At 40.3% G+C, this 115,343-nt stretch carries 83 protein-coding genes (1 of these 83 running past the window's edge); 59 read left to right on the forward strand and 24 right to left on the reverse strand.

Features of this window, described 5'->3' with window-relative positions:
* The 7 genes from KXJ59_RS04715 to KXJ59_RS04745 all read right to left on the reverse strand — a co-directional run.
* On the reverse strand, positions 1 to 649 hold the 5' portion of the coding sequence (locus KXJ59_RS04715; RefSeq protein ID WP_295201698.1) for a TIGR02757 family protein. It extends 125 nt beyond the left edge of the window; only the first 649 of its 774 coding nucleotides appear in the window; its start codon is at positions 647 to 649; the stop codon falls past the left edge of the window.
* A 185-nt stretch (positions 650 to 834) separates the two neighbouring features.
* Complete coding sequence (locus KXJ59_RS04720) at positions 835 to 1,629, reverse strand: TIGR00266 family protein (protein WP_295201700.1); 795 nt, start codon at positions 1,627 to 1,629, stop codon at positions 835 to 837.
* 88 nt (positions 1,630 to 1,717) lie between these two features.
* Positions 1,718 to 2,107, reverse strand: coding sequence for a GxxExxY protein (locus tag KXJ59_RS04725; RefSeq protein WP_295201702.1), 390 nt, complete (start codon positions 2,105 to 2,107; stop codon positions 1,718 to 1,720).
* Positions 2,108 to 2,234: 127 nt separating this feature from the next.
* On the reverse strand, positions 2,235 to 5,834 hold the full coding sequence (locus KXJ59_RS04730; protein WP_295201704.1) for an efflux RND transporter permease subunit: 3,600 nt from the start codon (positions 5,832 to 5,834) through the stop codon (positions 2,235 to 2,237).
* Between the two features lie 63 nt (positions 5,835 to 5,897).
* A complete protein-coding gene (locus KXJ59_RS04735) occupies positions 5,898 to 7,091 on the reverse strand; it encodes an efflux RND transporter periplasmic adaptor subunit (protein ID WP_295201705.1) in 1,194 nt (397 codons plus the stop codon).
* Positions 7,092 to 7,110: 19 nt separating this feature from the next.
* On the reverse strand, positions 7,111 to 8,457 hold the full coding sequence (locus KXJ59_RS04740) for a TolC family protein (RefSeq protein WP_295201707.1): 1,347 nt from the start codon (positions 8,455 to 8,457) through the stop codon (positions 7,111 to 7,113).
* 3 nt (positions 8,458 to 8,460) lie between these two features.
* Complete coding sequence (locus KXJ59_RS04745; RefSeq protein WP_295201710.1) at positions 8,461 to 9,075, reverse strand: TetR/AcrR family transcriptional regulator; 615 nt, start codon at positions 9,073 to 9,075, stop codon at positions 8,461 to 8,463.
* Positions 9,076 to 9,275: 200 nt separating this feature from the next.
* Between KXJ59_RS04745 and KXJ59_RS04750 the strand changes: the two genes are divergently transcribed.
* The 15 genes from KXJ59_RS04750 (at position 9,276) to KXJ59_RS04820 (ending at position 27,752) form a co-directional block, all read left to right on the forward strand.
* Positions 9,276 to 9,920: a DUF502 domain-containing protein gene (locus KXJ59_RS04750; RefSeq protein WP_295201713.1), complete on the forward strand. Its 645-nt coding sequence runs from the start codon at positions 9,276 to 9,278 to the stop codon at positions 9,918 to 9,920.
* 163 nt (positions 9,921 to 10,083) lie between these two features.
* Positions 10,084 to 11,154: a 3-phosphoserine/phosphohydroxythreonine transaminase gene (serC, locus tag KXJ59_RS04755; RefSeq protein ID WP_295201716.1), complete on the forward strand. Its 1,071-nt coding sequence runs from the start codon at positions 10,084 to 10,086 to the stop codon at positions 11,152 to 11,154.
* Positions 11,155 to 11,225: 71 nt separating this feature from the next.
* Complete coding sequence (locus tag KXJ59_RS04760) at positions 11,226 to 11,822, forward strand: TetR/AcrR family transcriptional regulator (RefSeq protein WP_295201719.1); 597 nt, start codon at positions 11,226 to 11,228, stop codon at positions 11,820 to 11,822.
* 72 nt (positions 11,823 to 11,894) lie between these two features.
* The gene (locus KXJ59_RS04765; protein ID WP_295201720.1) at positions 11,895 to 13,220 is read left to right on the forward strand and encodes an inositol-3-phosphate synthase; all 1,326 of its coding nucleotides are present in this window, start codon (positions 11,895 to 11,897) and stop codon (positions 13,218 to 13,220) included.
* The gene (locus KXJ59_RS04770; protein WP_295201723.1) at positions 13,217 to 13,669 is read left to right on the forward strand and encodes a phosphatidylglycerophosphatase A; all 453 of its coding nucleotides are present in this window, start codon (positions 13,217 to 13,219) and stop codon (positions 13,667 to 13,669) included. Before KXJ59_RS04765 ends, KXJ59_RS04770 begins: the two co-directional genes overlap by 4 nt.
* 3 nt (positions 13,670 to 13,672) lie before the next feature.
* Positions 13,673 to 14,044: a GtrA family protein gene (locus KXJ59_RS04775; RefSeq protein WP_295201725.1), complete on the forward strand. Its 372-nt coding sequence runs from the start codon at positions 13,673 to 13,675 to the stop codon at positions 14,042 to 14,044.
* A gap of 9 nt (positions 14,045 to 14,053) precedes the next feature.
* A complete protein-coding gene (locus KXJ59_RS04780; protein WP_295201728.1) occupies positions 14,054 to 16,615 on the forward strand; it encodes a DUF5686 and carboxypeptidase-like regulatory domain-containing protein in 2,562 nt (853 codons plus the stop codon).
* A gap of 33 nt (positions 16,616 to 16,648) precedes the next feature.
* Entirely contained in the window at positions 16,649 to 17,965 is a 1,317-nt protein-coding gene (locus KXJ59_RS04785; RefSeq protein WP_295201730.1) for a DUF4833 domain-containing protein, read from the forward strand.
* A gap of 1 nt (position 17,966) precedes the next feature.
* Entirely contained in the window at positions 17,967 to 18,908 is a 942-nt protein-coding gene (locus KXJ59_RS04790; RefSeq protein ID WP_295201732.1) for a phosphatase PAP2 family protein, read from the forward strand.
* A gap of 57 nt (positions 18,909 to 18,965) precedes the next feature.
* On the forward strand, positions 18,966 to 20,201 hold the full coding sequence (locus tag KXJ59_RS04795; RefSeq protein WP_295201733.1) for a DUF1015 family protein: 1,236 nt from the start codon (positions 18,966 to 18,968) through the stop codon (positions 20,199 to 20,201).
* A gap of 25 nt (positions 20,202 to 20,226) precedes the next feature.
* Complete coding sequence (locus tag KXJ59_RS04800; RefSeq protein ID WP_295201736.1) at positions 20,227 to 21,234, forward strand: tetratricopeptide repeat protein; 1,008 nt, start codon at positions 20,227 to 20,229, stop codon at positions 21,232 to 21,234.
* 94 nt (positions 21,235 to 21,328) lie between these two features.
* A complete protein-coding gene (locus KXJ59_RS04805) occupies positions 21,329 to 21,601 on the forward strand; it encodes a 2TM domain-containing protein (RefSeq protein ID WP_295201738.1) in 273 nt (90 codons plus the stop codon).
* A 45-nt stretch (positions 21,602 to 21,646) separates the two neighbouring features.
* Complete coding sequence (locus tag KXJ59_RS04810) at positions 21,647 to 23,431, forward strand: long-chain fatty acid--CoA ligase (protein WP_295201740.1); 1,785 nt, start codon at positions 21,647 to 21,649, stop codon at positions 23,429 to 23,431.
* Between the two features lie 137 nt (positions 23,432 to 23,568).
* Entirely contained in the window at positions 23,569 to 25,434 is a 1,866-nt protein-coding gene (locus KXJ59_RS04815) for a PAS domain-containing sensor histidine kinase (protein ID WP_295201744.1), read from the forward strand.
* 95 nt (positions 25,435 to 25,529) lie between these two features.
* A complete protein-coding gene (locus KXJ59_RS04820; protein ID WP_295201747.1) occupies positions 25,530 to 27,752 on the forward strand; it encodes a PAS domain S-box protein in 2,223 nt (740 codons plus the stop codon).
* Positions 27,753 to 27,859: 107 nt separating this feature from the next.
* Here KXJ59_RS04820 and KXJ59_RS04825 read toward each other — a convergent pair whose 3' ends face one another.
* A complete protein-coding gene (locus tag KXJ59_RS04825; protein ID WP_295201750.1) occupies positions 27,860 to 29,443 on the reverse strand; it encodes an amidohydrolase family protein in 1,584 nt (527 codons plus the stop codon).
* Positions 29,444 to 29,519: 76 nt separating this feature from the next.
* Positions 29,520 to 31,067 carry a hypothetical protein gene (locus KXJ59_RS04830; protein WP_295201752.1) on the reverse strand — a complete coding sequence of 516 codons (1,548 nt, stop codon included), beginning with the start codon at positions 31,065 to 31,067 and terminating at the stop codon, positions 29,520 to 29,522.
* A 178-nt stretch (positions 31,068 to 31,245) separates the two neighbouring features.
* On the opposite strand from KXJ59_RS04830, the gene KXJ59_RS04835 reads away from it, so the two are divergent.
* From KXJ59_RS04835 to thrC, 13 genes are all read left to right on the forward strand, one after another.
* The gene (locus tag KXJ59_RS04835; RefSeq protein WP_295201754.1) at positions 31,246 to 32,448 is read left to right on the forward strand and encodes a 2-isopropylmalate synthase; all 1,203 of its coding nucleotides are present in this window, start codon (positions 31,246 to 31,248) and stop codon (positions 32,446 to 32,448) included.
* 73 nt (positions 32,449 to 32,521) lie between these two features.
* Positions 32,522 to 33,922 carry a 3-isopropylmalate dehydratase large subunit gene (gene leuC, locus KXJ59_RS04840; protein WP_295201759.1) on the forward strand — a complete coding sequence of 467 codons (1,401 nt, stop codon included), beginning with the start codon at positions 32,522 to 32,524 and terminating at the stop codon, positions 33,920 to 33,922.
* A gap of 71 nt (positions 33,923 to 33,993) precedes the next feature.
* Entirely contained in the window at positions 33,994 to 34,578 is a 585-nt protein-coding gene (leuD, locus tag KXJ59_RS04845; protein ID WP_295201761.1) for a 3-isopropylmalate dehydratase small subunit, read from the forward strand.
* 9 nt (positions 34,579 to 34,587) lie between these two features.
* Positions 34,588 to 35,700, forward strand: coding sequence for a 3-isopropylmalate dehydrogenase (gene leuB, locus KXJ59_RS04850; protein ID WP_295201764.1), 1,113 nt, complete (start codon positions 34,588 to 34,590; stop codon positions 35,698 to 35,700).
* Between the two features lie 374 nt (positions 35,701 to 36,074).
* Positions 36,075 to 36,968: a branched-chain amino acid transaminase gene (locus KXJ59_RS04855; RefSeq protein WP_295201767.1), complete on the forward strand. Its 894-nt coding sequence runs from the start codon at positions 36,075 to 36,077 to the stop codon at positions 36,966 to 36,968.
* A gap of 42 nt (positions 36,969 to 37,010) precedes the next feature.
* Positions 37,011 to 38,693, forward strand: coding sequence for a dihydroxy-acid dehydratase (gene ilvD / locus KXJ59_RS04860; protein WP_295201769.1), 1,683 nt, complete (start codon positions 37,011 to 37,013; stop codon positions 38,691 to 38,693).
* Between the two features lie 25 nt (positions 38,694 to 38,718).
* Complete coding sequence (gene ilvB / locus KXJ59_RS04865; RefSeq protein WP_295201771.1) at positions 38,719 to 40,455, forward strand: biosynthetic-type acetolactate synthase large subunit; 1,737 nt, start codon at positions 38,719 to 38,721, stop codon at positions 40,453 to 40,455.
* Between the two features lie 4 nt (positions 40,456 to 40,459).
* A complete protein-coding gene (gene ilvN / locus KXJ59_RS04870) occupies positions 40,460 to 41,050 on the forward strand; it encodes an acetolactate synthase small subunit (RefSeq protein ID WP_295201774.1) in 591 nt (196 codons plus the stop codon).
* 30 nt (positions 41,051 to 41,080) lie between these two features.
* Complete coding sequence (ilvC, locus tag KXJ59_RS04875; protein WP_295201777.1) at positions 41,081 to 42,151, forward strand: ketol-acid reductoisomerase; 1,071 nt, start codon at positions 41,081 to 41,083, stop codon at positions 42,149 to 42,151.
* A gap of 54 nt (positions 42,152 to 42,205) precedes the next feature.
* Positions 42,206 to 43,456: a threonine ammonia-lyase gene (gene ilvA / locus KXJ59_RS04880; protein WP_295201779.1), complete on the forward strand. Its 1,251-nt coding sequence runs from the start codon at positions 42,206 to 42,208 to the stop codon at positions 43,454 to 43,456.
* A 212-nt stretch (positions 43,457 to 43,668) separates the two neighbouring features.
* Positions 43,669 to 46,113: a bifunctional aspartate kinase/homoserine dehydrogenase I gene (gene thrA / locus KXJ59_RS04885; RefSeq protein ID WP_295201780.1), complete on the forward strand. Its 2,445-nt coding sequence runs from the start codon at positions 43,669 to 43,671 to the stop codon at positions 46,111 to 46,113.
* A gap of 5 nt (positions 46,114 to 46,118) precedes the next feature.
* Positions 46,119 to 47,051 carry a homoserine kinase gene (locus tag KXJ59_RS04890; RefSeq protein ID WP_295201783.1) on the forward strand — a complete coding sequence of 311 codons (933 nt, stop codon included), beginning with the start codon at positions 46,119 to 46,121 and terminating at the stop codon, positions 47,049 to 47,051.
* Positions 47,052 to 47,061: 10 nt separating this feature from the next.
* Positions 47,062 to 48,354 carry a threonine synthase gene (gene thrC, locus KXJ59_RS04895; RefSeq protein ID WP_295201786.1) on the forward strand — a complete coding sequence of 431 codons (1,293 nt, stop codon included), beginning with the start codon at positions 47,062 to 47,064 and terminating at the stop codon, positions 48,352 to 48,354.
* 3 nt (positions 48,355 to 48,357) lie between these two features.
* On the opposite strand, the gene KXJ59_RS04900 is transcribed toward thrC, so the two are convergent.
* On the reverse strand, positions 48,358 to 50,400 hold the full coding sequence (locus tag KXJ59_RS04900) for an ATP-binding protein (protein WP_295201788.1): 2,043 nt from the start codon (positions 50,398 to 50,400) through the stop codon (positions 48,358 to 48,360).
* 228 nt (positions 50,401 to 50,628) lie between these two features.
* Between KXJ59_RS04900 and KXJ59_RS04905 the strand changes: the two genes are divergently transcribed.
* The 6 genes from KXJ59_RS04905 to KXJ59_RS04930 all read left to right on the forward strand — a co-directional run bounded on the left by KXJ59_RS04905 (position 50,629) and on the right by KXJ59_RS04930 (position 54,805).
* Positions 50,629 to 51,096, forward strand: a complete 468-nt coding sequence (locus tag KXJ59_RS04905; RefSeq protein WP_295201789.1) for a YHS domain-containing (seleno)protein — start codon at positions 50,629 to 50,631, stop codon at positions 51,094 to 51,096.
* Positions 51,097 to 51,111: 15 nt separating this feature from the next.
* Complete coding sequence (locus KXJ59_RS04910) at positions 51,112 to 51,522, forward strand: DoxX family protein (RefSeq protein ID WP_295201791.1); 411 nt, start codon at positions 51,112 to 51,114, stop codon at positions 51,520 to 51,522.
* 261 nt (positions 51,523 to 51,783) lie between these two features.
* Positions 51,784 to 52,284 (forward strand): hypothetical protein, encoded by a 501-nt coding sequence (locus KXJ59_RS04915; protein ID WP_295201792.1) that lies wholly within the window; start codon positions 51,784 to 51,786, stop codon positions 52,282 to 52,284.
* Entirely contained in the window at positions 52,272 to 53,000 is a 729-nt protein-coding gene (locus tag KXJ59_RS04920) for an NRDE family protein (RefSeq protein ID WP_295201794.1), read from the forward strand. Before KXJ59_RS04915 ends, KXJ59_RS04920 begins: the two co-directional genes overlap by 13 nt.
* Before the next feature lie 9 nt (positions 53,001 to 53,009).
* Positions 53,010 to 54,062, forward strand: coding sequence for a hypothetical protein (locus tag KXJ59_RS04925; protein WP_295201796.1), 1,053 nt, complete (start codon positions 53,010 to 53,012; stop codon positions 54,060 to 54,062).
* 83 nt (positions 54,063 to 54,145) lie between these two features.
* Positions 54,146 to 54,805, forward strand: coding sequence for an HAD family phosphatase (locus tag KXJ59_RS04930; RefSeq protein ID WP_295201799.1), 660 nt, complete (start codon positions 54,146 to 54,148; stop codon positions 54,803 to 54,805).
* A 180-nt stretch (positions 54,806 to 54,985) separates the two neighbouring features.
* On the opposite strand, the gene KXJ59_RS04935 is transcribed toward KXJ59_RS04930, so the two are convergent.
* The 5 genes from KXJ59_RS04935 to KXJ59_RS04955 form a co-directional block, all read right to left on the reverse strand.
* Complete coding sequence (locus KXJ59_RS04935; RefSeq protein WP_295201800.1) at positions 54,986 to 56,671, reverse strand: sodium/solute symporter; 1,686 nt, start codon at positions 56,669 to 56,671, stop codon at positions 54,986 to 54,988.
* A 35-nt stretch (positions 56,672 to 56,706) separates the two neighbouring features.
* The gene (gene araA / locus KXJ59_RS04940; RefSeq protein ID WP_295201802.1) at positions 56,707 to 58,197 is read right to left on the reverse strand and encodes an L-arabinose isomerase; all 1,491 of its coding nucleotides are present in this window, start codon (positions 58,195 to 58,197) and stop codon (positions 56,707 to 56,709) included.
* A gap of 27 nt (positions 58,198 to 58,224) precedes the next feature.
* Positions 58,225 to 58,923 (reverse strand): L-ribulose-5-phosphate 4-epimerase, encoded by a 699-nt coding sequence (locus KXJ59_RS04945; protein WP_295201805.1) that lies wholly within the window; start codon positions 58,921 to 58,923, stop codon positions 58,225 to 58,227.
* 24 nt (positions 58,924 to 58,947) lie between these two features.
* Positions 58,948 to 60,627: a ribulokinase gene (locus tag KXJ59_RS04950; RefSeq protein ID WP_295201808.1), complete on the reverse strand. Its 1,680-nt coding sequence runs from the start codon at positions 60,625 to 60,627 to the stop codon at positions 58,948 to 58,950.
* 84 nt (positions 60,628 to 60,711) lie between these two features.
* Positions 60,712 to 61,416 carry an NUDIX hydrolase gene (locus tag KXJ59_RS04955; protein ID WP_295201811.1) on the reverse strand — a complete coding sequence of 235 codons (705 nt, stop codon included), beginning with the start codon at positions 61,414 to 61,416 and terminating at the stop codon, positions 60,712 to 60,714.
* A gap of 186 nt (positions 61,417 to 61,602) precedes the next feature.
* On the opposite strand from KXJ59_RS04955, the gene KXJ59_RS04960 reads away from it, so the two are divergent.
* The 4 genes from KXJ59_RS04960 to KXJ59_RS04975 all read left to right on the forward strand — a co-directional run bounded on the left by KXJ59_RS04960 (position 61,603) and on the right by KXJ59_RS04975 (position 70,214).
* Positions 61,603 to 62,760 carry an aldose epimerase family protein gene (locus KXJ59_RS04960; protein WP_295201813.1) on the forward strand — a complete coding sequence of 386 codons (1,158 nt, stop codon included), beginning with the start codon at positions 61,603 to 61,605 and terminating at the stop codon, positions 62,758 to 62,760.
* 157 nt (positions 62,761 to 62,917) lie between these two features.
* A complete protein-coding gene (locus tag KXJ59_RS04965) occupies positions 62,918 to 65,323 on the forward strand; it encodes a beta-L-arabinofuranosidase domain-containing protein (RefSeq protein ID WP_295201815.1) in 2,406 nt (801 codons plus the stop codon).
* Between the two features lie 17 nt (positions 65,324 to 65,340).
* Positions 65,341 to 67,917, forward strand: coding sequence for an alpha-L-arabinofuranosidase C-terminal domain-containing protein (locus tag KXJ59_RS04970; protein WP_295201817.1), 2,577 nt, complete (start codon positions 65,341 to 65,343; stop codon positions 67,915 to 67,917).
* Between the two features lie 8 nt (positions 67,918 to 67,925).
* A complete protein-coding gene (locus tag KXJ59_RS04975; protein ID WP_295201818.1) occupies positions 67,926 to 70,214 on the forward strand; it encodes a S9 family peptidase in 2,289 nt (762 codons plus the stop codon).
* A gap of 172 nt (positions 70,215 to 70,386) precedes the next feature.
* Here KXJ59_RS04975 and KXJ59_RS04980 read toward each other — a convergent pair whose 3' ends face one another.
* Complete coding sequence (locus KXJ59_RS04980) at positions 70,387 to 71,289, reverse strand: AraC family transcriptional regulator (RefSeq protein ID WP_295201820.1); 903 nt, start codon at positions 71,287 to 71,289, stop codon at positions 70,387 to 70,389.
* A gap of 742 nt (positions 71,290 to 72,031) precedes the next feature.
* Here KXJ59_RS04980 and KXJ59_RS04985 point away from each other — a divergent pair.
* From KXJ59_RS04985 to KXJ59_RS05065, 17 genes are all read left to right on the forward strand, one after another.
* Entirely contained in the window at positions 72,032 to 72,976 is a 945-nt protein-coding gene (locus KXJ59_RS04985; RefSeq protein WP_295201821.1) for a dihydrodipicolinate synthase family protein, read from the forward strand.
* On the forward strand, positions 72,960 to 74,549 hold the full coding sequence (locus KXJ59_RS04990) for an aldehyde dehydrogenase (NADP(+)) (RefSeq protein WP_295201823.1): 1,590 nt from the start codon (positions 72,960 to 72,962) through the stop codon (positions 74,547 to 74,549). The genes KXJ59_RS04985 and KXJ59_RS04990 overlap by 17 nt, the downstream gene beginning before the upstream one ends.
* 21 nt (positions 74,550 to 74,570) lie before the next feature.
* Complete coding sequence (locus KXJ59_RS04995; RefSeq protein ID WP_295201825.1) at positions 74,571 to 75,572, forward strand: 4-hydroxyproline epimerase; 1,002 nt, start codon at positions 74,571 to 74,573, stop codon at positions 75,570 to 75,572.
* 18 nt (positions 75,573 to 75,590) lie between these two features.
* Positions 75,591 to 76,835 (forward strand): FAD-dependent oxidoreductase, encoded by a 1,245-nt coding sequence (locus KXJ59_RS05000; RefSeq protein ID WP_295201827.1) that lies wholly within the window; start codon positions 75,591 to 75,593, stop codon positions 76,833 to 76,835.
* Between the two features lie 23 nt (positions 76,836 to 76,858).
* On the forward strand, positions 76,859 to 78,646 hold the full coding sequence (locus KXJ59_RS05005) for a DUF885 family protein (RefSeq protein ID WP_295201828.1): 1,788 nt from the start codon (positions 76,859 to 76,861) through the stop codon (positions 78,644 to 78,646).
* A 36-nt stretch (positions 78,647 to 78,682) separates the two neighbouring features.
* Positions 78,683 to 81,010 carry a TIM-barrel domain-containing protein gene (locus tag KXJ59_RS05010; protein ID WP_295201830.1) on the forward strand — a complete coding sequence of 776 codons (2,328 nt, stop codon included), beginning with the start codon at positions 78,683 to 78,685 and terminating at the stop codon, positions 81,008 to 81,010.
* Between the two features lie 103 nt (positions 81,011 to 81,113).
* The gene (locus KXJ59_RS05015; RefSeq protein ID WP_295201832.1) at positions 81,114 to 82,271 is read left to right on the forward strand and encodes a multiheme c-type cytochrome; all 1,158 of its coding nucleotides are present in this window, start codon (positions 81,114 to 81,116) and stop codon (positions 82,269 to 82,271) included.
* 313 nt (positions 82,272 to 82,584) lie between these two features.
* Positions 82,585 to 85,539: a TonB-dependent receptor gene (locus tag KXJ59_RS05020; RefSeq protein WP_295201834.1), complete on the forward strand. Its 2,955-nt coding sequence runs from the start codon at positions 82,585 to 82,587 to the stop codon at positions 85,537 to 85,539.
* A gap of 109 nt (positions 85,540 to 85,648) precedes the next feature.
* Positions 85,649 to 87,235: a RagB/SusD family nutrient uptake outer membrane protein gene (locus tag KXJ59_RS05025; RefSeq protein ID WP_295201836.1), complete on the forward strand. Its 1,587-nt coding sequence runs from the start codon at positions 85,649 to 85,651 to the stop codon at positions 87,233 to 87,235.
* Between the two features lie 123 nt (positions 87,236 to 87,358).
* Positions 87,359 to 89,029: a M1 family metallopeptidase gene (locus KXJ59_RS05030; RefSeq protein WP_295201838.1), complete on the forward strand. Its 1,671-nt coding sequence runs from the start codon at positions 87,359 to 87,361 to the stop codon at positions 89,027 to 89,029.
* A 23-nt stretch (positions 89,030 to 89,052) separates the two neighbouring features.
* Positions 89,053 to 91,821 carry a beta-L-arabinofuranosidase domain-containing protein gene (locus KXJ59_RS05035; RefSeq protein WP_295201840.1) on the forward strand — a complete coding sequence of 923 codons (2,769 nt, stop codon included), beginning with the start codon at positions 89,053 to 89,055 and terminating at the stop codon, positions 91,819 to 91,821.
* A gap of 436 nt (positions 91,822 to 92,257) precedes the next feature.
* The gene (locus tag KXJ59_RS05040; protein WP_295201842.1) at positions 92,258 to 92,599 is read left to right on the forward strand and encodes a nucleotide pyrophosphohydrolase; all 342 of its coding nucleotides are present in this window, start codon (positions 92,258 to 92,260) and stop codon (positions 92,597 to 92,599) included.
* On the forward strand, positions 92,600 to 94,786 hold the full coding sequence (locus KXJ59_RS05045; RefSeq protein ID WP_295201844.1) for a DNA/RNA helicase domain-containing protein: 2,187 nt from the start codon (positions 92,600 to 92,602) through the stop codon (positions 94,784 to 94,786). It abuts the gene before it with no gap.
* 624 nt (positions 94,787 to 95,410) lie between these two features.
* On the forward strand, positions 95,411 to 96,250 hold the full coding sequence (dinD, locus tag KXJ59_RS05050; RefSeq protein WP_295201846.1) for a DNA damage-inducible protein D: 840 nt from the start codon (positions 95,411 to 95,413) through the stop codon (positions 96,248 to 96,250).
* A 519-nt stretch (positions 96,251 to 96,769) separates the two neighbouring features.
* Positions 96,770 to 98,779 (forward strand): (E)-4-hydroxy-3-methylbut-2-enyl-diphosphate synthase, encoded by a 2,010-nt coding sequence (ispG, locus tag KXJ59_RS05055; protein ID WP_295201848.1) that lies wholly within the window; start codon positions 96,770 to 96,772, stop codon positions 98,777 to 98,779.
* 124 nt (positions 98,780 to 98,903) lie between these two features.
* Positions 98,904 to 100,499 carry an L-aspartate oxidase gene (nadB, locus tag KXJ59_RS05060; RefSeq protein WP_295201849.1) on the forward strand — a complete coding sequence of 532 codons (1,596 nt, stop codon included), beginning with the start codon at positions 98,904 to 98,906 and terminating at the stop codon, positions 100,497 to 100,499.
* 69 nt (positions 100,500 to 100,568) lie between these two features.
* Positions 100,569 to 101,450 (forward strand): lipid A biosynthesis acyltransferase, encoded by an 882-nt coding sequence (locus KXJ59_RS05065; protein WP_295201851.1) that lies wholly within the window; start codon positions 100,569 to 100,571, stop codon positions 101,448 to 101,450.
* 84 nt (positions 101,451 to 101,534) lie between these two features.
* Here KXJ59_RS05065 and KXJ59_RS05070 read toward each other — a convergent pair whose 3' ends face one another.
* The 4 genes from KXJ59_RS05070 to KXJ59_RS05085 form a co-directional block, all read right to left on the reverse strand.
* Positions 101,535 to 102,950, reverse strand: coding sequence for an MBL fold metallo-hydrolase (locus KXJ59_RS05070; RefSeq protein ID WP_295201853.1), 1,416 nt, complete (start codon positions 102,948 to 102,950; stop codon positions 101,535 to 101,537).
* Positions 102,951 to 103,038: 88 nt separating this feature from the next.
* Complete coding sequence (locus KXJ59_RS05075; protein ID WP_295201855.1) at positions 103,039 to 103,374, reverse strand: metalloregulator ArsR/SmtB family transcription factor; 336 nt, start codon at positions 103,372 to 103,374, stop codon at positions 103,039 to 103,041.
* 115 nt (positions 103,375 to 103,489) lie between these two features.
* A complete protein-coding gene (tsaB, locus tag KXJ59_RS05080; RefSeq protein WP_295201857.1) occupies positions 103,490 to 104,164 on the reverse strand; it encodes a tRNA (adenosine(37)-N6)-threonylcarbamoyltransferase complex dimerization subunit type 1 TsaB in 675 nt (224 codons plus the stop codon).
* Positions 104,161 to 104,784, reverse strand: coding sequence for a 3-hydroxyacyl-CoA dehydrogenase family protein (locus KXJ59_RS05085; RefSeq protein WP_295201858.1), 624 nt, complete (start codon positions 104,782 to 104,784; stop codon positions 104,161 to 104,163). The genes tsaB and KXJ59_RS05085 overlap by 4 nt, the downstream gene beginning before the upstream one ends.
* Positions 104,785 to 104,852: 68 nt before the next feature.
* Here KXJ59_RS05085 and KXJ59_RS05090 point away from each other — a divergent pair, with 68 nt between their 5' ends.
* Positions 104,853 to 105,239: a RidA family protein gene (locus KXJ59_RS05090; protein WP_295201860.1), complete on the forward strand. Its 387-nt coding sequence runs from the start codon at positions 104,853 to 104,855 to the stop codon at positions 105,237 to 105,239.
* A 146-nt stretch (positions 105,240 to 105,385) separates the two neighbouring features.
* Here KXJ59_RS05090 and KXJ59_RS05095 read toward each other — a convergent pair whose 3' ends face one another.
* Positions 105,386 to 106,327 carry an aldose 1-epimerase gene (locus KXJ59_RS05095; protein WP_295201862.1) on the reverse strand — a complete coding sequence of 314 codons (942 nt, stop codon included), beginning with the start codon at positions 106,325 to 106,327 and terminating at the stop codon, positions 105,386 to 105,388.
* Between the two features lie 95 nt (positions 106,328 to 106,422).
* Here KXJ59_RS05095 and KXJ59_RS05100 point away from each other — a divergent pair, with 95 nt between their 5' ends.
* Together KXJ59_RS05100 and KXJ59_RS05105 are read left to right on the forward strand one after the other, a co-directional pair.
* A complete protein-coding gene (locus KXJ59_RS05100) occupies positions 106,423 to 109,809 on the forward strand; it encodes a methylmalonyl-CoA mutase family protein (protein WP_295201864.1) in 3,387 nt (1,128 codons plus the stop codon).
* A 27-nt stretch (positions 109,810 to 109,836) separates the two neighbouring features.
* Positions 109,837 to 110,451, forward strand: coding sequence for a hypothetical protein (locus tag KXJ59_RS05105; RefSeq protein ID WP_295201866.1), 615 nt, complete (start codon positions 109,837 to 109,839; stop codon positions 110,449 to 110,451).
* A 5-nt stretch (positions 110,452 to 110,456) separates the two neighbouring features.
* On the opposite strand, the gene KXJ59_RS05110 is transcribed toward KXJ59_RS05105, so the two are convergent.
* Complete coding sequence (locus KXJ59_RS05110; protein ID WP_295201868.1) at positions 110,457 to 112,781, reverse strand: two-component regulator propeller domain-containing protein; 2,325 nt, start codon at positions 112,779 to 112,781, stop codon at positions 110,457 to 110,459.
* Positions 112,782 to 112,970: 189 nt separating this feature from the next.
* Between KXJ59_RS05110 and KXJ59_RS05115 the strand changes: the two genes are divergently transcribed.
* Positions 112,971 to 113,210 carry a hypothetical protein gene (locus KXJ59_RS05115; RefSeq protein WP_295201869.1) on the forward strand — a complete coding sequence of 80 codons (240 nt, stop codon included), beginning with the start codon at positions 112,971 to 112,973 and terminating at the stop codon, positions 113,208 to 113,210.
* A 90-nt stretch (positions 113,211 to 113,300) separates the two neighbouring features.
* Here the strand turns inward: KXJ59_RS05115 and KXJ59_RS05120 are convergent, their stop codons facing one another.
* Both KXJ59_RS05120 and KXJ59_RS05125 read right to left on the reverse strand, forming a co-directional pair.
* The gene (locus KXJ59_RS05120) at positions 113,301 to 113,951 is read right to left on the reverse strand and encodes a response regulator transcription factor (protein WP_295201871.1); all 651 of its coding nucleotides are present in this window, start codon (positions 113,949 to 113,951) and stop codon (positions 113,301 to 113,303) included.
* A gap of 15 nt (positions 113,952 to 113,966) precedes the next feature.
* Complete coding sequence (locus tag KXJ59_RS05125; protein WP_295201873.1) at positions 113,967 to 114,743, reverse strand: sensor histidine kinase; 777 nt, start codon at positions 114,741 to 114,743, stop codon at positions 113,967 to 113,969.
* Positions 114,744 to 115,343 lie beyond the last annotated feature (600 nt).

Below are 115,343 nucleotides of genomic sequence, written 5' to 3' on the forward strand. Positions count from 1 at the left end.
CTAGGAGTTGAAAACGTTTAGCCACCCTGGCCACATGTAAATCAATCGGACAGATAAGTTCCGATGGTTTGATCTTTTTCCAGATACCAAAGTCAACGCCGCATTTATCCTTTCTTACCATCCATCTTAAAAACATATTTAGTCTTTTACAAGATGAGCCTTTGAATGGTGTGGCAATATGCTTCTTTGTTCGCGGTGGTGCATCAGGTAATGAGAAAAAATAATTATGGAAATGAGTCAGTCTCATTTCCATATCATCTGTTGCTGAACGCATAAAAGCCAGCTCTAAAGAATCATGCTCACTAAAATGAAATTTCAGAAATGCAATAAAGTATAAAAGATCTGTTGTGTTGAATGTTCTGTGTTTGAAATGCAGTAATAGTTTCAGGTCTTTGTCGGAATGATGTAAACAGAATTGATGGGGCTCGTTGTCCATCAATTGCATTAGCTCAAATGATTTCTGAATGATGGTGGTGCGGTTGCCCCATGCAAAGATGGAGGCAAAGAAGCCGGCAATTTCAATATCCTGTTTTTTTGAGAAGTGATGTGGTACGCAGATCGGATCATCCTTTATAAAGGAGGGCTGGTTGTATTGCTCTACCTTTCGGTCGAAAAAATCCTTTAACGAATCAGCACTCTTAATCTTCATATTCCACTAAGATATATTTACTAAACGACTCTGCGTAAACGCTGTTAACTTTCGATCTCTGCGGTGGGGTTCCTGTCAGCCTGACGAAGGAAGGGCACCGCAGAGAAATGAGAAAGCAGCGTTTTCGCAGAGTCATTTAGTATAGTATATGACCTTGCTCCGGATTTCAATCCGGGGCAAAAAAATTATCTCCAGCCATCACCATCCAATATATTACCAATACCTCCCAAAATACTTCCTTCTTCTTTCCTGCTATAAGTACCATAAGCAAGGATACGCCCGGCCAGACGGCTGATGGGTAAGGTTTGAATCCATACAATGCCAGGGCCTCTTAATGTGGCAAAGAATAAACCCTCACCACCGAAAATGGTATTCTTAATACCACCTACAAACTGAATATCATAATCGATGCCAGAAGTGAAACCCACAATACAACCGGTATCTACTTTCAGCATTTCACCTGGCTGTAATTGTTTCTGTATCACATGTCCGCAGGCATGGAGAAAACACATGCCATCACCTTCCAGTTTTTCCATGATAAAACCTTCACCACCAAATAACCCAGTGCCTAGTTTACGCTGGAACTCCAGTCCAACACTTACGCCTTTGGCTGCGCAGAGAAATGCATCTTTCTGGCAGATCACTTTATTTTGGAAACGGGAAAGATCGATGGGAATGATTTTGCCCGGGTAAGGAGAGGCGAAGCTTACGGTTTTAATACCACCTGTAACATTGGTAAAAGCGGTCATGAATAAGTTTTCACCTACGAGTACACGCTTACCTGCATTGAGGAGTTTTCCTAATAGTCCACCTTGTTGTTTGCTACCATCACCAAACAGGGTTTCCATCTGTATGCCGTCTTCCATCATCATAAAAGCACCCGGCTCGGCAATAGCCGTTTCATTGGGGTCAAGTTCCACCTCCACATACTGCATCTCTTCCCCATAAATTTTATAATCTATTTCATGGTTTTGTTTCATTGAGAATAATTTTAAAAATTAGTAGTTTATTTCACCCTAATATTACATTCATTCTGTGTATTTCTGTGCCTTCAGTGGCAATTCATTCTTATAAAACCACTCTCTTAATCCCCAATCTATCTTCCCCAAAATTAACAATCAACCCAACCTTACATCCCGAAACCCTCAAATAATTAATTATCTGTTTGTATTGTTCCTCTGCAATCCCATTTTGGGCTTTCACTTCTAATATAATCTGATCGAAAACAACAAAATCTGCAAAATACTTATGTGGGAGAATAACTTTTTTATATTCTACCGCATATTGCTTTTCTCGTGAATATGGGATGTTTCTATTTCTGAGTTCGTACTCAATAGCATCTTTGTAGACGATTTCAAGAAACCCTTTACCAAGAATTCGATGAACTTCTATGCATATAGATAGAATTTTACTGGTCTCTTGTTGGAGAGGGTAATTGTTGGAGTTGTATTGGTTCATATTGATTGCCACTGAAGGCACAGAGATACACAGAAAAGAGAACGTATTTCCCGCAAAAAAAGAGCCGCCCCTGGGAACAGGGGCGGCGTTGTGGATTATTACCAAAAACCAACTGTAAACTATGTTTCTAGAACCAGCTTCCTGTAAAAGCCTGGTTCACGGTTGCTACATTTTTCAAACGTTTTTCACGTTTCTTTCTTGCAATCCTGTTTTTAATGAGTGCCACCACCATCAGTAATAAGAATATTATGGTAAGAGGAGGAATACCCATAAAACTTATCCATTTGCCTCCAAACATTCTACGCATAGGTCTGCGTAAACGTTCAGAGATCAGGTACATGGCCGGTACAATAATCAGTGTCATAAAGAAAGCAAAGGCAAGACCAAAAATGATGGTCCAGCTCAATGGCTTCCAGAATACCACATTATCACCACCAAAAAATATCTTTGGATTCAGCTCTGAAAACAGGGTAATAAAGTTGATATTGAAACCAACCGCAATCGGTATGAATGCAAGGATGGCTGCCAGTGCTGTTAACAATACCGGGATGATACGTGTTTTACCCGCTTCTATCACCGCTTCTTTTGTCTTCATGCCTCTTGACCTTAACTCATCTGCGAATTCAATTACCAGGATACCATTTTTTACAACGATACCGGCCAGACCCACAATGCCCAATCCTGTCATCAGTACCGAAACTTCCATACCTGTAATGCTGAATCCTAAGAATACACCGATTACACTGAATATAATTTCAGTTAAGATGATGACCGGCTTGCTTACACTGTTAAACTGTAATACAAGGATCAACAATATCAAACCTAATGCAATCAAGAGGGCCTGGAAAAGGAATGCTCCTGTTTCTGCCTGTTGCTCACCTTCACCGGTTTGTTTAATGGTGGCACCATCTGGTAAACCTTTGAAGTCTGCAATATGTTTGGCTAACACCTGGTTTACGGCCGTTGCATTATAACCTTCTGTGGTTAATACATTGGAGCGCAGTGTAATCAGTCGCTTCTGGTTCTTTCTCTTCACACTACCCAGTGTGCTGGTAGGTTCAACTTTTACCAATGCACTGATGGGAATATTTTTCACTGCTCCACCAGCTGCCATATCGCGGAACGAAATACGCATGTTTAACAGATCGGTTAAACTTTTACGCTGCATTTCATTGTTGCGCAACTGAATTTTATATTCTTCTTTTCCTTCTTTTACTTTCGATACTTCTCTTCCGAATAAGGCTGTACGGATTTCCATACCAATCTGGGCAGTAGATACACCTTCAATCAGTGCACGCTGTCTGTCAACCACCAGTGTGATTTCCGGATTTTTCAGGTCAATATCCATCTTCAGTTCTTCCACACCCGGAACCTGAATGGAGTCGAGATAATTTTTGAGTGCAGAAGCACCTTTTATCATCGCATCAAAATCTTCACTGGCAATTTCAATATTGATGGGAGGATCTGTGGGTGGCCCGCCGCTTTCCTGGTCAACACTAATCTCTGCACCCGGAATACCTTTCATCGCAGCACGAATCTGATCAAGGAAAGGTCGGGTAGAAACACCATGTCTTTTTTCAAATTCCACAAACGATACCTGTATTCTTCCCAATTCACTTCTCGTACTTCTGTCGCCCGCTGTAGGATCACCGGCACCAACGGCTACGTTACTGATGATACTTTCAACAATCGGGTTTTGTTTACCATTCTCTGTATCCAGAATTTTGTTTACACGTCCTTCCAATACTTTCGTTACAGAATCGGTAAACTCTACATTGGTACCAACAGGTAATTTGAGGTAAACGAATATCTGGTTAGGATCACCCTTAGGAAAGAATGTAACCGGAATACGTCCACTTCCTACAGACCCCACAAATATGAAGAGTGAAATAAAGAATAATGCAATTGTACCTAATAATAAATGTACGGGCCTCCAGCCATTCAGCGCCCAGCGTAAGAGGCTTTCATAATGACTCATGATCCATGGTAATGCCTTGTTCTGGAAATTATGAATGGCATCGTCGAGTACATAACGATTAAAGACTACCAGTATCATAAAGAACAACAATAAGTTGCCCCAGAAAGTAGCGCCCATAATATCGAGTAGGATGCCGAGTACTATGGCGATCCAGAAACCTTTCTTTTTAAAGATGCTACTCTTCGCTTCCTTCTCTTCACCTTCCGGATGGTTCATAAAGTCAACCGCAAAAATGGGGTTCATGATAAATGCTACCACCAGCGATGCTGCTAATGTAAAGATGAGCATGGTAGGCAGGTACACCATGAATTTACCGATGATACCCGGCCAGAATAAAAGTGGGAAGAAGGGTGCCAGCGTGGTGAGCGTACCTGCCAATACAGGAATAAATACTTCACCGGCAGCAACTCTGGCAGAGAAGGCAGTACTCAGTTTACCTTTTCCTTCAACAAATATCCTGTGTGTATTTTCAATTACCACAATCGCATCATCCACAATAATACCCAGGCCGAATAAAAGTGCAAACAGTACAATGAAGTTCAGTGTAACATGTGTTCCAACAATCAGATCGGCCCCCGGTAAGAATACAAATGCTACAAACATACTGAGTGGAACAGATAGTGCCACGAAGAAGGCATTCACCACACCCATAAAGAACATCAGTACAATCAATACCAATACGAAACCAATAACGATTGAGTTAACCAGTTCATTAAAAGAAGTTCTGGTTTGTATGCTCTGATCGCCGGTGATTACCGCTTTCATATCGGTAGGGTAAATCACACTTTTTCCCTCTTCCACAATTTTCTTTACACCATCACTTGTTTCAATCAGGTTCTCCCCACTTCTCTTGATGATATTCAGGGTTACTACATTTTTACCATCTAAACGCGCATAACTTTCTTTCTCTTTAATGGTATCAATAATATGGGCGATATCTTTCAGATAGATTGGTGCACCATTTGTATTTCTCACAATAATCTGCTGAATGTCGAAAGCAGTTTTCAACTGACCCTTCAACTGCAGGTTACGTTTCATATTGCCTACTTCGAGCAAACCCCCGGAAATATCTATGTTCTCACGCTGAACAGCAGCAGTAATATCATCAAACGTTACACCAGCACTTTGCATGCGGTAATTATCGACATTGATCTGAAATTCTCTTTCAGGGGCACCTACGAGGTCAACACGGTTGATCTGTGGAAGGTCTTCCAGTTTATCTTTCAGGTCATCTGCATATTTTTTCAGCCTGGGCAAGTCATAATCACCACTCAGGTTTACATACATGATGGGCTGTTCACTGAAACTTACTTCCAGAACTGTTGGTTCCTGGGTAAGGTCTGTGGGCAGGTCCTGCTTGGCTTTATCAACCGCATCTTTCACTTTCTGTAGTGCGATATCGGTTTTTACATCCGTATCAAACTCAACCATGATGGCGGAGAAATCCTGCTGAGAGGTGCTCGTAAATTTTTTGATCTTGGCACCTGTAATGCCCTTGATCTGTTTTTCGATCGGTCGGGTTACGAGGTTTTCAATATCCTTCGGAGAGTTACCTACGTGTACGGTTTGTACATAAATGGTAGGGATAACAATATCCGGAAACTGTTCTTTTGGTAAAGTAACGAACTGGAATATACCTGCGAGACTCACAAACAACATCATCAGGTAGATAGATGTTTTGTTTTTGATACTCCAGGTAGTAGGGCCAAATTCCTTGAACTTCCCTTTTATATTTTCTAAAGCACTCATACAATTAGTTTAAATGATCTTGAATCTTGCATTTTGTTTCTTGTACTCTGCAGATTCTTGCTATTATTTACTGCTGGTAGTAATTACCTGTCCATCGTATAAACTCTGGTAACCTTCCGTGATAATAAGGTCGCCAGACTGTAAACCAGATTTGATTTCCAGTTTATCGCCATAAAATTCACCGGCAATCACCACTTTCTTTCTGGCAACTGTTTTGCCATTTTCCTTGGAAGCAACCATTACATATTTACCTTTCTCATCATTCTGTAAAGTATTCACCGGTACAACAATGGCATTACTCAGGGTATAATCCTGAATTTGAACCATTGCAATCTGGTTGGGTCTGAAATCTTTATCGTTCGGTAATTTGGCTTCAATAAAGAAACTGCGGCTGATTGGGTTAATGATTTTGCCCGATACTGATACTACACAGTCAACTGCTTTTTTAATATCAGGTAAAACAATCTTCAACTTGGAACCTTTACCAACCCTGTCGAGATAATTCTCTGGTACTTCAGCGGTTACTTTCAGGTTATTGGTATTTACAATCTTAACCTGACCTGCGCCTGCAAACAGTTCACCCACACGAATATTCACATCTTCTGCCACTCCATCTACATCGCTGTATACTGAAGAAAACTGTAATTGTTCCCTTGAAATTTTTACCTGCTCTTCAGCACCTTTTAACTGACTTTCCAGTGTTTCTACATTATTCTTGGCAGTAATGAGTTGCACTTCGGTACCAATATTCTGGTCCCATAGATTTTTCTGTTTTTGATACAGTGTTTTGGCAAATGATAGCTGCGTTTTTAAAGTCTCTAAACCTTTTTCAGCAGCAATCAGACTCTGACGCTGAATGGCATCGTCTAATTTTAATACCAGTTGTCCTTTCTTCACTACATCGCCGCGTTTAATATAAACAGCTTTAACCTGACCACCACCTCCGCGCGGGGTAACATAGGAAATGTTTTCTGATTCAATCTTACCCTGCAAATCAATGTAATGGGTAAATGTTTCAGGAGTAATGGCAGTAAAAGCTACCAGCTTGGCATTTTCAGGTTTGGCCGAAGCTGGATCGAGTTTAGCAATAGTTGCTTCCAGTTTGCTGATCTCAGCTTCAATACCTTCTTTTTGTTTTTTTAATTCAGCCAGTTTGGCTTTTTCAGCAGTTGCCCCTGTTCCTTCAGAAGAACTTGCACCACAAGCGGCAAGAAAAACTGCAGAAGCCAGTACTACGATTGAGAATATCTTTTGCATATACTTAGGTTTATTGGTATTATAATTTTCCGATTGCTTTTAAATAATCCACCCTGGCAATAATGGCACTATACAGGGCGCTGATATAATTGGTTTGTGCAGTTACCAGGTCTGTTTGTGCAGCCGTGATTTCTGTGTTAGAACCTGTACCTACTTCATATTTCTTTTTGGTCTGGTTGTATACATTTTCTGCCAGTTGCATATTTTTCTTCTGGAAATTCATGGTGGCAATGGCTGTTCTGAAATTTACCCTCGACTGCGCTACTTCATTATCAATATTCAGTTTGAGGTCATCGATCTGGTTTTCTGTTTGTTTTAATTCGAAACGTGCTTTTTTAATGCGGGCATCTTTTCCAAATCCATCAAAAATGGGAACAGCAACATTCAACCCCACGAACGAAGTGGTGAACCAGTCGCCTTTACCAAAGAAATCAAACTGGTTACGCTGCGCATTTTTGGTATAGGAACCCGATAATGAAACAGTAGGTAAATAACTTAACTGATAACGTTTGATGTTAAACTCATTCAGTTTTTTACCAAGCGACAGGTATTGGAAATCTTTTCTGTCTGTATAGTTGTAAGCCGTATCAAGCGTAAAGTCTTTACTGATCTGCTCCTCACCCAGTTTATCTAATAATATCAGCGAGTCGGTAACAGGCATACCCAGTAAGGTTTTCAATCCCATATAACCCAGGTCGATGCTGTTTAGTGCTTTCAGTTTTTCTGTCTGTAAATTGGCTACCTGAACTGCAATCTTGTCGAGATCAAGTTTCTCTGCAAAACCGTTTTTATACAGCTCTTTGGTATCATGTTCCAGCTTGGCTAATCGACTGATATTCGCGTCGAGGAGGTCAATCTGTGTTTTACTTACCACGAGCTGATAATAAATCTTGTGGATATTGGTCTTGATCATTTCTTCGGTCACTTCCTTGTTCTTGGTTTGGAATTCAATAGAAGTTCTTCTGGCTTGCAAACCAATAAATACCTGACCATCGAATAATAATTGCTGTAACTGCAAAGTGGCAGAGGCATTGTACTTAACACCAAAACGTACAGGGATAAAAGTACCTGCTGCACCTCCAAAAAATTCACCGGGTAATAATGATACCGGGAGTTGTAAATAATTGTTACCCGATAAAGTACCCGTAACGCTTGGTAAAGCCGCCGATGTAATGTCGCGGTTGGTTTGCTGTTGTACCTGTATATTCAACAATGCGTTTTTAACCTGTACATTGTTTTTATAGGCATACTCCACAGCTTGCTGAATGGTAAATTCATGCCTTGCGGAATTCTGAGCATAGGTAATTGTACTAATTGCCAGCCCCAACAGTAAAACCATGCTTTGAATCTGTCTTCTTTTACTCATAGTTTACTTTTTTAGTCTTTGTTGCTTGTATTTTTGAATCAGTTTTTGTCCCTTAGAAGTAGCCAGTCCATACAAAAAGTTGTCTGTGATTTCGGCAATTACCTGTCCGGGAGTGAACCTGGTTATCGGAAAGTTGATCGTATCAAACATTAAAAACATCGTTACCAGTCTGAAGCGGGTGAGTATTTCTATGTTTATCCCTTCCCTGTATAAATCTTCTTTGATACCCCATTCCATATTGGTTCTGATGATTTCAAGAAAAAATTTGTTCTTGTGTTCCAGAAACTGTTTATATGCTTTTGGGTGATATTTTTCGAGGTCAAACATGAGTGAAGGGTTCATGTGTTTCAGCATTTCCTGCACCATATCAATCGCCAGAAAAATTTCGTGTATCGCATTTTCACTCTGGTTGCGTGTTCCAACACAATCGTTTTTGCTTCGCTGAATTTCAATATCTATTGCACCTTCAACCAGCGCATCTTTGTCGGCATAAAACTGGTAAATGGTCTTTTTGCTCATGCCCAGGTGATTGGCAATCTCATCCATACTCACACTGCGCAGGCCATAACGCATGAATAATTCATGTGCTTTGAGTAATATTCTTTCCTGTGTTTCCATACGCTTAATTCGGGCGCAAAACTATGGAAACTTTATTCGTTACCAAAGTTTCCAATGGTTTTTTTGGATTAATTCTGTGTTAAACGGCCGAAAAAAGGGATGAATGAAATGCTTATGGGCGTTAGTTTTTATTGGTTCATGTCCTTATGGAACGACCCAATTGTTTTTTTCTTAGTTACTTTACATTGAAATACAACCTGATGAGCCAAACAGAGATAAAAGCCACCATAAGCATCTACCTGAAAAAAATGCTTCAGTATTTTTTTCAGGGTCTGATTGTGCTGGCGCCTATTGGTATTACCCTCTGGGTAGTCATCGGCTTATTCAGGTGGATCGATGGATTTTTACCTAACCTCATCCATACACTCTTCCCCAGTTTACTTGAAAAAGATGCCGACGGTAGCCTGAAAAGCTTGCCCGGACTGGGTTTTATCGTGGTAATTGTATTGGTATTACTGGTCGGATGGGTATCTTCTCTTTTTGTGGTGGGCCGACTGGTAACATTACTTGATACGGTGCTGGAAAAAACGCCTGGTATTAAATTCATCTATTCATCAGTAAAAGATTTTCTCGAAGCATTTGCAGGTAACAAAAAGAAGTTTGATAAGCCCATACTTGTAAACGTAGATGCCAATGATGTATGGCGTATTGGTTTTATTACCCAGCAATCATCTGCCGATTTTGGTTTGGAAGACCATGTAACCGTTTATGTACCGCATTCATACGCTATTTCAGGTATCACTTATATTGTTCCCAGAGACCGCATTAAACCACTTAAAGATGTAAGCGCCGCCGACGCCATGAAATATGCAGTATCGGGAGGTGTTACGGATGTTCATGAGTGAAGGAGAAGTCCATAGTTGATAGTCCATGGTCAATAGATTTTTACTGTTGTCTGATTTGTAAGTGTATAGTAGTAATCAATACTATGGTCCATGGACTATTAACCATGGACTACCTGTCATAAACTATCAGCTATTTCCTAACTTGCGTTCTCAAGCAAGCAACATGAAAGTGCATAATTTTAATTCAGGACCATCTGTTCTGCCTAAAACCGTTATGGAGCAAGCCTCTCAGGCCATTCACGATTTTAATGGAACGGGTTTATCTATCCTTGAAATTGGTCACCGTACTGCACATTTTCAGTCGGTAATGGATGAAGCCATTAGCGCTGTAAAACAACTGATGCAGATCGGCGAAAATCATGATGTGCTTTTTCTGCATGGCGGAGCCACCACACAGTTTATGGAGGTGCCCATGAATTTATTGGATGAACAGGCAACAGCGGCTTACCATGTAAATGGTATCTGGGGTAAAAAAGCGGCAACAGAGGCAGCATTGTTTGGGAAAGTGAATGTTGTGGCAGACAGCTCGGACAGAAATAATACCTATATACAAAAAGACTTTTCCATCTCTGAAGATGCCAGTTACCTGCATATTACCAGCAACAATACAGTAGAGGGAACGCAATGGCACCATTTTCCGCAGACAAATGTTCCATTGGTAGCCGATATGAGCAGCGATATATTTTGCAGACCCGCTGATTACAATCGTTTTGCATTGATATATGCAGGTGCACAAAAAAATATGGGAGCAGCAGGTGTAAATATGGTTGTGGTACGAAAAGATGTACTGGGAAAAGTAAAACGCCGGTTGCCAACTATTATGGATTACCAGAAACATATTGCAGCGGGCTCATTAATCAATACCCCACCCGTTTTTGCCGTATATGTAAGCATGCTCACTCTTCGCTGGATTATACAGGAAGGTGGTTTGACCGAAATGGGAAAGAGAAATGAGGCAAAAGCCGGTTTGTTATATCATACCATCGACAGTCTCCCTATATTCAAATCAACCGTTGAAAAAGAAGACAGAAGCCTGATGAATGCTGTTTTCTTTCTGACCGATCCATCACTTGAAACCGCATTCCTTGATGAGTGCAAAAAAGAAGGGATGGTTGGGGTGAAAGGTTATCGTACTGTTGGGGGCCTGAGGGTGAGTATGTACAATGCTTTACCGCTAAGCAGCGTAGAAGCTATCTGCTCGCTGATGCAGGACTTTGCACGCCGGAAAGGCTGATTTTTTATGAGCGGTTATATCCGGATTTGAATTTTACCTACTTTTGGACCGAAAAACGATTTTGGTCGAAAATGATATTGTCCGCAAAAGAAGAGATTGTAAAAGACGACATCCTACGGGAGGCGCAGAAATTATTTCAGCAGTTCGGGCTGAAGAAAACCACCATGGAAGATATTGCCCGTTCTATGGGCAAGGGTAAAAGTACCCTGTATTATTACTATTGCAGTAAGGAACAGATATTTGATGCCGTCATCAGTAAAGAGATGACAGAAGTATTTCATGATGCAAAAGAAGCTACTGAAAAATCAGCATCTGCAGAAGATAAACTCAGGGCATTTACCATTACAAAGATCAAAGCACTCCAGAAAAAATCAAACCTTTACAAAGTAGTTCGTGGCGAAATGCAGGAAAATATGCGTTGTATGAAACACCTGCATACAGCTTATGACCAGCAGGAAGTAAAACTGGTAACAGATATCCTGAGTTTTGGGATTAAGAATGGAGAATTCAGTGCGGCCATTAAAAAAGAGCTGGATATTCTGCCAATGATCATTGTAAGTTCTCTGCGTGGACTGGAGCAGGATTTGTTTGCCGGGAACAAATATCCCAAACTTGAAGCAAGGATTGATTCAGTGATTAGTATTATGGTTAAGGGATTAAAAAAATAAAAAACGGTTTCAAACGTCTCGTCCAGTCTCAGACTGGACGAGAATTATTCAATAATAGAGAAAAACAACTACATGAAAGAACAAATACAACCTGCTAATGGGAAACTGGGTATACTGCTGCCTGGACTGGGAGCAGTGGCTACCACTGTTATTGCGGGAGTTGCGGCGGTGAATAAAGGAATTGCACAACCAATTGGGGCATTAACACAAATGGGTAATATCCGTCTCGGCAAAAGAACGGAGAACAGGTTTCCGCTGATTAAAGATTTCGTTCCACTGGCACCCTTGAGTAATGTAGTATTCGGCGGATGGGATGTGTACAGCGATAATGTATACGAAGCGGCCATAAATGCCAAAGTGCTGGAACCGGCATTATTAAATACCATCAAAGCAGAACTGGAAGCCATTAAACCCATGAAAGCGGTGTTTGATAAATCGTATGTGAAAAACCTGGATGGTACACATATTAAATCAGCTGCCAGTAAATGGGATCTTGCCAACGAAGTAATCAATGATATTGAAAACTTTAAAAAGGAGAATGGCTGCGATCGCGTAGTAATTGTTTGGTGTGGATCAACAGAAAAATATATCGAGCCATCTGCTGTGCATGAAACCATTGCTTCGTTTGAGGAAGGCTTAAAAAAGAATGATCCTGCTATTTCGCCCAGTATGATCTATGCATATGCGGCCATCAAGATTGGCGTACCATATGCTAACGGGGCACCCAATCTTACCTGCGATATTCCTGCATTGATTGAGTTGGCAAAAGAAACAGGCACGCCTATTGGCGGTAAGGATTTCAAAACAGGTCAGACCTTGATGAAAACCATACTGGCGCCGGGTTTACACGCCCGTGCCCTGGGTATACGTGGCTGGTTCTCCACCAATATTCTGGGTAACAGAGACGGACTGGTACTGGATGATCCGGATAATTTTAAAACAAAAGAAGTTTCCAAGTTAAGTGTACTGGAAGATATTCTCCAGCCTGAAATCAACCCGGAATTATATGGCGATCTGTATCATAAAGTACGTATCAACTATTATCCTCCGCATGGTGATAATAAAGAGAGCTGGGACAATATCGACATCTTTGGCTGGTTAGGATATCCGATGCAGATAAAAATTAATTTCCTGTGTCGCGATTCTATTCTGGCTGCTCCGATTGTACTCGACCTCGCCATCTTTATGGATCTGGCGAAACGTGCAAACATGAGTGGTATTCAGGAATGGTTGTCGTTCTATTTTAAATCGCCACAAACAGCACCCGGTCTGAGACCAGAGCATGATATTTTCAAACAACTCATCAAGTTGCAGAATACACTGCGCCATATGATGGGTGAAGACCTGATTACACACCTGGGTCTTGATTATTACCAGGACCTGGTGGAAGCATTATGATGACCGTTCAGAAAATAATTGCCAGTTGCTTTGGCATTGGCAAAATAAAAGGCGGTGGAACAATAGCTGCAGCCATTTGTTGCGTGCCCTGGTATATGGCCCGCACCACAGGTTCGTTTGAATGGATGACCCTTGTAATAACTGTTGCCATTACGGTATTGGGTATTTGGGCTGCCAAAGGAGTTGAGAAAGAGTGGGGCAAAGACAGCAGCAGGGTTGTAATTGATGAAGCGGCAGGAATGATGATCAGCCTGCTCTTTATACCAGTTACAATACCTTATATGGTAACTGGATTTATATTGTTTCGATTACTGGATATTACCAAGCCTCTGCTGATCAGAAAAACAGAATCGCTTCCCGGTGGATTGGGAGTGATGATGGATGATATATTGGCGGGGGTATATACCAACTTGCTATTACACACAATTATGTGGTTAAATGTTTTTTGACAGATGGTTACTTTTGTAAAAGCACAGGCTGCATCATTAGCGGCTACCATTGTTGACTTTGCCGTCTTTATTCTATTGACGACAGTATTCAACTGTTGGTACCTGGCAGCCAGTATTACAGGAACCATCTCAGGAGGTATTACCAATTTTTTACTCGGAAGGGTATGGGTATTCGATGCAACCAAAGGGAAAATACCCTTGCAGGCATTCAAATACTTACTGGTATGGATGGGTAACCTGTTACTGGTAACAGGTGGTGTATTTGTGGTAAAAGAATATGTTGGACTTCCCTCCCTTGCGTCAAAAATCATCGTATCTCTAATTGTAGGGTTTACCTATAATTACCTGTTGCAAAAAAAATTCGTGTTCAAATAATAACAAAAAATGAAAAGTAAAAGAGCTGTTGTAAGGTGGGGATTGCTGGGAATATTCATCATGCTTGGTTTTATACAGGGCATGGCACAAACTGTAATCAAAGGAACGGTGGTTGATGCGGTAAGCAAAACACCTTTACAATATGTGAGCATTGTATTTAAGGGCGGACGTGGTACAGTAACAGATAGTCTTGGACAATTTACATTACGTTCAAATGGAAGCATTAGTATTATTGTAGCTTCTTATGTGGGTTACCTGAATGTACAGAAAACAATTGTTCCCGGTAAAGAGCAGACGATAGATTTTGAACTGGAAACAGATCCGAAAGCTATTAATAATGTTACGGTATCAACTAATAAACGTGCGAAATACCGTAACAAAAATAATCCGGCAGTTGACCTTATCAGAAGAGTAATTGATAATAAACCGCTGAACCGTCCGGAGAAATATGATTATGTAGAGTACGACCAGTATGAAAAACTGGAAGTGTCGTTGAGTAGTGTACCCGAAAAACTGGCCAATAACAGGATGTTGCGTAAGTACCAGTTCTTATTTGAAAACAGGGATACCACCAAACTCAAAGGCAAAACATTATTGCCTGTTTACCTTGAAGAAAAACTCACTCAAAAATACTATCGGAAAAGACCGGAGAAAACAAAGTCAATCGTTCGTGGAGAAAAGAGGGTAAATTATGGAGAGTATATTGATAACGATGGTGTAAGCCAATACCTCAACAGACTCATCATGGACGTAGATATCTATGATGATAATATTCCTTTGTTTACGTATCAGTTCCTGAGTCCGATTGCTGACCTGTCCCCTACGTTTTATATGTTCTATATCCGGGATACCATAACGGATGAAACAGGCAAAAAACTGATCAAAATGTATTTCACACCCAGAAATACAAATGATCTTTTGTTTCGCGGTAATATGTATATCACACTCGATGGTAACTATGCGGTTCAGAAACTGGATATGTTCCTGAGCAAAAACGTAAACCTCAATTTTGTTCGTGAACTGCATATTGATTTAGACTTTGAACAAAACCCGGATGGTCGTTACCATTTAAGCAAGAGTAATGTAATGGCAGAAGCTGCTGCTACCAAAGGTGCCAGCGGAGGGTTCTTTGGTGAACGGACCGTATCATTCAAAAATTATCGGATCAATGAAGCGAGACCTGATACTACTTATGATGGCCCTGCTTTAGTAAAACAGAATGAAAAAGTAGATAAACTGCCTGATAGTTTCTGGCAGCAGAACAGGCACGATACATTAACCGGAACGGAATCGAAAATTTATTCCAATATCGACAGCCTCGAAAAAATGCCTTCCTTCAGAAGAACAATGGCAATAGCGATGTTCCTGTTTTCTGGCTATACTTCAGTAGGTGGCGGATGGTTGGAAGTAGGACCGGCAGCGGCTTTTTATGGTTTTAATCCGATAGAAGGGTTTAAACTTCGTTTGGGTGGACGAACAACGCCTAAACTTAGTAAACGCATTTATTTTGAAGGGTATGGTGCATATGGTTTTAAAGACGAGAAGTTTAAATATTTTATAGGCACCACCTACTCACTTAATAATAAATCGATTTACACTTTCCCGCTGAAATATGTGAGAGCGAGTTACCAGCACGATACAAAAATTCCGGGTCAGGAATTACAGTTTGTGCAGGAAGACAATTTCTTCCTTTCATTCAAAAGAGGAAATAACGATAAATGGATTTATAACGACATCTTCAAATTTGAATATGTTCACGAATTACAAAACAGGTTATCCTACACATTAGGTTACCGAAACTGGCGGCATACACCTGCAGGTTCGATTGTGTATAATAAAGTGGTGAATGGCAGTGTGGTTAATGTTCCTTCAATTAACACTTCTGAATTCTCTGCTCAGGTACGATGGGCACCCAAAGAGCAATTCTATCAGGGTAAAGTATTCAGGATCCCTATTATTAATAAGTATCCCATATTTACTCTCCGTTTTACTGCAGGGGTGAAAGGCTTATTTAAAAGTGAATATAATTACCAGAATATCAACCTGAGGATAGAAAAGAGAGTGTTTATGTCGCAATTTGGTTATAGCGATATGGTTGTGGAAGGTGGTTATACATTTGGCACAGCACCTTATCAGTTGCTAACGGTTCACCGCGCCAACCAAACCTATGCTTACCAGTTAAATTCCTATAACCTGATGAATTTCCAGGAATTCGTGAGCGATCATTATGCAACCTTACTGGTGGATCATCATTTCAATGGACTCATCTTTAACCGTATTCCATTGTTGCGGAAACTTAAATTGCGTGAATTACTTAGTATGAAAATCATTTATGGTGGCATACGCGATCAGAATAATCCCGATAAGAATCCTGATCTGATCAAGTTTCCTACTACATTGGGTGTGCCTACTACATTTTCGCTAAGTAAAAAGCCATATATAGAAGGAAGTGTGGGTATTGGAAATATTTTTAAACTGTTCAGGGTAGATCTTGTGCGAAGGTTTAATTACAAAGAAAACCCGAATATCAGCACATGGGGTGTAAGAGCTCGCTTTAAATTTGATTTCTGATTTAGTAGTTAATTTGTATCATAGAATAAATGCATGGAAAAAGTTGCTTTAAGAATAAAATTGCAGAAAGCCATATATGTAATAATTGATCCGTTTGTAAAAGGGTTGATTAAAATGGGCCTTACCCCTAACATGGTTACCATGATTGGGTTTGTTCTCAACATAGGGGTGGCCATTATTTTCATTGAAGGTGGTGAACGTGGCAACCGTGGCGATCTTTCATATGTTGGCTGGGCAGGCGCACTCGTACTTTTTGCGGGTTTGTTTGATATGCTCGATGGTCAGGTAGCACGCCTGGGGAAAATGAGTTCATCATTTGGTGCCATGTTCGACTCGGTACTCGACAGGTATAGTGAACTGATTATGTTTCTGGGCATTTGTTATTACCTGATTGCACACCATTATTTTTTTAGCTCCCTTTTTGCATTTGTAGCCATGATTGGTTCCATGATGGTAAGTTATACGAGAGCGAGAGCCGAAGGACTGGGTATTGAATGTAAAGACGGTTTAATGCAAAGGCCAGAGCGTATTGTACTCATAGGCGTATCGGCTATAGCCTGCGGTATTGCCGGAGAATATATAGGAGGCGACTGGAAATGGTATATCAGCGGTGTAAAATTTCATGTACTCGAAACCATGTCTATTTTTACCCTGCCACTTACTTTAATGGCAGTGCTTACTAATATTACAGCCATTAACAGGTTACGTAGTTCTAAAAAAGCACTTGACGCAAAAGACGCTTTGGTAAAAGCATCCAAAACATCAGCATTGCCAATATTGTTCGCAGGACTATTGTTCGCAGGAATGGTTTCTTATAATAATGCTTACGCACAACAGGATAATCCATCTGCTAATAGTCGCAAAACAGTAATAGAACCACAGGATACATTTCCAATACCCAGGGGGAATAATAAACAACTTTTTTACCTGCAAAGAACAGCGAATACCAATACCATTGTCTGTGAATTGAAGTATAATAAAAACGGCGAACTCGATGAAGATGATCCTGTTCATGTATTCTGGATCCGTTATCCGGAAGGTGGGCAGAAGAAAGAACTGTCATATATACAGCGTGTTTTTGCTTATGGTATAAAATCGCAGGCGCTCGCAAAAGATTCTTACAAACTACATTTTGTTTCCTACAAAAAAAGACCGCTCTATCTGATGCGCTCATCTAAAGACAACCAGTATAAAGTATACGCTACCATCAATAACCAGCAAGTAGTATTAAATCGCATATTTATTAAAGTAGATGGAGGAACATTCTGGTCACCGAATGTGGTATATATGGAGATGAAAGGCGTAGATGAAAATACCGGCAGAGAAGTAATGCAAAGATTTAAACCCTGATATGACAGGACATTCCACATCAACAGGCTCTTTTTTTTCAGCAAGACATTTACTGATTACAACTGCCGTTTCTGTGGTTTATTTATTGGTAAGCTATTGGCTGATAGGGTATAAACAGGATCAACTTAATCTTGTAATACTGTTTAATGCTTGTTATTATATATCACGCGTCACCAGAAAATTTATTCTGGGCTTTTCCATATTCATTGTTTTCTGGATCATTTTCGATTTTATGAAGGCTTTCCCCAATTATCTCTATCAGGAAGTGCATATTGAAGATTTGTATGCAGCAGAAAAAAGATGGTTTGGTATAAAGAATGGCTACAGCTTGGTTACACCAAACGAATACTGGTCCTCAAATCATACTACATGGCTGGATATTTTGACAGGTTTTTTTTATTTAAGCTGGGTACCGGTACCACTCGGTTTTGCCGCCTTTCTTTTTTTTAAAAACAGAAAATGGTTTCTGCAATTCTCGCTCACTTTTCTGTTTGTGAACCTGCTCGGTTTTATTATTTATTATGTTTATCCTGCTGCACCACCCTGGTATATACAGCAATATGGCTTTTTGTTTGAAGCCGCAACACCCGGTAATACAGCAGGTCTGGCCAGATTCGATACCTATTTTGATGTCAGCATATTCAAATCATTATACGAAAAAAGTTCTAATGTATTTGCTGCTATGCCATCTTTACACTCCGCATATCCATTGATTGTTTTGTATTATGGATGGAAGTTCAGGTTGAAGTGGATTAATCTATTCTTTGCAGTTGTTATGATAGGTATCTGGTTTTCGGCGGTATATACAAGTCATCACTATGTGCTCGATGTACTGGCAGGAATTATATGTGCTATTACCGGTATCGTCTTATTCAACTGGCTATCGGTCAAACAAAAAAGCGTTAAAAATGCCATAGATGGGTATGCGCGTATCATTGAATAATATCAACTGCGTCTTTTCATAACGTTTCTTTTATAATTATTTACAGATATTTGCGCAATGGCAATTATTAAACCCTTCAGGGCATTGCGCCCACAACCACAACTGGCAAAACAAGTAGCCAGCAGACCCTACGATGTTTTAAACAGTGCAGAAGCAAAAATTGAAGCACAGGGAAATCCGAGTACTTTTCTTCATATCACTAAAAGTGAAATAGATTTACCCGATACTACAGATATTCATGCACAGCAAGTATACGAACAGGCAAAATCTAATCTGGATGCATTCATGAAACGTGAAATTTTGTTTCGTGAATCAAAAGAATGTTATTATATCTATCAACTGATTATGAATGGCCGTAAGCAAACAGGTCTGGTTTGTGTAAGCAGTATTGATGATTATGAAAATGACGTGATACGTAAACATGAATTTACACGTCCGGAAAAAGAACAGGATCGCATCAATCATATTCGTATTTCAGGTGCGCAAACAGGTAACGTATTTCTGGCATACAGAAGTAATGATTCAATGGATGAATTGATTGAAAAATGGAAAGAAAACAAATCGCCTGTATATGATTTTACTGCCGATGATGATATTCAGCATTCCATCTGGATTGTAAATGACACGGCTGTTTGTGACCAGATAACAGGCATTTTTCAAAGAGAAATTCCCTACACATATATTGCCGATGGTCACCATCGGGCAGCTTCTGCAGCTAAAGTACGTAAGGCTTTGGGAGCCGAAGCCGGACCGGGAGCTGATTATTTTCTCACTACATTATTTCCATCCAGCCAGTTACAGATCATGGATTATAACCGGGTGGTAAAAGATTTAAACGGACTCTCAACTGCAGCATTTATACAAGCGCTAGAAAATAAATTTGATGTACAGTTAAAAGGTGCAGAACCGGTGAAGCCCACAGCATTACATGAGTTTGGCATGTATTTGGAAGGTAACTGGTATATACTAAGAGCAAAACAGGATGCTTATACAGACGATCCTATTGGTGTATTGGATGTAACGGTGTTACAGAATCATGTTTTGGATGCTATATTAAATATCAGAGACCCGAGAACCGATACACGTGTTGAATTTGTAGGGGGCATCAGGGGATTAGGCGAACTGGAGAAAAAAGTAAACAGTGGCGCATTTGCTGCAGCATTTAGCTTATATCCCGTAACCATTGATCAGCTATTTGACATTTCAGACAGCGGAAATGTAATGCCACCAAAAAGTACCTGGTTTGAACCTAAATTAAGAGATGGGCTCTTAACACACCTGATTGGAGAGTAGCAGACAAAAGTTTAAAATAATGAGTATGCGAATTGTTATATTAACGCTTCTGTTACTGACACAGGTTACAGTAATAGCGCAGGACCCCGGAAAAAAATTACAGGAAACCGCCAAATCCATGCTGATGCAGGGCGATTTCGACAATGCTATTGCTATACTCGAAACAGCTGTTAAACAGGCACCGGCCGATATATCAATTCAGAAAGACCTGGCTTATGCCTGTTACCTGAAAAGAGATTTTGCTAAATCGATACAGATAGGAAGGGTATTGGCGGAAAGATCGGATGCGGATGAACAGATTTTTCAAATCCTGGGTTTGTGTTATAAAGCAACTGCATCATACAAAGAAGGAGCAAAACTGTATAAAACAGCGTTGAAGAAATTTCCAAACAGTACTATCATTTATAATGAACTGGGTGAATTATTGATCATGGATAATGCGCCGGCAGAAGCCATTGAGCAATGGGAGAAAGGAATAAAGGCCGACCCCAATTACAGCAGCAATTATTATAATGCCTGTATTTATTATACTAAAACAGGTAACTGGGTCAGGGTAGCTTTATATGGAGAACTTTTTGTAAACCTTGAAAGCTTTACTGAAAGAACAACCGATGTAAAAAAAGCCCTTCTTAATGCCTGGCAAAAACTCTTCCTGCCTACTGTTATTTCGCAGCAATTAAAAAATAATCCATCTGCTTTTGAAAAAAATGTTTTGCAAACGATGGAAAAAATTGTTCAAACAGTAACTGCAGGTTTTCAACCTGAAACAAGTACATCTATCCGCTCTAAATGGGTACTGGATTGGTTTAAAAATAATACCGGATATCCATTTGGATTATTTGACCAGCAACAGTATTTCATACGAGAAGGCTTGTTTGAAGCATATAATCAATGGTTGTTTGCAGAACCTGTGAACCAGGATGCATATAAAGTATGGAAAGACACACATCCGAAAGAAGCTGCCGCTTTTGACGCTTTCCAGAAAACAAGGTTGTTTAAATTACCACCCGGTCAGAATTATTTTTCGAAATAAATGCCTGAAATATAAGCTAAGAGCCTGTATCCACAGATACGGGCTTTTTTATTTGTAGGCTTTTGCCTAAATTGACTCTCCTAAACTGCTTATTATGGAAAGCCAAAAAGATGAAAGACTCTGGCGCATGGCCAAGAAAAGAGCTTCTTTTAAAAGAAACCTGTATGGGTATATCATAATTGTGGCCTTCCTATGGGCCATTTGGTGGATCGGAACCGGTAGGGAAACAGGGTTTAAAGGAACCCCCTGGCCTATCTGGGTGATGTTGGGTTGGGGTATAGCATTGGGATTCCAGTATTTTAATGCATATAACGGTAATACACGCGACCTGGCAGAAGAAGAATATGAAAAGCTGAAGAAACAATAGCGGAACAGTGATTTGTGAATACGTATTTATTTGAACGATTGCCATATGATTGTAAAAAGACTTTTTGATTGTTTGCAACACCAGTTACAACATTTTCCTAAAAAAGATATGTTGGCTGCAAAGGAGAAGGGGCAGTGGGTAACCTATAGTACCGAACAGGTTGTGGATACGGTGAACAGGTTTAGTGCAGGATTACTAAAATTAGGTGTAAGTGCAAAAGATGTTACACCGGAGTCGAGCGATAAAATTGCCATCATCAGCAATAACCGCCCGGAATGGATTTTTACAGACCTCGCAGTACAGCAAATAGGAGCTATACTGGTTCCGGTTTATCCAACAACAAACCCGGCAGAACTGGAGTTTATTCTGAATGATGCAGCTGTTCAATACCTTTTTGTAAGTAGTGCGGAGTTGCTGGAGAAGGCAAAAACAGTAGCTGCAAAAGTACCTTCTATAAAAGCCATTTTTACATTTGATACGATTGAGGGAGCAAGGCACTGGTCAGAAGTAACGGCACTGGCCGATGAGATATCTGTACAAGAGGTAAAAACCATCAGTGCAACCATTCCTGTATCGCATCTGGCAACGATTATTTATACATCGGGTACAACCGGTACGCCAAAAGGTGTAATGTTAAGCCACAGGAATATTTATTCCAATGTGCAGTTTTCAAAAGAAAGTTTTCCGTTTAATGATGCACCGGAAACAAAAGTGCTCAGCTTTCTTCCTTTGAATCATATTTTCGAAAAAACAGTAACCTATATTTATCTCTACAGTGGTATCAGCATTTATTATGCCGAAAGTCTTGAAACCATTGGTGATAATCTTCGTGAAATAAAACCAGATGGCTTTACAACCGTTCCCCGTTTACTTGAAAAAGTATTCGAGCGTATAATGGCCAAAGGAAATGAATTGACGGGCATCAAGAGAAAATTATTTTTCTGGGCCGTTTCATTGGCAGAACGCTATGACAACCTGAAAAGTGGGGGCTTCTGGTATAATATTCAACTGGCACTTGCCAATAAACTGATTTTTAGCAAATGGCGCGAAGCATTAGGAGGTAATGTTTCATTTATTGTAACGGGTGGAGCCGCCTGTCAGGTAAAACTCTTACGTATATTTAATGCAGCCCGAATTCCGGTATTTGAAGGCTATGGGCCAACTGAAAACAGTCCGGTTATTAGTGTAAACCGTCAGGCTAAAGGACTTACAAAATTCGGTACTGTGGGACCCTTAATCAACGGAGTAGAGCTCCGGCTGGCGGAAGATGGCGAGATTTGTGTAGCAGGCCCAAGTGTGATGGAAGGGTATTACAAACGTCCTGATCTTACTGCTGAAGCGGTAATAAACGGCTGGTTGCATACAGGAGATATTGGTGTATTAGAAGATGGTAAATTCCTTAAAATTACAGACCGCAAAAAAGAGTTGTTTAAAACCAGCGGAGGTAAATATGTAGCCCCGCAACCTATCGAAAATAAACTAAAAGAAAGTCCTTTCATCGAACAGGTAATGGTGGTGGGCTCGGAAAGAAAATTTGTAGGAGCATTAATTGTTCCATCTTTTCTTACTTTAAAAGAATGGATGAAAGAAAAGGGTGTTAATTATACAACGAATGAAGATGCGATACATAATCCTCATGTTCTGGAGCTGTATCGTGAACTGGTAGAAAGCTATAACAGCTATTTTAACCATGTGGAGCAGATTAAAAAATTTGAATTACTGCCACAGGAATGGACCATCGATACCGGCGAAATGACGCCTAAAATGAGCCTGAAACGAAAAGTAGTGATGGAGAAATTCAAAACGGCAATCGACCATATTTATGCCTGATACACTTCTTTATTTTCCCCCAAAAAGAAGAGGTAGAAAGGGTCAGTATTTTTTCGGCAGCATAATAAATCAGCCGGAATTATTGTCATTTTAGTAAAAGTGACTTAAAATATTTTATATAAGTATACCAACCCAATATGATTGAACCAGGCATTTATCGTGCAATGATTGAAAATGCAATGGATGCATTTTTTCTAACCAAAACAGATGGTACCATACTGGATGCCAATCCTGCTGCATGTAAAATGTTTGGCTACACACAAGAAGAATTACAGGGTGCCGATCGGAGACAGATTATTGATGTTGAATCACCTGGTCTGGAAAAACACCTTAAAGAAAGACAGGAAAAAGGAAAAGTTATTTGTGAGTTAATTGGTATCAGGAGAAGTGGAGAAAAATTTCCAATCTGGGTTTCTTCGGTCATTTTCAGTGGAAAAGACGGAGAGCAAAATACGTTTACGATTATACAGGATATCTCGGAACTGAAACTGAAAGAGAAAGAGTTGAAAGAAGCCGAGATGAATATGAGGATGGTATTGAATCATACGGAAGAACTATTTATAATATTGGATAAGGATCTCAGGATTGTGAACTTTAATAAAGCGACAGAGGAAAAATCAAAAAAATTACTAGGCGTTCCATTCGAAAAAGGAAGATCAATATTCGATAGTGCTGCTCCTGAAAGACTCGCATACCTGAAAGAGTTATACGCGGATGTTTTGAATGGATCGACACGCCGCAACATTGTAGAAATACCAGCCACAGCCGAGCATGCTAAGTTTATTATAGACATTCGTTACTCACCTCTTTATGATAAAGGTCAGGTAACTGGAGTAATTATTAATGTGCATGACATTACAGAAACAAAGGAAAAAGAAGCAACACTCCTGAAAACCAATGAAAGGTTTTATTACGCTACTAAAGCAACCAACGATGCAATATGGGATTGGGATATACAAAATGATATGGTATTGCGTGTTGGTGATGGACTGAAGAATATGTTCGGCTATGAAATAGAAGATGCAGAAAAGGATAAGAACTTTTGGATAGACCGGGTGCATATGGATGATGTAAAGAAGATGGTTGAAAAACGGAGTCGTATTCTATTTCATACCAATGAACTGTATTGGGAAGATGAGTATAGGTTCAGAAGAGCAGATGGAACATATGCGTATGTTTTCGACAAAGGGTATATTATTCGGAGTGCGGACGGAAAACCAGAAAGAATGATTGGCGCAACACAGGATGTATCAGAGCGAAAAGAATCGGAGGCCTTATTGCTCGAATTAAATAACCGGCTTAAGAAAAGAGCCGAGGAACTGGTAAATTCAAATATTGAACTGGAGCGTTTTGCCTATGTGGCCTCACACGATTTACAGGAACCATTGAGAATGGTAACGAGTTTTTTGCAGTTATTCAGGAAAAGATATGAAGGAAAAATCGACGAAACTGCCGATCAGTATATTCATTTTGCCGTAGATGGCGCAGAACGTATGAAAACACTGATAATGGACTTGCTTGAATATTCAAGGGTAGGTTCCAGTGCAGAAGTATTTCAGGAAACTGACCTGAATTTTCTTCTTAAAGAGTTACAGGCAGTTTTTTATAAATCATGTGAAGAAACTGGTGCAACAATTCATATTGACCCAATGCCAACAGTTAAAGCCAATAAAACGCAGTTATTTCAGTTGTTTCAAAACCTTGTAAGCAATGCTTTAAAGTATCACAGTGATCGCGTTCCTGAAATTACAATTAGCTATGAGGAAAAAGAAGAAGAATATGTATTTGTGGTAAAAGATAATGGAATTGGAATTGATTCATCATTTCACGAAAAAATATTTGTCATATTTCATCGGTTACACAGCCGTTCGGAATATAGCGGAACCGGAATTGGCCTTGCTATCTGTAAGAAAATCGTTGAAAGGCATGGAGGAAAAATATGGATAGAATCAGAACCAGGCTCGGGTAGTAGCTTTTTCTTTTCTATTTCAAAAAGAATATAAAGACTGAGTATTGTTTTCGTTTCTTTAAATGTTTAGTATATTGTTATAGTAACACATGAAAACCCTGAAATATTCTATCACCCAAACGGCCGGCCATGTCCGAGAGTAGTCACCAAGCATTGACGATACTGATTGTGGAGGACAACCCCGGAGATCTCTTTCTTCTGGAAGAATTGCTGAAAAGTACATCATTACCTATACGCCGGTTAATTAAAGTAATAAGTGCTACAGAGGCCAAGCTGGCCTTGCAGCAGGAAGAAGTAAACCTTGTTTTACTTGATTTGAGTTTGCCCGATAGCAATGGCCTGGAGTCTTACGAATCGGTGAACGAATATGCAGCCTCCATACCAATTATTGTTCTTACAGGTTTAATAGATATGGAAATAGCACTCGAAACCATGGCAAGCGGCGCACAGGACTATCTTATTAAAGGAGAATTTGACGAAAAACTGCTTGATAAATCGGTACAATATAGTATTGAACGTAAGAAAAGCCAGGAAAATTTAAGGGAAAGCAATGATCGATACAGGTTTGTTACAAGAGCCACAAATGATGTGGTATGGGATATGAACCTTGAATCGAAAATAATACTCTGGGCAGGCGAAAATCTTCAAAGACTCTTTGGCTATGCGTTACCTGATGATGAAAGTGATTTTAATTTCTGGGCAGAAAAAATACACGAAGATGAAAGAACCGCAGTAGTAAACAGGTTACTGGACACCTGCAATGGCAATAGGGGTGAGTTATGGAGTGATGAATACCGGTTTAAACGGGCCGATGGAACAGATGCTTATGTGCTTGATAAAGGATACCTGTTGTATAAAAATGGAAGAGCCGTTCGAATGATTGGCTCTATGCAGGATATTACAGAAAGAAAACTGGCAGAATTGCAGGTAATGAATAGTGAAAGAAGATTTCGTTCATTGGTGCAAAACGGCTCAGACATGATTAAAATACTCGATAAAAACGGAGTATTTATATTTTCTAGTCCGAGTGTTGAACAGGTGCTCGGCTATGCTTCAGATCAAATTGTAGGGAAGACTTTTTTTGAGTTTATGCATCCTGATGAAGTTATAGATATGAGGAAACATTTTGAAATCATCAAAGACTCCGATTATCATGAGATACAGTATTTCCAGTTTAGAAATGCAGCAGGAGAATGGCGGTGGCTGGAAACAAAGCTTACTAACTTATTAAATGATCCGGCTGTAAAAGGCATAGTTTCCAATTCAAGAGATGTAACTGAAAAGAAAAAAGCAGAAGAAGCGATTCGCGCTTCTGAAGAAAGGTATAGGAACCTGTTTTTTTATAATCCAATGTCGATTTATATCTGGGATATTGAAACATTTGAAATATTGGAAGTTAATGATACAGCTCCAAGAGAATATGGTTATACAAGAGAAGAATTCCTCGGATTGACCATGCTGAAATTAAGAAAGGAGGAAGATGTTCCAAAATATCTTGAATTTACAAAGCAACTGATTGGTGCAGGCCCTGATAAAGTTACTCAGGGTGTATGGAAGCACATCCATAAAAATGGAGAACCTATTTTTATGGAGATCTATTCACAAAAAATAACTTTTAAAGACCGGAATGCAGTGATAGCGCTGGCAAATAATGTAACAGAAAAAATTCGGCTGGAGAAAAAACTGGAAGAAGAGAGAAATGCCAAGCAAAAAGAAATTACAGAAGCAGTAATACGTGTGCAGGAAAAGGAACGATATGAAATAAGCCGTGAATTGCATGATAATGTAAATCAGCAATTAACGGTGGCCATGATGTATATCGCTACGGCAGAGAAAGGAACAGGCAATGCTGAAGCCTTATTAAAACAATCGTCAGGGTTTATTTATAATGCAATTGAGGAGATTAGAAAGTTATCAAAAGCACTGGTAACACCATTAATCAAAGATTTTGGTCTCTGTAAAGCCATAGATGGTTTAATAGAAGATATACAGATGGCTAATACGATACAGCTCGATTTCTTTTATGGTAATTTTCACGAAGAAGATATCAGCTATGAATTTAAGCTGAATATATTCCGTATTGTACAGGAACAGATGAACAATATCATTAAACACGCTCAGGCAAAACAAGTGGTGATCGAATTATACCGCGATGAGAAAATAGTACTTTCAGTTAGTGATGACGGAAAAGGTTTCGATACAAAAATTAAAAGAAATGGAATCGGGCTTAATAATATTCAAACGAGAACTGAATTGTACACCGGTAGTATTGCAATACAATCTGAGCCGGGTAAAGGCTGTAAAATTAAAATTGAATTTCCAGTTACAAATGACATACTTGTAGCCGGATAATTTCTTGACCAGGATGCAAAAAAAGAAGCCGCAGATTCACAGATTAATTTTACTAATCTTTGAACCTGTGGCTTAAATAGAGAAGAAGTGTAATGTTTATTCCAAGATTACTCAATACCCGGCTGTTTCAATTTCCAACCGGTTTTAGCTTTCTCTGCATCAACTATTTTCTTTACATCAGCCAGTAATTTCTTTGCGTCATATACAACGCCATCTTTTATGGTAAACTGAACACCACCTGTTCGTACAATCTTATTTTCTTTGGTCAGTTCAATGGCACCAGTACCATAGAGTACCTGTAAATTTTTTAACGGGTTGGCATTTATAATTACTATATCGGCCAGTTTACCTACTTCAATACTGCCAATTTCCTTTTCCATACCCAATGCCTGTGCACCATATAAAGTAGCAGAACGAATTACTTCCAGTGGATGAAAACCAGCTTCACGTAAGAGTTCAAGTTCGCGTATATAACCAAAACCATAAGTCTGGTAAATAAATCCATTATCGGAACCGGCAGTTACACGCCCACCACGATTTTTATATTCATTAATAAAACTCATCCATAACCTATAGTTGTTTTTCCACTCTACTTCCTGCTCCGTTCCCCAATTATGCCAGTACGATCCGTGGCTCTGGTAACTGGGTTCATAAAATTTCCAGAGAGAAGGCAATGTATAATCCTCATGCCACTCAGCTCTTCTTGCGCGGTGAAGGTCGCGGTTGGCTTCGTAGATATTAAAAGTAGGATCCAGTGTAAAATCAAGCGCAATCAATTCATTCATTACTTTGTTCCAGTGATCGGAATAAGGAGGGGCTGCCTGTTTCCATAATTTACCGGCTTCTTCAAAACGGTGTTGCTCATTATTATAATTATAATCTGAAGGGTAGTTTTGAATGGTTTTATCAGTGAATAAAGCCTCGGGTAATCCATACCAGTGTTCCATACTTGTCATACCTGCCCTTGCCGAGTTTAATACATTCCACCTGGCAACATCGGTTTGTGCATGGTGAGCAGTAGAACGTAACCCCAGTGCTTTGTTTTCACGAACAGCAGCATCCATTACTTCAGGCGATGCTCCAAAAAATTTAATACCATCGGCACCTTTTTTTGCATTCTCACGAACCCAGTTACGGGCCTGTTCGGCATTGGTAATCGGACCACGGTTACCCTGACCAAAAGAAGTATAAGCAAAAATGCGGGGAGCAGTAATGGAATTGGCTGCGCTTTTACGTTTGTGTTCAAGCACCCAGTCTAAACCATTACCGGCCGAAGGGTCGCGTATAGTGGTAATACCATGTGCCATCCACAATTTAAAAACATATTCGGCAGGAGTGCCCTGCGCCGTACCTCCAATATGACCATGCATATCAATTAATCCGGGCAGTGCATACATGCCTTCGCAGTTCAGTTCTTTACCGCCTGCTTTGAGTACAGGTCTTCTGTTTTGGTTAATCGGTAATCCCGGACTACCCACCCCCTGTATCTGAACAATACGGTTGTTTTCAATTACAATATCCATCGGCCCCAGCGGAGGTGCACCGGTACCATTGATGAGGGTAACACCGCGAATGATGAGCTGTGTGTATGGACCGTCACCATCTTTTACCTCAGGAGCTTTTGCTATCTGGGCGTAGAGGGTGAAAAGGGAAAGGTGAAAAGTGAAAAGAAGAGATAGTGCTTTTTTCATGGCAATTGATTGGGCAATGAAAATAGCAAATATGTAATTAATTCGGGTTTGTAATTGTTGAATGCTATATAACTACTCAGGTTAGAGTAGTAAGGTATTTCCCCCTGATTACGTCCTGAACTGGCTTCCCTTCAATCTTACTCTCCAGCCATGAAATAACATCGAGGTACATAAATGCACGGTTTTCAAGACTGTTTTTTTCAAGTGGTCGGAGCTTATTTAATAACAGTTCAAACTGAGGCTTCAGTTTTCGTGGGGTAAGTTTGAAAGATTGTTTGAGGAAAGAAAATATTTCTAATTCAACCGTACTCAGGTTTTGCATCTTGGCCATAAACCGGTAGACCGACTTCAACAGGTACTCTAATAAATCAAAGTTACCCAGTTCATAATGTGCAATGAGGTGTAACAAACGGGCATAACATTGAAGGTCGGTTCGCAGGTCAACTTTGAGGTTGATGATTTTATTCAGGTAGTCAATACTTTTTTCATGATCACCTGAGCCAAAATATAAAGACGCAAATTTATAATAGAACACAAGAATCCGATGCCTGTCTAAATAAATCTCATACTCTTTCAGCTTCTCTTCAATCTCTGGCACCAGTAATAAACCTTTTGTAAAACTGCCTTCCATAAAATGTTTATTCAGCTTGGCAGTATACAGGTACAAAAAAGTTTGTATCAGGTTATTGTGGTTATGCTGAACTACAGGGTCATGTGTAAAACGTTCAAACTGCTGAATGGTTTCTTCAAATTTTTTGTGGTTGCGTAAATCAAAATGTGCACTTAACAGGTTATGCATACCCTTGATATAGTGTGCCGTTTCCACTTCAATCATTTTTGGGGAACTATTAAAAAGGTCAACCCATTTCTGACAATACCGGTAATACAGCAAAAAATCCTGTATAATAAAACCATACCAGCAATAAGACTGATAACGATAAAGTTTCTCATAAAACCCGTCGCAGTTTTTAACCTGTTCGAGCAGCTCCTGTTTAAATATCTGGTCTACTTCTGCCCTGTCTTTTTCATTTCTGGCATGACCATTCTGAATATACCAACTGTACAATAGCAGGGAAAGATCAGATAACTGACCGATCAGGCGTAAGCGGCCATTGATTTCTTCCGATTCTGCACTCAGCTTCTCGGCCCTGTCCTGCATGCTTCTGGTAATATGAAGTGCCTCAATTTTTTTCTCCAGAAAAACAACCTGTAAAATATATGTAACCTGGTGGTGGTTACGGGCCAAATCCTTGATTTTATCCAGCACTTTCAAACTCTGCAGGTATAAACCTTTATTGTATAAAAGTCGTGCAAAATCGAGCTGTTCATGTAACTGAAGATCAATATTCTCTTCTTTTTTCAGTGAGCGCAGGCTTGTAAGTACTTCCTGGTACAAGCGGGCTTTGAGATTCGATAGCTGTTGTTTTTGTATACCGGGATGTTTTTTTAACAGGGTTTCTTCATCATAATGCTTCATTTTATCAAGTGCATCGAATAACTGAACCACTTTCAGATCGCCTGAACCACCGGAAGAACTTTTCATATACAGTTTAAAATGACGCTTTTCGGCCGTTTCGAGTGACTGTATCAACTGAAAAAGGGTATCTGTACTTCGGTTAGGCATGGTAAATCTTACTGGTTAAAATCCTTTACTGACAAGGGTTTTATTGGAATTGGGGTTGCTTATACAGTGTAAAATAACATCAATTTTGATCTGAAACCCCTCAATATCTCATCTAAATTCGAAGATAAGCAGGCTGTTGATTTGTTAATACAGGCAATCATTAACAAAATTCTTCAGCTTGCTTTTTTATCCCAATTATAAAAACGAAGACGAAATGGGTCAGCAGGTTTATATTTTCGATACCACATTACGCGATGGTGAGCAGGTGCCCGGTTGTAAACTCAATACCAAGGAGAAGCTCGAACTGGCACTAAAACTGGAGGCCCTGGGTGTGGATATCATAGAAGCCGGATTCCCCATTTCTTCACCCGGCGATTTTGAATCGGTGGAACAAATAGCCAAAGCTGTAAAGAATGCAACCGTATGCGGTTTAAGCCGGGCCGTGCAAAAAGATATTGAAGTAGCGGCACAGGCATTAAAATATGCCAAACGTCCACGTATCCATACCGGTATTGGCACATCCGATTTCCATATTAAAGCCAAATTCAATGCTACGCAGGATGAAATACTCAGCCGTGCTGTACAGGCTGTAAAATGGGCCCGCAATTTTACCGATGATGTTGAATTTTATGCAGAAGATGCCGGCAGAACAGAAAATACTTACCTGGCCAGGGTTATTGAAGCAGTTATTGCTGCCGGGGCTACGGTCGTAAATATTCCAGATACAACAGGTTATTGTTTACCACATCAGTATGGTGAAAAAATCGCTTTCCTGAAAAATAATGTACCCAATATTGATAAAGCTGTAATCTCCTGTCATTGTCATAACGATCTTGGTCTGGCAACAGCCAATGCAATTGCAGGTGTAATAAACGGTGCAAGACAAATAGAGTGTACTGTAAATGGACTGGGAGAAAGAGCAGGCAATACTTCACTGGAGGAAGTGGTTATGGTATTGCAACAGCATAAAGACCTGGGTTTTTACACGCAGGTGCAAACTCAGCAGTTAAATCCCATCAGCAGAGAGGTTTCAGATATAATGCGGATGCCCGTTCAACCCAATAAAGCTATAGTGGGTGCCAATGCATTCTCACATTCATCAGGTATTCACCAGGATGGTTTCCTGAAAGATGCACAAACCTATGAGATCATTAACCCGGAAGAAGTAGGTGCAGAAGGAAGTAAGATTGTATTAACAGCAAGGAGTGGAAGAAGTGCACTGGCACATCGTTTTCAGAAATTAGGTTACCAATATAACAGGAATGATATCGACGTTTTATATCAGTCATTCTTACAGGTAGCAGACAGAAAAAAAGAAGTGGAGGAGAGCGATCTGCATGCAATGGCACAGGCCTATAAACCTGAGCCGGCAATGGCATAGGATTTTCTCATCAGCATAGTTTTAGTTTTTCTCAGCCTGGCATTTTTTAAATGCCAGGCAATTTTAAAGAAGTATGGCAAAGACATTATTTGAAAAAATTTGGGACAAGCATGTTGTCAAACAGATCGACGGAGGTCCGTCGGTATTGTATATTGATAAACATTTCATTCATGAAGTAACAAGTCCCCAGGCATTCAAGGGTATTGAAAAGCGGGGGCTTTCTGTTTTCAGACCTGACCAGGTTGTAGCCACGGCTGATCATAATGTACCTACACTGAACCAGCATCTGCCTATTAAAGATGAATTATCGCGTTTACAGGTACAGCAACTGATTGAAAATTGCAAGAAACACAATATTGAGTTGTATGGTTTAGGTCATCCTTTTCAGGGTATTGTACATGTAATCGGACCTGAATTGGGTATTACACAACCGGGTATGACGATTGTTTGTGGCGACAGTCATACATCAACACATGGTGCTTTCGGAGCCATTGCTTTTGGTATCGGCACCAGTGAAGTGGAAATGGTGTTTGCATCACAATGTTTGATGCAGAGCAACCCCAAACTGATGCGCATTAATATTGAAGGAGAACTGAATAAAGGAGTGGTATCGAAAGATATTATTCTTTATATCATCTCCAAAATATCTGCAAGTGGCGCAACGGGATATTTTGTAGAGTATGCAGGCTCGGCCATCCGATCACTTTCGATGGAAGCAAGAATGACCATTTGTAATATGAGTATTGAAATGGGTGCCCGTGGTGGTATGATAGCTCCCGATGAAATTACTTTCAGTTATATAAAAGGAAGGCAGTTTGCGCCATCAGGAGAACAATGGGAAAAGAAAATTGCAGACTGGAAAGAATTATACAGTGATGCTGAGGCAAAATTTAATGAAGAAATTCATATTAATGCATCGGCTATTGAACCCATGATAACTTATGGAACCAACCCGGGTTTGGGTATTGCTATCAACGGACTCGTTCCTGTTGCAGAAAGTATTCCTGATGAAGGCGAGCGCAACAATATCATGAAAGCATTACAATACATGGGATTGGAAAGCGGCAAATCATTACTGGGTATGCCTGTACAACATGTTTTTATTGGAAGCTGTACCAATTCGAGGATCGAAGACCTGCGAATGGTGGCGTCACTGATTAAAGGAAGAAAAAAACATGATCAGGTACAGGTGATGATTGTTCCCGGCTCACAACAGGTATCGAAACAGGTGCAGGCAGAAGGACTGGATAAGGTTTTCCGGGAAGCAGGTTTCGAAATACGACAGGCAGGTTGCAGTGCATGCCTGGGTATGAATGAAGACAAAATACCTGCAGGTGAATATTGTATCAGTACCAGTAACCGAAATTTTGAAGGCAGACAGGGAGCCGGTGCGAGAACATTGCTTGCCAGCCCGCTAACAGCAGCAGCAGCAGCAATAACAGGAGTAGTAACAGATGTAAGAGAACTAATATAAGCTGTGAGCTATGGGCTATGAGCCACGAGCATATTTTGCTCATAGCTCGTAGTTCACAGCCCCAAAGAAACATGAATAAAGTAACAACAATACAAAGCAGGTTTGTTCCGGTTACAATGGAGAACATTGATACCGATCAGATTATTCCTGCGCGCTTTTTGAAAGCGACGACCAGAGATGGGTTTGGTAAAAATTTGTTTCGCGACTGGCGTTATGCTAATGATGATGAACAGCAGCCTAAAGCAGACTTTATATTAAATAAGCCTGAATTCAGTGGAGAAATATTGGTAGCCGGAAAAAATTTCGGATGCGGCTCTTCACGTGAACATGCTGCATGGGCCATTAAGGATTATGGATTTGCTGCTGTAGTGTCGAGTTTTTTTGCAGACATCTTTAAAAACAATGCATTGAACAATGGATTGTTACCGGTGACAGTAAGTGAATCTTTTCTGCAACAGATTTTCGCACAGCCTAACACTACAACAATAACAATCGATCTGGCTGCACAAACCATCACTATTGATGCTACCGGGCAACAGGAATCATTTGAAATAAACAGTTATAAAAAAACCTGTTTACTGAATGGGTATGATGATATTGATTACCTGATCAGCATGAAACAGGAAATAGAAATATTTGAAAAAGAACTCGCATAAACCTGAGCTATGAATAAGAAGATTGCCGTTATACCCGGAGATGGAATTGGACCGGAAGTCACCAATCAATCCGTAAAAGTATTAGATGCAGTGGCTAAACGTTTTGGCCATCAGTTTGATTATCGCTATGCAGTTATGGGTGCTATTGCCATTGATCAAACCGGTAATCCTTTACCAGATGCAACTATTGATACCTGTTTACAAAGTGATGCTATTTTATTCGGAGCCATCGGTGATCCTAAGTATGATAACAATCCCGCTGCAACTGTTCGGCCTGAACAGGGTTTGCTTAAGCTGAGAAAAGTATTACAGCTCTATGCCAATATCAGACCCATTGATACCTATAAGGCATTGCAACATATGTCGCCCCTGAAAGCCAAACAACTGGAGAATGTTGATTTTGTAATTTTTCGTGAACTCACTGGCGGTATTTATTTCGGAAAAAAAGAATTACGGGCAGATGGAACAATAGCTATAGATGAATGCACTTATTCGACAGAAGAAATTGAACGTATCTCACATCTTGCATTTCAATATGCACAGAAAAGAAAAAAGAAACTTACACTGGTTGATAAGGCCAATGTACTGGAAACTTCAAGACTCTGGCGTAAAGTGGTTCAGCAATTGAGTAGTAATTACCCGGATGTTAGTGTTGATTATATGTTTGTTGATAATGCAGCTATGCAGATTATCCTCAACCCCGCCCAGTTTGATGTAGTATTAACTGAAAATATGTTTGGCGATATTATCAGTGATGAGGCCAGTGTGTTGAGTGGTTCGTTAGGATTATTACCATCAGCATCTGTTGGTAATACGGTTGCTTTATTTGAACCCATACATGGGTCATATCCACAGGCAGCAGGAAAAGATATAGCCAACCCATTGGGATCAATACTTTCTGCAGCTATGTTACTCGATCATTTTGGGTTACAGCAGGAAGCGGTGGCTGTTCGTAAAGCAGTTGAATGGACCCTCCTTAACGGATTTGTATCAAAAGATATAGACCCAATCAACAACTATTCCACAACAGCTATTGGTGACCTGATTGCAGATCATATAGAAAGAAATACCGACACAGAAATTGGTACAAATACAAGTCTGAATAAATCAACGATCATATAGATCGTCAAAATAAGGATGGGTTTAAAAATTGCAAGTGCGGCAAAATACTCTGGAGTATGCGCCGCACTTGGCTTTTAGAGTACAGCAATAACAAACGCTTGTTCGTAATAAAAACAGGTATTTGAAAATAAATACAAAAAGTTCTTTGTTTTTTTCGAGAGGTGGGATTATCTTCGTTATCAACGAGCACCACTCTATGTTCAAAAACAGTAACAATATTGTCAACAGCATCAACACAATTATTATTGTGGTTGTCATTATTATTCCTGCACTGAACGGAGGAGGAGCCCTTATGTAATTGTAACGAAAAAACTAAGCATACAGCCCCGCCTCCAAAAAGGCGGGGCTTTTTTATTTACAGCAAAAAAAAGAATATGTATTACGGTGAGTCAACAGTAGTGTATTTCAATGGTGCATTCATGAAAGCAGCGGATGCAAAGATTGACCTGTATGGACAGTCGCTGCATTATGGGTATGCAGTGTTTGAAGGCATCCGGTCATATGATACAGCAAACGGAACCCGCATTTTTAAAGCAAAGGAACACTATGATCGTTTGCGTTATTCGGCAGAAGTAATGGGCATTCCTTTTAATACTTCTACTGAAGAACTGACTGACTTGACTTATGAAGTATTGCAGCGCAATGGATTCAGTGATGCATATATAAGACCGGTGATACTCTGTTCGCCCAATATGTCATTATCAAAAGGAAAAGAAAGTTATCTCGCTATTACTGCATGGGAATGGACCAATGGATACCTCAGTAACCAGATGCGTATTATGACCTCATCTTATCGTCGCCCTAATCCAACCGGGTTTAAGATCAATGCAAAAGTATCGGGCCATTATGTGAATTCCATTCTCGCTTGTCAGGAAGCAAAAGATAATGGATATGATGAAGCATTGTTACTAGACATCGAAGGTAATGTAGCAGAAGGCCCCGGCGCCAATATATTCTACGAAAAAGAAGGCGTGTTGTACACACCGGCAACCGGAAATATTCTCCCTGGAATAACAAGAGCCACAGTATTGGGGTTGTGTGAATCACTGGAAATTCCTGTTGTAGAGAAAAAATTTAAACCAGAAGAAATGCGTGGTGCCGATAGTGCTTTCTTTTGTGGTACTGCTGCCGAAGTTGTTGCATTGGAATCAATGGACAATATTCCATTTACACAATCATGGGAAAATAGCCTAGGGAGTATATTACAAAAGGCATATAAAGCAAGCGTATTGGAAAAAGCATACAAACGCGAAACTATCGAAGCCTAAAAATCCTTGCCCCGGATTTTAATCCGGGAATAAAAAAGAATCATGAAAGAACTAAATAAATATTCAAAAACCATTACACAGGATGTTACACAACCTGCTGCACAAGCCATGTTTTACGGTATTGGCCTCACAGAAGAGGATCTTAAAAAGGCACAGGTAGGTGTGGTGAGCATGGGTTACGATGGAAACACTTGCAATATGCACCTAAATGATCTTGCAAAACTGGTTAAACAGGGTGTGTGGGATAATGAGCTGGTAGGTCTTATTTTCAACACCATTGGTGTAAGTGATGGCATGAGTAATGGTACCGATGGTATGCGCTATTCATTGGTAAGCAGAGATATCATTGCAGATTCCATAGAAGCTGTTTGCGGCGCACAATATTACGATGGTATTATCGCCCTGCCGGGTTGCGATAAAAATATGCCGGGCTCTCTTATTGCCATGGGACGCCTTAACCGTCCGGCCATTATGGTGTACGGCGGCACCATTGCACCAGGTCATTATAAAGGACAGGATTTGAATATTGTTTCTGCTTTTGAAGCATTGGGCCAGAAAATAGCTGGTAATTTATCGGAAGCAGATTTTAAAGGTATTGTACAACATTCATGTCCGGGTGCAGGAGCCTGTGGCGGTATGTATACGGCCAATACAATGGCTTCCGCTATAGAGGCATTAGGGATGAGCTTACCCTATTCCTCTTCTAACCCCGCATTGAGCGAAGAAAAAAAGCAGGAATGTCTGGATGCAGGTAAAGCCATCCGTCATTTACTGGAACTGGATATCAAGCCAAAAGATATCATGACAAGAAAAGCATTTGAAAATGCAATTACAGTGATCATGGTATTAGGTGGAAGCACCAATGCTGTATTGCATTTGATTGCCATGGCTAAAGCAGTAGATGTACTACTGACACAAGACGATTTTCAACATATCAGCGACAGGGTACCTGTACTTGCCGATTTTAAACCAAGCGGCAAATACCTGATGCAGGACTTACATCAATATGGAGGTCTGCCCGCAGTGATGAAATACATGTTACAAAAAGGATTACTGCATGGTGACTGTTTAACAGTTACCGGAAAAACACTGGCAGAGAATCTTTCATCGGTGCCGGATCTTGATTTTAATCAGCAACAGATTATCCTCCCGCTAGAAAATCCTGTGAAAGCAACTGGTCATTTACAAATACTCTACGGCAACCTCGCCGAAAATGGAAGCGTAGCAAAAATCAGCGGGAAAGAAGGTGAATTGTTTGAAGGACCTGCGCGGGTATTTGATGGTGAACATGCATTGATTGATGGCATCAATACTGGTAAAATAAAAAAAGGAGATGTAGTCGTGATCCGTTATGTAGGCCCCAAAGGTGGGCCAGGTATGCCTGAAATGCTGAAACCTACATCTGCCATTATTGGTGCGGGGCTCGGCAAATCGGTTGCCCTGATTACTGACGGAAGATTTAGCGGAGGTACACATGGATTTGTGGTTGGACATATTACACCCGAAGCATATGATGGAGGATTGATTGCGCTGGTACAGGATGAGGATATAATTGAACTGAATGTGGCAACAAAAAAAATGACACTTAAAGTAGCAGGCGAAGAAATTGACAGGAGAAGGGCGAAGTGGAAAAGGCCTGCATTGAATGCTACTAAAGGGGTGTTGTTTAAATACGCACAGGTGGTAAAAGATGCATCGCAAGGCTGTGTAACAGATGAATTATAATCAAATCATTTATAACTGAAATAAGATGGAAGCAGTGATAGTTGCAAAAGAAGAGGTAAAGCCAAAGCAAGGCACTGAATTAAGTGGCTCACAGGCAGTACTGGAAGCATTGATTGCAGAAAAAGTGGATACCGTTTTCGGATATCCCGGCGGAGCCATCATGCCTATTTATGATGCTTTGTACGATTATCATGAGCAGTTAAAACATATTCTTGTTCGTCATGAACAAGGGGGCATACATGCTGCACAGGGCTATGCACGTTCATCGGGTAAAGTAGGTGTGGTATTTGCTACCAGCGGTCCCGGTGCTACCAATCTTGTAACAGGGTTGGCTGATGCACAGATCGATAGCACACCGTTGGTATGTATAACAGGTCAGGTATTTGCTCACTTGCTGGGTACTGATGCGTTTCAGGAAACAGATGTTATCAATATTACTGCACCCGTTACCAAATGGAATTACCAGGTAACAGATGCAATAGAAATTCCTGAAGTACTGGCCAAAGCTTTTTATATCGCAAGAAGTGGAAGACCCGGACCGGTATTAATTGATATTACCAAAAATGCACAGCTACAGAAATTTGACTACCAGGGTTATTGTAAATGCGATCATATCAGAAGTTATAGACCCAAACCCATAATACGTAATGAATTTATTGAAGAAGCCGCAAAACTGATCAACGCTGCCGAAAAACCATTTGTGGTTTTTGGTCAGGGTGTAATACTGGGTAAGGCAGAAAAAGAATTTAAATGTTTTATTGAAAAATCAGGTATCCCGGCAGCATGGACCATACTGGGGTTAAGCGCATTACCAACCGAGCATCCATTGAATATGGGTATGTTGGGTATGCATGGTAATTATGGTCCGAATGTAATGACCAATGAATGTGATGTATTGATAGCAGTGGGGATGCGTTTTGACGACCGTGTAACCGGTAGACTTGATAAATACGCCAAACAGGCCAAAGTAATTCATCTCGATATTGATCCTTCGGAGATAGATAAAAATGTAAAAGCAACTGTAGGTGTATGGGGCGATTGTAAAGAAACTTTACCCCTGCTGACTAAGCTGATACAGTCAAAAGTTTATCCGCAGTGGGTAGAAAAATTTAAAAACTTTCAGCAGGAAGAAGAAACACAGGTAATTTTTGATGAACTGCATCCCGATACAGAGCAGCTTACAATGGGTGAAGTATTACGTGTGCTGAATGAATTAACCAATGGAGATGCCATTATTGTAACAGATGTTGGACAGCATCAGATGGTGGCTTGTCGTTATGCCAAATTCAATCAAACCAGGAGCAATGTTACATCAGGTGGTTTAGGCACTATGGGTTTCGCATTGCCCGCAGCCATTGGAGCCAAATTCGGGGCACCCGAACGAACGGTTGTTGCCATTATTGGCGACGGAGGCATTCAGATGACTATTCAGGAATTAGGCACCATTATGCAAACAGGAATCAATGTAAAAATATTGATTCTAAATAACCAGTTCCTTGGTATGGTACGTCAGTGGCAGCAATTATTTCACGATAAACGCTATTCGTTTGTAGATATCGCGAGCCCCGATTATGTAATGGTTGCCAAAGGATATGGTATTGAAGGAAACAGTGTAAAAGACAGGGCCTTATTACAACCGGCCCTTGAAACCATGCTTCAGCATAATGGTTCTTACCTGCTGGAAGTAATGGTAGGAAAAGAAAACAACGTATTTCCGATGGTACCACAGGGTTGTAGTGTTAGTGAAATAAGATTAAAATAATTGTATGAGTAAACAGGAATTTACAATCACGGTTTATACAGAAAACCATATTGGTTTACTGAATCGTATTGCAATCATCTTCTCCAGAAGAAAAATCAATATTGAAAGCCTCAATACTTCACCTTCTGAAGTAGAAGGTATTCACAGGTTTACCATTGTTATTGACGAACTGGAAGAAGTGGTTCGTAAACTGGTAAGACAGATTGAGAAGCAGGTGGAAGTATTAAAGGCCTATTATAATACCAATGATGAGATTGTTTGGCAGGAGCTGGCCTTATATAAAGTCTCTACCGATGAAATAACGGAAAAGGTAAAAGTAGAAAGACTGCTGAGGGAGTACGGAGCCAGGGCTGTTGTGATAAGAAAAGACTATACCATTTTTGAAACGAGTGGTCATCGCGAAGAAACAAATAAACTGATTGCTGTGCTGGAACCACATGGTCTTATTGAGTTTGTAAGAAGCGCAAGGGTAGCTATTATTAAGGCAAGCAGAGGGTTTCATGAAAAAATTAAAGAGTTTGAAGCCAAGGACCCTGGTGATGAAGTAATTGAAAATGAATACCTGGGACAACAGGATGAAATATTTACTATGTAACAATCAACAAAAACTTATAAAACAATTATCATGGCAAAATTAAATTTTGGCGGCGTAGAAGAAAATGTAGTTACCCGCGAAGAATTTCCGCTTGCAAAAGCACAAGAGGTACTGAAAAATGAAACAGTAGCTGTTATTGGTTATGGTGTTCAGGGACCAGGACAGGCATTGAATCAGAAAGAAAACGGGATCAATGTTATTGTTGGGCAGAGAAAAAATTCCAAGAGTTGGGATAAAGCCGTTCGTGATGGTTTTGTTCCCGGAGAATCATTATTTGAAATTGAAGAAGCACTGGAACGCGGCACTATTATATGTTACCTGCTGAGTGATGCGGCACAAATTAAATTATGGCCTACTGTACAAAAATATTTAACGCCCGGAAAAGCATTGTATTTCTCACATGGTTTCGGTGTAACTTATAAAGAACAAACAGGTATTGTTCCACCTGCCGATGTAGATGTGTTCCTGGTGGCTCCCAAAGGTTCAGGTACATCATTACGCCGCATGTTTTTACAGGGTCGCGGACTAAACAGCAGTTATGCTATTTTTCAGGATGCAACCGGTCGTGCTTTTGAACGGGTAGTGGCATTGGGTATTGCAATTGGAAGCGGTTACCTGTTTGAAACAGATTTCAAAAAAGAAGTGTACAGCGATCTTACCGGAGAACGTGGCACATTGATGGGTGCCATACAGGGCATTTTTGCAGCACAATTTCAGGTGTTACGTGCAAAAGGACACTCGCCATCTGAAGCATTTAATGAAACAGTTGAAGAATTGACACAATCACTTATGCCGCTGGTAGCTGAAAACGGAATGGACTGGATGTATGCGAACTGTTCAACTACGGCACAACGTGGTGCATTGGATTGGTGGAAGAAATTCAGAGATGCCACATTACCTGTATTTACAGAATTATATGAAAGTGTAGCCGCCGGTAAAGAAGCAGCTAAGTCAATTGAAAGTAACAGTAAAGCCGACTATCGTGAGAAACTGGAAGAGGAGCTGAAAGAATTACGCGACAGCGAATTATGGCAGGCAGGTAAAACCGTAAGAAGTTTACGCCCGGAAAACCAGAAGGTAAGCGAAGCTGTGGAAGCATAAATACTTAAATGATATGGCCCTCTCTCATAAAAGAGAGGGCCAACAGTAACAGATATGAACATAGCAACAACACATATACTCAACTTTCAGGCAGCAGCAGATCGTTTACAGCATGTGGTAAACCGAACCCCATTGATGTATAATGATGCATTATCGCGTAGGTATAACTGTAATGTTTACCTGAAAAGAGAGGACTTGCAGGTAGTGCGTTCATATAAGTTACGTGGCGCTTATAATATGATGAGCAGTTTAAGGACAGATCAGTTGCAGCATGGTGTGGTATGTGCGAGTGCAGGCAATCATGCGCAGGGTTTTGCGTATAGCTGTAAAAAACTGAATATAAAAGGGGTGGTATTCATGCCCATCATTACCCCAAACCAGAAAGTGAGCCAGACTAAAATGTTTGGAGAAGGTTTTGTTGAAGTAAAGCTCACAGGAGATACGTTTGATGATTGTGCCGCAGCCGCCAAACAATATACATTGGAGCACCAAATGACTTTTATACCACCCTTTGACGACCTGCGAATTATTGAAGGACAGGCAACGGTGGGTATGGAGATTATGGAAGATCAGTCTGAGATTGATTACCTGTTTGTTCCCGTTGGTGGTGGTGGATTAAGTGCAGGTGTAGGCAGTTACTTTAAAACATTTTCACCCAAAACAAAAATTATAGGTGTAGAACCTGAAGGGGCCCCTTCAATGACAGAAGCGCTGAAAGCTGGCAAACCTGTTATATTAGACCAGATTGAACGTTTTGTAGACGGTGCAGCCGTAAAACGAGTGGGCGATATTACGTTTGATATCTGTAAAGATGTACTGGATGATATGAAACTGGTACCCGAGGGTCGTGTATGCTCAACCATTTTACGGATGTATAATGAAGACGCCATTGTGGCTGAGCCAGCCGGAGTTTTATCAATTGCAGCGCTCGACGATTATGCCAGCGAGATTAAAGGAAAAAATGTGGTGTGTATTGTGAGTGGCAGTAATAATGATATAGACCGCATGCAGGAAATCAAAGAACGATCACTGCAGTATGAGGGACTTAAGCATTATTTCCTGATTCGTTTTGCTCAGCGCCCGGGTGCACTGAAACAATTTGTGAACGATGTATTGGGAGCAAATGATGACATCACCCGCTTTGAATATATGCAAAAGCACAACAAAGAAACAGGCCCTGCACTGGTTGGTATTGAACTGAAATCAAAAAAAGATTATGAAATACTAATCGATAACCTGAATAAACACCAAATCAACTATACTGAACTTAGTAAACAGGATAATCTTTTTGGCTACCTGGTATAAAAATCCGAAAAGTATACTATCTTTATAGAGTAATGAAACAACAGCAGTCAAATATCACTCCTCTACAAACAGTTCAACTGTTTACTGCTACTATTATTACCACCACTACAACCCTGTAAGGGGTTAATTATTCTATATCATACCATGGGTCAGCAGACTGTTTTCACTGAGAGACAGTTGTCTTATTTTCTCATTTATTATCAAATCATATTATGAAGGTTCTCAAATTCGGCGGAAGTTCGGTAGCCAACGCGGCGAATATTGAAAAAGTAGTCAATATTGTTATGCAGCAGCCAACTACAGAAAAAATTGCAGTAGTGGTTTCTGCAATGGGTGGTGTTACAGATAGTCTTTTAAAAATTGCATCTTTCGCTGCAACAGCAGATGAAACATATAAAACATTGCTGGAAGAATTGGAGCAGAAACACCTTGAAACAGTTCGTGTTTTATTGCCTATACAACAGCAGAGTGCCACGCTTAGCCTTGTAAAACAACAGTTCAACGATTTAGAAGGTATTTGTGATGGTGTTTACTTGTTGAAAGAACTTTCACTTCGCACGCAAGATAAAATTGTTGGTTATGGAGAACTCCTTTCATCGCAGATTGTTGCAGCAAAACTTCAATCTTTAGGTGTGCAGCAACTATGGGTCGACTCAAGACACCTGATCGTTACCAACTCGAATCATTCCAATGCCGGTGTTGATTTTTTTGTAACCAACGAGAGAATCGTTTCCTGGTTTAAAGCCAATGAAGCGAAATATTATGTGATTCCCGGATTTATTGCAGCCAATCAGGCAGAACATACCACCACACTGGGAAGGGGAGGATCGGACTATACCGGCGCTATTTATGCGGCCGCACTGGATGCTTCGGTGTTGGAAATATGGACAGATGTAAGCGGTATGATGACAGCAGACCCGCGTCTGGTTTCGAATGCAAAACCAATTGAACGTATTTCATATCAGGAGGCAATGGAGCTCTCACATTTTGGAGCTAAAATTATTTATCCTCCTACCATACAGCCCGTAATGATTAAAAAAATACCTGTATGGATTAAAAATACATTTGAGCCGCAAGCTGTTGGAACAGTAATAGAAAATCATGCACCCAATGCAGACGGATTTATAAGAGGAATATCAAGTATTACCAGTATCAGCTTGCTAAGTTTGGAAGGAAGCGGAATGGTGGGTATACCCGGATTTTCAAAACGCTTATTTGAATCACTGGCCAATGAACAGGTGAATGTGATATTAATTACCCAAAGTTCATCCGAACATTCTATTTGTGTAGGTATTAATGAAGCGGATACATTAAAGGCGAAACGTGCGGTTGATGCGGTATTCAGTTACGAGATACAAACAGGTAAAGTAGATCCGTTAACAGTGGAAACCAACCTCGCAATAGTTGCACTGGTGGGCGAGCAAATGAAGAGCCACCCGGGCGTAAGTGGAAAAATGTTTGGAGCCCTGGGACGAAATGGTATTAATATAAGAGCTATTGCGCAGGGCTCATCAGAAAAAAATATTTCAGCTGTTATTGCCACTAAAGATGTACGGAAAGCCATCAATGTACTGCATGAAGTTTTTTTTGAAACGAGTTATAAGCAATTGAACGTGTTTATTGCAGGTGCTGGCAATGTAGGTGGTAAATTAGTGGCACAAATAAAACAACAACAACAATTTTTGCAAGATCAACTCAACCTGCAGGTAAGAGTAGTAGGAATAGCCAACAGTAAGAAAGCATTACTGGCAGATCAGGGTATAGAATTGGATCAGTGGCAAAACTTACTGGCCCAGGCACCCGCTTCCGGCATTAAAGATTTTGTTCAACAAATCAGGGAGAAAAACCTTAGAAACAGTGTGTTTGTAGATGTTACAGCCAATGAAGAAGTTGCAACAGTATATGAGCAACTACTTGAAAAGAGTATTTCAGTAGTAGCTTGTAATAAAATAGCCTGTTCGTCTGCTTATGTAAATTACCAGCGACTGAAATCTCTGGCAAGAGAGTATAATTCACTTTTCTTATTCGAAACCAATGTAGGTGCTGGTTTACCGGTAATCGGTACATTAAATGATTTGTTGCGTAGTGGCGATCAGGTAAATAAAATCAAAGCTGTTCTGTCAGGCACACTGAATTATGTTTTCAATCATTACGATGGGACAAAACCTTTTGCAGAAATTGTGCGACAGGCACAGGCAGAAGGATATACAGAACCTGATCCGAGGCTGGATTTAGGAGGCACCGATGTAATGCGAAAAATCATGATCCTGGCCAGAGAAGCCGGGCAGAAAATGGAAATGGCTCAGATTACAAACAGGTATTTCTTACCCGAATCTTGTTTTAAGGGGTCGGTAGAAGATTTCTATGCCGAAATGACTAAACAGGAAACCCATTTCAGGTCGTTATTTGAAAAAGCATCGGCAGAAGGAGCGAAACTGAAATTTGTGGCTACCTATGAAAATGGGAAAGCAGAAGTTGGATTGGAACATATACAACCCAGTTCAGACTTCTATCATTTGTATGGAAAAGATAACCTTGTACTGTTTTATACAGATCGTTATCCGGAACAGCCATTGGTAATCAAAGGTGCAGGTGCGGGTGCAGATGTTACTGCATCTGGTGTATTTGCAGATATTATACGTGTAGCAAGAATTTAATTTATATGGAAACAGACAGTATTATTAAAGTACATGCTCCGGCTACTGTAGCCAATATGGTATGTGGATTTGATATTCTCGGGTTTGCCGTAAAAGAACCCTATGATGAAATGTGGATACGATTCACGGATAAGCCCGGTATTACAATCATTAATACAGATCAGTATCAGCTTCCTGTTGAGCCGGAAAAAAATGTAGCGGGAGCTGCGTTACTGGCCATGCTAGAGGAGCTAACCATACCTGTTGGATTTGAACTCACCATTCATAAACATATCAAACCCGGTAGTGGTGTAGGCTCCAGTGCAGCCAGCTCAGCAGGTGCAGTAGTAGCCGCCAATACTTTGCTGCAGGGCATTTTTAGTAAAGAAGACCTTGTTCGTTTTGCCATGAACGGAGAAAAACTGGCATCAGGCGTAAAACATGCCGATAATATTGCACCCTGTATTTATGGAGGCGTAACCCTCATCAGGTCTATTCATCCTTTAGATATAGTTGCACTAACCGCACCACCATTATTTGTTACCATTGTTCATCCACAAATAGAAGTACGTACTGCCGATGCAAGAAGTATCCTTAAAAAACAGGTCTATCTCAAAGACGCCATTAAACAGTGGGGTAATATAGCAGGACTGGTTACAGGTTTATTACAAAGTGATTATGATTTGATAGGCCGCTCACTGGAAGACGTTTTGATTGAACCTGTAAGAAGTATTCTTATTCCGGGATTTAGTGCAGTGAAAGAAAAAAGCAGGGAAGCAGGAGCGCTGGGTGGAGGAATTTCAGGTTCAGGACCCTCAATTTTTATGTTGAGCAAAGATGAAAAAACAGCGTTTGCAGTAGAGCAGGTTATGAAAGAAATTTACCAGCATCTGGGTTTGGAACATCATACTTATGTAACTACTATTCATTCATCGGGAGTAGATATTATAGAAGAATAAAAACAAAGGCATGCGTTACTATAGTTTAAACAGGCAATCGCCTGATGTTGATTTCAGGGAAGCTACTATTCGGGGACAGGCGCCTGATAAAGGTTTGTATTTTCCTGAACGGGTACCAAAATTAGCAGCATCATTTTTTGAGCAAATGGGGCAGATGAGCAAAGAAGAAGTAGCGTATGAAATCATGCAGCCCTACATTGGTAATACCATTGATACAGGCACACTAAAAAAGATCGTGGCAGAAACAATCAATTTTCCATTCCCACTGGTGCCGGTAAATGAACAAATTGATTCACTCGAATTATTTCATGGACCCACGCTGGCATTCAAAGATGTAGGTGCACGTTTTATGAGTCGCTGCCTGGGTTATTTTTCTAGAAACCAGGATAAAAAAACAACGGTACTTGTGGCTACTTCAGGTGATACAGGTGGTGCTGTAGCCAATGGCTTTCTTGGTGTAGATGGAGTAGAGGTAATTATATTATATCCATCGGGTAAAGTGAGTCAGGTGCAGGAATTGCAGTTAACCACCTGTGGTCAGAATATTACTGCACTGGAAGTAAAAGGCAGTTTCGACGATTGCCAGGCAATGGTAAAAGACGCATTTATGGATGCCGACTTACAGCAATATCTCCAGCTTACTTCGGCCAATTCTATTAATGTGGCACGCTGGTTACCACAGCAGCTATATTATTTTTTTGCTTTACAGCAATGGACTGACAAAGAAAATTTCCCCGTTATATCGGTCCCCAGTGGCAATTTCGGAAATATTTGTGCAGGCTTGCTGGCGAGATATTCAGGACTGCCAATACCAACTTTTATTGCTGCCTGTAATGTTAATGATACCATTTCAGCCTTTCTCACAACAGGAATACATACACCAAAAGAAACCATCTCTACAGTATCAAATGCTATGGATGTGGGTAATCCCAGTAATTTAATCAGGATTATCGAGTTGTTTAAAATAGCGGGTGTGCCGGTGAAAAACATATTACAAAGTGTAACCGTTACCGATGCAGAAACGATAGATTGTATCAGCTCTGTGTATGATAAGTATGGTTATTTGTTAGATCCTCATGGAGCTGTTGCATACCACGCATTGGAGAAATGTACAGGACCAGATCAAAAAGGTATTATGCTTGAAACAGCACATCCGGTTAAGTTCCCTGATACGGTAAAAAAAGCAATCGGTAAAGAGCCGCAGGTACCTGATGTCATCCAGCCACTGTTTCAGTTACAAAAACAGGCTATTAACATAAGTCCCTCTTTTTCAGTATTAAAAGAATGGTTGCTGAGCAGGTAAGATTCAGGCATTTTTCTTGTTGAAATAAATGATGAAAGTAGTGCCCTTTTCTACTTCACTAACGGCTGTAATAGAGCCACCCATGGCTTCTACCTGGGTTTTTGTAATGAACAGACCCACGCCTTTCGCTTCTTCATGACGATGAAAGGTTTTATTCAGGCCAAATAATTTATCACTATGCCTGTTCAGGTCGATACCTAATCCATTGTCTTTAAATTTCAGGATGAGCACGCCATTTTCAAATAATGTTTCAGCAAAAATGACAGGTGTCCGTAATGGGGATCTGTATTTAAGTGAATTGGAAAGCAGGTTTTGCATAATACTTTCAAGATAGAGTCTGGGATACTCGATAGCAGGAGCTTTGGTGAAATTAAAACTAACCACAGCTTCCGTTTCCATGATCTTCCCAATCATGCTGTCCTTTACTTTTTTGAAAATATCTTCAAATAACAAAGACTCTCTTTTTTTGCCGGTATCCTCCTGTATTTTTAGTGCATCCACCAACTCGTTAAGCGTCTCAGACAGGTTATGTATAACTGTTTCAAATTTTTCGAACAACAGCGCTTTCTCTTCTTCCGTCTGACTTTCTTTATACAACCATAATAAAGAGTTCAGATTACTTACCGGAGATCGTAAATTATGAGAAGTGATATGTGCAAAGTTGAGTAGTTGCTGGTTTTTTTGCTGTAGTTGCAGTGATAGTATTTCCTGTTCTGTTCTTGATTTTTTCATTTCGGTAAAATCAGTCGCTACTCCGCAGATGGCAAATACGTTGTTTTTTTCATCAAGTAAAGGAAATTTGTTGGTGAGCATTGTTTTGTAAGTTCCCTTTACAAAAGCAGTCATTTCTGCGGTATTGGCTTCTTTTGAAGCGATAATAGCAGATTCGTTACTTACCAGTTTTGCGGCTATTTCTTCGGAAAAAAGATCAAAAGCTGTTTTTCCTACAACATCATTTACATCGAGATCGAAATCGACAGCAAAACGTTTGTTTACCAAAAGATATTTTCCACTGATGTCTTTTACAAAAATAGCAGCTGAAGTATTATTGACAATACCTTTTAAGAGTTGTTCGTTTTTCCAAAGCTCGTTCCTGCTTTCCTGTAAGGCTTTAACCGATTCGTTCAACTCATTGGTTCTTTGCTCTACTATTCTTTCCAGGTTTTTATTCAAGCTGAGTAACTGGTCTTCAGCAATATTTTTCTTATTGTTAATCCGGTTCAGTTGCCGGGCGGTCATAGATATAAGAAATAACCCGACAAGCGTGAATGATGTGGCGAATAGCGCAATACCAAATTCAACACTGATTAATCCTTCCCGGTGTAAATAAATACGAATAAGGCTTAATAACAGTACCGCAATGGTAAGTGTAGGAAACAACCGCCTTGCCATTGTACTTCCTACACCATCACCTGTTAATAAACCAGTAATGCCTAAGCGGTGATTCCGGAATGAGGCTGCAACAGAACTCACCATGAAAGCAATAGCTGTATGAATGGCCATTGAGCCCATGGCAGACAACTTGTAAAAAATAGGAACATCCAAAAGATACCCGGTAATAGCAAGAAATGCAATCAGCGAAACAATATGTAATAAATATTGCGCAAATATTCTTAAAGCAGTATTGTTTGCATTGATAAACAGAAAAGCTGTTCCTATAAAAAAAAATGAAAGGGCCGTTCCTTGTGCCATCCTGCCAGGAGAAAATGAACCATCTTTCAGTGCAAAATGATCTGGCACAAAAAACTGATCAATGCCTGCAGTAAAACCAGCAATTGGCTGTAAAAAAGTACAAAGTCCTGTAACTATTAATACTAAACTAAATGCCAATTGCAGCCATTTCCATTTTTCTGAAGCTATTGTATACAAGCTTATGCCAGTGAGCACAAACAATATAGCAGTATTAAATTTCATGCTTACATATGAGGGTATAATACTGGTGAGTACCTGTATTTTAAGAAGCCATCCTGTCAGTACAATAATTCCAAGTACAATCAAAAAAATTGCAGATAGTTTGATATACTTCTTATTTATACCCTGTTTCATGAAATGGATAAAGGTTGTTAAGGTAGTTTTAAAGTTAAAAAAATAAATGTAGAATAAGAAGTTTAAATATGAATCCTATGCCAGTTGAACCTTACTTATGAAAACCAGGCAGTAGTTTACTGATATTAGTGACCCAAGTACTTGTAAGGATATCTATTAGTATGCGTCATACCGTTTGTGAAAGCTGCTGAATAAAGACAGCCTATTCTTTAAGAAACAAACCAAACAATGAAAATTCAACTCTTATTACTCTTTTTAAGCTTGCAGATTGTCAGTTTTTCTGACGCACAGGATTTGGCAGACAGGAAAAAACATTTTAATCTTTCAGATAAAGGACTGGCTATACAGGGTTATGATCCTGTAACTTATTTCACAGAAAAGAAACCTATGAAAGGTAAGAAAGAGCTGACGGTAACTCATCAGGGACTCACTTATTATTTTTCTTCACCAGCGAATAAAGATCTTTTTTTGAAATCGCCTTTATCTTATGAACCTCAATATGGAGGATGGTGTGCCTATGCCATGGGTGCCAAAGGTGAGAAAGTAAGTATTGATCCGGAAACTTTTAAGATCATCGATAATAAACTCTATCTCTTTTATAACAGGTTTTTTAACAACACATTGCAGGACTGGAATAAAAATGAGACTGTATTAAAGCAGAAAGCCGATCAGTCATGGAAAAAAATCATCCAATAATTTCAAATAAAAATTATGATACAGATACAAACTATTTTTCACTGGACCTTAAGAATTATAGCGGCAATCATTATGCTGCAAACACTGTATTTTAAATTCTCAGGCTCAGAAGAATCTGTATACATTTTTACACAAATGAATATGGAACCCTGGGGAAGGTATGCAACAGGTATAGCAGAATTAATAGCTGCCCTGTTAATATTATATAAGCCCACTACTTCTATAGGTGCTTTTCTGGCAATTGGTATTATGAGTGGAGCCATTGTGTCGCACCTACTCGTATTGGGTATTGAGGTAAAAAACGATAAGGGTTTATTGTTTATCTACGCATTGACTGTGTGGATATCGGCACTTATTTTGCTCTGGCTAAACAGGAATCAGGTTTTAGGTTTTTTAAGCAAATTGCTTAAAAAAAGGCTACCCTAAATCCAATAGGCACCAAGTCTTGTAAACCCCATAAACGAATCGGTCAGTTTGTTTTTTCTGTCGGTGAAAACTACTGTGGATATTGAGAAAAAGGCGAAATATAGCGATTTGACAAAAGAGCATTATTTTCACTTTAAGAAGCGGCTTGTTTATCCGGGCAAAAAACCCGGAAACTAAATGACACGTAAGTAAAAAATACGGTAGTTAATTTAAAAAATTGAGACTGGCCACACTTCCTATAAAAGTATAGAATCCGTTTATATGCAAATTGCCCAAGCTATTCGAAATGTATTTGTTCAGTTACATGAAACACTGGATAAATTAACGCCTGAACAATATACGGCATCCAGTAAGTCGTTGTTTAATGCAACTATCGGCCAGCATGTACGCCATATTGTTGAACTTTTCCAATGTCTTGAAAGCGGGTATGAAACAGGCTTGGTGAATTATGAAAAAAGAAAACGTGATAAGCAGATAGAAACAGATAAGGATCTTGCTATCCGTTTATTGCACCAGGTGAGTAATAATCTCCTGAGGGCAGATAAAAAATTGCAACTTGAACTGAGTTATGATGATGTATCGAATGAAACAGTAAGTGTGGAAAGTAACTATTACCGTGAAGTGGTATATAACCTGGAACATACAGTTCATCATATGGCATTGATTCGTGTAGGTGTAACAGAGCTTTCCGATATCATACTACCCGAAGGTTTCGGAGTGGCTACATCTACCATTAAACACAGGGAATCATGTGCACAGTAACATTTATTCCACTCGGCAATAAGGTATTACTTACTTCAAACCGGGATGAAAAAGGTATTCGCAAAAAAGCAATCCCGCCTGCTGTTACTGTATTTGATAAAACAAAGCTCCTGTTTCCAAAAGATGCACAGGCTGGTGGTACCTGGATAGGTGCTTCCGACTCCGGTACAATAATGATATTACTGAATGGCGGCTTTATTAAGCACGAACCCGCAGCGGAATACCGGAAAAGCAGGGGTCTGATATTCCTCGATGTATTGTCTGAAACAAAAGCATTGCCTGCATTTAAAAGAATTAATCTTTTGGGAATTGAACCTTTTACACTGGTAATCTGGGAGGAAGGTAAATTATATGAGTGCAGGTGGAGCGGAGAAGAGAAATATACCCGTGAAATGGATGCTACTCAACCACATATCTGGTCGTCTGTTACACTCTATACTTCTGAAACCATTCACAAAAGAGAACAATGGTTTAAAAACTGGCTGGAAAAGCATCCTCAACCAACGGTAGCAGATGTTCTTACATTTCATTTGTTTGGAGGGGAGGGTGATAGCGAAAATGATATACGCATGAACAGAAATAATACCATGTTCACTGTAAGTGTAACCAATATTGCGTGTGATCATCAGCAGGCTATCATGCATTACGAAGACCTCGTTAACATGGAACAAAGCAAATCAACGCTTGTATTTGTTCAGGAACAGCCTGTAGCATAACTTTCACCCATGAGTTTCCTGAAAAAGTTTAGCCATCATCCCCTGGTTATTAAAATATTTCATTGGGAATACTGGCCATTTGCTGTTTTGTACGCGCCCCTTTATCCATACTGGTTCTGGCTTTGTTTAAAAGCAAGGGCTTTTTTTTATATCAACGCTGCTAACCCAAGTATTCGTAATGGTGGTTTTTTGATGGAAAGTAAAAAAGAAATCTATGATATTTTGCCGGAAGGCACTTATCCCACAACACTTTTTTTTAAGGCGGGTACAGACCCTTTATTGATTCTTGAACAAATGAAATTGAGTGATATTCAATATCCGGCTATCGGTAAACCCGATATTGGTATGAGAGGAATGAGTGTACAAAAAATCGAAAATGATCAGGACCTGTTGCACTATGCACAAAAAAGTAAAGTTGATTTTTTGGTACAGGCATATATTCCCTTTGAAGATGAGTTGGGTATTTTTTATTACCGTATACCCGGAGAAGAAAAAGGACAGATATCAGGTATCGTAGGAAAAGAATTACTTGGAGTAACAGGAGACGGAAAATCAACAGTGGAGCAATTATTACAACAGAATCAACGATTCATTCTTCAGCTACCTGTACTCAGAAAAACCATGCCCGATGAACTATTGCTTGTTTTGGCAAAAGGAGAACGAAAACTATTAGTACCCTATGGTAATCATGCGCGCGGAGCCAAATTCATTGATGTAACATACCTGGCCGATGAAGAGTTAAATAATACAATTGATCAGCTGGCCAAACAAATTAATGGGTTTTATTATGGTAGAATGGATATAAGGTATAATAATATAGAAGAACTGCGACAGGGTAAGAATTTCTCAATCATTGAACTGAACGGTTCTGGTAGCGAGCCCACACATATATACGATCCGCGACATTCGGTTTTTTTCGCCTGGAAAGAAATTACCAGACATTGGTCCATTATGTGCAGGATCAGCAAAATTAATCACCGTAATGGGGTACCCTATATGACAAGGAAAGAAGGACTGGCCATGCTGAAAGCCAATAGTCAGCTGATTGAAAATATTTCTTGAATTTTTACAAAGAATTGGTCAATAAATAAAACAGGCAAGTTCAATTGATGTACTAATTTGCGCGCATAAATCAGTGAAAGAATATGTTACAAACAGCAGGAGCTTTTCTTTTCGACCTGAATGGAACAATGATAGATGATATGCATTACCATAAACAGGTTTGGTACGACATTTTAACCAAAGATTTAGGAGCCAACCTCAGTTGGGAGGAGGTGGCCTCACATATGTATGGTAAAAATACAGAACTACTCATCCGCATATTCGGCCCCGATCATTTTACCATGGAAGAAATGAATCGTCTTTCAGTAGAAAAAGAAAAAAAATACCAGGAACTATATAAACCGAAATTAAAGGGGTTACCCGGACTGGAAACATTTTTGGAGAAAGCAAAACAGAAGGGAATTAAAATGGGAATAGGATCCGCAGCTATTTTGTTTAATATTGATTTTGCTGTGGATGGATTGAATATCAGGCATTATTTTGATTCGATAGTTGGTGCGGAAAATGTTAAAGACAGTAAACCTGATCCTGAAACTTATTTAAAAGGGGCCATGGAGTTAGGGTTGAATCCTTCCAGCTGTATTGTATTTGAAGATGCTCCGAAAGGCGTTGAAGCTGCACAAAATGCAGGTATGAAAGCCGTTGTACTTACCACAATGCATACCGCAGAAGAATTCAATGAATACTCCAATATTATCACTTTTGCAAAGGATTACACAACATTAATTCCATTACTGGATTAATTTTAAACAACTATTAACCCTGCGTAAACTCTGTGTTCTCCTTTCTCTGCGGTGAATTTCTACCGCAAAGAACAAGAGGAAGCAGAGTTTTCGCAGAGTCGTTTATAATGATGTGGAACTGTATAAAATAATAAAGGGGACCGTAACAGTCCCCTTTATTATTTTATGGAATAACTGGTTTTACCAGAATCTTACATACAGGGCAGTGAGTAGTAATAATGTAATGATGATTAACACCAGTACAGAATTGCTTACTTTAAACATGCCTTTCTCAAATATGAAAGATTTCGGATTCACTTTAGGTCCACGAAGACTGATGAGGATCATTACTAACATGGTAAAGAAGAATGACCAACCCATATTAATCAGGAACGGAATTTCATAACCGCCCTTACCATTTGGATAAGCAGTATATAAAATGGTTTCATTACCCAGCAGTGAAGGGGCATAGTTGTTAAAGAATACAGATAATGCGAAACCACAGATTACACCTGCAATCGCAGCAGCGCCTGTTGTTCTTTTCCAGAACATACCCAGTATAAACATGGCAAATACACCTGGACTGATAAAGCCAGTATATTTCTGTATGAATGTAAATCCACCCTCTCCTCCGATACCCAGTGTGTCGTTCCAGGTAAACAATACACTCACAATCATGGCAACAAAAATGGTTACCCTGCCTGTCCAAACCAGTTTCTTCTCATCAGCACCTGGCTTGATGTATTTCTTATAAATGTCCAGTGTGAAAATGGTAGAAATACTGTTTGCTTTTCCTGCCAGTGAGGCCACGATGGCTGCTGTTAATGCGGCAACCGACAAACCCTTTAACCCACTTGGTAAGAAACTGAGGATAGCAGAATAAGCACCATCCTTACTTCCGCCTTCGAGTTGTGGAAGGTGACCATTCTTGTATAAAACATATGCAGCAATACCGGGTAACATAACGATTACAGGCATCATTAATTTTAACAGACCTGCAAAAAGAATACCTGTTCTGGCAGTCTGCAGGTTGGCACCCAATGCACGTTGAGTGATATATTGATTACAGCCCCAATAATTCAGGTTAACGATCCATTGTCCTGCGAAATACATGGCGATTCCCGGCAACACAAGATATTTATTGATCTCTTCCTGTGTGGCATTGGGGCCAGGTTTATCAAGAATCATATGGAAATGATCGGGTGCTTCTTTAAGCAGGGTATTGAAACCGGCAATAACATCTTTGCCAAAGCCGAATTTTTCACTCACAATCAGCAAGGCCATATAGGTAGTGGCAAGACCACCAATAATTAGAACGGCTACCTGAATTACATCCGTGTAACCAATTACTTTCATACCACCCAGTGTAATGATAAGTGCAAAAACCGCCAGCAATACCATAATCAGGTGCAGGTATTGTCCACCCACCAAACCATTGATGGCAACGGCACCGAGATAAAGAATGGATGTAAGGTTTACAAATACATAAAGAAATAACCAGAATACTGCCATAATCAATGCAACCGTTTCATTGTAACGGTTGGTAAGAAACTGTGGCATGGTGAAGATTTTGTTCTTCAGGTAGATCGGCATAAACCAGATGGCAATAATAATCAGTGCCAGTGCTGCGATCCACTCATAGGCGGCAACAGCTGTTCCCACAAAAAAACCTTCACCACTCATACCAATAAACTGCTCAGCAGAAATATTGGATGCAATTAATGAAGCACCAATGGCCCACCAGGTAAGAGAACCTTCGGCCAGGAAAAAATCTTTTGTGTCGGTGGTTGTTTTCTTTTTTTTGAGGTAGATCCAGTAACCATATCCGGCTACGATGATAAAATAAAAGAGAAAGACAATGATGTCAATAGTGGCAAGTCCTTTCATTAGTTAGTGGTTTTCGTATACTGTAATTTCGCTTTTTATTGATAAAACTTATCATTCCAGCGCAATTCATTTTTAAATTGATACATTTTGGTATTGTTATTAATACAAACAAATTCAATACCGGCTATAGCGGCAAAATCTTCCATCTGTTCTGATGTAATATTCTGCGAGTAGCAGGTGTGGTGGGCGCCACCCGCCAGGATCCAGGCTGCACAACCGTTCTGCATATCTGGATAAGGCTTCCAAAGTACCCGTGCTACCGGTAGTTTGGGCAAACTGCTGATAGGTGCAACTGCCATCACATCATTCACCAGTAAACGAAAACGATTGCCCATATCAACAATGGAAGCATTAATGGCAGGCCCCGAACCCGAATTGAATACGAGTCGCACAGGATCTGATTTACCTCCAATGCCCAATGGATGTATTTCGCAACTCGGTTTACCATCGGCAATCGATTCACAAATTTCCAGCATATGAGCACCCAGCACCAGTTTATTATCAGGATTAAAATGATAGGTATAATCTTCCATAAAAGAGTTGCCGCCTTTTAAACCACTACCCATTACTTTCATGGCACGAACCAATGCAGCAGTTTTCCAGTCGCCTTCACCTGAAAATCCATATCCTTTAGCCATAAGGCGCTGTGCTGCAATACCTGGCAATTGTTCGAGACCATGCAGGTCTTCAAAAGTGGTAGTGAAACCTTTGAAATTACCCTGTTTCAGGAAGCGCTCAATGCCCAGTTCAATTTTAGCAGCGGTTTTCAGTGATGCATGTTGCGGGCCATTTTTTTGTAAGCTATCCATTAAAGTGTAGGAACTGATGTATTCATCTACAAGTGTATTTACTTCTCCTTCACTCACTTCATTCATTACCTGTACAAGATCGCCCACACCATAAGTATTTACAGAGTAGCCAAATTTAATTTCAGCTTCTACTTTATCTCCTTCGGTAACTGCCACAAAACGCATATTATCACCAAAACGAACAAAACGCGCACCCTGCCAGTCATGCCAGCCAGCGGCAACCCTGATCCAGCCATTGATTTTGTCAATACATTCAGCATCGGTCCAATGACCTACTACCACTTTTCTGTCAATACGCATACGACTCATGATAAAACCAAATTCCCTGTCACCATGCGCACTTTGGTTCAGGTTCATGAAATCCATATCAATTGTACCCCATGGAATATCGCGATTGAATTGTGTATGAAAATGAAGCAATGGTTTACGCAAAATCTTTAGGCCGCTGATCCACATTTTAGCCGGAGAGAAAGTGTGCATCCAGGTAATGATACCAATACAGTTGGTTGCATTGTTAGCTTCCTGACAAATGGCATATATTTCTTCGGTAGATTTCACCGTAGGTTTATAAACAATCTGAACAGGCATATTAGGAGCCTTATTCAATGCATCTGCAATTACAGTTGAGTTAGCGGCTACCTGCTTCAATGTTTCTTCGCCGTATAAATGTTGGCTTCCTGTAACAAACCAAACTTCCAGTTGCTTCAGATTAATCATATTGCTTGTCTTTGTTGATGTAAAATATTATTGGCCGTAATAAGAATCCGGTCCGTGTTTTCTTTCAAAATGTTTTTTGATCAGCGCATCTTTTAATACCGGGGCATTGGGATTGATCTGTAAAGTGAGGTAAGCCATTCTTGCCACTTCTTCCAGTACTGCAGCATTATAAACTGCTTTATGTGCTGTTTTACCCCAGGTAAATGGCGCATGATTTCCCACCAGCATCATTTCAGTTTCAGCAGGGTCGAGTGATTTTTCTTTGAAACAATTCAGTATCTGAAAGCCTGTTTCTGTTTCATAATCACCTTTTATCATTTCATCACTCATTGGAGGCGCACAGGGAATAAATGCAGTGGTATGATCGGCATGTGTGGTGCCAAAAATGGGAATATCTCTTTGTGCCTGTGCCCATGCAGTGGCATAGGTTGAATGTGTATGTACAATACTGCCTATTGAACTCCAGTGTTTATATAAAACAGCATGTGTTTTAGTGTCGGATGAAGGACGTAAAGTTCCTTCTACCACATTTCCATCAAAATCAACAATTACCATTTTCTCAGGACTCAACTCCTCATAAGGAACGCCACTGGGTTTAATAGCGAAAACCTGAAACTGTCTGTCAACCACACTCACATTACCAAATGTAAATAATACCAGCCCCAGTTTGGGCAGCTGCATATTGGCCTCGTAGGCCTCTTTTTTTAGTTGATCATACTTACTCATGCTGATTTATTTTGTGTGTATCCTTTATTGCTTCTGTGCATTTGCTTCTGTGAAAGCACCTGCACGCTGGTATTGGATATAACGTTGCTGATAATATAGAACCCTTGCTGCATTGGGTTCATATACTGCATCAAAACCTTGTCCCATCTGCTCCATAGCGTCTTCTACTTTTGTATACACACCGGCAGCAGTGGCTGCAAACATGGCGGCACCCAATGCACAGGTCTGCTCACTTTTATGAATGCGTATCGGCATGTTCATAATATCTGCCATTACCTGCATTATATAAGGAGAGCGTTTTGCTACACCACCTAATCCAATTAATCCTTTTACCGGAACACCCTCATGAATAAAACGGTCTACTATCATCTTGGCGCCAAAACAGGTGGCTTCAACCAATGATTTAAAAATGGAGGGTGCATCAGTACCTAAATTTAAGCCATGTAAACTACCTGTTAAAAACTGGTTGGCATCGGGTGTTCTTCTCCCGTTGAACCAGTCCAGCGCCAGTTCATCATCAGCCTGTAAGGGAAGTTTTGCTGCTTCCTGTGAAAGATAAGGAATGAGTTTATCAGAAAGTTCTTTTTCCAGTTTTGCTGTTGTTTGCTCATCAAGTATCTGCAACTCAGCTATTAGTTGTTTAACCGGTCTTAAAATCAATTCTCGAAACCATGCATAAGTATCACCAAACGCAGACTGACCGGCTTCAAGCCCCAGCATACCTGGAATGACTGATCCGTTTACTTGTCCGCAAATACCTTTTACTGTTTTCTCTCCTAAATCGGCATTGGGTGCTACAAGAATATCACAGGTTGAAGTACCCATCACTTTACTCAGGTGATAAGGCTCAATCTGTCCACCCACCGCACCCATATGTGCATCAAAAGCACCTACGGCAACTACAACCGATGTTGACAAACCGAGTTTTTCTGCCCATTCAACAGAAAGATTACCGGCAGATTTGTCGGATGTATAAGCCTGTTTGCCGAGTGAATCAACATAACCATTCAGTAATGGATCTAGTTGGGTAAAAAAATCATTGGGAGGATATCCATTAAAAGCCTCTGCCCATAAACCTTTGTGGCCAGCGGCGCAAACACTTCTTTTGATATTCGCTACCTCTTTACCACCAGTCAGCAGAAATGGAATCCAGTCGCAATGTTCCACCCACGACACGCAGGCGTTGCGAACGGATTCATCGGTTCTTAATATGTGTAAGAGTTTGGCCCAGAACCATTCTGAAGAATATATACCCCCTACAAACTGTAAATAGTTGGTTTCAAATTTTGTTGCATGCTGATTTATTTCAGCAGCTTCCTGCACACTGGTATGGTCTTTCCATAAAATAAACATGGCATTGGGGTTCTCTGCAAAGGCAGGATTCAATGCCAGTGGTTGGCCTGAAGCGTCTACTGCCACAGGTGTTGAACCGGTAGTATCGATACCAATGGCACGTATGTTTTCCGCAACCTGTAAGCCAGCTTTTTGTAAACAATCGGTAATGGTTGCGGTTAGTCCCTCTACATAATCAAGTGGGTGTTGTCTGAACTGACTTTCAGCAGCGTTGCAGTAGAGTCCTTTTTTCCAGCGGCTATAATAATGAACGGAAGAAGCTATTTCTTCACCAGAACCGGCATTTACAATAATGGAGCGAACGGAGTCGGTGCCATAATCTACACCAATAACGTAGTTGTCTTTTTTCATTGGCAGGCAATATGCGTTGTATAATTCGTGTCAAATTAACACTTAAAAATTGAAAACAAAAAAAACAGGAAGAAATTTTCCTGTTTATTTCAAATTTCCCGGGTTGGGTATAAGGTTCAGAAAGGCGTGGAAATTAGCGGCATAGCGTCTTTTGTCGAGTTTATAATAGAAGGCGCCCTTTTTAGAACTTTCCTTGTCTTTGTCTTTTTGCTTTACCAGTAACTTGGTCGATTGCAGTTTTCGGCTGAAATTCCGTTTGTCGAACTGGTAATCAAAAATGCCTTCATATAGACTTTGTAATTGTGGCAGTGTAAATTTCTCGGGTAAAAGCTCAAACAGAATAGGGTGAAAAGCGGCTTTGTAGCGTAGTTTTTCCTTAGCCATGTCAACCATCTGCTGGTGGTCGAAAATGAGTTTGGGTGTGTCTTTTATCGGGAACCATTCTGCATGATAATCTTCATTCAGTTGTTTTTCATATTTATGAATGTCGATCAGTGCAAAGTAGGCTACAGAAACAGTGCGCTCAATCGGGTCACGGGTTACATCACCAAAAGCATACAACTGCTCCATATATACACCTTCCAGACCTGTTAACTCTTTCAGGATACGGGCCGAGCCACTGGAGAAGTCTTCATCTTTCTGAATGAAACCACCCATTAAACTCCATTTTCCTTTTTCATATTCCAGCCCACGCTGAACCAGCAGGAGTTTCAGTTCTGTGCCGTCAAAGCCAAAGATGATACAATCTATGGCAACCAATATGCGTGTCTGTTTATGATACCTGACCATAATACTGTGCTATCTCAGAAGTGTGAGTGATTGGTTTTCAAAGTAACAAATCTCAGGATTAAATATAAGTATTCCGAAAAAAATAATAAGTGTTTTTTTTACAATTAATAATTTTTCTCTAATTTGGTACGGCCCTTTAAGGGTTTCAGGATAATTTACATCGATTGCAAACCATATCATAACCATATGAAAAAATTACAGTGTATAGCCGTTTTAGCCATTACTACCTTACTGGTACAATGTACATCTTCACCCGCAGATAAAACAACTGCTACAGTGCTTGATACGGCTGCATTAAAGGCCGCTTATGAAACTACGGTTGACAACAAAGCTGTTCAATTATACATACTGAAAAATAGCAGTGGTGTTCAGGCGGCTATTACCAATTATGGAGGAAGAGTGGTAGCGCTGGTGGTGCCTGATAAAAATGGTGTGATGACCGATATTACTTTGGGTTACGATAGCCTGAATCATTATCGTACCCGAAGCGAAACATATTTTGGAGCATTGATAGGTCGCTATGGGAATCGTATTGCAAAAGCAAAATTTTCCCTGAATGGCAAAACCTACCAACTGGCTGCTAACAATGGTGTAAACAGTTTACATGGCGGGCCAAAGGGTTTTCATAACCAGGTTTGGGACGCTGTTCAGAAAGATGATCACACTTTAGAATTAAGCTATGTATCAAAAGACGGTGAAGAAGGCTATCCAGGTAACCTTACTGTGAAAGTTGTATATACATTAACTGATGCCAATGAATTAAAGATCGATTATGAAGCCAGTACCGACCAGGCTACAGTGGTGAATCTCACTAACCACGCGTATTTTAACCTGAACGGACAGGGGAATGAAACCATTACCGACCATATACTTACTATATATGCATCTAAATATTCTGCAGTTGATACAACCCTCATTCCTGCAGGAGATCCGGTTACAGTAGAAGGCACACCATTTGATTTCAGAACGGCAAAACAGATTGGTAAAGAAATCGCGGCTGATCATGTACAGATTAAAAACGGACTTGGTTACGATCACAATTTTGTACTTGATAAAAAGCAGTCCAATGGTTTAGAGAAAGCTGCATCGGTATATGCAGGTTCAACTGGTATATTGATGGATGTATTCACTACCGAACCTGCCATACAGTTTTACAGTGGCAATTTTCTTGATGGTAAACTGGTGGGTAAGCAACAGAAAGCATATGGTCATCGTTCAGCATTTTGTCTGGAAACACAGCATTATCCAGATGCGCCTAATCAACCATCATTTCCATCCACGACCCTTGAGCCTGGAAAAAAATACCTGACAACAACTGTTTATCAGTTTGGTATTCAGAAATAACAAAATAGATTCAGGATTGGTTAATATCTGAAAATATAAAACATAAGCGCAACTGTAATTTTAGACTGATTGTAAGTCTCGCTAAGAATGGTTTAACCCTGCATGAATACCGGTTTTACGAAAGGCCGGTGATAGATCAAATATAAATTTTGGAAACATGAGTATCTGCAAAAACAATTTTTTTGTTGCCGGAATCTTATTGTCTGTATGTAACCTGAATGCTCAGGTGAAAGACTATCCCATTCAACCGGTAACATTCAATCATGTACATGTACATGATCAGTTTTGGGCACCCCGAATTACTACAAATGCGGAAGTTACGATTCCCTATGTCTTGCAAAAGTGTCGTGAAACGGGCCGTGTAGATAATTTTCTGAAAGCGGCGGGTAAGATGCCCCCGGGTAAATTAACAGAATATCCTTTTGATGATTCTGATATTTTCAAAGTAATTGAAGGTGCTTCATACGCATTGCAGGTAAAATCAAATCCGGCGCTTGATAAATCGGTTGATTCCCTGATAGCCGTTATTGCAGACGCACAGGAACCCGATGGTTATCTCTATACTTTTCGTACGATGAAGCCTGAAAAACTACACCCATGGATCAGTCCAAAACGTTGGGAAAAAGACCCTGACCTGAGCCATGAACTTTATAATGCAGGTCATTTATATGAAGCGGCAGTGGCGCATTTCCTTTCTACAGGCAAAAAAAACCTGCTGAATATTGCTACCAAAAATGCTGACCTGATTGTTAAAGATTTTCTGCATGGCAAAGCGCCTTATTTCCCGGGTCATCAGGTAATTGAAACAGGTTTGTCAAGACTGTATCGGGTAACCGGCAAAAAAGAATACCTCGATCTCGCTAAATACTTTTTAGATATCCGTGGAAACGGACAGGTAAGGGGCTCGCAGTACAGCCAGTCGCATAAACCTGTGGTTCAGCAAAATGAAGCAGTAGGTCATGCTGTACGTGCGGCTTATATGTACACGGGTATGGCAGATGTGGCAGCACTTACTGGCGATGCCTCCTACATTAAAGCCATCGACAATATCTGGTCTGATGTAGTAACAAAAAAAATGTACCTCACGGGTGGTATCGGTGCAACAGGTGCTGGAGAAGCATTTGGAGCTGCTTATGAATTACCGAATATGTCGGCCTATGCAGAAACCTGCGCCTCTATTGCCAATGTGTATTGGAACATCCGTATGTTTTTATTGCATGGCGATGCGAAATATGTGGATGTAATGGAACGTGTATTGTACAATGGCGTATTATCTGGTATTGCGCAGGATGGAAAAAAATTCTTCTATCCAAACCCACTGGCATCTATGGGTCAGCATTCGCGTAGTGCATGGTTTGGTTGTGCCTGTTGTATTTCAAACGTAACCCGTTTTATGCCTTCTGTTCCCGGTTATGTGTATGCGCAGGATCAGAATAATGTATATGTAAACCTGTTTATGACCAATGAGGCTGATGTTGTATTGCCAGCAGGAAAATTAAAAATTGCACAGGAAACAGCCTATCCATGGGAAGGTGCAGTAAAAATTACTGTAAACCCAGAAAAACAGATTCCGTTTGCATTGCGTGTAAGAATACCGGGTTGGGCCAGACAGGAAGCGGTTCCTGGCGACTTGTATCGTTTCGCAGATCAGCAACAAACAAAGATTCAGATCAGCATAAATGGTAAACCGGTTGAGTACACACTCGAAAAGGGCTATGCTGTATTTAACCGTAGCTGGAAAAAAGGGGATGTGGTAAGTTTCACATTACCGATGGAGATTGAAAAAGTATTAGCCAACGAAAAAATAAAAGACGATCAGGGTAGATTCGCTTTGCAGAGAGGACCATTGGTTTTTTGTCTGGAAGGTCCTGATCATGCTGATAAAGTAGTTCAAAATATAGTGGTTCCACAACAGGCTTCATTAAAAGAATCATTTGATCCACAATTATTAAACGGTGTGTTATTGCTGAATGGTACAGGCAGTGCTACAACACGACAATTGAACACGGAAGCCTTACTGAAAAAAGACCAGCCTGTAAAAGCCATTCCTTATTACTCATGGAACAACCGTGGTTCAGGTGAAATGGTTGTGTGGATTCCTTATGTGGAAACTGCAGCACGTCCTAAACCGGCACCAACAATTGCTTCGAAAAGTAAGATCAGTGGTTCTATCAATAACCAGCGGATGCTGAGTGCTTTGAATGACCAGTTTGAACCTTCCAATTCAGAAGATAAATCTGCACTCTACCTGCATTGGTGGCCTAAAAAAGATACGGAAGAGTGGATACAATATGATTTTAGTGAGGAGCAAACAGTGACGGAGTCGAAAGTATACTGGTATGATGATAGTCCTTTTGGTGGATGTCGTATTCCGGCATCATGGGAACTTTTATACAAACAAGGCGATCAGTGGGTGCCTGTGCAAACTTCAGCACCTTATGAAAATGCAAAAGACAAATACAATACAGTTCGCTTTGCACCGGTAAAAACAACGGCTATACGAATGAAAATTCGTTTACCAAAAGATCATGCTACCGGTGTTCATGAATGGATCATCAAATAAAAACCAAGCAAGCAGTTATGCAAGTCAATCATTCTTTTCGTACAATGTTGATGGGATGCTTTATTGCATCGGCATCCTTAAGTGTGGCACAGGAACGTGCGTCGATGAAAATAAATACAGACAAGGTTAAGAATACTGTATCACCGAACCTACATGGTATTTTCTTTGAAGAAATAAGTCATGGGGGTGAAGGTGGTCTCTATGCTGAAATGATCCAGAACCGTGGTTTTGAGGAGAGTCGCATACCTCCGGGAGCAGTGGTAGAAAATGGAATGCTGAACGCCAATCCAAATAAGAAACCACATTATAACCTGAATGGAAGAGCAAGCGACTGGCGTATGCCATGGCCCGTTAAAACAGCAATGCCTTATTGGAAATTATCAATAGGTGAAGGGGCCAAAGTAAACGCTACAGTGAGTACCGATAACCCATTAACAACAGCTACACCGCAGTCTGCATTGCTTTCAGTTGAAAAATTATCTGGAACAGGAAAGGATTATTTTATAAATGAAGGGTTCTGGGGTTTTGATATTAAAAAAGGGGAATCTTATTCCCTGAGTTTTTATACAAAGACAAATGCTGATTACAAAGGACCATTGACAGTGGTGTTACTTTCTTCTGCCGGAAAGGAAATAGCATCACATACATTCAAATCAGTAAATAGTAAAGACTGGAAAAAACTCAACTGTACATTAACAGCATCTGAAACAGATGGTAAATCCAGTTTTGCTTTCAGACTGGAATCAACAGGAGAAATTTCATTCGATTTTGTTTCCTTATTTCCGAAGAAAACCTTTAAAAACAGACCCAACGGTTTGCGAGCCGATCTGGCTCAATATCTGGCAGATTTGAAACCTGCTTTTGTACGCTGGCCAGGAGGCTGTTTTGTAGAAGGAGTGAATGTTGAAAGTGCACCCAACTGGAAAAATGCAATAGGCCCACTCGAAAACAGACCTGGTACATTCAGCGTATGGGGATACTGGTCGAGTGATGGTTTTGGCTATCATGAATATTTACAGTTTTGTGAGGATATTAAGTCAGATGCTTTATACGTTTTTAATGCCGGTGTTTCCTGTGAATTCAGGAGTGGCACTTTTATCAGCGACGGAGAAGTTCAGGCTGTAATTGATGATGTGCTCGATGCCATTGAATATGCCGTTGGCCCCGTTAGTTCTAAATGGGGTAAAGTACGTGCACAGAATGGTCATCCGAAGCCTTTCCCTTTAAAATATGTGGAAGTAGGTAATGAACAGCATGGCCCATGGTATGCTAAAAGATACAATCGTTTCCATGAAGCGATCAAGGCAAAATATCCGGATATCAAGATTGTATCCAGTATGGGTATTGGTGATATCAATCGCCGAACATTAGACAGCATCAAAGTAACGGATGTTGCTGATGAGCATGCTTATAAAAGTGCTTTCTGGTCGTTTTCCAATTATGATCATTTCGATAATTATAAAAGAGGCGATTATGAAGTATATGTAGGAGAATATGCTACAAATGCCGGTGTGGGAAATGGTAATATGCAGGCTGCTTTAAATGATGCCGCTTATATACTGGGTATGGAAAATAACGGTGACCTGGTAAAAATGTCGAGTTATGCTCCTTTGTTTGAAAACGTAAATACAAGACACTGGCCGGTAAATCTTATCAAGTATAAAGCAGACAGCAGTTTTGCACGTATATCATACTACACCATTCAGTTGATGAATGACCAGCGGTCGGATGAAAATTTACCCATCTCATTGCAACAAAGAGAAGGGGCCGTAAAAAAACCAAAGAACAAAGGAAGCATCGGACTGGCAACCTGGGATACACAAACAGAATACCGCAATATCGAAGTGGTTCAAAATGGTCAGACCGTTTACCAGAGTGATTTTGTGAATAAAGCTGATGAATGGCAGTCGGTAAGAGGCTCCTGGCAGGTTAAAGACGGAGCTATGGGACAAACTGCACAAGGGGCACAAAGGTTAATGATTCTGAAAGACAAATCTTTTGATACCTATACTTTAAAACTGGAAGCCAGAAAGCTTTCGGGAACCAATGCCTTTATTATTCCTTTTGCGGTGAATGGAACCGGTTCTATGTTACGGGCTCATATCGGAGCACTCGTAAATAACAGTACGGTATTTGAAATTGTAAGTGAAGGGTCTGTAGCGAATGTGTCGCCCACCAGACGACTCACTAAACCTATTGAAACAGGTAAATGGTACAAAATAAGACTGGAAGTAGGTTACGATAAAGTAGACTGTTACCTTGATGATGTTTTGTTACTCTCATATACCGAACCAAAAAAACTCATTGGTATAGCAGGTCGTGATAAAAAGACCGGCGACCTGATTGTGAAAATGGTAAATGGGAATGACGAAGCCATTGAAACTGAGATTGAACTTGAGGGTACTGTTGAAGCATCAGGTGCGTATAAGGCATACACCATTGCTTCAGGCGAAACTGCAGCAGAAAATTCATTTACTGAGCCAAAAAAATACATACCGGTTGCTACGGCAGGGAAAACTACAGGTGCTAAAAAACTGGTTCATAGTTTCCCCAAATATTCTATCACCGTTTTACGGATACCCACAAAAAAATAATGATACAAATGAAAAGCTGGCTAATACTTACATTCTTATTTGCTGTAGCAAGTCAATTGCCGGCACAGCAAAAACCATTGCCATCCTACGCCCCTTCGCGTGATGAAATGCTGGCCAGGTATAAAACTGCCAATGACAGAGACAGTCTGGCAAGGCGAACAGCATTTAAACTTACTGTAATGCCAAACTGGAGCGGACCTTCTGCTTTCTGGTACAGGAATGCTTTGCCTGATAGCCAGTCTGAATATTTGTATGTTGATCCGGTAAAAAATGTAAAACGCCCTTTATTTGATGCAGTAAAAATGGCCTCAGCCATAACATTGGTACAGGGTAAAAAAGCAACAGCTAATCGCTTACCTATCAGAAATGCCTATTTATATCCTGATGGGAAAAAAATAGCTGTTTCACTGGGAAGAATATTTTACGATGTGGATCTTTCAACTTACAGTGTATCAAAAATTGATTCACTACCAGTCGATAAAACCGAATATCCTTCTTTAACACGTATGCCGGGTCGTTGGCAACGAAACAGGAATGCAAGAACTTCTCCCGATAATCAATGGAATGTAGTGGTGAAGGAACACAATATTTATCTTGAGCCAACAGGAGGAGGTACTGCAGTTCAATACACAACCGATGGAACACAGGCATTACCTTATGGTGATATTACCTGGTCGCCTGATGGTAAATACCTGGTGGCTTATAAAATAAAACGTGTGGTTGATAAGCCAGTATATTATGTGCTTACATCTGTTCCCGGTACCACAAGGGGTGAAATGAAAGAACGTCCTTATAAACAACCCGGGGATGATTTTTCTACCTATGAAATGCACCTGATTAAAGTAGCTGATAAATCTGTTGTGAAAGTAAAAACAGATATCATCGATTTCTTTGATGCACCGAAAATCAACTGGAACAAGGGAGACAATGATCACTTTATGTTTGAAAGAGTAGATCGTGGTCACCAGCGGTTCAGGATCATAGAAGTAAATGCTGCCGATGGAAGTACGCGCAATATCGTAGACGAACAAACCAGCACATTTATTTACGAGCAACGTATTTTTACTTATTATTTGCCAGAGACTGCAGAAGTGTTGTGGGTAACAGAAAAAGATGGCTGGAGACATATTTACCTGGTAGATGCCAAAAATGGTACTATCAAAAATCAAATCACGAAAGGCGAATGGGTAGTGAGAGCGATAGACAGTGTGGATGTGAAAAAAAGAGAGATATGGTTTCAGGCGAGTGGTATGAATAAAGGAGAAGACCCTTATTTTCTTCATTATTACCGCATTGGATTTGACGGGAAGAATATGGTTACACTAACGAAGCCGGGTTTTAATCACCGCATCACATGGTCGCCAGATAAACAATATTTTGTAGATACCTATTCTAGAGTTGATCAGGCACCGGTTTCTGTATTAGGTCGTGTAGCCGATGGTAAACAGTTGATGGAACTAGAGAAAGCAGATATCAGTAAACATATAGCTGCAGGTTTCAGGTTACCCGAACCCTTTCATGCCAAAGGAAGAGATGGAGTAACAGATATATGGGGTATTATTTGTCGCCCTTCCAATTTTGATCCTAAAAAAAGGTATCCCATTATTGAAAATATTTATGCGGGTCCGCAGGATGCATTTGTACCTAAATCATTTTCTGCTTTTGGTGAAATGCAAAGCATGGCTGAACTCGGATTTATCGTAGTTCAGATCGATGGTATGGGAACTGCCAACCGATCAAAAGCATTCCATGATGTATGCTGGAAAAACCTTGCTGATGCCGGTTTCCCGGATCGTATTGCCTGGATGCGTGCGGTGGCTGCCAAATACCCGCAGGCAGATACTACAAGGGTTGGTTTGTATGGCACATCAGCTGGAGGACAAAACTCACTGGGTGGTTTATTGTTTCATCCCAGCTGGTATAAGGCAGCAGTTTCGGCTTGCGGCTGTCATGATAACCGCGTCGATAAACAATGGTGGAATGAGCAGTGGATGGGCTACCCGATTGCTAAACATTACGATGAACAGTCAAATATTACCAACGCACATAAACTGAAAGGGAAGCTTTTATTGATTGTAGGTGAAGCCGATACCAATGTTCCGCCAGAATCAACTTACCGTGTGGCTGATGCGCTGATTAAAGCGAGAAAGACATTCGACTTTTTAGCGGTTCCCGGTATGGGACACAGTGATGGAGGCCCTTATGGAAGAGCGAAAAAAAGAGATTTTTTTGTAAAAAGTTTATTGGGTGTTGATCCTCCAGATAGAAATGCAGATGAATTGTCGGCAGAAGAGTAAGTTTTTAGCTGTTAGCCATTAGCTAATTTGCTCACGTAGCAAATTTTGACTTTAATTGAAAAAGCTAAAAGCTAATGGCTAACAGCTCCTCACCAAGCCCTCTTTTCTTAAAACCTGGGAAATGATAAGTGAAAGCAAAAAAATTATCTTTTTTCGAAATGATTTGCTTCGTTTATACAGTCGTATTTTCTTCGTAAGTGCTTCTGAAATAATCATCCACATATTCACTGGGCGATTTGCCGATAACAGTTTTGAATACACGGTTGAAATTGGTAACGGTATTAAAACCGCAGTTGTAGGCGATCGTAGAAATGCTAACACTATCACTGTCGCCTGTGGTTAATTTTTTACAGGCTTCATTGATGCGTACTTCATTGAGAAAGGAAACAAAAGTGTGGAGTGTTCTTTTTTTGAAGTAACGGCAGAAAGCCTGAGGTGTCATATGCGCCTGTTGTGCAACGTCTTCAAGTGTAATGCTCTTGGCATAATTGGCCATGATATAATGGTAAATATGACTCAGCCTGATACCATCGTGTTCACTAACCGTAGTAAGGTTGGATATACTCGACAATTCTTTTAGCTTCTGGATGGAAGTAAATTTTTTGAGCAGGTCGATAAAAGCAATCATCTGATCGGTATTGTTACTTTTACTTACCTGTTGTATTTTATGTGATATATCAGAGATCTGTTCTGAGGGAACTATAAAACCGTTGTTGTGCTTTTGTAAAAAAGTCTGAATATGTTTCATTTCAGCCAGGTCGAATAGAGAGGCCAGCTTGCCGTTTGGATTGAAATGGATGGTTATGGCCTGTACTTTTCTTTTGCTTTTAGGTGAAAAATACATGGGGTCGCTTTTAAAAACATGTGGTTGGTTGGCGCCGAGGTAATAAATTTCATTAGGACCAAACGGATACATATTATTATCCACCACGAGTGTTCCTTCTCCTTTCTGAATCCAGGTAAGCTGAATTTCATCATGTCTGTGCAAATGCGGATAAAAATAGGGCAGCAGGTCATGTTGTACGATGATGTTTTTATCACCGGGAACGGGTATGGTAAACTGTAAAACTTTCATTGATCGGGTTTATAATAATCCAGAGAACAATTGTAACCAATATTATCTCTATTAGGAGGTTCTGTACCTATAGACAGTTAAGATATTAGATGTGCTGCTTAATTTTCACATTTAAGAAACCTGTATTTGTATGACAGGTTAAAATTCTTGAAAAAAGAGATAATTTATATGGTTGACCCTGAAACCAATACTGGTATATTTAGTGTCAAAATAACGTTTATTTTTTTATATTTGAAAAAGCAACGCAGAGGAAGCTGACGACTCTTTTAAAAAGAATTAAAATCGTCATTTAAAAAGATAGGTAAGCTCCCTTTTTGGGCGAAAACGCTTATGGAGGCAGCATTTTATAGTAAAACAGGGAGCATAAAATGAAAATTGCAGGTGCAGTATTCTCAAAACTTTATCTAACACTGTAAGAACAGGTTAAATTATTGGATGAGACTTTAAAAGCGTATAAAAATAGAGGGAGCAGTTAAAATGAGGCAAGGAGTACGGAAATCGTTTATGAATAGTATATATATTAGTAGGTGTACAGATAATTGCCTTCTAATGTATAATAACTAAAGCTGATCGTTTCATTGTGTTCAATTGATAATGTGTTGTTATTAAGTGATGGAAAGAGAAAACTAACCCCTATAGTATAAGAACTAGCAAAAACAGTTAAAATCGGTATAGAATTTATTAATACATAAAAACAGGTACCCTGAAGTTCCTGTTAGTTTTGACTCATAAATTATTTAGTATGGCTAATATAACATGGAAGGGTGTTTATCCTGCACTCCTTACTCCATTTAAAGCAGATGATTCTGTAGATTTCGATGTATATAAAACCAACTTACAGGCCCAGATGGATGCGGGTGTTGATGGTATTATCCTTGGCGGTTCTTTAGGAGAAGCCAGCTCTTTATCTAATGAAGAAAAAAGAGATCTGTTGTTTTATTCCAAGGAGATCGTACCGCAGGATTTTCCTGTGATTATCAATATCGCTGAACAGACTACCAAAGCGGCTATACAGCTAGCACAGGATTCACAAAAGAATGGTGCCGATGGGCTGATGTTATTGCCACCCATGCGTTACAACGCAGACAGCAAAGAAACACTGGAATATTTTAAAGCCGTTGCTACTGCTACATCATTGCCTATCATGATCTACAATAATCCTGTTGATTATAAGATTATGGTAACACTCGATATGTTTGAAGCCATGGTTCCCTACAAAAATATCCAGGCGGTTAAAGAATCAACCCGCGATGTGTCGAATGTAATACGTATGCATAACCGTTTTGGAAGCCGTTTCAGCGTATTAACAGGTGTTGATCCGCTGGCCATGGAAAGCTTATGTGTAGGTGCCGACGGATGGGTTGCCGGACTGGTTGATGCGTTTCCTGCTGAAACCGTAGCCATCTATCGCCTGGTAAAAGCAGGTATGATTGATGAGGCTTTAAAAATTTATAGCTGGTTCCTGCCTGTACTAGAATTGGATATTCATCCGAAACTGGTTCAGTATATTAAACTGGCTGCACAACATACCGGTATTGGTACTGCAAATGTAAGGGCGCCACGTTTACCGCTGGAAGGCGAAGAGCTAAAAGCAGTTACTGCTGTTATCGAAAAAGCATTGGCAACACGTCCGGTATTGCCAGATTATTTGAACCTGAAAAATAAGAAGGATGCTGCATGGGCATAATGTAATTGGATTTGATACAACAAAAAAAGGGACTGAAACATTTCAATCGTTCAGTACCCTTCAGGGAGAAATTCTTCCCGAATTGTTTCATATTGCAACAGATGAAGAAATCAAAGCAGCTATCGCAAAAGCGGTAGCTGCTTTTGATATTTACAGTAAAACCAGTTTTCAGCAACGCGCAACTTTCCTGGAAGCGATTGCTGAAGAAATTTTACTGATCGGCGATCCTCTGCTCGAACGTACCAATCTTGAAACTGGTTTACCCCTTGCAAGATTAACAGGTGAAAGAGACAGAACCATGAACCAATTAAAGCTCTTTGCTGCTTTACTTCGTGAAGGCTCATGGGCCGATGCTGTTATTGATACGGCTTTGCCCGATCGTAAACCTTTACCAAGATCAGACCTGCGCAGGATATTACAACCTGTTGGTCCGGTAGTAGTTTTTGCTGCAAGCAATTTTCCATTTGCATTTTCTACGGCAGGTGGCGATACAGCTTCAGCACTGGCTTCAGGTTGCCCTGTAATTGTAAAAGCACACAGCTCACATGCAGGCACCAATGAATTCATGGCATCAGCCATACAGGCCGCCGCAAAAAAAACAGGAATGCCTGATGGAGTCTTTTCTTCACTGAATGGAGAAGGGGCTACACTCGGACAAAAACTCGCACTTGAACCGGCAATAAAAGCTATTGGTTTTACAGGTTCATACCGCGCAGGTATGGCATTGTATGCTACCGTAACACAAAAAAGAAAAGAGCCCATACCATTATATGCTGAAATGAGCAGCATCAATCCGGTAGTATTATTACCTGAAACACTGGCTGCCAGAACAAGTGAAACAGCCGCTGCCATTGCAGGTTCAATGACATTAGGTGTGGGGCAGTTTTGTACCAACCCCGGATTGTTATTTGTAATCAAATCACGCACGACAGATGCTTTTACAGAATCGCTCGTTGCTGCTTTGTCAAGTGCCGCATCAGGAACCATGCTGAACAAAGCGATCTGCAAAAGCTATTATAATGACCGTAACAAAACGGCTCAGGCAAAAGGTGTAACGCAATTATATTCTGGTGAAGACATGTCTTCATCATTCAAAGCAAGTCCTGCATTGTTATCTGTTTCGGCAACAGACTTCATGGCAGATGTTTCTTTGCAGGATGAAGTCTTTGGCCCATGTTCTATGCTGGTTATCTGCGATGATAAAACACAGCTGGAAGCAGCACTGAAAACCCTGCACGGACAATTAACCGGTTCTGTATTTGGCAACACCGAAGAGTTAACAGCATATACCTCTACGATCGATATTTTACAGCAGAAGGTAGGAAGACTCATCTTCAATAATGTACCAACAGGCGTGGAAGTATGTCATGCCATGGTACATGGAGGTCCTTTCCCTTCCACAACTGATGCAAGAACCACTTCTGTAGGAACAGAAGCAATCAGGAGATTTGTACGGCCTGTCTGTTACCAGGATTGCCCGCAACAACTATTACCTGTTTACTTACAGAACGAAAATGAAGCTGGCATCATGCGTAAAGTAAACGGCGCATTTACCAGAGAACCGATTGTTTAGTTTTTGAATTGATTATTACCGATGGCACATAAAAAATTTTTCTGCATAGATGCTCACACCTGTGGTAACCCTGTTCGTTTGGTTGCTGGTGGCGGACCATTACTGGAAGGTAATTCCATGATGGAAAGAAGATTGCATTTTCTGGCAGAATACGACTGGATCAGGAAAGGGTTGATGTTTGAACCAAGAGGCCACGACATGATGAGCGGAAGCATTCTTTATCCGCCACTCGATCCACAAAATGATATTGGCGTATTGTTTATTGAAACCAGCGGCTGTTTACCCATGTGTGGTCACGGAACCATTGGAACCATTACCATTGCCATTGAAGAAGGTCTCGTTATTCCGAAACAACCCGGTCAGTTAAGAATTGAAACACCTGCGGGGTTAGTGCTCATTGAGTACAAGCAGGAAGGCAAAAAAGTAAAGTCGGTAAAATTGACGAATGTACCTGCCTTCCTTTACGCAGCTGATCTTGAAGTGGAATGCCCTGATCTGGGTATGATTAAAGTTGATGTAGCTTACGGTGGAAATTTTTATGCCATTGTAGATCCGCAAACCAATTTTACCGGAATTGAAAATCATACAGCCGATCAACTGATTTCATGGAGCCGTGTTTGCAGGCAAAGACTCAATGAGCAATATTCATTTATTCATCCTGAAAATGAAAACATCAAAGGGTTAAGTCATTTGTTGTGGACGGGTAAAACAGTATCGCCATCATCTACTGCAAGAAATGCTGTTTTTTATGGTGACAAAGCCATCGACCGATCTCCCTGCGGAACAGGAACATCTGCAAGAATGGCGCAATGGTATGCAAAAGGAAAGTTGAAGAAGGGAGATGAGTTTATACATGAAAGTATTATTGGCTCAACATTTACCGGAAGAATTGAAGCAGAGACAACCGTAAATGGTAAGCCTGCTATTGTTCCCAGTATTGAAGGCTGGGCCATTGTTACAGGATACAACACAATTATTATAGACGATGAAGACCCATATGCACATGGGTTCCAGGTTATTTGATTTTGAATTGATTGAATTATGAAGGCAGTTATTATAGGTGGAGGTATTATTGGTTTAAGTTCGGCTTACTACCTGGTACAGGATGGGTGGGATGTAACTGTTATTGACAAAACAGACCTTACTGATAGTTGTTCATATGGTAATTTGGGTATGATTGTACCCAGTCATTTTGTACCACTCGCAGCTCCGGGAATTGTAGCACAAGGTATCAGGTGGATGTTTAATTCAAAAAGCCCTTTTTATGTAAAGCCATCGCTCAGTGGTCAATTGATCAACTGGGGATTGAAGTTTATCAAATCTGCGAATGACGCAAACGTAAAAAAATCTGCACGTCCATTAACTGATATAAACCTGCTAAGCAAAAAACTGTACGAAGACCTGAGCGCTCAACCTGGTTTTGATTTCGCTTTTGAAAAAAAGGGAATCATCATGTATTATAAAACAGAAAAAGTAGGGGAAGAAGAAATTCATATGGCTGAAACAGCCAGGGGTATGGGGCTTGATGTAGAAGCACTTTCTGCAGAACAGGCGCAGGCATTGGAGCCGCATATAAAACTGGATGTGCTGGGAGCGGTTCATTATCGTTGTGATGCACATCTCTATCCCAATAAACTCAATGAACAACTGATTCAATACCTGAAACAGAAAGGCGTTCGTTTTATTGTCGGGAAACCCGTAAAACAAATCAATAGAAAGGCAAATAAAATTATTTCGGTACAGGCTGGTGATCAGTTGATTGATGGAGATGTATTTGTAATGGCCGCTGGCTCATGGATGCCTGCTTTACTACAAATGGCAGGTTTACAATTACCATTAATGCCAGGTAAGGGATACTCGTTTACACATAAGAATACAAGTAACAGGTTACAGGTGCCCTCCATTTTATGCGAAGCTCGTGTAGCAATTACGCCAATGGGTAACGATTTGCGCTTTGGAGGTACCATGGAAATAGGTCCGATCAATGATAAGGTAAACATGAGTCGTGTACAGGGAATAGTTGAATCGGTACCTGCATACCTTCCGGGTCTTTCCATTGAAATGCCAAAACAGGAAGAAGTGTGGTATGGTTTCAGACCCTGTTCGCCAGATGGGTTGCCTTATATAGGGTATGGACATAAATATGATAATATGTTGTACGCAGGAGGTCATGCTATGATGGGATTAAGTCTTGGACCCGCAACCGGTAAACTGATTGCAGAACTCGCCTCTCAAAAATCTACTACGATTGATATAAAAGCATTCAACCCAACACGGTTCGATTAATTGTCAACACCCAAAACTGCTATATGAAAAAACACACTTACTCTTTTTTGTTGCTGCTTACGGTAAGTACTGTATGTACAGGATTGCAGGAAGCTACAGCACAGGTTTCAAAAGAAGCATATGTTCCATGCCAGGAAATGCCATCACTTATACAGGGCTTTGCAACAGATAACAGAACTTTAAACAGGTTTTATACTCCGGCAGTTAACAGAGGAGGTGGTGGCGGTTTTGGTGGCGGTGGCGATGCTGCTGTTGGTTCTCCGGAAAGAAACAAGCGTTTACAACAACTGGTAAAAGATTATCAGAATAAACTTGCAGCAGTAAATTTCAAGGGACTTTCACAGGAGTGTAAAGTAGATTATATTCTCTTCAAAAGAGACCTTGACGATAGGGCTCAGCAGTTGCAGACAGAAGAAGCAGAAGTAAAAAAAATCATCAAATGGATGCCGTTTGCCGGTAAAATTTATGCGCTGGAACAAAGCCGTCGCAGGGGACATCAACCAAATGGAGAGCTGGTAGCGAAAGAGTGGGCTGCTATTATTACTGAAATAAAAGACCTTCAGACAAAACTGAAAGCAGAAAAAGTGATTGACCCTGAATCTGTTTTTACCGCAGGAGAATTAATCAACAATATCAAAACTGCAGCACTAAGCGTATATGAGTTCTATAATGGTTACGACCCCATGTTTACCTGGTGGGTACCCACTGTTCATAAAGCATTAGATGAAGCCTTAACCGCATACGCCGGTGTTTGGAAAAGTAAGGCCAATAGTGGTTTAACAGCTACAGATAACAGCGGAATTGTAGGAGTACAGGCAGGCAGAGATAATCTCGTAAAACAATTGCAACGCGAAATGATTCCTTATACACCAGAGGAATTAATCGATATCGCCAATAAAGAATTTGCATGGTGTGATGCTGAGATGCTGAAAGCAGCCAAAGAAATGGGTTTTGGTAACGACTGGAAAGCCGCGCAGGAAAAAGTGAAAAATATGTATGTGCCGGCAGGTAAACAACCTGAAGCCATTCTGAAATTATATACAGAGTCAATTGATTTTCTTAAAAAGAATAACCTCATTACCATTCCACCACTGGCAGAAGAAACATGGGGCATGATGATGATGTCGCCTGAACGTCAGTTGGTAAACCCATTCTTTTTAGGTGGATCTGATATCATTATTTCTTATCCTACCAATACCATGGCATATGATGACAGGATGATGAGTATGCGTGGTAATAATCCTCATTTTTCAAAAGCCACGGTTCATCATGAATTAATTGCCGGTCATAACCTGCAACAGTTTATGAATTCACGTAACAGAACCTATCGCAACTTTGGTACACCCTTCTGGACAGAGGGCTGGGCCCTTTACTGGGAGCTGATTTTATGGGATATGCAATTTGCCAAAACACCAGAGGACAGAATCGGGATGTTGTTCTGGCACATGCACCGTTGTGCAAGAATTATTTTCTCTCTTAATTATCATATGGGTAAATGGACACCTCAGCAGTGTATTGATTTTCTTGTAGACCGAGTAGGTCATGAGCGTGCCAATGCAGAAGGTGAAGTGCGTCGTTCATTTACTGGCCGGTACCCGCCATTGTATCAGCTGGCTTATTTAACAGGTGGCAGACAGTTCTATGCATTAAAAAAAGAACTGGTTGATAGCGGCAAGATGTCGTACAAACAGTATCATGATGCAGTGATTACCATGAATGCTATGCCAGTTGAAATGGTAAGGGCTATTCTTACAGGCCAGCCATTAACGGAAGATTTTAAAACCAACTGGAGATTTTATAACGAAAAATAAACAGGCATAACCTGCTTATTGACTTAATCTCTTTTTATGAAAGTAAAATCTTTCATCAGGCAGCCTATTGTTCTCTGCCTGACATTAATAACCGGCTTTGCGCAAGCCCAACAACTCACTAGCTCAAATGGTGAAGCAGCTGAACTATTAATCAGTAAGTCAGGTGAACATGCCATCCGTGTTACTTTTAAACCTGTTTCCTATGAAAAACCTTTGCCTCTTAATCCGGCACTGGCAACCAATGCCTCGTATGCACCCGTACTGAAACTTCGTTCAATTGAAAATACTGTTCACCAGACGATAGGTAAACTAAAAATCAGCATCACAGGAAATCCTTTAACGGTAAAAGTCTTCGATCAGCAGCAAAAACTTATACAGCAACTGGTGTTTCAGGAAAATGGCTGGATAGCTTTTGACTTGAAAGGAAAAGAAAAAGTGCTGGGGATGGGTGAGGGCGGACCAAAACCTGTTCGTGGCGTAAACTGGAGAAATAGTGTTGTTCAGTTTGACAGAAGAGGAACTATGGATAGTATGCAGCCACGCTGGCAGGGAGATGCTTATGGGTCAAGAAACCCGGTAGCAACCTTAATAGGAACCAGTGGCTGGGGGCTTTTCGTGGCAACACCATGGGTATTGGTTGATATGCGGGCAACAGATAAAGGATATTTTATTCCTTATAAACCACCGGTATCAGCAGGTCAGGCTCAAACCCAGCGTAACCAGGGGCAAAATCTTGGAAAGGGACTTCCGCCGGTGAATGAAATGATTGACGGATTGTATGATGTATTCATATTTGATGCATCGAACCCTTCAGTTATGATGCAACAGTATGCGGCCATCACAGGCCCTGCTGTAATGCCACCGAAATGGGCATTGGGGTATATGCAATCGCACCGCACTTTACAGGATGATTACCAGATGACTTCGATTGTTGATACTTTTCGTATGAAGAAGATTCCGATTGATGCAGTTATTTATCTCGGAACAGGATTCACACCGAGAGGGTGGAATAAAATGCAGCCATCATTTGAATTTAACCCTGAGGTATTTAAGCGTGATCCCCAAAAAGTACTGAATGAGTTTCATAAGAATAAAGTAAAAGTGGTACTGCATATGGTGCCATGGGACCGTGATGAATTACCCACTTTATATGGATCAATCCCTGCCAGGAAAGAAGAATCAACCCATTCGCTTTCACATATTGCCAACTACTGGAAACAACATGAACCATTGGTTAACATGGGTGTAGATGCTTTCTGGCCCGATGAGGGAGACTGGTTTAACCTGCACGAACGCATTAAACGTCATCAGTTATATTATCAGGGACATCTATCAACCAACCCCAATCAGCGACCATGGAGTCTTCACCGTAATGGCTACCCCGGTATTGCACAATGGGGTGGATGGGTATGGTCGGGAGATACGGAGTCATCATGGAAAACACTGGAGGCGCAAATAGCAGTAGGTATTAATTATTCATTGAGCATTGCGCCATTTTGGGGCTCTGATATAGGCGGGTTTTATCCTGCCGAAGATTATAGTGGTGAAATGTATGCACGCTGGCACCAGTTTGCTGCCTTTAACGCATCGTTTCGCTCACATGGAAGAACATGGTGGTTACATCTTCCATGGGGCTGGGGTTTGAGTAGTATGGGTCCTAAAGAAAACAGAAATAATCCTCCTGAATCTGCGCTGAATAATCCAGCCATTGAACCTGTTATCAAACAGTACAACGAGTTGCGTTACCAGTTAATGCCATATACTTATACGCTGGCATGGGAAGCAAGAACAAAGGGGCTTCCGATGATGCGTGCATTATGGCTGCATTATCCGAAAGACAGTACAGCAGCAGGTATTGGCGATCAGTTTTTATGGGGAAAGGAAATTATGGTAGCACCTGTGTACGAAAAACAGGCAAAAACAAGATCTGTTTATCTGCCCGATGGAATCTGGTATGATTGGTGGACAGGTGAAAAAATAAACGGGGCCGGACGGGTGAATAAACAAATTGATCTTTCTATTATGCCATTGTATGTAAAAGCAGGGGCCATTATTCCGGTAGATACAGTGAAGCAGTATGTAGATGAAATAACCAATACTCCGATTCGGTTAAAAATATATACTGGTGCTGACGGAGCATTTGTTTTGTATGAAGATGATGGTATCAGTCAGGATTACCTGAAAGGGAAATCAAGAACCATAGCTTTTAACTGGAATAATAAAACAGGTGTTTTTACTATTGATCCAATCATGAAGCCGGGTGGATTAAAAAATGAATCAAGAACATTTATGGTAGAGTGGGTTGCTGAACAAAAAACAAAGCTGATAAAATTCAATGGTTCAAAACAGCAGATCAAGTTATAATGATTGTAACTTTCTTTTCTAAATACCAACACTGATGTTCAGGCAAAGATGGATTTGGGTTATCACCTGTTTGGTTGCAACAGCCTTTCTGTTTCAGTTTTGTATGCAGCAAAAAAATGCCATTCAAAAAGATCCGAGAGGAATGGGTTATGCAGGCTCTTCGGCCTGTATCAGTTGTCATGCAGGTATTGTTGATTCTTATACGAAAACCGCCCATAGCCGAACCACTACTCCTGCCAGTGCAGAAAATATAACTGGTAGTTTTCATGCAGACAGTAACCGGTTTCACTATAAAACAGATCTTGAAGTAGTGATGGAATCAAAAGAGGGTAAATTTTTCCAGACTGCATACGAAGCAGGTCAACCTAAAGCCTCTTTTCCTTTTGATATAGTGATCGGATCGGGAAGAAAAGCACAAACATTTTTGTATTGGCAGGATAGTAATACATGTCAGTTACCTGTTACTTATTCAGTTATTGGTAAATGCTGGGTGAATAGCCCGAACTATCCGACGGATCGTGTTCGTTTCGACAGGGTTGTTCCGATTGGTTGTTTTGAATGTCATGCATCATTTGTAGACCGCACTGGTATGCGGGAGGAAAAAGGATATCGCGTTGACCAGTTAAATAAAAACTCGGTTATTTATGGGATTGATTGTGAGAGGTGTCATGGTCCTGCAGCGGCACACGTGGCATACCAACAGGAGCATCCGGCAGAGAAACTGGCTAAGTATATTCTGACCTATAAAAATCTTACGAATACTCAAAAAATGGAAAACTGTGCTACCTGTCATTCAGGTTTGCGCGAACCCATACGGTCTCCTTTTCTTTTTAAACCCGGCAATCTCCTGAAAGATTTTTACCAGCCAGATACAGTTAAACAAGAACCTGCAACATTAGATGTGCATGGCAACCAGTATCAGTTATTGATGGCGAGTAAATGTTTTAAGGGAGCAGTAGAAACCATGTCTTGCGGTACTTGTCATAACCCACACAAAACAGAAAGAAACGATCTCAAAATTTTTTCAACGCGCTGTATGAGTTGTCACCAGCAAAACAGCAAACAGTTCTGTAAGATGGCACCAAAACTGGGAGCAACCATCGTAAATAATTGTATTGATTGTCATATGCCCGCTACACCATCAAAACTTATTAGTCTCCAAACCGAGCAGGCTGGCAATATTTCCAATCTGGTTCGTTCGCATTTAATAGCTAAATATCCAGATGCTACTATAAAGTATTTAAAAAGTGTTCGTGATTAAACGCTGAAAAATACAGCCTTGAAATTCCGTAAAAAATCGACTTGCGACATTTTGAAAATCGCTGCATCAGAATGTTTGCAAAAATTAACTTTCCCTTCTCTTTAATTAACCAATAAGGTGGTATTGAGTGAAATACAATACATGCCAGTCATATAAGTGTTCATTTGACACAACCCTTGTATATCAATGCTTTCGCGGCCATATTTTAAACTGGTTAAAATACGTTGAGGATTAGTTAAAATATTAGCCGGAATCGTAAAACATTAAAAATACTTTTAAGTGTCAATTTGACCTTTAATAAAACGCTTGCATTATGAAAAATCTACTTGGATGTTTTCTGCTTCTTTCGCTGCTGGTTGTAAATGCAGCAAATGCCCGTTGGGGAAGCCCTCCCAAAACAGTAACGGGTGTAGTTACGGACGCCTCTTCAGGTGCTCCTCTTCAGGGTGCCACTGTAACGGTAAAAAATTCTACTACTGCAACCAGTTCGGATGCAGATGGTAAATTCAGTATCACTGTTCCATCCGACGATGCAATAGTGGATATTACATTCGTTGGATATGTTACCCTTTCTGTTCCGGTAAAAGGACTGAATACTTTATCAGTAAAACTGAACAAAGACATCAATAGTCTTGATGAAGTGGTGGTAGTAGGTTATGGTACGCAAAAGAAAGCAGACCTGACCAGTGCCGTGTCGAGCGTAAAACAGGAAAGTTTTGTAAAAGGATTTGTAAGAGATGCCGCCCAGTTAATTCAGGGTAAAGTGGCCGGTCTTTCCGTATCTACTTCTTCTGGTTCTCCTACTGCCGGTACACAGATTCAGTTAAGAGGTATCACTACCTTGAATGCTTCTACTTCTCCATTAGTATTGATTGATGGAGTTCCGGGTAACCTGAACTCTGTTTCTCCTGAAGATATCGAGTCGATTGACGTATTAAAAGATGGTTCTGCAGCAGCAATCTATGGTACCCGCGGTACCAACGGTGTAATCCTTATCACAACCCGTAAAATTCAGGGTGGTGGTAAATCGGTTGTTGAATACAATACATATGCAAGTATCCAGACCATTGCAAGACGCCCCCGCTTCCTGAATGCGGAGGAGTTTCGTCAGTTTGGAAAAGAAGGATATCCATTTATTGATTATGGGTTGAATACAGACTGGTTTGAACAAATCTCAAGACCTACTCCTTTCAGCCAGACACATAACCTCACTTTCCAGGGAGGTAACAGACAAACCAGTTACACTGCCAATGTAAACTATCGTAACTGGCAAGGTATGTTCCTTAATTCAGTGAATCGTCAACTTACTTTACGTGCTGATGTAAATCATACCATGCTTGATGGAAAAGTAAAAGTAAACCTGAACGTAATCAGTCGTCAGCGTAATGATGATGGTGGATTTAACAGCTACGTATATCGTCAGTCTGTAATCCGTAACCCAACAGACAGTGTGTACGATTTCCAGGGTCGCTGGAAAGAGCGGAATATTTATTTCTATGATAATCCATTGGCTTACCTGATGGAAACAATTGCGAGAAATGAATCTCAGGAAACACGTTTATCTGCAAGTATTACTGCTAATATAGCACGCGGACTGAATGCCAAATTATTGGTGGCCAATGTGCAGAATGAATCATTGTCTGGTTTCTCTGAAACAAAGAAACACGTGTCTACTACTAAAAACGGAAGAAACGGTAATGCTTCAAGAAGTACCAGTGCCGGTGAAGATAACCTGTTGGAGTTTACTATGGATTATACCAAGAGCTTTGGTAAACATCGTGTAGTAGCATTGGCTGGTTATAGCTATCAGGATCAGCGTGATGAAGATTTTTCTGTATCAAATTGGGACTTCCCAACTGATGAATATTCATACAACCGTTTGCAAGCCGGTAATGCCTTAGGAAGAGGTGAAGCATCTATGAACAGCTTCCAGTCTTCAAGCAAATTAATTGGTTTCTTTGGCCGTGTGAATTATAATTTCAGCGACAGGTATTTATTGTCTGCAAGTGTTCGTCGTGAAGGTTCTTCTAAATTTGGAGCCAACCACAAATGGGGTACTTTCCCGGCTGTATCTGCTGCATGGCGTGTTAAGAATGAATCATTCCTCCGTGATGTAACTTTTATTCATGACCTGAAAGTTCGTGCAGGCTTTGGTGTTACTGGTATTGCGCCGGGTAACTCATACTTATCTCAAACCAGTTTGAACTACGGAACACGTTTCCTGGATAATGGTGTATGGATTCAGTCACTGTCTCCGGTACGTAACCCTAACCCGGATTTAAGATGGGAGAAAAAAGAGGAAGTTAACTTTGGTATCGACCTGTCTATCCTGAAAGGAAGACTGAGTACTACAATTGATATTTATAAGAGAACAACACGCGATATGTTATACAACTACAGCGTACCTGTTCCTCCCTACCTCTTTAACAGTATCCTCGCAAACGTGGGGGTAATGGAGAATAAAGGTGTGGAAGTATTGATCAACTTCAATGCTATCCAGAAAAAAGACTTCTCATGGGAAACCAGTGTAAACTTCTCTACCAACTCAAACAAACTGGTTAGCTTATCTAATAACCAGTTCAGAACTACTGCCAACTTCTTTACAGCAGGTGGTACTGGTGAGCCGGTACAGGATTATACGCACCGAGTAGATATAGGTGGTCCTATCGGAAATTTCCATGGTTACAGATCAGTTGATATTGATGCCAACGGTTTGTGGATCATTGAAGGAGCAGATGGTAAACCAAAACCATATAGCCAGGCTCGTCAGGAAGACAAGAAAATCCTGGGTAATGGCTTACCTAAGTATTATGCTGGCTGGAACAACACTGTTCGTTACAAAAACTGGGACCTGAGTGTATTGATGCGTGGTGCTTTTGGTTTCCAGATCCTGAACTTCCAGCGTATGTTCTATGAAAACTCGCAGCCACAGATCCTCGGTAACTATAATGTATTGTTATCTGCATTCGATAAAGTGTATGGTAAAACTAGGCTTACCAATTCACAGGCATATGTTAGCCACTACATAGAAAATGGTGATTACTGGAAGATTGATAACATCACATTGGGGTATAATGTAAACCTGAAAAGCAACAAATATGTGAAGTCACTTCGCATCTATGCTTCAGGTCTGAACATGTTCACTATTACCGGTTACAAAGGAATTGATCCTGAAGTAAACAGGGGTGGATTGGCTCCTGGTAATGATGAGCGTGATAAATATCCAACAACACGCACATTCACTTTAGGTGCATTGGTAACATTATAATCTGATAAAAGAAACGATAAATCATGAAATGAGCCAATTGCAAGTGTGAATACCGCTACCATTTTTACTGGCGAATTCCATTTGGCTCAAATCAATAAAAGCGACGCAAATGAAAACATATAATAATCATAAATGGTTCCTTACAGCAGCGCTGGCTGGCACCATGTTAATGAACAGCTGTACAAAGCTTGATGAAGAAGTGTATTCAGAATTACTGGCACAAAATTTTCAGGCAACTGCACAGGATGTACCTGCGTTGATTGCACCCGTATACACTGTATTGCGTGCCAATACCGCCAGTTGGCAGGGACTTTTCGACCTGCAGGAAGAGGCGGCCGACCAGATTGTAACACCCGCCCGTCCGAACGGATGGGTAGATGGTGGTACTTATCGCCGTATGCATGAACACGTATGGACACCCACGCAGGGTCAGCCTAATGGTTTATATAACCGTTGTTATACTGGTATCAACAATGCCAACAGGGTATTGTTCCAGATCGAATCAGGTGAAATACCTGTTCCGAGTGGAAAAGATGCCATCATTGCCGAGTTGAAAGCAGCACGTGCTTACTATTATTATCTGTTATTGGATAATCATGGTAATGTACCTGTCGTTACAGACTTTAAAGACACCAGCTTACCTGTTCAGAGAACACGTCAGCAGGTGTACGATTTCGTTGTAAAGGAATTTACAGATGCGATTCCCAATCTTTCACCTGTTGTTTCTAAAGCAACGTATGGCCGTATGACACGTTGGGCTGCAAAAGCGTTTCTGGCTCGTGTATATCTGAATGCACAAGTATACACAGGTACATCTAAATGGGCTGAGTGTATACAGCAGTGTAATGATATTATTGCAGCTAATCAGTATTCACTGTCAAATACGTACAAAGAGAATTTCTCATCTACCAATGAAAATTCAAAAGAAACCATTTTTGCGGTTCCTTATGATGAAATTTTTGCAACAGAGAGTAACCTACACATGAAAACACTGGATCCACTGATGCAGTTGGTATATCCGATGCAGGTGCAGCCATGGGGTGGTAACTGCGCAGTGCCTCAGTTTATCGATACCTATGATCCGGATGACAGACGTTTGAGAGATACATGGATCATGGGTCCTCAATACAATGCCACTACAGGTGCACTGGTTATTAACTATGTTAAAACGGTAACCAGTATTGCTTCAAGTACATCAAACCAGGGTTTCCGAATTGGTAAATATGAAATCAAAGCAGGTATGCGTGGTGGTTCAAGCGTTGACTTTCCATTGATGCGTTATGCTGATGTACTGATGATGAAGGCAGAGTCATTATTACGCACCGGAGATGCTGCTCAGGCTGCTACAATTGTTACACAGGTACGTGCGAGAAATTTTGCGGCCAATCCTGCAAAAGCAACTGTAACCGCAGCACAATTACAACAGGGAAGCAGCTACTCATATGGTGAGTGGGCCAATGGTGCACAAACTACTGTAGAAGGTGGTGGCGATATTCCTTTCGGAAGAATGCTGGATGAATTAGGCTGGGAGTTCGCTGCTGAAGCAAAACGCAGACAAGACCTTATCCGTTTCGGGGTGTTTCACAGAAAGAGCTGGTTCTCTCATAAACCATCAGCTACTTTCAGGAATATTTTCCCGATACCGGCTAACTCTTTGCTGACGAATCCTAACCTTAAGCAAAACCCGGGCTATTAATAAAAGTCTTTCTCATAGGTTTAGGTTTTAGGTATTAAGCAATAGCAAGGCCTGCAAACAGTTCAATTGCAGGTCTTGCTGTTCAAATACCCTGAGTATCTTCACCAGAGAAAAGCATCATATATGAAACATCAACTCCTTCTTACACTTGTTTTTTCTGTTTGTACAGCAGGAATACTGCAGGCGCAAAACCAGCGGGCATTTACAAAAACCGATTCACTGCGTGGTACCATCACTCCTGAAAGAGCCTGGTGGAACCTGACAAGGTACGATCTGGAAGTACAGCCAGATTATCTCACCAAAACATTGAAAGGAGTTAATACCATCAGTTATACGGTGGTAGAAAATAATGGCTCAACTAAAATGCAGATCGATCTGAAAGATCCATTGAAGATTGATGAGGTAAAAGATGCAGCCGGAAAAAAATACAGTTTTAAAAAAGAAGGATCGGTATGGCTGATTGATATTGCTGATCAGAAAAAAGGAACAAGCGGAAAATTATCCATACACTACAGCGGAACCCCTCATGAAGCCATCCGTGCTCCCTGGGATGGTGGCTGGACTTTCACCAAAGATTCATTAGGCAGGCCCTGGATGACGGTAACCTGTCAGGGTGGAGCAGGCGCTTCTATATGGTATCCCTGTAAAGATCACCAGAGTGATGAACCTGATAAGGGAGCATCACTCACCATGCGTGTACCAGATACTTTGATGGCCATAGGTAATGGCAGGTTGAAAAAAACAACCAAACACGGAGATGGTACTACCAGCTATCGTTGGGAAGTCATCAATCCGATCAACAACTACAATATCATTCCGTATATCGGAAAATATATCAACTTTAAAGAAGTGTACCAGGGTGAGAAAGGTAAACTCGATCTCAACTATTGGGTACTTGATTATAACGAACAGAAAGCAAAAAACTACCTGCCCAAAGAAGTACACAATACCATGAAAAGTTTTGAGTACTGGTTTGGCCCTTATCCGTTTTATGAAGATGGTTACCAGTTAATTGATGTACCACATACCGGTATGGAACACCAGAGCGCCGTTGCTTATGGCAACTGGTACCAGCCGGGTTACAGAAAAAGAGATGGATCGGGAACAGGATGGGGACTGAAATGGGACTTTATAGTAATTCATGAAAGCGGCCATGAGTGGTTCGGTAATAATATTACTTCAAAAGACCTGGCCGATATGTGGGTGCATGAAGGTTTTACCAACTACAGCGAAACCTTATTTGTAGATTATATTTTCGGCGAACAGGCAGGTAACGAATACAATGCAGGTATCAGAAGAGGTATCAGGAACGATAAACCGATTATTCCAACAACTTATGGTGTAAATGCACAAGGCAGCGGAGATATGTATCCGAAAGGAGGCAACCTCTTACATGCTATTAAACACAGCATGAACGATAGTGAAAAATTCAGACAGATTCTTCGTGGACTAAATAAAGATTTTTATCACCAGACGGTAACATCTGCACAGGTAGAAAACTATATCTCAGAAAAAGCTGGATTCGATTACAGCAAAGTATTTGATCAGTACTTAAGGAATACCGCAATACCAAAATTTGAATTCGAGGTAAAGGGTAATACGGTTCGTTATCGTTATACCAACTGTATCCCTGGATTTAACCTGCCGGTAGTTCTTACAAACAATACGACTGTATTAAAGTTATTGCCAACAGATGAATGGGCAACAACTGAATTGAAAGCAAATGAGTTGTTGATGCTGACTGTGGAGGCAGTAAAGAGTATGTATTATATAGACCCTGTACAAATAAAATAATTCACTAAAAAATTCGGAGAGCAATGAAAAAGTTTCAGTTCATTTTTACAGGATTACTGCAGGTGATGCTGTTGACGGGTTTTATAACGTCGGCAAAAGCACAGCAGTCGCTTACCGGCAAACCTAATCTGGCATTAGTGGCGAAAGTCAGTTCAAGCCGCGGAGGTTTTGGCGTAGAGGGATTGAATGATCAGAAAACGCCTGTTAATACTGGCAACAACCGCCAGGGCGGCGGTGGTAATAACCGTCCCCCACGCGCCAATATCTGGGTGCAATATGAATGGCAGGAACCTGTTAGTACCAGTGAAATAGGTTTATTCTGGTGGAATTTTAATAACAATGTTCGGTTGCCAGAGCAATACCGTGTTTCCTACTGGAATGGTACTGCATTTGTTCCGGTAGAAAATGCACAGGGACTTGGTAAAGAAAATAATCAACTCAATACAACCACATTCAAAGAAATCACCACTACGCGTATGCGCATTGATCTCGATTCTGCAGACCGTGGCGTGACAACTTTGCTGGAATGGGCGGTAACCAAAACACCCAATTCACCCAACCCCAAACCGCTTGTGTCTGCGGGTATTGACAGAGATGTAATCATCAACGGTAAAACTTATCTGGATGCTTCTGTAAAATCTGTTTCACCTGTATCTAAAATTGAATGGAAGAAAGTATCAGGTCCGGGTACCGTACAGTTTAGTGATGCCGGTTCACTAAAATCAACCGCAAATTTTACTGCCATTGGCGATTATGAATTAGCGATGACTGCTACTGAAGGTAACCTGTCTCAAACATCAAGCATCAAAGTAAAAGTACATAACCCGCCACCTGCACAAAGGCTGGATGTGGTGTATACCAAAAAATATAAAATAGACAATAAACTCTGGAACGATCGTGCAAAAGCCATGATCGTTAACTGGATACCTTATTGTATTGCACAGAATGAAAGAACCGATTTAACCATTGGCCAGGGTGGTCTTGATAATTTTATTGAAGCTGCGAAGGCATTACGCGGTGAACCACATGCACGTCATAAAGGGTATGTATTCTCCAATGCATGGGTACACCAGACTGTTGAATCAATCTGTATTGCATTGATGGTAGATCCTCAGGGCGATAAAGAAATTATTGCAGCTCAGGCAAAAATGAAAGATGCACTGGAAAGATGGATCCCCATTATTCTTGCGGCACAGGAATCTGACGGGTACCTGCATACAGCTTATACATTACGCGACACCACCCGCTGGAAAGACCGCTGGGCCCCACGTAACCGTGGCGATCATGAAGGATATGTTGCAGGTTATTTTATTGAATCTGCCATCAACCATTACACCTTAACCAATGGTAAAGACAGACGTTTATATGATGCAGCCAAAAAACTGGCAGACTGCTGGGTAAAAAATATCGGAACAGGTGCGGGTCAGAAAGAATGGTACGATGGTCACCAGGAAATGGAACAGGCGCTCGTACGTTTTGGCCGTTTTGTAAACGATATGGAGAAAAATGGCCGGGGCGACAGCTATGTAAAACTGGCTAAATTCCTGCTCGACAGCCGCAAGAATGGTAGCGAGTACGACCAGAGCCATGTACCGGTTCAACAGCAATATGAAGCAGTAGGTCATGCGGTAAGAGCAACATACAATTATTCAGCAATGGCCGATGTGGCTGCAGAAACAGGTGATGTAGATTATCAGAGTGCGGTTATGTCGTTATGGAATAACCTGATCAATAAAAAATATTACTTAACCGGTGGTATCGGCAGTGGTGAAACATCAGAAGGTTTTGGCCCTAACTATTCTCTGCGTAACAATGCCTATTGCGAATCATGTTCCAGTGCGGGTTTAATTTTCTTTCAGTATAAAATGAACCTGGCTTATCACGATGCCAAGTATGCTGACTTGTATGAAGAAACCATGTACAATGCATTACTGGGTTCACTGGATCTGGATGGAAAGAATTTCTATTATACGAATCGTTTATCAGAAGCACAACCGAGAGATCCATGGCATGTTTGTCCATGCTGCGTAGGTAATATTCCACGTACCTTATTAATGGTGCCTACATGGACCTATGTAACTGACCCCAAAGCTATTTATGTAAATATGTATATAGGTAGTACCATAAACGTAGAGCGTGTGGCAGGAACAGATATTGAAATGGTACAGAAAACCAATTACCCATGGGAAGGCGCTGTGGCCATTACGGTGAATCCTAAAGTAAGCTCAGCGTTTACGGTTTATGTGCGTGTACCCAACAGAACTACCAGTGAACTGTACACACCTGATAAAGAAGTGAAAGGGTTGAAATACCTGAAAGTAAATGGCAAGAATGTGCCTGTTGAAATAAACAAAGGTTATGTAGCTATTAAACGTACCTGGAAAAAAGGCGATAAGATTGAGCTGGAAATGCCAATGGAAGTACAGAAGTTTCATGCCGATACAAGAATTGAAGCCAACCGTGGCCGTGTAGCATTGCGTTTCGGGCCATTGATTTATAATGTGGAATCAGCAGACGGACAAGACATTAATAAAGCGATTGATACCCAAAAACCACTGGCGATGGAGTGGAGAGATAATTTCCTCCGTGGCATGCTGGTGATTAAGGGTCAGTGGGAAGATGGGACGCCATTGCTGGCTATACCCAACTATGCGAGAACCAATCGACTGGATGGGAAAATGCCTGCTGCAACAACTACTACATTGCCTACAGAAGCAAATGAACCTCCGCAAAGAATTCAGAACAGACCGGTAGCGTCTGCCATCTGGATAAAGGAGAAACCTAATAAATAAGTTTTTAGCGTTTTGTTTTGGCGTTTATCGTTTAAGCCTGTATTCGTAAGAATGCAGGCTTATTTTGTGATTTATAACTTTAATATGAATGAGACCAAAGAGAGACAAACGTATCTAAAAGAGGAGTACTATATTTTGTAAAGTAATGATAGATTAGTTCAACAGACGATCAGTACGAAATTGCAAAACTGATTGAGACATAACGATAGTAGAACTACGTTCGGTTACCTGCATACAATTAATAGAGGATATATGTTAGGTGTAGATATGCGAACTTTTTTTGAGTGACGCAATAATTTATAAGGCATTATTATTCATTTGTTTAAGAAAATACACGCAACTTGATATTATAAAAAAGGTTTGTATATTTATGAGTTAGGCGTCACCCTAATTAAATAAATATGAATGACAAAATAGAACTAAAATTCTACAACACATGGACACAAAATATAAAGAGACGATATCACAGCTTTTAAAATTTAGAGATGAAAGAGATTGGCAACAGTTTCATGACTCAAAAAATCTAGCCTTGGCAATCTCTATTGAAGCTTCCGAATTAAATGAGTTGTTTCTTTGGAAAGAGAAGCCAGAAAGCGAGAGTGTCAGCATAGAAAAAATTAAAGAAGAGTTGGCTGACATATTATCTTTTGCGTTTTTGTTAGCTGACAAACATCATTTGGATCCATTTGAAATAATTTCAGAAAAAATCAAAAAGAATAACGAAAAATACCCTGTTGATAAAGCAAAAGGCAAAGCAGACAAGTACACCGATTTATAAATGCACAAAAAATTCGACATATATAATTACGACTTCGATTCAAATATTGAAAGTGAATTGATTGAAAACCACAGAGACTACTTGTCTTGGCCTGTTGTGTATTTTCTTAATAATCAGAAGTCTAAAGAAGCATATGTTGGTGAGACTACTGATGTAGTTAATAGGCTTAAAACACATTCCAAGAACGATCAGAAGCAAAAAAACACAAACGTGCATCTTGTTTTAAGTGAATTCTTTAACAAGTCTGCAGCATTAGATCTTGAATCCTATTTAATCAGATACATTGCTGCAGATGGGATATATACATTGCAAAATGGGAATTTGGGAATAACCAATCATCGCTATTATCAGCAGAAAGAAGTTTATTGGAATATCTTTAAGGATATCTGGAGCGAACTAAGAGGTCTTGGAATCGCAAGACATTCATTGGAACATATTGATAATTCAGATCTATTTAAATATTCTCCTTACAAGTCATTATCAACAGAACAAATTTCAGGTTTAAAAATGATCTTAACTTGTCTTTTAGATGATAAAGCTAAAACCAATTTAATTCAAGGAGGTGCAGGAACCGGGAAATCCATTCTTGCTATTTTTATTTTTAAACTTTTAAAGACGAATCTTGATGACTTTAACTTTTCGGATTTTGACGAGGAAGATCAAGAGCTTTTCAAGTTGGTCGATCAAGTAAAGTTGAAATACGCTAGTATGACTATGGCTCTTGTGATTCCTATGTCATCTTTCCGTAAGACCATTTCGAAGGTTTTTAAAAACATCAAAGGCCTATCTTCTGACATGGTAATAGGTCCTTCAGACTTAGCTAAAAAGAAATATGATTTAATTGTTGTTGATGAAGGACATAGATTGAGGCGGCGGGTTAATCTCGGACCATATTTTAAACCGTTTGATATTACTTCTGCAAAATTTGGGTTTGATAAAAATACTTGCTCAGAATTAGATTGGGTTTTACATCAGTCGAATAAATGTCTCATTTTTTACGATCGGTTTCAATCCATAAAACCTTCGGATGTACAAAGAGAAAGATTTGTTGAGCTTGAAAATGATAAAACAACAAGAATAGAGACTTTAAAAACCCAATTTCGGTCAAGGGGTGGGATTAATTATGTGAATTTCATACACAACTTATTCGATGCGAACCTTAAGAAATTAATGCCCTTTAAATCTTTAGATTTTGACTTAAGGTTGTTTGACAACCCCGATGATCTTGTAAGGGAAATTAATATAAGAGAGAAGGCAGAGGGACTTTCAAGATTAGTTGCTGGTTACGCTTGGGAATGGGTATCAAAAAAAGATAAAAATAAGTTTGACATAAAAATTGGTAATGTCCAACTAAAATGGAATAGTGTGGCAGTTGATTGGGTGAACTCACCAAATTCAATAAATGAAGTTGGGTGCATTCACACTACGCAAGGGTATGACTTAAATTATGTGGGTGTAATTATAGGGCCAGAAATTGATTATGATTTTGAAAATCAGGAATTGGTTGTTTATAAAGATCGGTATAAGGATAAGGCCGGCAAAAACACGATAACTGATGAACTTATTCTGAAGGAGTATATCATTAATATCTATAAAACAATTTTACTTCGAGGAATAAAGGGAACTTATATTTTCGCAGTTAATAAAAATTTAAATGCGTATTTGTCTAAATTTATAAAAACGCAGGCCAATAATGATAAAAGCCAATTGATTCAATTGCTAGATGTCCCTAACGATCGTACAATTCCTTATTACGATCTTAAAATTGCAGCGGGTACTTTCTCCTCACAACAACAGGTTGAGAACATAAGGTATATTGAACTTGAAACTGAAAATTATATAAAGAAAGATTATTTCGCTTGCAGAGTTATTGGCGAATCCATGAATAAAATAATTCCCAATGACTCAATTTGTTTATTTGAAAAGTATTCTGGTGGAACAAGAAATGGTAAAATCGTATTAGTTGAAATGACTGATTTTACCGACTCTGATACAGGATCAAATTATACAGTTAAAGAATATGCAAGCAAGAAAGTTGAATCAGAAGAAGGTTGGAAGCACGAGGAAATTGTACTGATACCAAAATCTGACAAAGATTATTCGGTCATCACTCTTCGAGATGAAGAAACGATCAATTTAAAAGTTGTAGGCGTATTTATTAAAGTTTTAGGTAAATGCCAATCTTAAATAAAATAAATCATTACGATTAACTTTTGGAAAGTTCCGAAACTTTCCAAAAATTTCTTATCTCCGAAGGCTATTTATAGGCAAAGCGATTTTACTACTACCAGAAAAAGAAGCTTTCATAACTAACTATTAAATCTCTCATATTTTCCTCGCTCACCTAATGCCAATAACCATAACAGAAGAGCATAAAATTCATGAAATATGCAAGGAGGCAGGATACAAAAATTTCGTCTTTAATTTAGAAGATCATTTGTATAAAATAAAATTCATTCATCACGACAAATAAACCACAGCGAGGTACGCATAGAAACTAATTATTGCGGTACTTGCTAAAAAAAACATCGCCAACCTCATTCTATTATCTTCTCCAAAACAGAAAAAAAGTACAAGAAATCTGCCATTTTTTCTAAACTGTCAACAGCCTGTTCTATCAACGATAGTAAACAGTCTATATACTGTTTTTCATGATATTTTGTAATTACATTCGGGAGAGCGCAACATGACATTTCCTGAAAATAAATTAAATAAAAACTGCTTGAAAGGAGGTTCATACAGTGAACTGAAAATGTTTATTCAAAAGTATTTACCTGAATGTAATTTTTAAAAATGAATCATTAAACAAATATGGAAAGAGATACCATTATAAAACTAAGCAAGGCTTTTGAAGAATATGCCTGCGAAGAAGACGGTATTGATTACTGGCTTGCACGCGAACTTCAAATTTTGTTGGGTTATGCTGAATGGCGTAATTTTTTGAATGCTGTTGACAAAGCAAAAGAAAGTTGCAAAACCACTGGTGAAGCGGTTTCCGACCATTTTGTTGACGTCAACAAAATGGTCAGAATTGGATCGGGTGCAGAGAAGCTGGTAGACGATATAATGCTCACCCGTTATGCCTGTTACCTGATTGCTCAAAATGGTGATCCTAAAAAAGAACCCATTGCTTTTGCTCAAAGCTATTTTGCTATTCAGACCCGTAAACAGGAATTGCTCGAAGAACGAATAAAACTGAATGAAAGATTAAGAGCAAGAGAAAAACTGGCAGCTACTGAAACTGAGTTGTCTAAAAATGTTTACGAAAGAGGTGTCGACAGCAAGGGCTTTGCAAATATTCGTAGCAAAGGCGACTGGGCATTGTTTGGTGGATTTAATACCAGTGCTATGAAAAGAAAATTGGGTATTGCAGAAAAGAGACCATTAGCCGATTTCTTACCAACCATTACAATTACAGCCAAGCAACTGGCAACTGAAATTACTAATTTCAATGTAAAGAAAAACAACCTGAAAGGAGAGAAAAACATTGTTGTTGAACACATGAAAAATAACAAAGATGTAAGAGGATTATTGGGGAAAAGTGGCATTAAGCCGGAAGGATTACCTCCTGAAGAAGATATCAAAAAATTAGAACGAAGAGTAAAGTTAATTGATACCGAAATTTCAAAGAAAAAACTGAAAAGGAAATAAGCGTAGTATTATAAGTAGTGCTGTTCGGGGAAAAAAGGCTGAGAGCTATGAGCCATGAGTAGCGAGCCAAGACTGGTGGTTGTTTTAGACAATCTGCTATTAGTGGAGCAAATGGTTGGGCTTGCGAAGCAGGTTTATAAAACACCTGCTTAAAAAATTACCTGATGGCAACAAATATGCTAGTGGGTGCTTTAATTCAATATAGAAAGCTCATCGCTGTAGCTGGTTTTAGCGGGCCGCAATGTATTATAAGTACCGATTTACCTCTCTGCAACAAGAAAAGTAAAAAAACTGGAAAGCCAATGAGGATATGGGTTCAGACCATTTTGTTGACGTCAACAAAATGGTCCGAATTGGCGCTGGTTCAGCATGGTTACTGATAGCATGATGCTTCACGAAATGCAGCTTATCTGGATACTCAAAAAATTGAATCAGATACTTTTAAGCGCAAGAACAGTTTTTAATCCTATTCAACCATTGTGCCCTTTTCCTGTTAAATTTGTACCTCATATCTCATTTATGCAAGCATACTGTCATTCGCTTACACAGTACAAACGGTTGAAGACCAGGGAAGTGCGTATTGGTGATCTTTTATTAGGCAATAACCACCCCATCCGCTTACAAACCATGACCACTACCGATACCATGGATACCCTGGCAACGGTAGAGCAGAGCATACGCTGTATAGAAGCCGGGGCGGAACTGGTGCGCATTACGGCACCCAGTAAAAAAGAAGCGGAAAATCTGTTGCATATTAAAAATGAGCTGCGTAAAAGGGGCTATAATACCCCATTGGTAGCCGATATTCATTTCACCCCCAATGCTGCCGAAATAGCCGCCAGAATCGTGGAGAAAGTAAGGGTAAACCCTGGTAACTATGTAGACAAAAAGAAATTTGAACTGATAGAGTATACCGACGCCGATTATGCAGAAGAAATAGAAAGAATTCAGGAGAAGTTTACACCACTGGTACGCATCTGTAAAGAACATGGTACTGCTATGCGTATCGGAACCAACCATGGCTCACTCAGCGATCGTATCATGAGCCGTTATGGCGATACACCCATGGGTATGGTAGAAAGTGCCATGGAGTTTTTACGGATTGCACGTTACGAAAGCTATCACAATATTGTACTGAGCATGAAAGCCAGTAACCCGCAGGTAATGGTACAGGCATACCGCTTACTCATACAACAGATGGATGCAGAATTTGGAGAGTGTTATCCGCTGCACCTCGGCGTAACAGAAGCAGGTGATGGTGAAGATGGCAGGGTAAAAAGTGCAGCAGGCATCGGAACCTTGCTGGAAGATGGTATCGGCGATACAGTAAGGGTAAGTTTAACAGAAGACCCCGAATTTGAAATACCCGTTTGCCGCGATCTGGTGAAAAGGTATACAGCAAAAGAAAGAACGACACAGCATATTCCTGTCATTGAAAAAATTACTTACAACCCCTTTAACTATCAGCGCAGAGAAAGTTTTGAAGTAGCAAATATTGGAGGTAAGCAAGTGCCTGTGGTAATAGCTGATTTGAGTAAAGCAGGAAAGATAGCACCCGCAACATTAGAAAGAGTAGGGTATAGCTACGATGCAGTTACCGATAAATGGAATATCAGCGATACTGCCGCCGATTATATTTTCACCGGCGATCAGTTACTCGATTTTGCTTTACCCGGTACATTGAAAGTGATTGTTTATCCGCAAATATGGAAACAGGCAAAGGATCAGGAAAAATATTGTCCGATTGATGATATCAATGGATACCTCAACAATCCGGACAGGAGTAAGACGCTGAATTTTGTGATGATTGATTGTTATAACGATGGCACTATTCCACCTGCCGCACAATTGCAAGAACTGGCAGCAGATAAAACGGTGGTTCTCTGTTTAAGCAGTACCAACGATCACGCTATGCCATCGGTGAGAAGAATGTTTGTTGAACTGCAGGAACAAAAAATACAAAATCCTGTGGTACTCATTGTAGACAGTAACTGGCAAACAACCGACGAACACCTGATTCATTATGCAACAGAGGCAGGCGCCTTATTACTGGATGGTTTTGGTGATGGTGTATGTTTTGGTATGACCGGAAAGAGTTATGAGCAGGCAGCTTCGGTGAGTTCAGATACCAGCGGAAGAAATTATGTATCGAACACTTCTGTTGAACAATTTGTAAATGCAACCGCATTCAGCATATTACAGGCCACACGTACACGCATATCCAAAACAGAATATATTTCCTGTCCGAGTTGCGGCAGAACTTTGTTCGACTTACAGGAAACTACTGCAAAAATCCGTTCAGTAACCAATCATTTGAAAGGGGTGAAAATTGCCATCATGGGTTGTATTGTAAATGGCCCGGGTGAAATGGCTGATGCCGACTTTGGTTATGTAGGCAGTGGGGTAGGGAAAATTACCCTGTATAAAGGGAAGGAAGTGGTAAAGAGGAATGTTGAGAGTGAAGTGGCAGTAGAAGAACTAATCAATATTTTAAGAGAAAATGGTGCATGGGTAGAACCTGCATCCTAAAATAACCCTGCGTGAACTCCGTTGCCTCTCGTTCTCTGCGGTGAAACTCCGTTAATATCAAAACTGATTTTTTAACCGCAGAGAACGAGAGGAAGCAAAGGTTACGCAGAGAGAGGGATAATTTATGCAAACAGATTTTCTTGTTATAGGATCAGGTATTGCAGGGTTAACTTATGCGCTTAAAACAGCACGTTATTTCCCTGACAAAAAAATTACAGTCATTACCAAAACACAGGCCGATGAAACCAATACCAAATATGCACAGGGAGGTATTGCCGGTGTATGGGATGAAAACAGGGATAGCTACGATAAACATATTGAAGACACACTCATTGCGGGCGATGGCTTATGCAATGAGGAAATAGTAGAAATAGTAGTTAAAGAAGGCCCCGAAAGAATCAAGGAAATTATATCCTACGGAGCAGAGTTCGACAAGAATGAAAAAGGGGAATATAGTTTAGGCAAAGAAGGCGGTCACAGCGAAAACAGGATACTGCATCACAAAGATGTAACCGGCCAGGAAATGGAACGTGCACTGCTCGACGAATTGAAACGGGTACCTAATATTGAACTCGTTAATCATTGTTTTGTGGTGGACATCCTTACACAGCACCACATGGGTTTTCTGGTTACCAAGTCAACGAATGATATTACCTGTTACGGGGTTTATGTATTGAACCTTCATACCAACCAGATTGAAAAAATTCTGGCAAAAATTACCCTGCTTGCAACAGGCGGCTGTGGTCAGGCTTACCGAACCACTACCAATCCTAAAATTGCAACAGGTGATGGTATTGCAATGGTTTACCGTGCCAAGGGAAGAATTGAAAATATGGAATTTATACAGTTTCATCCAACTGCCCTCTATGAACCTGGTACTTCTCCATCTTTTCTCATAACAGAAGCAGTAAGGGGCGACGGGGGCATTTTACGCAATAAAAATGGGGAAGCTTTTATGGAGCGATATGACTCACGTAAAGACCTGGCCCCCCGCGATATTGTAGCACGCGCCATTGATAATGAAATGAAAAAAACAGGTACGGAACATGTGTACCTGGATTGCCGGCATATGGATAAAGAAAAGTTTATCCATCACTTCCCGAATATTTATGAAAAATGTCTGAGTATTGGTATCGATGTAATGCAGCAAATGATACCCGTTGCACCGGCAGCGCATTATAGTTGTGGGGGCATTAAAACAGATGAATGGGGCAGAACATCTGTGATGAATTTATATGCCTGCGGAGAATGTGCCAGTACCGGCCTGCATGGCGCCAACAGATTGGCCAGTAACAGCTTACTCGAAGCCATGGTATTTGGCCATCGTTGCTACCTCGATAGTATCAAAGCAATAGCGCATATTTCATTTGAAGAAGCAGTTCCCGACTGGAAAACTACCGGTACAACAGACCCAAGGGAAATGATTCTGATTACACAGAGTTTGAAAGAATTACAGCAGATCATGAGCGATTATGTTGGTATCGTTAGAACCGATGTGCGTTTGGAAAGAGCTATGAAACGCCTTGACCTGCTGTATGCAGAAACAGAAGAACTTTATCGTACTACAAAGGTATCGCCACAATTATGTGAACTGCGAAACCTGATTACCGTAGGGTATCTCATTGTAAAAGGCGCACAGTTCAGAAAAGAAAGCAGGGGACTACACTATAATACCGATCATCAGCAAAAAAGTAACCTGCTGCAGAATATTATTTTATAATCTTTGATTTTTTAATCTTTGATTTGTCGATTTTAAATCAAAGATCAAAAGGTCAAAAAATCAAAAATCATGTACCCCATCGTTTACGGTCTTTTTTATCTCCTTTCGCTGCTGCCATGGCGGGTATTGTATTTGATTGGCGATGGGTTATACCTGCTTGTATTTTATGTAATCGGATATCGGAAAAAAGTAGTATTCCAGAATCTTGAAATCGCTTTCCCCGAAAAAACCGAAGCAGAACGTAAACGCATAGCCAAAGATTTTTACCACAATTTTATCGACAGTTTTATTGAAACTATTAAACTACTTTCTGTTTCCGAAAAAGTATTCAGAAAAAGATTTACTGTAAATATCGACGTGCTGAATAATTTATATGCAGGAAGTCAGAATGTACAGATTGTTGCCGGACATTATTTTAACTGGGAATTTGCGAATCTGGGAGTGTCTCTTGATAGTAAGTTTCCTTTTATAGGAGTCTATATGCCATTGAGTAATAAATCCTTTGACAGGTTAATTTATAAGCTGCGTACAAAATTTGGTAGTCTACTGGTGCCAGCCAATGAGTTCAAGAATAACTTTCACTTCTATGCCAAAAACCGTTATGCCCTTGGGTTGGTAGCAGACCAGAACCCAGGTAACCCCGGAAAAGCTTACTGGACCCACTTCTTCGGCAAACCTGCTCCCTTTGCACGTGGGCCGGAGAAAGGTGCTAAAATGAACAATACAGCTATAGTGTATGCGCATTTTTATAAAGTAAAACGAGGGTATTACAAGCTCGACTTTGAATTGGTTACAACCAACCCGAACGAATATGCCGATGGAGCACTCACAAAATTACTGGTAAAAAAAGTAGAAGATTCGGTACGAAAAATTCCTGCCAATTATTTATGGAGCCACAGACGATGGAAATGGTCGCATGAGTATGAAAAGTATAAACACCTTATGGTATGAGGAAATGTAGGATGTAGGATGTCTGATATAACTATGCAATGATTTACTAATGCAAATCAGACATCAGACATCATACATCCTACATCAATTCAAGACTTCCTTCGATTTTTCGAACTTAAACTTATCCTTGAGTTCTTTTATTTTGCTCCAGCCGCCCACTACATTTCTGAGGTTATGAATGCCTTGTCTTTTCATGAGGGAAGCTGCTATTACACTTCTGTAACCACCTGCGCAGTGTACATAAATATTATGGTTGTCTTCAAGATGAGCCATGCTTCCGGGGTCAGACAATTCATCTAATGGTATGTTGAGTGCCTCTTTAATATGACCATCTGCATATTCCGGAACTTTTCTTACATCAACAATCACTATCTGATCATCAAAGGGCAAATCCATAGCCAGTTCATCGGCTTCTACATCGATAATCATATCAATGGTTTCACCGCTGTTTTTCCAATGTTCAAAACCGCCGGCTAAAAAGCCACCAAATTTTTCAAAACCTACACGTGCCAGTCTTACGATACTCTCTTTTTCTTTTCCTTCATCAGTTACTAAAATAATCTCCTGGTCAAAAGGGAGCAAACTACCGGCCCATTCTGCAAAACGACCTTCCAGACCAATAAAAACAGCGCCGGGAATAAAGCCTTCTGTAAACACAGAAGCGTTTCTTGTATCCACTAAAATAATATCAGGTTCACTTAGTTTATTTTTAAAATCAGGGATATCTAAAGCGGTCAGTCCTTTGCTGAGTACAGCGTCTATACTGTCATATCCTTCTTTATTGATACGTGCATTGATCGGGAAATACTGTGGTGGGGCAGATAAGCCATCTGTAACTGCTTTGATAAAGTCTTCTTTGCTTTGCTGTTGTAAAGCGTAGTTACTGTTTTTTTGCTCACCAATAGTGCTGAATGTTTCAGGCCCCAGGTTTTTACCACAACTGCTGCCGGCACCATGGGCCGGATACACAATTACATCATCTGCCAGGGGTATGATTTTATTTTGCAGGCTTTCATACATCATGCCTGCCAGGTCTTCCATGGTAATTTCATTGGTTTTTTGTGCGAGATCGGGCCGGCCTACATCACCTACAAATAAAGTATCTCCTGTGAAAATGGCATGATCCTTCCCTTCTTCATTTTTTAGCAGGTAACAACTGCTTTCGAGTGTATGACCGGGTGTATGTAATACTTGTACCTGTAGTTTCCCTATTTCAAATACTTCCCCGTCTTTGGCCACATGTACAGGGAAACTGGTTTGTGTGGCAGGACCATATACAATAGTTGCGCCGGTTGCAGCGGCAAGGTCGAGATGTCCGCTTACAAAATCTGCATGAAAATGGGTTTCGAAAATATAACGGATCGTGCTATTGCGTTCTTTAGCGAGTGCAAGATATTCTTCAATATCGCGCAGGGGGTCAATAACGGCGGCAATACCGTCGCTTTCAATATAGTATGCTGCTTCACTTAAGCAGCCTGTATATAGTTGTTTTACAAACATATTTCGCGAGTTTAGGCAAAGATAAGACCAAGGATCAGGCCAGACCCTTATCAATTACGAAAAAACAGGCGTAATGTCAGTAAAACTGTCAACCAACCAGTGATTCTACAAAAGCAACCACTTCGGTTAACCGGTTGTAGTTCACGGAGTAGAAGATAAACTTACCGTCTCTTGTAGTGCTTACAATACCGGCTCGTCGAAGAATGGCGAGGTGTTGCGAGGCTACAGACTGCTCCAGGCGAAGTTTCACATAAATTTCTGTAACCGTCATTTTTTGATGATCGTCAAGTAATTTGATGATTTGCTGTCGGAGTTTGTGATTGATTGAACGTAGGATAAGGGCCGCTTTCTTTGTATGAAGAAAGTCCACCTTTATCGCATTTTTCCCGTTATTTAAAACAACGGATTGCAATGATTGGCTCATGACAATTAAGTTATGATGGGGGGTTAACAAACTAAAATTGTACAAATAAAGGTATGTATATTTTTAGAGTTTTATAGCAAAATTTTTATATACCAAAGGAAGAGGCAGCGAAAACCTATTTTTTGGAGGTATCGAAGAATGCTTTCAGGTATAGTGGTTCGGTATAAGCCAGGTCTGCAAAATGCCCATTTATAAAGGATTCGAAGGCAAGTTGGGCCAGATGTCCGGCATGATGTTGCACATCAACAAACCTTGCATTCGGGTGTCCTGATATTTCACTAAATTTTTTCATACCGCTTCCGGAAAACAGCATAATACCTGTTTCAAGGAAATTCGTAAAGGATTGTTTTTCAAGCAACATAGCCTGAGGCGCCAGCTTATTTTGTAAGAAATGGTCATAAACAGCGGTAAAAACTTCCATTCTTCTGGCATCTATCAAAGGGCAGAACAGTTGTATTTCATCCCCCGCTTTTTCAATGGCCGCAGCAGTCATAACTTCCAGGGTATTAATAACAATCAAAGGCTTTTTAAGTGAATAACAGATACCTTTTGCCGTGGCCATACCTACCCTCAAACCGGTATAACTACCCGGCCCACCCGTAACTGCAACGGCTGAAAGATCGGGTAAAGCAATACCTGTTTGCTTTATAACAGATGCAATGGCGGGCTGAATAAAAGAAGCATGGTTTTTTTGATCAGTACTCGTCAATATGGTCAACACTTCATTTCCCCTGCTCAGGCAAACGCCTGCGCTTTCTGTAGCTGTATCTATATTCAGGATATAACTCATGCTTTTTTATTGAGTTGGGCATATTCATCAACCAATGCAGGTGCCGGTGTATATCGTTCATCTTCTTTTGAAAGTATGCTTAACAACTGATGAATTTTATGGATGCCGATCTTTTCACACCACTCGAAGGGACCAAAAGGATAATTGGTACCGAGTTTCATGGCGGTATCTATATCAACTTTGCTGCTTACCTCATCGCCCCAGGCAAAATAAGCTTCATTTATAATCATGCTAATGATTCTTGCCGATACCATTCCTGCAACATCCGGTACAAGGGTAAATGACCAGTCCAGCTTCTCCATTATTGTTTTAACGGCGGCATCATGTTCTCCATGTGCAATTTCTGTAACAGGTCTTTCGAGAAAACCATTCCATGCATTAATACGCACATAATGCCCGGGCAGTGTTAGTGTTGGCGATAATACTGCATTGGCAAATACAATATTATCGGTCATTTCCAGAAAAACGGGACCCTCTTCTTCAAAACAAAGATCGAACCAGACATCAGCCTCTTCAGGTAAAATATCTGTGCCATACCAGTAAATACGGCTGTTGGCTGGCAATGATTTCGATAAAAATGCTTTTTGTTGTTGCGCTGAGGCTTTAACCACTATCTGCATGCTGCAAATTTAGGTTGGTGGGTTGATAGAAAAACAGCAATTTGCCAGTCACAAAAGAAAAGAGAAATATGTCTAAGCAAATCATTAAAACCTCCAAAGCACCAGCACCCATCGGCCCCTACAATCAGGCTGTAAAAGCCAATGGTATGGTATACCTGAGCGGACAGGTTGCTTTTGATCCTGCTACAGGTGAGCTGTTAACCAGTGATCTGAAAACAGAAACCCATCGGGTGATGCAAAATCTTGCGGCGGTGCTGGAAGAGGTGCATATTACTTTCGATCATGTGGTTAAAACCACCATTTTCCTGAGCGATATGGCCCATTTTGCTGAAGTGAATGAAGTATATGGTGCTTATTTCAAAGGCGATTATCCAGCCCGTGAAACAGTAGCCGTAAAAACATTGCCAAGAAATGTAAATGTTGAGATCAGCATGATTGCGGTTGTAGATTTATAATTCAACTCTCAAAATAGAATAAAAAACTTCATCTCCCCTTCTCCCTTTCTCTTTGTTAATAACACTTAGCATTTTTGAGAGCCTGTTTATGCAGGGCTTTTTTAACAAAGAGAAAGGGAGAAGGGGAGATTTTATTTATAAAGAAGTTATAGTAATACAATACGATAACCGGTACTACACGCAATTGTTTCACCCGCTTGAAGATACCGAAGCCCTATTTTATTATTAAATGCATCAGGAGCGGCAGTAAGATTTTCAATGGCAATGCTCTTGCGATGTGGTGGAGTATAGATTTGCAGGTAAGGATAACTGGCATCTGGTTCAATCCTGATACTTATCTTTTTTCCTTTTAGCAAGCAATATCCTTGCTCATCCGAGGGTAATACAAAACAATTATCGAGTTGAATACCGTCAAGTAAAGCTCCTGCTAAAAAACGATCATCTTTTTCTTCTGCGCCTGTTGGAACCAGCTCATCATCAAATACCAGTTTTCTATTGGTATTAAATGACAGCATAGAACTGTCGATGCCTGTATCTGTTGCAAAATAAGGATGCCAGCCATCTGAAAAAGGAATAGTACCATCGTGCAGGTTGGTAACAGTTGTGGTAACAGTCAGGTAATGATTCTTATGCAAGGTCCAGGTAATTGCAATGGTATAGGGGAAAGGATAACCTTTATCTGTTGCTTTATATTCATGTGTTAATGTTACCCACGCTTTATCTGTATCGGCACCTTGAGCGGTAAGTTCAAAAATGGCATGACACAACAAACCATGAATGGCGTGTCCGCTCAGGTGAAATCCTTCTATTGTGAAATCTCTGTCTTCAAACCGGTATTTACCTGCACGCAGTCTGCATACAAATGGACTTAATTTCGCACTTTTAAAGCCATTGTTCATTTCTGTTTTTGCATCAGCTACATCTTTAAAACCATCAACAATATTAATAGGATCGCCTTCAGTTTGTATGGTGAATGCATTTAATAAGCCACCAAAACAGAATATTTCTGCACTTGTTCCTGTTTGTTCATCACAGAGCGTAATTGTTTTCTGGCTATTGGTTCCTTCTTCCCGTATACTAAATGACATCTAATTGTTTTTGTAAACTTAGGCATCAAAAAACTAACGATTGTTAACCATTCGACCGAAAGCCGTAAATTTGCCATTCAGTGAAAAGAAAGGATATGTCGTACCAACCCCAGCATAAAATACGCATAGTAACAGCTGCCAGTTTATTTGACGGGCATGATGCCGCCATAAATATTATGCGGCGTATTCTGCAGTCGAAAGGAGCCGAAATTATTCACCTGGGTCATAACAGAAGTGTGGCCGAAATAGTAGAGTGTGCCATTGAAGAAGATGCACAGGGTATTGCCATAACCAGTTACCAGGGAGGGCATGTAGAGTTTTTTAAATATATGCGCGACCTGTTGGATCAGAATGGTTGCGGACATATCAAAATCTTTGGCGGTGGTGGTGGAACCATATTACCTGAAGAGATCAGGGAATTACATCACTATGGTATCACCAGAATATACAGTCCGGATGACGGAAGAAAAATGGGACTGGAAGGCATGATTGAAGACGTGATACAACAATGCGATTTTAGCTTGAATGGAAATGGTGTCTATAATCAACCCATGACACTGGGAGAAGTAAAAGACATACGCACCATTGCAAGGCATATTACTAATGCAGAGAATGGACTCGCCGGCAAGGAACAGGGAAACAAGAAACAAGAAAACAAGGAACAAGGGGACAAGAAGCAAGGTTTGGGAGGGATTCCGGTATTGGGTATTACGGGTACGGGTGGAGCGGGAAAAAGTTCGGTTACAGATGAGATTGTAAGAAGGTACCTACAGTTACTGGAAGACAAAACCATTGCTGTTATTTCGGTTGACCCATCTAAAAAGAAAACAGGTGGTGCTTTGTTGGGCGACAGGATACGGATGAACGCTATTTCACATCCGCGTGCTTATATGCGCAGTCTTGCAACCCGTGATGACAACACCGCACTCAGTGCCCATGTACAGGACGCTATTGATATTTGTAAAGAGGCAGGGTTTGATTTTATTATCCTGGAATCGGCAGGTGTAGGACAAAGTGATGCATCGATACTTGATTTTTGTGATGTGAGTTTGTATGTGATGACACCCGAATATGGTGCCGCCTCACAACTCGAAAAAATCAATATGCTCGATTATGCAGATGTAGTATGTATCAATAAATTTGATAAAGCCGGCGCATTGGATGCCCTGCATGATGTTCGGAAACAATACAAAAGAAACCATAATTTATGGACAGCAAAAGATGAAGAATTACCCATTGTAGGTACCATCGCTGCCCAGTTCAATGACGCAGGTGTAAATGCTTTATTTGAAAAAATAATGCATACGGTTGAACAGAAAACAAAAATATCACTCGGTCATTTTGCAGAAGAAACGAATCAGCAGGAAACTACTACCAAATCGCAGATTATTCCTCCCAAACGGGTACGCTACCTGGCTGAAATTGCCGATAATAACCGCTCTTACGATACCTGGGTGAATGAACAAACAACCATTGCCAGTAAATTATACCAGATAAATGGTACTTTATCATCAGTACAGGGAGAGCTGGCAAAAGGGCTGGAAGAAGTGAAACAATCTTTTGAAAAACAGTTTCATCCCGATTGCAAACAACTGATTGAACAATGGCCTGCACTGGTAAAACAATACGAAGCAGATTTCTTTGAATACAAAGTGCGCGATAAAGTTATCAGGCAGCCTCTCACTACAGTATCGCTCAGTAAAACACGTATTCCCAAAGTAGTATTACCCAAATACAAAGACTGGGGCGATATTCTTCGCTGGCAGTTGCAGGAGAATGTACCGGGTTCATTTCCTTATACTGCAGGTGTGTTTGAATTGAAAAGACAGGGCGAAGATCCAACACGAATGTTTGCAGGGGAAGGTGGTCCGGAGCGTACCAATAAGCGTTTTCACTATGTTTCTTTGGGTCAGCCCGCCATCAGGTTATCTACTGCTTTTGATAGCGTAACACTGTATGGGGAAGACCCTGCGGTACGTCCTGATATTTATGGGAAAATCGGAAACAGCGGTGTCAGCATTGCTACTGTTGACGATGCCAAGAAATTATACAGTGGTTTCGATCTCTGCGATCCGAAAACATCGGTAAGTATGACGATCAATGGTCCGGCACCCATCGTACTGGCCTTTTTTATGAATGCAGCCATTGATCAGCTCTGTGAAAAATACATTGATGCAAATGGTTTATGGGGTAAAGTAGAAGAAGTGCTTGCACAGAAATACAAACATGCACCTAAACCGGTTTATTATAATCCGTCTTCTCCCGAAAGATTACCAGAAGGAAATAATGGACTGGGTCTTCGATTACTCGGGTTAACGGGCGATGAAGTATTACCGGCAGATGTATATGCCAATATTAAAACCGAAGCCTTATCGCAGGTGAGAGGAACCGTGCAGGCCGATATTCTGAAAGAAGACCAGGCACAAAACACATGTATCTTCTCTACAGAATTTGCATTGAAACTGATGGGCGATGTGCAGTCTTATTTTATTGATCATAAAGTGCGAAATTTTTACAGTGTAAGCATCAGTGGTTATCATATTGCAGAAGCAGGGGCCAATCCTATTACCCAATTGGCATTTACACTGGCCAATGGATTTACCTATGTGGAGTATTACCTGAGTCGTGGAATGCATATTGACGATTTTGCACCCAATCTCTCTTTCTTTTTTAGTAATGGAATGGATCCGGAATACAGTGTAATAGGTCGTGTAGCAAGACGTATCTGGGCTAAATCGATGAAGCATAAATACAAGGGCAACGATCGTTCACAGAAACTGAAATACCATATTCAGACAAGCGGAAGAAGTTTGCATGCGCAGGAAATTGATTTTAACGATATCAGAACCACATTGCAGGCGCTGTATGCTATTTACGATAACTGTAACAGTCTTCATACCAACGCATACGATGAAGCAATTACCACACCTACCGAGGAGAGTGTGAGAAGGGCCATGGCCATACAACTGATTATTAACCGTGAACTGGGTTCTGCTAATACAGAAAACTTTATCCAGGGAAGTTTTGCTGTTGAAGAACTCACCGATCTGGTAGAAGAGGCCGTTTTGCTTGAATTTGAAAGAATCAGTGAAAGAGGTGGTGTACTGGGTGCCATGGAAAGAATGTACCAGCGTAATAAAATACAGGAAGAAAGCCTGTATTATGAAACCTTAAAACATACCGGCGAACTTCCATTGATCGGGGTAAATACATTCCTCAATAAAAAAGGAAGTCCCACCATATTACCGGGAGAAGTGATCAGGTCTACGACTGAAGAAAAAGAACAGCAGATACAAAACCTGCAGGCATTCTGGAAAAGAAATCAAACAAAATCTGCCGATACACTTGCTGCTTTAAAACAAACGGCCAGACAAAATGGTAACCTGTTTGAAGCTTTGATGGAGGCCGTAAAATACTGTTCACTGGGCCAGATTACGCATGCTTTGTATGAAGTAGGTGGACAATACAGGCGTAATATGTAAGGCTTCAGAAAAGATTTACTAAATTGTATGTTTAATAATGTTGATCAGATGCGTTTTCAATTACAGCTTATTACACTTTCGGTTTTTTTCTGTTTGCCTGCACTGGTAAATGCCCAGCAACCTGCACGAAAATTTGATTCTACCATGAAAATTGGTAAAGCTGGTTACAAAGTGGTTTGTAATAACCGTAATGCAGAAAAAAACACGATTAATATATCGCCAATTGGGTTTGATAACAGTATGCGTGATTTTAGTTTTGAAATCAACGGTCGTGTTCGCCGTGCAGAAGTAGATGATGTTAACCGCGATAATTTCCCTGATCTTGTTTTGTATATTTATAATGGTGATACCCTCAATAAAGGAACGGTTGTGTGTGTGAGCTCTGAAGCTAATACCACAGTATTGCCGATTGTATTTCCTGATATTGTAGATGATCCGAAACTGCGTGAAGGGTATAAAGGGTATGATGAATTTATGTTGATGGAAGGAGTGCTGACCCGCAGGTTTCCATTATTTACTACAGACAGTACAGGATCGAAACCTACTGGGAAAATGCGTCAGGTAATGTACCGTGTAGGCCCGGGTGAGAAGAGTGGGCAAAAATTTATTGTAATGCGCACCTATGATTATGTAAAACAATAAGTGAATCAACGCCCTCCGGCCAGTACAATTTTGGTGGCAATTCTTTCCAATCCCTGGTCATCGCGAACCAGCACGAGGTATACACCGCTGGCTACTTTAGTTCCAAGATAATTTTTCCCGTTCCAGATGGCTTGTCCACCCAAAGCCCTTGTCTGGTAAACAAGTCTTCCATTTAACTCGGTGATTTTTACCAGTGCATTATTTACCAGTCCGCGTATGGCAATGGTTCCGTTATAACCCGGAGGTACGGGGTTGGGAAACACCCGTATATTTTGATTGTCAACACCACCTTCTGTGGCTGTACTTCTGAAACTGCAGATGCCATTAAATGTTGCGATAAACAGTTCTCCGGTAACCGGATCAACACTCATTTTACGAACATCATTACTTAGCAGCGGACTGTTTTCTGCAGTAAAGCGATAAATAATTTTATCGCCACTGGAACTAATAAGCCATAAGCCATTTCGTGTACCTACCCATTTACGGTTGACACCATCAACTGCCATACATTGCACTACTTCATCCCTGAATAAAAGACCTGCCAGCTGATCCTGTTGAATGATGGGTTGAATGGCTTCACATCCACCTGTTCCAAAAACAGTTTCCGGACAACGGATAATACCAATACCTCTGTCTGTTCCTACCCATATAAATCCATTTTTATCTTTCAGCAGTGAATACACATTATTTGAAGGGAGATTACCATTACCCGAACCTTGTCTGTAATATTTCCACCTGTCATCGTTCGTATTGTCAATATTTGACCCCGGGTTATAACAAAATACGCCATTGCCTTTTGGACTCATAATCCATAACTGGTCAAGATCATCAACCACTATCTGGGCTACTGCATTTTCATTGTGTATGAAAGGGATGTTGAATGAGGTCCAGGTACTATCCTGTTTACGCACCTGTAAATTCTGAGGAGCGCCATAGTTACTTATCCATAAACGCTGGCGGCTGTCGAAAGCAAGACCACTCACACGAACGCTACCAGGGTCACCCACAGCGGCACGTAGGCTACTGTTCTGTTGTTTGAACAGTTGTATCGATGATTCCCTGAATCGAACCAGGCCACCCCCATAACTACCTGCCCATAAGCTTTTATCACGGGGGTCTTCAGTGAGTGTGATAAAATCAAAAACAGAATCAAGAACAGGGCTGTTAAAGTAACCCCTGAACGACCACCGATCGTCTTTCAACTGAAACACTCCGTCGCGGTTGTACAGATAATTCCATGCATCATTAACACTTCCGGCAGCCGCATACATGGTTGCTCCGGTGGCCAGAAGTTCGCCGGTGGCTATTCCCGGCGGGCCGTTTGGTATAAAGCGATCAACGCTCGTCCCAAAACGCGATAACCCACCAAACCGGTCTGCTATCCAAATATTGGTATTGTCGATGATGGCCGAACGGGGGAAAGAAATAACACCACTTTGCATGATGGTTCTTTCAACCTGACCGTTGGTATTGAGTATGATAACACGGGATGCTCCTGAATTGGTTCGCTGACAAATAAGTAAACGATTGCCACTTGCCGTTACATTCACAATGGGCCAGGCAGCATCGTGATAAAGCAGTTGCCAGTTGGCACCATTCAGTAGAAGCAATGAATCGTTTTTTTGAACAACAAGGTTATTGTTTACAGACAGGATATGCTGATAAGCACCGTCAGGTAAATTTCCTGAACCACTTGCCGATAACCAGTTCCTGTAATCGGCAAGATTGCCGGCAGAGGCGGGTGCATATTTTAAACCCTGTTCCGTAGCGGCATACCAGCGGTTATTGAAAAAACCGGTTGCATATGTTTTTACCTGCGATCCATTATTACCTATGATCCAGGTATCTTTTATTTCAAGACGGGTAAGATCAACAAGTACTATACCCAATCCGGTTGAGAGGTAGGCTACACCATTCGTACAATAAATATGCAGTATGGATTTGTCTCCGCTGATGGTACTTCTTTTGATATCGCTGATATTCTTAACGATACTGCCTTTCAGCAGATCAAGATTACTATTGTTATAAGCCAGCACTAACTGTCCGTTAACATCATCCCATCCAATGGCGCTGATGCCAATATCATTGAGTCCTGTTACTTTGGAAAAACGCTCCACTTCATCTTTTTCATTGACGGAGAAAAGAGCCTGAGTGGTGGCGCAGTATAAACGATCGCCTTTTGTTACCTGAATGGTTTGCTGATAATTAAGGTGTTCTCTCCATTGTCCGATTGGAGGGGTCTGGGCTTCGATGGTATTGAATACAATCATACAAAGCAGCCATTGAAATACAAGAGAAAGAAAGGAAGACTTCATTTTGCGGCTAACCATTATTAAAGTTAGCAAATCTGGTATGAATGTATGACATGGTTAAACGGGGAGACTAAAAACTATTCTGTCAGGAGAGTCAAGCGAAGGTATCAGGTATTTCTATCACGAACTTCTCACAGAAAAATCAGGTATTTCTACGGGTTTTTTCGATCATAAAGCTTTCTATTTTGGGTGTTAAAATTATCGGCTATGAAAAGCAAAAGCAGAATTGCAATTGACACTTTTAAGAAAATAGACGAACTCATTGCGAGAAAGTGTACAGGAAAACCAACTGAAATGGCTGTTAAGGTTGATTGTTCTACTACCACCCTCTTTACTTATTTAGCGATGATGCGTAAACTGGGAGCACCGATCAGTTATAATAAATACAAGCACACTTATTATTATGAGGAGGAAGGTCGTTTTGTAATAGGCTTTATAGAAAAATAAATCAGTTCAATACAACCATTGGTTGATTGAATATTTCATCTGCAGACAAGATTCCTGAACTGGATTAAAAAATAAGGGGTAGCGATTTTATCAGATGCTTACAATTCCATGTTTAATGGCGAAAATAGCAAGACCAACACGTGTTTTGATATCCAGTTTTTTAAACAGGTTATCGCGGTAAGTATCTACAGTACGGGGGCTGATATGCATTTCTTCTGCAATTTCCTTATAGGTTTTATCACTGCAAATCCATTGAAGGAAAATGGTTTCATTCTCCGTTAAACTGCTCAGGGGAGAGCCATCACCCAGGAAAGAGTCTTCGTTGCTGATATAATGCATCAGTTTATCGCTCACGAGTTCGTTGATAAAGTACCCGGTATCGCGGATATTCTCCAGTGCCTGTTTAAATACTTTTGGTTTGCTGTCTTTGAGCAGATAACCACGGGCACCGTTTTTAAGCATACGTATGATGGCTATATCGTTTTCGAGCATGCTCAGAACGAGAATACGGGTTTCCGGTAAATTGGCTTTAATCCACTCTGCCGTTTCAAAACCATCCATCATGGGCATGTTAATGTCCAGTAATACAATGGCTGGTGGTTTATTGGTCTTTAATGCCTCAATGAACTCTTTACCGTTGCCGGCTTCCATAATTACCTTAAAGCCATCGAATGAATTGATCATCGAGGCCAGCCCGCTGCGTAGTAATTCATGGTCGTCCACTAATGCTACAAAAGTCATATTAATTGGTTGGTATTATTTGGATTTCGCCTGCAATATAATAGCTGTTCCGTTTCCGGGCTCACTTTTTATATCAACAGTGGCATTTATCATTTTAGCCCGGTTAAAAATGTTCTGCAAACCAATGCCCGGACCGGCTGTTTTAAATTTCTCCATGTCAAACCCTATGCCATTATCTGTAATGGTGAGTTTGGCTTCATTCTCATTTCCTTCAATATCAACAGAAATATGGTCAGCTTTGGCATGTTTCATGATATTATTGATGATTTCCTGTACCATCCTGAACATGATCAGGTCTGTATTCTTATCGATGCCTGTGAAATTCTCCACAATCTGAAGGTCTGTTTGGTAACGACCACTTTTCTGGAGATTGCCCAGTAACTGCCTGATCGATTCTACAATACCAATATCCTGAATACGGTTGGTTTGTAAGCTATGGCTCAGGTCCCTGAGATCTTTAATGGCTTTTCCCAGCAGATCATCCGTATGTTCCAGTTTTTCTTGATCGGCAATATCTGAAAAACTACTCATGTTTAGTCTAACCAAACTTAATACCTGCCCAATATTGTCATGAATCTCACGACTGATATGGCTGAATGTTTGTTCCTGTATCTCTAATTGCGATTTAAGGATGGTCTGCTCAAACCTGTTTTTCATTTCATCACGTTCCTGCTGATACTTTCGTTGACGGCGTAAAAAAATAAATACGATAAGCAATAAAAAAAATCCTATAAGCACCAGGAAAGCGGAAGCTATTATAATTGTGGTGAGGACGTCTTCTTGTGTCTGCATAATATAAACGCTAAACTAAAGGAACCGTATAAAATTATGTTCAAACTGTGAACAATGGATTGAAAAATAGGGATTGCTTGTTTTTTTAATGGACCGTTGGTTAAAAATTGAATCATGGCATGTATAATTACTGTTCCTAGGTAAAAAAAAAGGAGACCAGTTGCAACCCAAAAAATAGGCTTTTGTAAAAGGTTTGTATGTAAAGTGTTTGGAAGTATAGCCTCATAGAAAAAGAAACAAACAAATGTAACCATTATGAAAGAGCCTAATATATAGGTATATCTATTGTATTCATAAAACCCCTGACCAAATAACTGATTAACAATGAACGCAATAATGTAAATAAAAAAAAGAATTTTCACCAGCCTTTTTAGATTGGGGAGTTGTAGGTTTTGATAGAATATAAAAGAGTAAAAAAAGAATTCAAACGCAAAAAAGTAATTATATAGAATATCTTTTAGCGCACGGTCTTTCCCGATTGCATATATTTCAACTATACATGTAATCGCTAAAAAGGGGATAAAATATATATAGAATGGGTGCTTTAATAGATTTTTGAATAAAATAATGGATACAAGTAATGCGAAAAGTTCAGCGTAA

The organism is Sediminibacterium sp. (assembly GCF_019264485.1).
Classification (GTDB): domain Bacteria; phylum Bacteroidota; class Bacteroidia; order Chitinophagales; family Chitinophagaceae; genus Sediminibacterium.

Excerpts from the sequence above, each read along its gene's own strand:
- KXJ59_RS04720 (WP_295201700.1), bottom strand. The coding sequence starts at position 1,629 with ATGAAACAAAACCATGAAATAGATTATAAAATTTATGGGGAAGAGATG.
- KXJ59_RS04950 (WP_295201808.1), bottom strand. The coding sequence starts at position 60,627 with ATGAAAAAAGACAACTACGTTATTGGTGTAGATTATGGCACCGACTCC.
- KXJ59_RS04915 (WP_295201792.1), top strand. The coding sequence starts at position 51,784 with ATGCAAATTGCCCAAGCTATTCGAAATGTATTTGTTCAGTTACATGAA.
- nadB (WP_295201849.1), top strand. The coding sequence starts at position 98,904 with ATGCAAACAGATTTTCTTGTTATAGGATCAGGTATTGCAGGGTTAACT.
- KXJ59_RS05005 (WP_295201828.1), top strand. The coding sequence starts at position 76,859 with ATGAAAAAACACACTTACTCTTTTTTGTTGCTGCTTACGGTAAGTACT.
- KXJ59_RS05110 (WP_295201868.1), bottom strand. The coding sequence starts at position 112,781 with ATGGTTAGCCGCAAAATGAAGTCTTCCTTTCTTTCTCTTGTATTTCAA.
- KXJ59_RS04785 (WP_295201730.1), top strand. The coding sequence starts at position 16,649 with ATGGAAAAAGTTGCTTTAAGAATAAAATTGCAGAAAGCCATATATGTA.
- KXJ59_RS05035 (WP_295201840.1), top strand. The coding sequence starts at position 89,053 with ATGAAAAAGTTTCAGTTCATTTTTACAGGATTACTGCAGGTGATGCTG.
- KXJ59_RS04945 (WP_295201805.1), bottom strand. The coding sequence starts at position 58,923 with ATGAGTAAGTATGATCAACTAAAAAAAGAGGCCTACGAGGCCAATATG.
- KXJ59_RS05100 (WP_295201864.1), top strand. The coding sequence starts at position 106,423 with ATGTCGTACCAACCCCAGCATAAAATACGCATAGTAACAGCTGCCAGT.
- KXJ59_RS05120 (WP_295201871.1), bottom strand. The coding sequence starts at position 113,951 with ATGACTTTTGTAGCATTAGTGGACGACCATGAATTACTACGCAGCGGG.
- KXJ59_RS04770 (WP_295201723.1), top strand. The coding sequence starts at position 13,217 with ATGATGACCGTTCAGAAAATAATTGCCAGTTGCTTTGGCATTGGCAAA.
- KXJ59_RS04750 (WP_295201713.1), top strand. The coding sequence starts at position 9,276 with ATGAGCCAAACAGAGATAAAAGCCACCATAAGCATCTACCTGAAAAAA.
- KXJ59_RS05105 (WP_295201866.1), top strand. The coding sequence starts at position 109,837 with ATGTTTAATAATGTTGATCAGATGCGTTTTCAATTACAGCTTATTACA.
- ilvN (WP_295201774.1), top strand. The coding sequence starts at position 40,460 with ATGAGTAAACAGGAATTTACAATCACGGTTTATACAGAAAACCATATT.
- ilvC (WP_295201777.1), top strand. The coding sequence starts at position 41,081 with ATGGCAAAATTAAATTTTGGCGGCGTAGAAGAAAATGTAGTTACCCGC.
- KXJ59_RS04725 (WP_295201702.1), bottom strand. The coding sequence starts at position 2,107 with ATGAACCAATACAACTCCAACAATTACCCTCTCCAACAAGAGACCAGT.
- KXJ59_RS04900 (WP_295201788.1), bottom strand. The coding sequence starts at position 50,400 with ATGAAACAGGGTATAAATAAGAAGTATATCAAACTATCTGCAATTTTT.
- KXJ59_RS04855 (WP_295201767.1), top strand. The coding sequence starts at position 36,075 with ATGTATTACGGTGAGTCAACAGTAGTGTATTTCAATGGTGCATTCATG.
- KXJ59_RS04970 (WP_295201817.1), top strand. The coding sequence starts at position 65,341 with ATGCAAGTCAATCATTCTTTTCGTACAATGTTGATGGGATGCTTTATT.
- KXJ59_RS04935 (WP_295201800.1), bottom strand. The coding sequence starts at position 56,671 with ATGAAAGGACTTGCCACTATTGACATCATTGTCTTTCTCTTTTATTTT.
- KXJ59_RS04735 (WP_295201705.1), bottom strand. The coding sequence starts at position 7,091 with ATGCAAAAGATATTCTCAATCGTAGTACTGGCTTCTGCAGTTTTTCTT.
- KXJ59_RS04830 (WP_295201752.1), bottom strand. The coding sequence starts at position 31,067 with ATGCCTAACCGAAGTACAGATACCCTTTTTCAGTTGATACAGTCACTC.
- KXJ59_RS04810 (WP_295201740.1), top strand. The coding sequence starts at position 21,647 with ATGATTGTAAAAAGACTTTTTGATTGTTTGCAACACCAGTTACAACAT.
- KXJ59_RS04905 (WP_295201789.1), top strand. The coding sequence starts at position 50,629 with ATGAAAATTCAACTCTTATTACTCTTTTTAAGCTTGCAGATTGTCAGT.
- KXJ59_RS04760 (WP_295201719.1), top strand. The coding sequence starts at position 11,226 with ATGATATTGTCCGCAAAAGAAGAGATTGTAAAAGACGACATCCTACGG.
- KXJ59_RS05015 (WP_295201832.1), top strand. The coding sequence starts at position 81,114 with ATGCAGCAAAAAAATGCCATTCAAAAAGATCCGAGAGGAATGGGTTAT.
- ispG (WP_295201848.1), top strand. The coding sequence starts at position 96,770 with ATGCAAGCATACTGTCATTCGCTTACACAGTACAAACGGTTGAAGACC.
- araA (WP_295201802.1), bottom strand. The coding sequence starts at position 58,197 with ATGATTAATCTGAAGCAACTGGAAGTTTGGTTTGTTACAGGAAGCCAA.
- KXJ59_RS04780 (WP_295201728.1), top strand. The coding sequence starts at position 14,054 with ATGAAAAGTAAAAGAGCTGTTGTAAGGTGGGGATTGCTGGGAATATTC.
- KXJ59_RS04990 (WP_295201823.1), top strand. The coding sequence starts at position 72,960 with ATGCTGCATGGGCATAATGTAATTGGATTTGATACAACAAAAAAAGGG.
- tsaB (WP_295201857.1), bottom strand. The coding sequence starts at position 104,164 with ATGAGTTATATCCTGAATATAGATACAGCTACAGAAAGCGCAGGCGTT.
- ilvA (WP_295201779.1), top strand. The coding sequence starts at position 42,206 with ATGAACATAGCAACAACACATATACTCAACTTTCAGGCAGCAGCAGAT.
- KXJ59_RS04765 (WP_295201720.1), top strand. The coding sequence starts at position 11,895 with ATGAAAGAACAAATACAACCTGCTAATGGGAAACTGGGTATACTGCTG.
- KXJ59_RS04815 (WP_295201744.1), top strand. The coding sequence starts at position 23,569 with ATGATTGAACCAGGCATTTATCGTGCAATGATTGAAAATGCAATGGAT.
- KXJ59_RS04985 (WP_295201821.1), top strand. The coding sequence starts at position 72,032 with ATGGCTAATATAACATGGAAGGGTGTTTATCCTGCACTCCTTACTCCA.
- KXJ59_RS05090 (WP_295201860.1), top strand. The coding sequence starts at position 104,853 with ATGTCTAAGCAAATCATTAAAACCTCCAAAGCACCAGCACCCATCGGC.
- KXJ59_RS04965 (WP_295201815.1), top strand. The coding sequence starts at position 62,918 with ATGAGTATCTGCAAAAACAATTTTTTTGTTGCCGGAATCTTATTGTCT.
- KXJ59_RS04910 (WP_295201791.1), top strand. The coding sequence starts at position 51,112 with ATGATACAGATACAAACTATTTTTCACTGGACCTTAAGAATTATAGCG.
- leuC (WP_295201759.1), top strand. The coding sequence starts at position 32,522 with ATGGCAAAGACATTATTTGAAAAAATTTGGGACAAGCATGTTGTCAAA.
- KXJ59_RS05070 (WP_295201853.1), bottom strand. The coding sequence starts at position 102,950 with ATGTTTGTAAAACAACTATATACAGGCTGCTTAAGTGAAGCAGCATAC.
- KXJ59_RS05125 (WP_295201873.1), bottom strand. The coding sequence starts at position 114,743 with ATGCAGACACAAGAAGACGTCCTCACCACAATTATAATAGCTTCCGCT.
- KXJ59_RS05040 (WP_295201842.1), top strand. The coding sequence starts at position 92,258 with ATGGACACAAAATATAAAGAGACGATATCACAGCTTTTAAAATTTAGA.
- thrA (WP_295201780.1), top strand. The coding sequence starts at position 43,669 with ATGAAGGTTCTCAAATTCGGCGGAAGTTCGGTAGCCAACGCGGCGAAT.
- KXJ59_RS04775 (WP_295201725.1), top strand. The coding sequence starts at position 13,673 with ATGGTTACTTTTGTAAAAGCACAGGCTGCATCATTAGCGGCTACCATT.
- ilvB (WP_295201771.1), top strand. The coding sequence starts at position 38,719 with ATGGAAGCAGTGATAGTTGCAAAAGAAGAGGTAAAGCCAAAGCAAGGC.
- KXJ59_RS04920 (WP_295201794.1), top strand. The coding sequence starts at position 52,272 with ATGTGCACAGTAACATTTATTCCACTCGGCAATAAGGTATTACTTACT.
- KXJ59_RS04960 (WP_295201813.1), top strand. The coding sequence starts at position 61,603 with ATGAAAAAATTACAGTGTATAGCCGTTTTAGCCATTACTACCTTACTG.
- KXJ59_RS05045 (WP_295201844.1), top strand. The coding sequence starts at position 92,600 with ATGCACAAAAAATTCGACATATATAATTACGACTTCGATTCAAATATT.
- KXJ59_RS05075 (WP_295201855.1), bottom strand. The coding sequence starts at position 103,374 with ATGAGCCAATCATTGCAATCCGTTGTTTTAAATAACGGGAAAAATGCG.
- KXJ59_RS04800 (WP_295201736.1), top strand. The coding sequence starts at position 20,227 with ATGCGAATTGTTATATTAACGCTTCTGTTACTGACACAGGTTACAGTA.
- KXJ59_RS04925 (WP_295201796.1), top strand. The coding sequence starts at position 53,010 with ATGAGTTTCCTGAAAAAGTTTAGCCATCATCCCCTGGTTATTAAAATA.
- KXJ59_RS04980 (WP_295201820.1), bottom strand. The coding sequence starts at position 71,289 with ATGAAAGTTTTACAGTTTACCATACCCGTTCCCGGTGATAAAAACATC.
- serC (WP_295201716.1), top strand. The coding sequence starts at position 10,084 with ATGAAAGTGCATAATTTTAATTCAGGACCATCTGTTCTGCCTAAAACC.
- KXJ59_RS04890 (WP_295201783.1), top strand. The coding sequence starts at position 46,119 with ATGGAAACAGACAGTATTATTAAAGTACATGCTCCGGCTACTGTAGCC.
- dinD (WP_295201846.1), top strand. The coding sequence starts at position 95,411 with ATGGAAAGAGATACCATTATAAAACTAAGCAAGGCTTTTGAAGAATAT.
- KXJ59_RS05085 (WP_295201858.1), bottom strand. The coding sequence starts at position 104,784 with ATGCAGATAGTGGTTAAAGCCTCAGCGCAACAACAAAAAGCATTTTTA.
- ilvD (WP_295201769.1), top strand. The coding sequence starts at position 37,011 with ATGAAAGAACTAAATAAATATTCAAAAACCATTACACAGGATGTTACA.
- KXJ59_RS05010 (WP_295201830.1), top strand. The coding sequence starts at position 78,683 with ATGAAAGTAAAATCTTTCATCAGGCAGCCTATTGTTCTCTGCCTGACA.
- KXJ59_RS05000 (WP_295201827.1), top strand. The coding sequence starts at position 75,591 with ATGAAGGCAGTTATTATAGGTGGAGGTATTATTGGTTTAAGTTCGGCT.
- KXJ59_RS04745 (WP_295201710.1), bottom strand. The coding sequence starts at position 9,075 with ATGGAAACACAGGAAAGAATATTACTCAAAGCACATGAATTATTCATG.
- KXJ59_RS04975 (WP_295201818.1), top strand. The coding sequence starts at position 67,926 with ATGAAAAGCTGGCTAATACTTACATTCTTATTTGCTGTAGCAAGTCAA.
- KXJ59_RS05115 (WP_295201869.1), top strand. The coding sequence starts at position 112,971 with ATGAAAAGCAAAAGCAGAATTGCAATTGACACTTTTAAGAAAATAGAC.
- leuB (WP_295201764.1), top strand. The coding sequence starts at position 34,588 with ATGAATAAGAAGATTGCCGTTATACCCGGAGATGGAATTGGACCGGAA.
- KXJ59_RS04825 (WP_295201750.1), bottom strand. The coding sequence starts at position 29,443 with ATGAAAAAAGCACTATCTCTTCTTTTCACTTTTCACCTTTCCCTTTTC.
- thrC (WP_295201786.1), top strand. The coding sequence starts at position 47,062 with ATGCGTTACTATAGTTTAAACAGGCAATCGCCTGATGTTGATTTCAGG.
- KXJ59_RS04795 (WP_295201733.1), top strand. The coding sequence starts at position 18,966 with ATGGCAATTATTAAACCCTTCAGGGCATTGCGCCCACAACCACAACTG.
- KXJ59_RS05065 (WP_295201851.1), top strand. The coding sequence starts at position 100,569 with ATGTACCCCATCGTTTACGGTCTTTTTTATCTCCTTTCGCTGCTGCCA.
- KXJ59_RS04930 (WP_295201799.1), top strand. The coding sequence starts at position 54,146 with ATGTTACAAACAGCAGGAGCTTTTCTTTTCGACCTGAATGGAACAATG.
- KXJ59_RS05025 (WP_295201836.1), top strand. The coding sequence starts at position 85,649 with ATGAAAACATATAATAATCATAAATGGTTCCTTACAGCAGCGCTGGCT.
- KXJ59_RS04740 (WP_295201707.1), bottom strand. The coding sequence starts at position 8,457 with ATGAGTAAAAGAAGACAGATTCAAAGCATGGTTTTACTGTTGGGGCTG.
- leuD (WP_295201761.1), top strand. The coding sequence starts at position 33,994 with ATGAATAAAGTAACAACAATACAAAGCAGGTTTGTTCCGGTTACAATG.
- KXJ59_RS04805 (WP_295201738.1), top strand. The coding sequence starts at position 21,329 with ATGGAAAGCCAAAAAGATGAAAGACTCTGGCGCATGGCCAAGAAAAGA.
- KXJ59_RS05020 (WP_295201834.1), top strand. The coding sequence starts at position 82,585 with ATGAAAAATCTACTTGGATGTTTTCTGCTTCTTTCGCTGCTGGTTGTA.
- KXJ59_RS04790 (WP_295201732.1), top strand. The coding sequence starts at position 17,967 with ATGACAGGACATTCCACATCAACAGGCTCTTTTTTTTCAGCAAGACAT.
- KXJ59_RS04995 (WP_295201825.1), top strand. The coding sequence starts at position 74,571 with ATGGCACATAAAAAATTTTTCTGCATAGATGCTCACACCTGTGGTAAC.
- KXJ59_RS04820 (WP_295201747.1), top strand. The coding sequence starts at position 25,530 with ATGTCCGAGAGTAGTCACCAAGCATTGACGATACTGATTGTGGAGGAC.
- KXJ59_RS04730 (WP_295201704.1), bottom strand. The coding sequence starts at position 5,834 with ATGAGTGCTTTAGAAAATATAAAAGGGAAGTTCAAGGAATTTGGCCCT.
- KXJ59_RS05095 (WP_295201862.1), bottom strand. The coding sequence starts at position 106,327 with ATGTCATTTAGTATACGGGAAGAAGGAACCAATAGCCAGAAAACAATT.
- KXJ59_RS05030 (WP_295201838.1), top strand. The coding sequence starts at position 87,359 with ATGAAACATCAACTCCTTCTTACACTTGTTTTTTCTGTTTGTACAGCA.
- KXJ59_RS04955 (WP_295201811.1), bottom strand. The coding sequence starts at position 61,416 with ATGGTCAGGTATCATAAACAGACACGCATATTGGTTGCCATAGATTGT.